The organism is Streptomyces sp. DG2A-72 (assembly GCF_030499575.1).
GTDB lineage: Bacteria > Actinomycetota > Actinomycetes > Streptomycetales > Streptomycetaceae > Streptomyces.
Map to the genome: position 1 here is coordinate 1,590,769 of NZ_JASTLC010000001.1, position 112,507 is coordinate 1,703,275.

Here is a 112,507-nt window from a genome sequence, read left to right on the forward strand (position 1 = left end):
CCCATGGTGAAGGACGGGCGCACGACGACGGGGTAGCCGCCGAGGGTCTCGACGCCATCGAGGACGTCGTCCATGGAGTGGCAGATGACCGAGCGGGCGGATTCGCCGTGGCCGATCTTGGCGTGGACGGCTTCGACGACCACCTTGAACTGGTCGCGGTCCTCGCCCTTGTGGATCGCTTCGACGTTGGCGCCGATCAGCTCGACGCCGTACTTCGCCAGTACGCCGTTCTCGTGCAGCGAGATCGCCGTGTTGAGCGCCGTCTGGCCGCCCAGGGTGGGCAGCAGGGCGTCCGGCTGCTCCTTGGCGATGATCTTCTCGACGAATTCCGGGGTGATCGGCTCGACGTAGGTCGCGTCGGCGATCTCCGGGTCGGTCATGATCGTCGCCGGGTTGGAGTTGACGAGGATGACACGCAGGCCTTCGGCCTTGAGCACCCGGCACGCCTGCGTGCCGGAGTAGTCGAACTCGGCGGCCTGGCCGATGACGATCGGGCCGGAGCCGATGACCAGGACGGACTGGATATCGGTGCGCTTAGGCACGCTGGCCCTCCATCAGGACTGTGTTCATCAAAGACGTGAAGCGGTCGAACAGGTAGGCGGCGTCGTGCGGGCCCGCGGCCGCTTCGGGGTGGTACTGGACGCTGAAGGCCGGCCGGTCGAGGAGCTGCAGCCCCTCCACCACGTTGTCGTTGAGGCAGACGTGGGAGACCTCGGCGCGGCCGTACGGAGTGTCGGAGACCTTGTCGATCGGGGCGTCCACGGCGAAGCCGTGGTTGTGCGCGGTGATCTCGACCTTGCCGGTCGTACGGTCCTGCACCGGCTGGTTGATGCCGCGGTGGCCGTACTTCAGCTTGTACGTGCCGAAGCCGAGCGCGCGCCCCAGGATCTGGTTGCCGAAGCAGATGCCGAACAGCGGGGTGCCGCGTTCGAGCACGGCCTGCATCACGGCGACCGGGTGGTCGGCGGTGGCCGGGTCACCGGGGCCGTTGGAGAAGAACACGCCGTCCGGCTCGACGGCGAACACGTCCTCGGCCGTCGCCGTCGCGGGCAGCACATGCACCTCGATGCCGCGCTCGGCCATCCGGTGCGGGGTCATGCCCTTGATGCCGAGGTCCACGGCTGCGACGGTGAACTTCTTCTCGCCGATCGCGGGGACGACGTACGCCTCCTTGGTGGCGACCTCGGCCGAAAGGTTCGCACCCTTCATCTCGGGGGCCTGGCGCACCTCGGCGAGCATGGTGCCCTCGTCGGGCAGCGCGTTGCCGGAGAAGATGCCGACGCGCATGGCGCCGCGCTCACGCAGATGACGCGTCAGCGCGCGCGTGTCGATGCCGGAGATGCCGACGACGCCCTGCTGGCGCAGCTCGTCGTCCAGCGAGCGCCGGGAGCGCCAGTTGGAGGGCACGCGCGCGGGGTCGCGTACGACATAGCCCGCGACCCAGATCTGCTTGCTCTCGGGGTCCTCGTCGTTGACGCCGGTGTTGCCGACGTGCGGGGCGGTCATCACGACGACCTGGCGGTGGTACGACGGGTCGGTGAGGGTCTCCTGGTAGCCGGTCATGCCGGTGGAGAACACGGCCTCGCCGAAGGTGACTCCCACGGCCCCGTAGGCACGACCGCGGAAGGTCCGGCCGTCCTCCAGGACGAGGACGGCGGGAACCTTGGCGGCTCCCATGGTGGAGGTCGTCATCGTTCGGCGCCTTCCGTGCTGTTGGTGTTGATCATGGAGTTAATGACGTCGACCCACTCGTTGTGCTCGGCGGCGGTGTCGGAGCGGAACCCGGAGTCGATCAGCCGCTCGCCGTGTACCCAGGTCACCACGAGCAGTCCGCCCTCGGTGAGCACCTTGCCGGCGATCCCCTTGTCGAGCCGCGCCTCACGCAGGGCCGCCAGGGGGACGAAGAAGTCGGTCGCACCGGGGCGTACGACGTCCAGTCCTTCGTCCGTCAGCGTGAGCTCGACCCGGCTGCGGGTGCCGAGGCCGTGCGCCACGATGCGGTCGAGCCACTGCCCGGCGGTGGTGGAGCCGTGGTAGCGGCCGCTCATCGTCAGTCTCGCCGCACCGGGCTCGTCCGGCGCGCTGGGCAGCTCGGGCAGGTCGCCCTGGAGCGTGCCGCGCCACTTCCAGCCCTCGCGCATCAGCCAGTAGATGAGCGCGACGAAGAGGGCGAGGCCGACGAGCCAGCCGATGCGGGCGGCCCAGTCGGTCACCTCCGCCGACTTCTGATCGGCGGCCAGGTGCGTCAGATGCAGAGGTGTCACGTGAGCTTCCCGTCGACGAGCGTGGCCTTGCCCCGGAGCCACGTGTGCGTCACACGGCCCGGCAGCTCACGCCCCTGGTACGGAGTGTTGCGGCTGCGCGAGGCGAAGCCCTTGGGGTCCACGGACCCACGGTATTCCGTGTCGACGAGCGTGAGGTTGGCGGGCTCACCAGCCGAGACGGGGCGGCCGTGCCCGCCCGCCCGCCCGATCCGGGCGGGCTTGAAGGACATGCGGTCGGCGACCCCGGCCCAGGTGAGGAGCCCGGTGTCCACCATCGTCTCCTGGACCACTGACAACGCGGTCTCCAGGCCGACCATGCCCATGGCGGCCGCGGCCCACTCGCAGTCCTTGTCCTCGTGCGGGTGCGGGGCGTGGTCGGTGGCCACGATGTCGATCGTGCCGTCGGCGAGCGCCTCGCGCAGGGCGAGCACATCGCGCTCGGTGCGCAGCGGCGGGTTGACCTTGTAGACCGGGTTGTACGTCCGGACCAGCTCGTCGGTGAGGAGGAGGTGGTGCGGGGTGACCTCGGCGGTGACGTCGATGCCGCGGGACTTGGCCCAGCGGATGATCTCGACGGAGCCGGCGGTCGACAGATGGCAGATGTGGACGCGGGAGCCGACGTGCTCGGCGAGCAGGACATCCCGGGCGATGATCGATTCTTCGGCCACCGCCGGCCAGCCGCCCAGCCCCAGCTCGGCGGAGACCACGCCCTCGTTCATCTGGGCGCCCTCGGTCAGCCGCGGCTCCTGCGCATGCTGGGCGACGACGCCGCCGAAGGCCTTCACGTACTCCAGCGCACGGCGCATGATCACGGCGTCGTCGACGCACTTGCCGTCGTCGGAGAAGACGGTGACTCCGGCCGCCGACTCGTGCATGGCGCCCAGCTCGGCCAGCTTCTTGCCGTCCAGGCCGACGGTGACGGCGCCGATGGGCTGCACATCGCAGTAGCCGTGCTCCTGGCCGAGCCGGTACACCTGCTCGACGACACCGGCGGTGTCGGCGACCGGGAAGGTGTTGGCCATGGCGAACACGGCCGTGTAGCCGCCGCTCGCTGCCGCGCGCGTACCGGTCAGCACGGTCTCGGAGTCCTCGCGCCCCGGCTCACGCAGATGGGTGTGCAGGTCGACGAGGCCCGGCAGCAGCACCTTGCCGCCCGCCTCGACGACCTGGGCGCCCTCGTCCGACAGACCGGTGCCCACGGCCGCGATCTGCGCGCCCTCGATCAGGACGTCCTGCGGCTCACCGCCGAGCACCTTCGCACCACGGATCAGGATCTTGCTCATCTGTCTTACTTCTCCTCGGTACGGGGGTGGCTGACGGCCGGCTCGCTGCCGCCCAGCAGCAGGTACAGGACGGCCATCCGGATGGAGACTCCGTTTGCGACCTGCTCGATGGCGGTGCAGCGCTCGGAGTCGGCGACCTCGGCGGTGATCTCCATGCCGCGGACCATCGGCCCGGGGTGCATCACGATGGAGTGCTCGGGCATCTTCGCCATGCGGTCGCCGTCGAGGCCGTAGCGCCGCGAGTACTCGCGCTCGGTCGGGAAGAAGGCGTCGTTCATCCGCTCGCGCTGGACCCGCAGCAGCATCACGGCGTCGGACTTGGGCAGCGTGCTGTCCAGGTCGTACGCCACCTCGCACGGCCAGGTCTCGATGCCGACCGGCAGCAGGGTGGGCGGGGCGACGAGCGTGACGTCCGCGCCGAGGGTGTGCAGCAGGTCGACGTTGGAGCGGGCGACGCGGCTGTGCAGGATGTCGCCGACGATCGTGATGCGCTTGCCGTCGAGGTCCTGCCCTATCCCGGCGTCCCGCCCGACCAGGCGCCGCCGCATGGTGAAGGCGTCCAACAGGGCCTGCGTGGGGTGCTGGTGGGTGCCGTCGCCGGCATTGATGACGGCGGCGTCGATCCAGCCGGAGTTGGCCAGGGTGTACGGCGCTCCGGAGGCGCCGTGCCGGATGACGACGGCGTCGACCCCCATGGCTTCGAGGGTCTGGGCGGTGTCCTTCAGGGACTCGCCCTTCGACACCGAGGACCCCTTGGCCGAGAAGTTGATGACATCGGCGGACAGGCGCTTCTCCGCCGCTTCGAAGGAGATCCGGGTCCGCGTCGAGTCCTCGAAGAAGAGGTTGACGACGGTACGGCCGCGCAAGGTCGGCAGTTTCTTGATCGGCCGGTCGGCGACCCGGGCCATCTCCTCGGCGGTGTCGAGGATCTGGACGGCGTCGTCGCGGGTGAGGTCGGCGGCCGAGATGAGATGACGCTGCATCTTTCAGGCTCCGTAAGGCAGTTCAGTTTTGGGAGATTCCGGGCAAGCAGGGATGCGCCGGGGTATACCGGGGCACATGCCGGCTGCTTGCTACCGGGTCGGCTTCACACCGAGCAGCACGGTGTCGCGACCGTCCTCCTCGGCGAGCTGGACCTTGACCGTCTCCCGCAACGACGTGGGGAGGTTCTTGCCGACATAGTCGGCGCGGATGGGCAGTTCACGGTGGCCGCGGTCGACGAGGACCGCGAGCTGCACGGCGCGCGGACGGCCGATGTCGTTCAGCGCGTCGAGCGCGGCGCGGATGGTGCGGCCGGAGAAGAGCACGTCGTCGACGAGGACGACGAGGCGGCCGTCGACGCCGTCACCGGGGATGTCCGTGCGGGCCAGCGCACGCGGCGGATGCATGCGCAGGTCGTCGCGGTACATGGTGATGTCGAGCGAACCGACCGGGATCTTGCGGTCGGTGATCTCCTCGAGCTTGCGGCCGAGCCGCTGGGCGAGGAAGACGCCTCGGGTGGGGATACCGAGGAGCACCACGTCGTCGGCGCCCTTGGCGCGCTCGACGATCTCGTGGGCGATGCGGGTCAACACCCGCGCGATGTCAGGGCCTTCGAGAACGGGCCGGGCCTCGGACCGCTCTGAGTCCTGCTGGGTGTCCTGCTGCTTGTCCATATGAAACGGACCTCCTTCTCCGCCTCACGGGACGGACCTTAAAGGACGCCGGAATTGCGCCATCCACGGTAGCAGGCCGGGACGACTGCCCTGATCACCCCCTTGGCGTAATCAGGTGCTGATACCACGGAAGAGTCGGTGTGGACCATTCGGCTTGACGCAGAAGAGTCACGCTGCGTAACCTCACAGTGAGTTACCAGCCGCGCGGCTTGGAACCACACCAGCTGCGTCGACACAGTGCCGGGGAGCTATATGTCCAGCGAATACGCCAAACAGCTCGGGGCCAAGCTCCGGGCCATCCGCACCCAGCAGGGCCTTTCCCTCCACGGTGTCGAGGAGAAGTCCCAGGGACGCTGGAAGGCGGTCGTGGTCGGATCGTACGAGCGCGGCGACCGTGCCGTGACCGTACAGCGTCTTGCCGAGCTGGCGGATTTCTACGGCGTTCCGGTGCAGGAGCTGCTGCCGGGCACCACGCCGGGCGGTGCCGCCGAGCCGCCTCCGAAGCTGGTCCTGGACCTGGAGCGGCTGGCCCATGTGCCGGCCGAGAAGGCGGGTCCCCTGCAGCGGTATGCGGCCACGATCCAGTCGCAGCGCGGTGACTACAACGGCAAGGTGCTCTCGATCCGCCAGGACGACCTGCGCACACTCGCCGTCATCTACGACCAGTCGCCCTCGGTCCTGACCGAGCAGCTGATCAGCTGGGGCGTCCTGGACGCGGACGCGCGCCGCGCCGTCTCCCACGCCGAGGAGGGCTGAGCGCTCCGCCGCTTCAGCAGAAACGTGCCGCCGGGGTGGCCGGAACTTCATGGTTCCGGCCACCCCGGCGGCTTTCTGCGCCCCTGCCGACGCTCCAGCGGGCAGGGATGCCAAAGGGCCCGCAGCGGTCTCGCTGCGGGCCCTTTGGCGCATCCGTACCTCTTGTCGCCTTATCGCTCTATGCCTCGTCGTCCCGGCGCAGCGACGGCTTGAGGTCCTTCAGACGGCCGAGCAGGCCGTTGACGAACGAGGGCGACTCGTCCGTGGAGAACTCCTTCGCCAGCTGCACCATCTCGTCGAGCACGACGGCGTCCGGGGTCGCGTCGACCCAGATCAGCTCGTACGCACCGAGGCGCAGGATGTTGCGGTCCACGACCGGCATCCGGTCGAGTGTCCAGCCGACCGAGTACTGCGCGATCAGCTCGTCGATCCGCTTCGCGCGCTGCGCATAGCCCTCGACCAGCTGCATCGTGTACTCGCTCACCGGCGGCTGCCGGGTGTCGTCCCGGGAGAGCCGGATCCAGTCCGCGAGGACCGTGAGGACGTCGGCGCCACGCTGGTCGCCCTCGAAGAGGATCTGGAAGGCGCGCTTGCGGGCCGTGTTGCGGGCAGCCAATTTAGCTGTTCACCCGGCCGAGGTAGTCGCTCGTGCGGGTGTCGACCTTGATCTTCTCACCGGTGGTGATGAAGAGCGGGACCTGGATCTGGTGACCGGTCTCCAGCGTGGCGGGCTTGGTGCCGCCGGTGGAGCGGTCGCCCTGGACGCCCGGCTCGGTCTCCTGGATGGTCAGCTCGACGGCGGCCGGCAGCTCGACGAAGAGCACCTCGCCCTCGTGCTGGGCCACGGTGGCCATGAAGCCCTCGACCAGGAAGTTGGCGGCGTCACCGACGGCCTTGCGGTCGACCATGAGCTGGTCGTAGGTCTCCATGTCCATGAAGACGAAGTACTCGCCGTCCATGTAGGAGAACTGCATGTCCCGCTTGTCGACGGTGGCCGTCTCGACCTTCACGCCGGCGTTGAAGGTCTTGTCGACGACCTTCCCGGAGAGCACGTTCTTGAGCTTGGTGCGCACGAATGCAGGGCCCTTGCCGGGCTTGACGTGCTGGAACTCGACGACGGACCAGAGCTGGCCGCCTTCGAGCTTGAGCACCATGCCGTTCTTGAGGTCGTTCGTGGAAGCCACGGTTGCGGAATCTCCTGGACTGACGTGGACGACCCCGGCGCAGGCGCACAGCTCAATCGCTAGAGCGCGAGCAGCTCCTTGGTCGTGATGGTGAGTAGCTCGGGTCCGCCGTCCGCCTCGGGGCGTACGACGAGCGTGTCATCGATCCGGACACCGCCCCGGCCCGGGAAGTGGACCCCCGGTTCGACGGTGACCGGCACGCAAGCGTCCAGTTTACCCATGGCCGCGGGGGCCAGCTGCGGGTCCTCGTCGATTTCGAGCCCGACGCCGTGGCCGGTGAGCGGGGCGAGCCCCTCCGTACAGCCCGCGGAGTCCAGTACCTGGCGTGCGGCGCGGTCCACGTCCCGGTAGGCGGCGCCGGGTACCAGGGTCTCCCTTCCGGCGCGCTGAGCGGCGAAGACGAGGTCGTACAGCTCGATCTGCCAGTCCGCGGGAGATGTGCCGATCACGAAGGTGCGGCCGATCTCGCAGCGATATCCGCGGTACGTCGCTCCCAGGCACACGGAGAGGAAGTCGCCCTCTTCCACTCGGCGGTCCGTCGGCCGGTGGGCCCGGCGTCCGGAGTTCGGGCCGGTGGCGACGGAGGTGGCGAAGGCGGGGCCGTCGGCGCCGTGGTCGATGAGCCGTCGCTCCAGTTCGAGGGCGAGGTGGCGTTCGGTGCGGCCGACGAGGATGGACTCCAGGAGTTCGCCGAGGGCCTGGTCGGCGATCTCGGCGCCGATGCGGAGGCAGGAGATCTCCTCCTCGTCCTTCACGACCCTGAGCTGCTCGACGGCTCCGCCGAGCTCGGTGAGGCGGAGGCGGGGGGCGACCGAGCGGATGGCTCGGTGGCGGGCCACGGTGAGGTGGTGTTCCTCCACGGCGAGGGAGTCCCCGCCCTGCGCTTCCGCGAGGCCGGCCGCGGCAACGGCGGCGTCGCCTCCGGCGCCGGGGAGGGTATGGATCCGCAGCGCCTCGTCGAGGCGGCCCTCGGTGGGGCGGCGGTCGGGCGGGTCGGCGCATACGAGCAGGTCTTCGGTCTTGCCGAGGAGCAGCACGGCGCCGTGGGGGTCGGCGCCCGCGAGGTAGCGGACGTTGGCGGGGCGCGAGACCAGCGCGGATTGGCTGCCGCCGGCTTGGCAGTGGTCCCTGAGCCGGGTTCGGCGGGCTGCGTACACCTCTGACATGACACGAGCGTAGGAGGGGTGGGCGAATTGTGCCGGTTGGGAGAGCGCCGTTCGGAGGAGGGGGTGCCACTGGGGGTCGCTGCCGGGTGCGGGTCGGTGGGGGCTGATCGCGCAGTTCCCCGCGCCCCTCAGGTGGGTTCAGTCCCGTTGGCTACCAGTTCGGAGGGCTCGCGATTGATCTTGCCAGTACGTCGTCCAGTACGCGGGCCGTCTGGGGGACGTCCATCTGGGAGTTGTCGATGATGGGGAGGCCGGAGCCGTACCAGCCGGCCATGCGGCCGTGGATGCGGGCGACCTCTTCGTCGGTGAGGCGGCGGTTGCCTGTGCGGTGGGCGTTGCGTTCCAGGACGATGTCGAGGCCCGGGAGGAGGACGACGGGGAGGAGGCCGGGGCCGACGTGGCGCTTCCAGCCGCCGAGGCCGACGACGGGGCGGTCGGGGAAGACGGCGTCGTCGAGGATGCAGGAGATGCCGTTGGCGAGGAAGTTGCGGGCGGCGAAGCCACAGGTGCGGCGGGCCAGGCGGTACTGGGCCTCCGAGTGGTCGTTCCACCCGGACTGCGGGTCGGCGAAGCCGGAGCGGACCCATTCGCGTACGTCGTCGAGGCTGATGTGGGCCGTGGGGACCCGTCGGTGGTCCGCCCAGTACTTGGCGACGCTGGTCTTGCCGGCGCCCGCCGGGCCGATGAGCAGCACCGCGAGGGTGGTGTTCGTGGGGTCGGGGGCCGCGGTGGCGGGCGGTGTGGTCGGCACGGCGACCGGGCCGCCGGGGGGCAGCGGCACATGGCCTGTGGTGTCCGGCGTGGGTGGAGCCGACGTGTGCTGCGGGACGGTGTGGTGTGACGCGGGGCCCGGCGGGGGCGGTGCGGTGAAGCCCGGCGTGGGAGGCGGCTGGGACACCGGGGCGGAGCCTGGAGCCGGAGGCGGCGGGGGCACAGGGGCGGGCCCTTGGTGTGGGCCCGGCTGGTGCGCGGCCGGCGACCAGCCGTCGGCCGGTCCGTGCCCCGGCTGGTGGGGCGGCGGCAGCGGAGAACCCACTGCGTGCTGCATCCGGTGCCACTCCATCTCGTACAGGCAATTGGCGCTGGCAGCGGGGCCCGAACCCCACTCCCTACCGAACGGTACCGTCCCCGGCCGCCGTTTGGTGAACGGCCGGGGGCGGTCCGAAGTGCCCATGCCCACAGGCAAATCGGGCGTACGACGCCCGCGAGGACTTACTCCCCCACTTCGCCGTACGCGGCGAGCAGGACGGCGGGGTCCGGTCCCTCCAGGACGGTCGGCTTGGCCAGTCCGTCGAGGACGATGAAACGGAGCACGTCGCCGCGGGACTTCTTGTCGACCTTCATGGTCTCCAGCAGCTTGGGCCACTGGTCGTGGCGGTAGTGCAGCGGTAGGCCGACGGATTCCAGCACGGTGCGGTGGCGGTCCGCCGTCGCGTCGTCCAAACGGCCCGCCAGACGGCCCAGTTCGGCGGCGAAGTGCATGCCCACGGCCACCGCGGCGCCGTGCCGCCACTTGTAGCGCTCGTTCTTCTCGATGGCGTGCGCGAGCGTATGGCCGTAATTGAGGATCTCCCGCAGGCCCGACTCCTTCAGGTCGGAGGAGACGACCTCGGCCTTGACCTTGATGGAGCGTTCGATGAGCTCGGCGGTGTGCGGGCCGGCCGGGGTGCGCGCGGCCTCGGGGTCGGCCTCGATGAGTTCCAGTATCACCGGGTCGGCGATGAAGCCGGCCTTGATGATCTCGGCGAGCCCGGAGACATAGTCGTTGACCGGGAGGGAGTCGAGTGCGGCCAGGTCGCAGAGGACCCCGGCGGGCGGGTGGAAGGCGCCGACGAGGTTCTTGCCCTCGGCGGTGTTGATGCCCGTCTTGCCGCCGACGGCCGCGTCCACCATGGCCAGCACCGTGGTGGGGACGGCGATCCAGCGGACCCCGCGCAGCCAGGTGGCCGCGACGAAACCGGCCAGGTCGGTGGTCGCGCCGCCGCCGACGCCGACGATGACATCGGTGCGGGTGAACCCGGACTGGCCCAGCGCCTTCCAGCAGTACGCGGCGACCTCGGCGGTCTTGGCCTCCTCCGCGTTCGGCACCTGGATGGCGACGGCCTCGTAGCCCTGCCCGGCGAGGTCGGCGCGCAGTGCCTCACCGGTCTCCGCGAGCGCCTCGGGATGGAGGACGGCGACCCGCTTGACCCTGTCACCGATCAACCCGCCGAGTTCGCCGAGGAGTTGACGGCCCACCAGGACCTCGTACGGATCGCTGCCCGCCGTGCCGCCGACCTGAATTCTTGTGACCTGGCTAGCCATAACGTCCTCCGGCCGGGGGTCCGGGGGTTGTCCCCGGGAGATGCGGTCTTCAACTCCAGTGCGTCCAGGACGGCTTGGGTGACTTCTTCGGGCGTACGGCCATCGGTCGCCACGACCGCTGCGGCGACCTCCGCGTACAGGTGCCGGCGTGCCTCCATCAACTCCCGCCACTGCTTGCGCGGGTTGATGGCGAGCAGGGGGCGGGCCGCGTTCAGGCCGGTGCGCTTGACCGCCTCCTCGACGTCCATCGAGAGGTAGACGACCCGGTGCCCGGACAGCAGTTCACGCGTGTCCGGGTCCAGGATCGCGCCGCCGCCGAGGGCGAGGATGCCGTCGTGCTCGGCCAGCGCGCGCTGCACCGCCCGCTTCTCGATCCCCCGGAAGACCGGCTCGCCCTCGTCGACGAAGATCTCCGCGATGGTGCGGCCCTCAGTCGCCACGATGTCGTCGTCGGTGTCCCGGTAGCCGACGCCGAGCCGCTCGGCGAGCAGCTGCCCGACCGTCGACTTGCCGACACCCATCGGACCGACCAGCACGATCGCAGGCACCGCGCTCACCGGATCGCCAGGTTGTCGAGGTAGGACCGCACGTTGCGGCGGGTCTCGGCCACGTTGTCGCCGCCGAACTTCTCCGCCACCGCATCCGCCAGCACCAGGGCGACCATCGCCTCCGCCACGATGCCCGCCGCCGGCACCGCGGAGACGTCGGAGCGCTGGTGGTGGGCCTGAGTGGCCTCACCGGTGGCCACGTCCACCGTCTGCAGGGCGCGCGGCACCGTCGCGATCGGCTTCATCGCCGCCCGCACCCGCAACAGCTCACCCGTGCTCAGCCCGCCCTCCGTACCACCCGAGCGGCCGGAGACCCGCCGGATGCCCTCCGGCGTGTTCACGATCTCGTCATGCGCCTTCGAGCCCGGCACCCGCGCCAGCTCGAAACCGTCACCCAGCTCCACACCCTTGATCGCCTGAATGCCCATCAGCGCACCCGCGAGGCGGGCGTCCAGCTTGCGGTCCCAGTGCACATGCGAGCCCAGGCCCACGGGCACCCCGTACGCCAGGACCTCCACCACACCACCGAGCGTGTCACCGTCCTTGTGCGCCTGATCGACCTCGGCGACCATCGCCTTGGAGGCATCCGCGTCCAGGCAGCGCAACGGGTCGGCGTCCAGCTTCTCCACGTCGGCCGGCGTGGGGTACACACCCTGCGGCGCCTTCACGGAACACAGCTCGACGACATGGCTGACGATCTCGATCCCGGCCGTCTCCTTCAGATACGACCGGGCCACCGCGCCCAGCGCCACGCGGGCGGCGGTCTCCCGGGCAGAAGCGCGCTCCAGGATCGGCCGGGCCTCGTCGAAGCCGTACTTCTGCATCCCCGCGAGGTCGGCGTGACCGGGACGCGGCCGGGTCAGCGGCGCGTTGCGCGCCAGCCCCGCCAGGATCTCCGGGTCGATCGGGTCGGCCGCCATGACCTGTTCCCACTTGGGCCACTCGGTGTTGCCCACCATGACCGCGACCGGGGAGCCGAGGGTCAGGCCGTGCCGGACGCCGCCGAGGAAGGTGACCTCGTCCTGCTCGAACTTCATCCGGGCACCGCGTCCATAGCCGAGCCGCCGCCGCGCCAGGTGATCCGCCACCATCTCCGTGGTGATCGGCACGCCGGCCGGAAGGCCCTCCAGCGTCGCGACGAGTGCGGGGCCGTGCGACTCCCCCGCGGTCAGCCAGCGCAACCTGCTCAACGGTGCTCCTCGGTGCTCGCGCCCTGGTACTGCCCTGCGTATGCGCGTCCTCGCATACGGCAACGGCGTGACCAAGTGCGCGGCCCTGGCCCGCCACCTCCGATCCTCCCACGTCCGGGGCGCTGATCAGGCCGCTGGTCCATCAGGCGGACGGGAGATGGACAGGACCGTGTCACGCGGAGCCGTTCCCCTGACGCTGCTGCGGGGCGTACGCACCCAGGAAATCGGCACCGCTCGCCTGCTGACCGGCACCACCGGCCGACGGCTGCTGCGGCGCGTACTCCCCCAGGTAGTCCGCCCCGCGCCCCTGTCCGTACTGCGCCGCCGGGTGCACGGGCAACCCCTGTCGCACCGCGCGCCGGTGGGCGAGCTTGCGCTTCAGCTTGATGCCCCAGGACGCGACGACGACCAGCACGACGAGTGCGAGCACGGTGATCTGCACCCAGTCCGGCAGGAAGTGCAGCACGGCCTCGAAGATCTCGCTCTTCACGGACGCCAGCGGCATGCCTGTGACCATGGATGTCTCTCCCCCTCCGGTTGTCCGCCCCCTGCGGAACCGGAAGGGATCTTAGCGGGCGTCGAGCATGCGTTCGCCCGCTTTTCGCATGGCGTCCAGCGGCGCCGGGGCCACCCCCGTCATCTGCTCCACCTGGAGCACCGCCTGGTGCAGCAGCAGGTCGAGCCCGCCGACGACGGCCCCGCCGTACGCCGACCAGCGCGCCGCCAGTGCGGTCGGCCACGGGTCGTACAGGACGTCGAACAGGGTGGCGGGCCGTTCTGGTACGGCGGCAGCGAGGGCGTCGGTCGTACCGGCCGGGGTGGTGGCGATGACCAGCGGGCGGCGCAGCGCCTCGGCGGCGTCCGCCCAGTCCGCCGTACGCACCTCGATGTCGAGCCGCGCACCCCACTGCCGCATCTCGGCGGCACGTTCCTCGCTGCGGACGTAGGCGACGACCTCGCCGGTGCAGATCCGGGCCAGCGCCGCCAGCGCGGAGGAGGCGGTCGCGCCGGCGCCGAGGATCGCGGCGGAGTCGACCTGCTCGATCCCGCGCTCGCGCAGGGCGCCGACCATGCCCGGGATGTCGGTGTTGTCGCCGACACGGCGGCCGTCCTCGGTGAACACGACCGTGTTCACCGCCTCGACCGAGGCAGCCGTCTCGCTGATCTCGTCGAGCAGCGGGATCACGGCCCGCTTCAGCGGCATGGTCAGCGACAGTCCCGCCCACTCCGGGCCGAGCCCCTTGAAGAACCCGGGCAGCGTCGACTCGTCGACCTCGAACCGGTCGTACGACCAGCCGGTCAGCCCCAGTGCCTCATAAGCGGCGCGGTGCAGCACCGGGGACAGGGAGTGGGCGATGGGCGAACCGAGCACCGCGGCCCGGCGGGCGTCAGTTGCCCGAGCTGTCATTGAACTTGTCCTTGAGCCAATGGAACAACGATCCGAAAGTAGCCGCTCGTGCGCGCGGCCTCAGTCTCCGCGCCTCGACGCGTTGAACTCCTCGACCAGCTTCTCGTGCTCCGCGAGCGTCTTGGTGAACTTGCTGGTCTTGCCGTCCAGCGAGATGAAGTAGTACCAGCCGTCGTCCGTCGGATTGAGCGCACCCTTGAGCGCTTCCGCACCGGGGTTGTCGATGGGGCCGGGGGGCAGCCCCTTGACGTAGTACGTGTTGTACGGGTTGTTGTACTGCCTCAGCTCGGCGATCGTCAGGTCGATCTTGCTCTGATTCTTGATGTAGTTGTACGTGGAGTCGAACTCCAGGGAGCCGTAGGTCTCGGGGTTCCCGGGCTTGAGGCGGTTGTAGACGACCTCGGCCATCTTGCGGAAGTCGTCATGGCTCGTGCCCTCGGCCTGCGCGAGGCTCGCCACGGTGAGCAGCTGCCAGGGGCCGTCGAGACCCAGGCTCTTGGCCTTCTTCTCCAGGCCGAGCTCTTCGTACGTGTCAGTGGCCCGGCTGACCATCTCCTTCAGGATGGTCTCCGGCTTCTGCCCCTTGCTGACCCCGTAGCTGGAGGGGTAGAGGAATCCTTCCAGCGGGTCCTTCACGTTCGGGTGGTTCAACGCCCAGTCGGGCAGCCCGAGGTCCTTGTACTTCTCCTTCGCGGCCTTCGCCGTGGTGCCCGCCGACAGTCCGAGGCGCTTGTCGATCTCCGTGTAGATCGCCGTGTTCCGAGTGCCCTCGGCGATGATCAGGTTGTTCTGGCTCTTGGGGTCGAGCATCAGCTCGACGGCGCTGGCGGCGGACATCTCCTTCTTCATGAGATACACGCCGGCCTGGATCTTCTTGCCGTCGGGATTCTGCGACTGCGCGGCCACGAACGCGTCGACGCTCTTGACGACGCCCTGCTTCTTCAGCTCCTGACCGATGGCGTATCCGCCGGCACCCTTGGGGATGGTGACGGTCACCGACTCGCTCGTACCGTCACCCGCGTAGTCCGGGGCCGCGCCGAAACGATCCTGGTAGAACTGGTAGCCGAAGTACCCGACACCGGCCAGGCCGCCGCCGAAGACAAGGACGACCACCAGACAGGCACACCCACTGCGGCGCTTCTTGGGCTTGCCGCCCCTGCTCCGCCGGTCGCCGCGCCCGCCGCCGTCCCCGGGTTCGTCGGAGTCGTCGTCATCGTCACCGCCCGCGAAGAAGGCGTGCTCACCCTGGTCGGGGCCGGGGTCCCAGTCGGTCCGCGGTTCCGGCTCCTCGCGCCGTCGGCTCGGTGGCTCCGGCGGCGGGTAGGCGTCCGGTGTGCCGTAGTAGTCGGGCTGCTGCCCGTCGTAGCCCACGGCCTGCTGGCCGTACGGGTCCGCCGGGTCGGGGTACGGGGTCTGCGCGTGCGTGCCGGTGGGCCAGCCGTTCTCGTCGTACTGCTGGTGCCCCTGGCCGCCGTACTGCTGCGGGTCGTACTGCTGCTGGTACTGCTGCTGCGACTGGTCGTATCCGGACTGCTCGCCGGTGCCCCAGTCGCCGTACTGGGGCTGCTGCGGCTGCTGCGGGTGGTGCTGCGGCTGGCCGCCGTAGGCAGGCTGCTGAGCCGCGTGGCCCTGCTGCTGCCCTTCCCATCCGCCGTCCCCGAACAACGGGTCCTCCGGATGCCACGGTTCGGAGCCTTGGCCCCGGCCATACTCAGTCATCGATCCCCTAGAGCCGCGAGGCGGCGGTCGCGCGGCTTTCGGCTCGGCTTCCGTCCCGCCTCTCTTTGTGCGGCAGCTGTTCGAACACCGCCGCATCGCGCGGAACGTTACCGTATCGCGATCAGATGACCACTTCGACGCCCTCGCCCGGGGCTTTACCTGACACCCGTTCGGATTCGAGCGCCTGCTGCAAGATGATCACAGCGGCTGCCTGGTCGATGACGGACCGGCCCTTCTTCGACGACACGCCAGAGGCGCGCAGTCCCTGACTGGCCGTCACCGTGGTCATGCGTTCGTCCACGAGTCTGACAGGTACCGGTGCGATGCCTTTGGCCAGCTCCTGGGCGAAGGCGCGAACCTTTACCGCTGCCGGGCCCTCGCCTCCCTTGAGGGAGCGAGGAAGACCGACGACGACTTCGATCGGCTCGTACTCCTCGACGAGTTGCCTCAGCCGGCGGTGGGCGGCCGGGATGTCACGTCCCGGGACCGTCTCCACCGGTGTGGCGAGGATCCCGTCGGGGTCGCACGAGGCGACCCCGATGCGGGCGTCCCCGACGTCGATCGCGAGGCGACGGCCGCGGCGCATGACGTGTTCGGCTCCGCTCACTTGGCCGTTTCCGCCACGAGGCGCTCGACGGCGTCGACGGCCTCGCCGATGGCGGCCGGGTTCTGGCCGCCGCCCTGGGCGAGGTCCGGCTTGCCGCCACCGCCGCCGCCGAGGGTCTTGGCGGCCGCACGGACCAGATCGCCGGCCTTCAGGCCCCGCTCGCGGGCGGCCTCGTTGGTGGCGATGACCGTCAGCGGCTTGCCGCCCGCCACGGTGAACAGGGCGACCACGGCGGCCCGTCCGCCCTGGATACGGCCGCGCACGTCGAGGACCAGCTTGCGCAGATCGTCGGCGGTGGTGCCGTCCGGGACCTGGCCGGTGACGAGAGCGATGCCGCGTACGTCCTTGGCGGACTCGACGAGACCGGCGGCGGCCTGCAGAACCTTCTCGGCGCGGAACTTCTCGATCTCCTTCTCGGCGTCCTTCAGCTTGCCGAGCATGGCGGAGACCTTCTCCGGGAGCTCCTCCGGGCGGCCCTTGATCAGCTCCTGGAGCTGGGCGACGACCGTGTGCTCACGGGCGAGGAAGTTGTAGGCGTCGACGCCGACGAGGGCCTCGATACGGCGTACGCCGGAGCCGATGGACGACTCGCCGAGCAGCTTGACCAGGCCCAGCTGGGCGGTGTTGTGGACGTGCGTGCCGCCGCACAGCTCCTTGGAGAAGTCGCCGATGGTGACGACGCGGACGCGCTCGCCGTACTTCTCGCCGAACTCGGCGATGGCGCCCTGCTTCTTGGCCTCGTCGATGCCCATGACGTCGGCGCGGACGTCCAGGTCACGGGCGAGCACCTCGTTGATCTTCTGCTCGACGTCGGTCATCACGGCCGTGGGAACGGCGGACGGGGAACCGAAGTCGAAGCGGAAGCGGCCGGGCTGGTTCTCGGAACCGGCCTGGGCGGCCGTCGGGCCGAGGGCGTCGCGCAGGGCCTGGTGGGTGAGGTGCGTGGCCGAGTGGGCGCGGGCGATGGCCTTGCGGCGCCGGTCGTCGATGGAGGCGTGGGCCTTGGCGCCGACGGTGACCTCGCCGACCTGGACGACGCCCCTGTGGACGTACACACCCGGGACCGGCTTCTGGCAGTCGCGGATCTCGATGACGGCGCCGGTGTCGACCTTGATACGGCCGGTGTCGCCGATCTGGCCGCCGCCCTCGGCGTAGAACGGCGTGCGGTCGAGGACGATCTCGACCTCGTCGCCCTCGGTGGCGGCCGGCGAGGAGACGCCGTCGACGAGGATGCCGACGATCGTGGACTCGCCCTCGGTGTCGGTGTAGCCGATGAACTCGGTCTCACCGGCGGTGTCGGCGATCTCGCGGTAGGCGCCGGTACCGGCGTGGCCGGTCTTCTTGGCCTGGGCGTCGGCCTTGGCGCGCTCCCGCTGCTCCTTCATCAGGCGGCGGAAGCCGTCCTCGTCCACGGAGAGGCCCTGTTCGGCGGCCATCTCCAGGGTGAGGTCGATCGGGAAGCCCCAGGTGTCGTGGAGCAGGAACGCCTTGTCGCCGGCGAGGACGGTGCCACCGGCCTGCTTGGTCTCGGTGACGGCCGTGTCGAGGATGTTGGTGCCGGCCTTCAGCGTCTTGAGGAAGGCGTTCTCCTCGGCGAGGGCGACCTTCTCGATGCGCTCCCGGTCGGTGATGAGCTCGGGGTACTGCTGGCCCATCATCTCGATGACCGTGTCGATCAGTTCCTTGACGACCGGACCGGTGGCGCCGAGCAGGCGCATGTTGCGGATGGCGCGGCGCATGATGCGGCGCAGGACGTAGCCACGGCCCTCGTTGCCGGGGGTGACGCCGTCGCCGATGAGCATCACGGACGTCCGCATGTGGTCGGTGACGACGCGGAGGGAGACGTCCGACCCGTGGGCGGCGCCGTAGTGCACGCCCGTCAGCTCGGTGGCCTTCTTGATGACGGCCATGGAGGTGTCGATCTCGTACATGTTCTGCACGCCCTGCAGAATCATGGCGAGGCGCTCCATGCCGAGGCCCGTGTCGATGTTCTTGCTCGGCAGGTCGCCGAGGATCTCGAAGTTGTCCTTGCCGATGCCCTCGCCGCGCTCGTACTGCATGAAGACGAGGTTCCAGATCTCCACGTACCGCTCGTCGTTGACGGCGGGGCCGCCCTCGACGCCGAACTCGGGGCCGCGGTCGTAGTTGATCTCGGAACAGGGGCCGCACGGGCCGGGGACGCCCATGGACCAGTAGTTGTCCTTCATGCCCAGGCGCTGGATGCGCTCCTTGGGCACGCCGACGATCTCGTGCCAGATGCGCTCGGCCTCGTCGTCGTCCTTGTAGACGGTGATCCACAGACGCTCGGGGTCGAGGCCGTAACCGCCCTTGTCCTGGGGCGTGGTGAGCAGCTCCCAGGCGTACTTGATGGCGCCTTCCTTGAAGTAGTCGCCGAAGGAGAAGTTGCCGCACATCTGGAAGAACGTGCCGTGGCGGGTGGTCTTGCCGACTTCTTCGATGTCCGGCGTGCGCACGCACTTCTGCACGCTGGTGGCGCGGGCGTACGGCGGCTTGACCTCGCCCAGGAAGTAGGGCTTGAAGGGCACCATGCCGGCCGGGACAAGGAGCAGAGTCGGGTCGTCCGCGATGAGCGACGCCGAAGGGACGACGGTGTGCCCGCGCTCCTCGAAGAAGCTCAGCCAGCGGCGGCGGATCTCAGCCGACTCCATCAGTGGTCCTCATTCCGGTTGTACGAATACGTCGTCCTGTCACTGTCGACGGACTTCGGGGTGTTGCGGTTCTCGATGGCGGCGAAGCGCCGGGGTGCGGGGAGTTCGGGGTTCTCGTTGATCCCCAGTGCCTCTCCCAGCTCGGCCTCCCGCTGGGCCATGCCGTCGCGGACGTCGAGCGCGAAGCCCACCGCACGGTCCTTGAGCCGGTGACCGGCCTCGAGCGCCTTGTTGGCCGCGGTCGCGGCGAGGTTCTCGGGGGTCAGCTGCTTCAGCTTGCGGTTGACCTTGGTGGTGGCCCACACACCGGCGGCGACGCCCGTGGTGAACCAGAACGTACGGCGGAACATCGGTTCGCTCAGTCCTTCTTCCGCTTCGCCCGCCGTGCGGCCGGGACGGTGCGGCCCACGATCACGCTACGTCGGGGCGCCTTCGCGGGCACGTCGTCCTTGCGGCCGCCGATGGCCCGGCGCACGCCGTAACCGAAGGCCGCGACCTTGACCAGGGGCCCGCCGAAGGTGGAGGCGACGGTGGTCGACAGCGCGGACGCGTTCGACGTGACCTCCTGGACGTCCGACGCGATCGAGTCGACCCGGTCGATCTGGGTCTGCGCGGAACGCACCGCCGCGGAGGCATCTGCCAGGAGCGGGACGGCCTGGTCGGTCACGTCCGCGACGAGCTTGGTGGTCGCCTTGAGCGTCTGGGCCAGCCTCACCAGTGCGACGGCGAGGAAGGAGACCAGGATCGCCCAGAAGACGGCCACCAGGATCCCGGCCACCTCTCCACCGGACACTGTGTGCACCCGCTCCCTGAAACGTGCCTCTACATCGAAAAGTCGTGGGTCGAGCCTATCGCGCCGGGCATGCCGCTCCGTACCGGATTACGGCCCGCGCACACATGAGTTGCCCGGCGGACGGCTGTCGGAGGGACGGCACTGGCTGGAGCGGTCGGTCCAGGCCGACTCGGGCCACGATCAGCCCCGGCTGAAGGCACTGTGGGTGCTCGGTCATGTGGCGATCCTGCAGGGCGACACGGTGCCCGCGCTGGCGGCGCTGCAGGAGTGCCGGGAGGAGGCGGAGCGCGCCGCGCACCCCACAGCGGTGGCGTACGCCGAGCATCGCAGATGGGCCAGGTCGAGCTGGCGATGACGCGGCGTTCCAGGGCGATCTGCCGGATGCGGTACGGCTGTCCGAGGACGTGCGCCGGGTGGGTGAGGACCACGGCGAGCGATGGGCCCGGGCGTACGCGCTGTATCTCCTCGGGTACGCGGCCTGGAGCGACGGCGACCTGGACCGGGCCCGCGGTCTGCTCACCGAGTACCTGGGCAGCGCCCTCCTTCCGCGACCTGCTGGGCTCGGTGCTGACGATCGTGCTGCCGGCCCTGGTCACGGCCTCCGAGGCAGACACGGCGGAGGCGGCGGCGCTCCAGGGCGCGGCGTCCGGGCTGTGACCCTAGGTGGGGCTGCGGCTGTTCGGCTCGGCCCACTACAACGCGCCGCATCAGCTGTGCGAGGCCATGGCCCGGGAGGATCTCGGCGCCGCGTGGCCCGGTACGGCACGGTCGGGGCGCCTCGGACATGCGCAAGCCCGCCGCCTCGCCCACCCGGAAGGGCGGGGAGACGGCGGGCTGAGGTGCTACGGCCTGCCGGAGATCAGCGGGCGTAGTACTCGACGACGAGCTGCTCGTCGCAGATCACCGGGATCTCCTTGCGGTTCGGCTCGCGGTCCAGGCGGAAGGCCAGGGCGCGGAGGTTCACCTGGAGGTAGCGCGGGGTCTCGCCGTCGGGGGCGAAGCCGCCCTCACGGGCGATGGAGAAGAGGGTCTTCTCACGGCTGCGCTCACGGACCATCACGACGTCGTCGGGCTTGACGCGGAAGGACGGCTTGTCGACCTTCTGGCCGTTGACCTCGATGTGGCCGTGGACGACCATCTGGCGGGCCTGGTAGATCGTGCGGGCGATGCCCGAACGCAGGACCAGCGCGTCGAGACGACGCTCCAGCTCGATGATCAGGGCCTCACCGGTCTTGCCCTGAACCTTGGAGGCACGCTCGTAGGCGCGGACGAGCTGGCGCTCGGACACGTCGTACTGCGCACGCAGACGCTGCTTCTCCAGCAGACGGACCTTGTAGTCCGAGTTCTGCTTGCGGCCACGGCCGTGCTCACCCGGCGGGTAGGGACGGGCCTCGAAGTACTTGACGGCCTTCGGGGTCAGCGCGATGCCGAGGGCACGCGACTTCTTGACCTTGGGGCGGGGCTGGTTCGCCACTGCTTCTTCTTTCCTGGTTATCGGCTTGTCAGGGTTGAGGGAGGTCGCATCCGCAGCCTGGGAGACCCTGCGGGTCCGGTCGGTCGGACCTGCTGGGCAGCCGCTCCCTGGTCTGGGCACATACGTGCAGCACGCGAGTGGCCCACCGACCGGTCCCGTCGTAGACGAGTGGTGGTGGGCTGCCCGCGACACCATTCGAACGGTGCGCGACGCTCCTGGAGCCGGTCCGTGAGGACCGGGTTTCCGGCTGACCGTCCTGTTCTGACTGCACAGGACACAGCACTTCGAGTGATTCTACAGGGTGCTCAGGACCGCTTGCGACCGAGGTGCTTACGGGTCCACTCCACCGCGTCCGCGTACCGCGCCTCGGCGCCGTGCCGCGTCGGCGTGTAGTACTCCCGGTCCTTGAGGGCGTCCGGGGCGTACTGCTGCTCGGCGATGCCTTCGGCCAGGTCGTGCGGATACACGTACCCCTGCGCGTGACCGAGCTTGGCCGCGCCCTTGTAGTGCCCGTCGCGCAGGTGCGGGGGGACAGAGCCCGCCAGGCCCTTGCGTACGTCCTCCATGGCGGCGCCGATGGCGGTCGTCGCGGAGTTGGACTTGGGGGCGAGGGCCAGGGCGATGGTGGCGTGGCTGAGGGTGAGGGCGGCCTCGGGGAAGCCGATCATGGCGACGGCCTGGGCGGCGGCCACGGCTGTCGGCAGCGCGTTCGGGTCGGCGAGGCCGATGTCCTCGCTGGCGGAGATCATCAGGCGGCGGGCGATGAAGCGGGGGTCCTCGCCGGCCTCGATCATGCGGGCCAGGTAGTGCAGGGCCGCGTCGACGTCGGAGCCGCGGATGGACTTGATGAGGGCGCTGGCCACGTCGTAGTGCTGGTCGCCGTCGCGGTCGTACTTCACGGCCGCCCGGTCGACCGTCTCCTCCAAAGTGGTGAGGCCGATCTCCGTCTCGCCCTTGTCGAGCGCGGCCCCGGCGGCGGCCTCCAGGGCGGTCAGGGCACGGCGGGCGTCGCCGCCGGCGATGCGCAGGAGGTGGGCCTCGGTGTCCTCGGGGAGGGTGACCGCGCCCTTGAGGCCCCGCTCGTCGGACAGGGCCCGCTGGATGAGGTCCCGCACGTCGTCGTCCGTGAGGGGTTCGAGGGTGAGGAGGAGGGAGCGGGAGAGCAGGGGGGAGATCACGGAGAAGTACGGGTTCTCCGTCGTCGCCGCGATCAGGGTCACCCAGCGGTTCTCGACGGCCGGGAGCAGGGAGTCCTGCTGGGCCTTGCTGAAGCGGTGGATCTCGTCGAGGAAGAGGACGGTCTCCTTGCCGAAGCCGCCGGTGGCACGGCGGGCGCCGTCGATGACCGCGCGGACCTCCTTGACGCCCGCGGTGATCGCCGACAGCTCCACGAAGCGCTTGTTGGTGGCCTTCGACACGACATACGCCAGGGTCGTCTTGCCGGTGCCGGGCGGGCCCCAGAGGATCACCGAGGAGGGTCCGGCGGGGCCGGAGGCGCCCTCGCCGACCAGTCTGCGCAGGGGTGAGCCCGGCTTCAGCAGGTGCTGCTGGCCCACGACCTCGTCGAGGGTGCGCGGGCGCATCCGAACGGCCAGGGGGCTGCTGGACGGGTCCTTCTCCTGGCGTTCTTCTGCCGCGGCGGTGAACAGGTCGGGCTCCACGCTGAAAACCCTAGTTCACCGCACTGACAATGCCGGACGGCCCCGGAATTCCGGGGCCGTCCGGCATTGCTCGGGCCAGTGGGTCAGCTGGTCCAGAAGTCCCACCAGCGGGTCAGGATCAGCATGCCGATGATGCCGATGTGCAGGACGGGCAGGACCCAGGTGAACTCGCCGAAGAAGCCCTTGAGCCAGTTCGGCGCGGGCAGGAAGCCCTTGCGGATGTTGAACGAGGTCACGTACCAGAACATGATGATCGTCGCGACCCAGGCCAGGCAGCACCACAGGCACAGCGCGTTGATCCGGTACAGGGACTGGAACATCAGCCAGGCGCAGAAGCCGACGCCGAAGAGCGTGCCGGCGTTGAAGGTCAGCCAGTACCAGCGCGGGAAGCGGGCACCGGCGAGCAGGCTCATACCGACGCAGATGACGATGCCGTAGGTCACGAGGCCGAGCATCGGGTTGGGGAACCCGAAGGCGGAGGCCTGGTGGCTCTCCATGACGTTGCCGCAGGAGACGACGGGGTTCAGGCTGCAGCCGGGAGTGAAGGTCTTGCCCTCGACCTTGGCCTCGAGCAGCTTGAACTTGTCGATCGTGATGACCCATGCGGCGAGCAGTCCGGCCGCACCGGTGATCACCAGCAGCAGGGCGAGTGCACGACTGCCGCCCTCCGCGCGCGGCGAGGGGGCGGCGCGCTCCGGCTCGTGGTCGGTGGAGACGTCGGTCACTGTCGTCTTGCTCATTTCGCCGATTCCGTCGCTTGAGAGTTGGACCTTCTTCCGGCAGGGCCATTGTGCCGCACGCGCACGTGTATCCACCGTTCGGTGGACATAAGGAGGTACGCACGGTCGTCCCGGACCGTTCGGTTCCGGACGAGGCTCGTTCCCATGACCACACACGCGAACGGACTCGCGGTGGACGTACGGGGGCTGCGCAAGCAGTACGGGGACGTGACCGCGGTAGACGGCATCGACCTTGGTATTCGCCAGGGCGAGGTGTTCGGCCTGCTGGGGCCCAACGGGGCGGGCAAGAGCACCACGGTGGAGATCCTTCAGGGCAATCGCACCCGGGACGCGGGCGAGGTACAGGTGCTCGGGGCGGATCCGGCGACGGGCACGCGCGCGTGGCGCTCGCGTGTCGGAATCGTCTGGCAGGACGAATCGGCGCCCGCCGAGTTGACGGTCCGCGAGACCGTACGGCATTTCGCGCGCTACTACCCGAGGCCCCGTGACCCCGAGGAGGTCATCGGCCTGGTGGGTCTTGAGGCCAAGGCGGGCAGCCGGATCAAGGCGCTGTCGGGCGGGCAGCGGCGGCGGCTGGACGTGGCGCTCGGCGTGATCGGCGGGCCCGAACTGCTGCTTCTGGACGAGCCGACGACCGGGTTCGACCCGGCGGCCCGGCGGCAGTTCTGGGAGCTGATCCGCAAGCTGGCGGACGAGGGCACGACGATCCTGCTGACCACGCACTATCTGGAGGAGGCGGAGGCGCTCGCGCATCGGCTGGCGATCATCTCGCAGGGCCGGGTGGTCGCCGAGGGCGAGCCCGGTGTGCTGCGCGAGCGCCACGGCACCGAGGCCACCGTCGCGTGGACGGATGCCGACGGCACCCAGCGCACCACGCAGACGGCCACGCCCACCAAGACCGTCGCCGAGCTCATGCACCGCTTCGACGGTGAGATCCCGGGGCTGCGGGTGAGCCGCCCCACGCTGGAGGACGTCTATCTCCGGCTGACCGGACAGGAGGACGCGCGATGACCACGACCGCCGTACGAGCCGGGGCCGGGACGCGTCCGCAGCGGCTGCCCGGCGCCTGGGGGCTCGGCCTGCAGCGGGGCGGGCTGGAGATCAAGCAGTTCTTCCGGCAGCGCGACCAGGTGGTGTTCACCTTCGCCTTCCCGGTGGTGTTCCTCTTCCTGTTCGCGTCGATCTTCAAGGACGACGTCGAAGGCGCGGGCATCACCGCCTCCCAGCTGTACGTCCCGGCGATGATGGCCGCCGGCATCATGTCGACGAGTTTCCAGTCGCTCGGCATCTCGATCGCCATCGAGCGGGACGAGAAGGTGCTGCGCCGGCTGCGCGGCACGCCGATGCCGCCGACCGCGTACTTCCTCGGCAAGATCTGGCTGGTTCTCGTCACCGGCCTCATGGAGACGGCGATTCTGCTCCTCGTCGGGACAACCTTGTACGACGTCGACCTGCCGTCGCACGTGGGCACCTGGTTCGACTTCGCGTGGATCTTCGTGCTGGGTCTCACGGCGTGCGCGCTGCTCGGCATCGCGATCAGCTCGGTCCCCAAGTCCGGCAAGAGCGCGACCTCCGTGGTCGTCCTCCCCTTCCTGGTGCTGCAGTTCATCTCCGGGGTGTACATCGCCATCGACACCATCCCGGACTGGATGCTGAACATCGGGGCGCTGTTCCCGCTGAAGTGGATGTGCCAGGGGCTGCGCGGGGTGTTCCTGCCGGAGTCGGCGCAGGTGCTGGAGCAGGCCGGGAGCTGGGAGCTGGGCAGGGTCGCGCTGGTGCTCGGGGCGTGGTGCGTCGGAGGATTGGTGCTGTGTCTGCTGACCTTCCGGTGGAAGAACCGGCGCGAGGGATGAACGGTCCGGCGGGAGCCGGGGGCGCGTACACCTAGGCCCGCTCGTTCCGGCTCTGGGACACGTACTTCGCGCTGATCTGGCTGGCCACCCTGGTCAACGTGCTCGGCGCGGGGTTCCCGGGGTGGCCGGTCCGTGCCGTCGCGGCCGCGCTGCTGACGCCGCTGGCTCCCCTGTACGTGTGGGTGGGGCGCCCCGTCCTGTGCGGTGACCCGCCCGACGAGCGACAGGCGGTGCGTTTCCTGGCGGTGGCGCTGGCGCTGTTCCTGCCGTCGGCGGTGCTCGTCGGCGAGACGCGGGTGCTGACCTTCGCGCTCGTGCCTCCGTGCTTCATGACGTTGCGGATGCGGTGGGCCCTGGCGGCGGTGGCGGTGATCAACCTCGTGCCCGTGGCTGGCTGGGCGCTGCTGTGGCGGCCCGGCGCCCAGGAGGTCTTCCTCAACGGGGTGTTCGCAGCGGTCGGCCTCGTCTTCTCGGCGGTTCTGGGCAGTTGGATCATCCGGATCATCGAACAGAGCCAGGAGCGGGCCGAGCTGATCGCGGAGCTGGACGCCAGCCGGCATGAAGTCTCCCGGCTCTCGTCGGCGCACGGCGCGCTCGCGGAGCGGGAGCGGATGGCCCGGGAGATCCACGACACCCTCGCCCAGGGCTTCACCAGCCTGCTGATGCTGATCCAGGCCGTCGAGGCCGAGCTCGACCACGACCCGGCACAGGCCCGCCGTCACCTGGCCCTGATGGACGAGACGGCCCGGCAGAACCTCGCCGAGGCCCGCGCCCTGGTCGCCGGGGGCACCCCCGCCGACCTCGACGGCGCCTCGCTCCCGGACGCGGTCGGCAGGCTCGCGGCCCGCCACGACGCGAAACTGGACGTGACCGGGCCGGTGCGCGCGCTGCCCGCCGGTCCCGAGGTGGTCGCCCTGCGCTCCTGCCAGGAGGCACTGGCCAACGCCCGCAAGCACGCGGGGAGTTCTGTGGCCGTAGGCGTCACGCTGGCGTACGCCGAAGAGACGCTCACCGTGTCCGTACGGGACGACGGCCGCGGCTTCGACCCCGGTGCCGTCCATGACGGGTACGGTCTGGCGGGGCTGCGCGCCCGGGCCGCCGAGGTGGGTGGAACCGCACAGGTCGGCAGCGCGCCGGGCGAGGGCACCACGGTGACCGTCCGGCTGCCCGTACCCGCCGTGAGGAGTGAGATGCCGTGATCCGGATCATCCTGGCCGACGACCATCCCGTCGTACGGGAGGGGTTGCGGGCGATGCTCAGCGCGGAACCGGACCTTGAGGTGGTCGCCGACGCGTCCAGCGGACCGCAGGCGGAGGCGCTGGCGGCCGAGTTGCGGCCCGACATCGTGCTGATGGATCTGCGGATGCCGGACGGCGGGGGTGTCGACTCGATCGTGCGGATGGCGGAGGCGGGGCTGGGCTGCCGGGTCATCGTCCTCACGACGTACGAGACGGACCGGGACATCCTGAGGGCGGTGGAGGCGGGGGCTGCGGGCTATCTGCTCAAGGATCTCCCGCGAGGTGAACTCGCCGAGGCCGTACGGTCCGCGGCGCGCGGCGAGACGGTGCTGGCGCCGTCGGTGGCGGCGCGGCTGGTGGACCAACTCCGGACGAAGCCGGAACGGCCGCGGTTGTCGGAGCGGGAGACGGCCGTGCTGAGGCTCGTGGCCGAGGGCTGTACGAACGCCGAGATCGGGCGCCGGTTGTTCATCGGCGAGTCGACCGTGAAGACCCATCTGCTGCGCGTCTTCGGCAAGTTGGGCGTGGACGACCGGACGGCGGCGGTGACGAGCGCGATGCGGTACGGGCTGCTGGACTGAGGTTTCCTCGCCCCCGCCGCCCCTACCCGTCCCATCCCCCAGGGGCTCCGCCCCCTGGACCCCCGCTCCTCAAACGCCGGAGGGGCTGGAATTTCAGCGCCGGTCGGCGAATCCAGCCCGTCCGGCGTTTGAGGACAAGGCCCGTTCAGGGCCGAAGCGGGGGTCTGGGGGCACAGCCCCCAGGGATGGGACGGGTAGGGGCGGCGGGGGCGAAAACCGCTGGGTCGCACCACCCACCGGGCTCAGCCCAGTCTCGCCTCCAGCTCGGCCACGATCTCGTTCACGCCGATCGGCGTCTGCTCGCCGGACTCCATGTCCTTGAGCTGGACGACTCCCTCGGCGAGGTCGCGTTCGCCGGCGACGACGGTGAAGCGGGCGCCGCTGCGGTTGGCGTTCTTCATGGCGCCCTTGAGGCCCTTGGCGCCGTAGGAGAAGTCGGCGGCGATGCCGGCCTTGCGCAGGTCGGTGACCTTGGCGAACAGGACGCGGCGGGCCTCGTCGCCCAGCGGGACGGCGAACACGCTGGTGGCCGCCGGGAGTTCGAGCTCGACGCCCTCCGCCTCCAGGGCCAGGACCGTGCGGTCGACGCCCAGCGCCCAGCCCACCGACGGCAGCGCGGGACCGCCGATCATCTCGGAGAGGCCGTCGTAGCGGCCGCCGCCGCCCACCGCGGACTGCGAGCCCAGACCGTCGTGGACGAACTCGAAGGTGGTCCGCGTGTAGTAGTCCAGGCCGCGCACCAGCTTCGGGTCGTCCTCGAAGGCGACGCCCGCCGCGGTGATCAGTTCACGGACCTCCTCGTGGTACGCCTTGCAGGCGTCGCAGAGGTAGTCGCGCAGCAACGGCGCGCCCGTCAGCTGCTTCTGGACCGACTCGCGCTTGTCGTCGAGGACGCGCAGCGGGTTGATCTCCGACCGGCGCAGCGTGTCCTCGTCGAGGTCCAGGCCGCGCAGGAAGTCCTGGAGGGCCGCGCGGTAGACCGGACGGCACTCCTTGTCGCCCAGGCTGTTGAGCAGGATCCGGAAGTCGCTCAGACCCAGCGAGCGGTACGCCTGGTCCGCCAGGATGATCAACTCGGCGTCCAGCGCCGGATCCTCCGCGCCGATCGCCTCCGCGCCGACCTGGGAGAAGTGCCGGTAACGGCCCTTCTGCGGGCGCTCATAGCGGTAGTACGAGCCCGAGTACCAGAGCTTCACCGGGAGGTTGCCCGCCTTGTGCAGGTTGGCCTCGAGCGCCGCGCGCAGGACGGAGGCCGTGCCCTCGGGGCGCAGGGCGAGCCGGTCGCCGCCCTTGGTCTCGAAGGCGTACATCTCCTTGGTCACGATGTCGGTGGACTCGCCGACACCGCGCGCGAACAGTTCGACGTTCTCGAAGCCGGGCGTCTCGACATAGCCGTAGCCGGAGTTGCGCAGCGGAGCCGCGATCGCCTCACGGACGGCCAGGTAGGTGGCGCTGTCCGGCGGGATCAGGTCGTACGTGCCCTTGGGGGCCTTGAAGGTGCTCACGGAACTCTCTCGTCACATTCCTCGTCGGGGAGGGGTGCTCGCACCGTCTCCCTGGCCTGCCGCCACCTGCCGCAGATACGGGTTGGTGGCGCGCTCCTGGCCGATGGTCGTCTGGGGGCCGTGGCCGGACAGCACCACGGTCGAGTCGTCGAGCGGCAGGCACACACGGGCCAGCGAGTCGAGCATCTCGGCCATGTCACCGCCGGGCAGGTCGGTGCGTCCGATGGAGCCGGCGAACAGCAGATCCCCGGAGAAGAACACCGACGGGATGTCGGCGGCCTCGGGCATCCGGAACGTCACCGACCCCTTGGTATGGCCCGGCGCGTGGGCGACGGAGAGCTCCAGACCCGCCAGCTCCAGTCGCGCGCCATCGGTCAACTCCTTGACGTCGTCCGGCTCCCCGATGGTCAGCTCGCCGAGCAGCGGCATCCCGATGGAGCGCCCGAGCGCCTTCTCGGGGTCGCTCATCATGTACCGGTCCTCGGGGTGGATCCAGGCCGGCACGTCGTGCGCGCCGCACACCGGGACGACCGAGGCCACATGGTCGAGGTGGCCGTGGGTGAGGACGACCGCCACGGGCTTGAGCCGATGCTTCTTCAGTGCTTCCTCGACTCCCGGGGCCGCTTCGTGGCCCGGGTCGATGATCACGCACTCCTCACCGGCGGCGGGGGCGACGAGATAACAGTTCGTCCCCCAGGCCCCGGCGGGGAACCCGGCAATGAGCACGATCGTCCTTCGTTGTGTCGATTCGGGTGGGCTTGCGATTGGGCTGCGCCTGAGGCCAGAGCCTACCGGCGCTGCCGATTCCTCAGCGAACCCATATACGGTACGGGGCACACGCGGGTCGTCGATTCGAACGACGCACGCGTACCGGTCGACGTTCGAGACGTATGAGGAGAAACCCGGTGGTCAGCCAAGAACAGCGGAAGCGTCAGCTCGCGCGGGAGAAGTTCTTGCGGCAGCAGCAGCGGCGCACCGAGGCACGGCGCAAGGCGCGTACGCGCAACGCCGCGATCGCGTCCGCGCTCGGCGTGATCCTGATCGGCAGCCTGGCGCTGTACACGACCGGGGTCCTCAAGGACGACGACAAGACCAACGCGAGCGCGGACGTCACGCCGAGCGCGGACGTCACGCCGAGCGCGTCGGCGCCCAGCAAGGCGCCGGACCCCTGCGAGAAGCCGGCCGCGGGCAAGGCCAAGACGGCGACCTGGAAGAAGGAGCCGTCGATGACCATCGACGAGTCGGCGAAGTACACGATGAAGCTCGCCACGACCTGCGGTGACATAGACATCGACCTGAAGGCGTCGGCCGCGCCGCACACCGTGAATTCCTTCAACTTCCTCGCGGGCAAGGGATTCTTCGACCACACCAAGTGCCACCGGCTCGTCGACAGCGGCATCTACGTGCTGCAGTGCGGCGACCCGAAGGGCACCGGCACGGGCGGGCCCGGCTACACGATCCCGGACGAGAACCTCAAGGACAAGAGCCTCAAGGGCGGGGTGTACCCGGCGGGCACGGTCGCGATGGCCAACCAGTACAACGCTCAGACGAAGCAAGGGCGCAACTCCGGAGGAAGCCAGTTCTTCCTCGTCTACCAGGACAGTCAGCTGCCGGCCGACTACACACCGTTCGGAACGGTGTCCGAAGCGGGCATGAAGATCCTGAAGAAGATCGCGGACGCTGGAGCGCAGCCCGCCGACCCCACGACCGGGAACACCGCACCCAACGCAACGGTCGTGATCAACAAGGCAACTGTCACGAAATCCTGACTGTCAACTGCGAAATTTCGGTCGCGCGGGATGCGGACAGGCAACCCGCCGGTCGCCTATGTTGGCCGTGACGAAACTGTGGACGATGCCGGGGGTGCTGAAGCCCTGTGCAGGCATCATGTGGAGGAGGCGCTGTGAGCAGCGACCCGTGGGGCCGCGTCGACGAGACGGGGACCGTGTACGTGCGTACGGCCGACGGCGAGCAGGTCGTCGGTTCCTGGCAGGCCGGCTCCCCTGAGGAGGCGCTGGCCTACTTCGAGCGCAAGTACGAGGGCCTGGTTGTCGAGATCGGCCTCCTCGAGAAGCGAGTGAAGACCACCGACCTCTCCGCGAAGGACGCCCAGGTCGCCATCGACCACATCCGCGAGCAGGTCGACGCACACCACGCCGTCGGTGACCTGGACGCGCTGCGGAAGCGGCTGGACAAGCTCGTGGAAACCGTCGCGGCACGCCGCGAGGAGCGCAAGCAGCAGCGCGCCAAGCAGTCCGACGAGGCCCGCAAGGCCAAGGAGGCGCTGGTCACCGAGGCGGAGCAACTGGCCCAGTCCGACCAGTGGCGGGTGGCCGGTGAGCGGCTGCGGGCGCTGGTGGACACCTGGAAGGGCCTGCCGCGGCTGGACCGCAAGTCGGACGACGAGCTGTGGCACCGCTTCTCGCACGCCCGGTCGGCGTTCTCCAAGCGTCGCAAGGCACACTTCGCATCGCTGGACGCCCAGCGCGAGGAGGCCCGCAAGACCAAGGAGCGGCTGGTCGCCGAGGCCGAGGGGCTGTCGGGCTCGACGGACTGGGGTCCGACGGCCGCGCGCTACCGCGAGCTGATGTCGGAGTGGAAGGCCGCGGGCCGCGCCCAGCGCGAGCACGAGGACGACTTGTGGAACCGCTTCCGCGGCGCGCAGGACGTGTTCTTCGCCGCCCGCAGCTCGGTCTTCGCCGAGCGGGACGCGGAGCAGTCGGAGAACCTGAAGCTCAAGGAGGAGCTGGCCGAGGAGGCCGAGAAGATCCTCCCGGTCACGGACCTCAAGGCCGCACGTGCCGCGTTCCGCTCGATCAACGAGCGCTGGGAGGCCATCGGTCATGTGCCGCGCGACGCGCGTCCGAAGGTCGAGGGCCGGATGCACGCGGTGGAGCGGGCCATCCAGGAGGCCGAGGAGGCCGAGTGGCGCCGGACCAACCCGGAGGCACGCGCGCGTGCCGAGGGTCTCACCGGCCAGCTCCAGGCCGCCGTGGACAAGCTCCGGAAGCAGATCGAGCAGGCGCGCGCCCAGGGCAACAACGCCAAGGCCGACAAGCTGGAGCGGGAGCTGGAGGGCCGCCAGGCGCTGCTGGACCAGGCGCTGAAGGGTCTGCAGGAGTTCGGCGGCTGACACGCCGGAGGCACACGACGAAGGGGCTCCCCGAGGGGAGCCCCTTTTCGTGCTCGTACGGCGGTTACGCCCGGCTGCGCGCCGACGTCACCCGGTACACGTCGTACACGCCCTCCACTCCCCTGACCGCCTTCAGGACGTGGCCGAGATGCTTCGGGTCGCCCATCTCGAAGGTGAAGCGGGAGGTGGCGACGCGGTCGCGGGAGGTCTGGACGGCCGCGGAGAGGATGTTGACGTGCTGGTCGGACAGGACGCGGGTGACGTCCGACAGCAGCCGGGAGCGGTCGAGGGCCTCGACCTGGATGGCGACCAGGAAGACCGAGGACTGCGTGGGCGCCCACTCGACGTCGAGGATGCGCTCGGGCTCGCGGGACAGTGACTCCACGTTCACACAGTCGCTGCGGTGAACCGATACTCCGCTACCGCGGGTGACGAAGCCGATGATCGGGTCACCGGGGACCGGCGTACAACAGCGGGCGAGCTTGACCCAGACGTCGTCGACGCCCTTGACCACCACACCGGGGTCCTGGTTGCTGCGCCGCTTGCGGCCGCGGCCGCGGGGGGACGGTACCGCCTCGTCCATCTCCTCGGTGGCGGCCTCCTCCCCACCGAGGGCCTGAACGAGCTTCTGTACGACGTTCTGCGCGGCGACATGTCCCTCGCCGATCGCCGCGTACAGCGAGGAGATGTCGGGGTAGCGCATCTCGTGCGCGAGGGTGACGAGGGAGTCGCCCGTGAGGATGCGCTGGATCGGCAGGTTCTGTTTGCGCATCGCGCGTGCGATGGCGTCCTTGCCCTGCTCGATGGCCTCGTCCCGGCGCTCCTTGGAGAACCAGGCCCGGATCTTGTTGCGGGCGCGCGGCGACTTGACGAAGCCGAGCCAGTCGCGGGACGGTCCGGCGCCGGCCGCCTTGGAGGTGAAGACCTCCACCAAGTCGCCGTTGTCCAGAGTGGATTCGAGCGGTACGAGACGGCCGTTGACCCGTGCTCCTATGGTGCGGTGCCCGACTTCGGTGTGGACCGCGTACGCGAAGTCGACCGGTGTCGCACCGGCCGGCAGCGCTATGACGTCGCCCTTCGGCGTGAAGACGAAGACCTCGTTGCGGGACAGGTCGAAGCGCAGCGACTCCAGGAACTCGCCCGGGTCCTCGGTCTCCTTCTGCCAGTCGAGCAGTTGGCGCAGCCACGCCATGTCGTTGAGGTGGTCGTCCTTGCCCTTGCCGGACGACTTCGGCACATCGGTACGGATCTTGGAGGCGCCCGCGACGGCCTCCTGCTTGTACTTCCAGTGCGCGGCGATGCCGTACTCGGCGCGGCGGTGCATGTCGAACGTACGGATCTGGAGTTCGACCGGCTTGCCGTTGGGCCCGATCACCGTCGTGTGCAGCGACTGGTACATGTTGAACTTGGGCATCGCGATGTAGTCCTTGAACCGGCCGGGGACCGGGTTCCATCGCGCGTGCACGGTGCCGAGGGCGGCGTAGCAGTCGCGGACGGTGTCCACGAGGACGCGGATGCCCACCAGGTCGTAGATCTCCGCGAAGTCACGGCCGCGGACGATCATCTTCTGGTAGACGCTGTAGTAGTGCTTCGGGCGTCCGGTGACGGTCGCCTTGATGCGGGCGGCCCGCAGGTCCTGCTGGACCTCGTCGGTCACTATGGCCAGATACTCGTCACGCTTCGGCGCCCGCTCCGCCACCAGCCGTACGATCTCGTCGTACATCTTGGGGTAGAGGATCGCGAAGGCGAGGTCCTCCAGTTCCCACTTGATGGTGTTCATGCCGAGGCGGTGAGCGAGCGGCGCGTAGATCTCGAGGGTCTCGCGCGCCTTCTTCTCCTGCTTCTCGCGCTTGAGATAGCGCATGGTGCGCATGTTGTGCAGGCGGTCGGCGAGCTTGATGACCAGAACGCGGGGATCCTTCGCCATGGCGACGACCATCTTGCGCACGGTCTCGGCCTGCGCGGCCTCGCCGAACTTGACCTTGTCCAGCTTGGTGACGCCGTCGACGAGCAGGGCGACGGAGTCGCCGAAGTCGCGGCGGAGCTGGTCGAGGCCGTACTCGGTGTCCTCGACGGTGTCGTGCAGCAGGCCCGCCATCAAGGTGGCCGGATCCATACCCAGCTCGGCGAGGATCGTGGTGACGGCGAGGGGGTGGGTGATGTACGGGTCACCGCTCTTGCGCTTCTGGCCGCGGTGCCAGCGCTCGGCGACCTGGTAGGCCTTCTCGATCTGGCGGAGCGTGGCCGTCTCGATCTTCGGGTCGTTGCTGCGGACTATGCGCAGCAACGGTTCCAGGACCGGGTTGTACGGGTTGGAGCGCTGGACGCCGAGGCGGGCGAGGCGGGCGCGGACACGGTTGGAGGAGCCGGAGCGAGCGGGCTGGCCGGTGTTCGGACGGACCGCGGGCGTGACCGGGCGCTCGGACGGGGCCGGCTTGGGGCGCGACTGCTCTGCCGACTTGTCGACGGGCGCGGACTGGGCATGCTCGACCGGCCCGCGGATGTCGTTCTTCGCGTTCGACTCGGTCGGCGCGGGCGGCTTCGCCGCGGGCGCCGAGGCGGGCTCGGGCTTGGCGGCGGTGAGTGGCTGGGCCTCGTCTGGCAAGAGGGCTCCTCGTGCGCGATCCGGGTCCCCCGGTCAGGCTCCGGAGATCCCATGGTAGCGATCCTCAGCGGCAGGATCGCCTTCCGGACGATGTGAGGGCCGTCTACCGGAGAAACGCGAGTGGCTGCCGCCGGCATTCCAGGAGGTGACCTGAGGGTGATTTGGGGGTGTCCGTTGAGTGTTTTCGGGGCTTGTGCGGGGTGGCTGGGTGCATTGCCGACTGACGACCCGTTGTGGCTGGTCGCGCCCACGCGGCGGAGCCGCATATCGATGCGGTCCCGCGCCCCTTCGGGACGCGAAACGGCCGGCCCGGATATACCGGGACGGCCGTTTGTGTGCCGTGCTCGCTGCGGTTCAGACCTTGAGCAATGCCTCCAGCGGCGCCCCGTCGAGTACCGGTTCCAGGCGGGTGCGGCCGCCCAGGAAGCCGAGTTCCATGAGGACCGCGACGCCCGCGACCTCGGCGCCCGCGCGGCGGATCAGCTTCAGGGAGGCCTCGGCGGTGCCGCCGGTGGCGAGGACGTCGTCGACGACCAGGACGCGGTCGCCCCCGGTGAGGTCCTCGGCGTGCACCTCGATCTCGGCGGAGCCGTACTCCAGGTCGTACGCCTGGCTGAGGGTGGCTCCGGGGAGCTTGCCCGCCTTGCGTACGGGGATGAAGCCGAGGCCGGCGCGGACGGCGACGGGGGCGCCGAGGATGAAGCCGCGGGCCTCCAGGCCGACGACCTTCGTCGCGTTCGTCCGCTCGGCGACCTGGGCGAGGGCGTCGGTGAGGGCGGTGAACGCCGCCGGGTCCGCCAGGAGCGGGGTGATGTCCTTGAACATCACGCCCGGCTCCGGGTAGTCGGCCACGTCACGGATGCGGCTGAGCAGCAGTTCCTCGATGTCGGTCATCGGCGCTTCCCGGAGGGTCGGCCACCGCGACCCCGGTTGCGGGGCGCGGCCTGGCTGCGCGGGCCGACGACGGCGGGAGCGGCGTCCTCCGGCTCGTCGGCGTGCGGCTCATCGGTGATCTCGGCGTCCACGGGCCCGCCCTGTGCGGCGGCCTGTGCCCGCTTGGCGAGGACGCGCTTCCTGAGCGCCTTCATCTGCGGGTCGCGCTCCTTGAGGTCGGCGACGAGCGGCGTGGCGATGAAGATCGAGGAGTACGCACCGGCCGCGAGGCCGACGAACAGCGACAGCGAGATGTCGTTGAGCATGCCGGCGCCGAGGAAGCCACCGCCGATGAACAGCAGACCGGCGACCGGCAGCAGCGCGACCACCGTCGTGTTGATGGAACGCATCAGGGTGCTGTTGATGGAGTTGTTGGCGACGTCGCTGTACGTCAAGCGGGTCTGCTTGGTGATGTCCTTCGCCTGCTCCTTGAGGCTGTCGAAGACGACGACGGTGTCGTAGAGCGAGTAACCGAGGATGGTCAGCAGACCGATCACCGTGCCCGGTGTCACTTCGAAGCCGACGAGGGCGTAGATGCCGACCGTGATGGTGATGTCGTGGATCAGGGCGACCAATGCGGCCGCGGCCATGCGCCATTCGAATGCGATCGCCAGGTAGATCACGACGAGCACCATGAAGATCGCCAGACCCTGCCAGGCCTTGTTGGCGATCTGTTCACCCCAACTGGGGCCGACGAGCTCGGCGTTGATCTTCTCCGAGTCGACGCTCAGGTCCTTGGAGAGATCGGTCTTGATCTGGTCGGCCTTGGCGGTGTCGATACCGGCGATCTGGATGCGCAGGCCGCCGCTGCCGAGCTCCTGGACGATCGCGTCGTGGCCGGACGCGGTTTCCGCGTACTCCTCGGCCTGGGAGACCGAGACGCTGGTCTTCGGGGTGGTGAAGACCGCGCCGCCCTGGAACTCGATGCCCATGTTCAGGCCGCGCACCGCCAGGCCGGCGATGGCCACGATGGTGATCAGGATCGAGACGCCGTACCAGATCTTGCGGTTGCGGACGAAGTCGTAGCCGACCTCGCCACGGTGCAGTCGGGCGCCGAGGTTGCCGAGCTTCGACATCTCACGCCTCCTTCGGGTCGACAGGGCCGGCGGTGGGACGGGCGGGACGGCGGGTACGGCGCAGCGGAGGTTTGGCGCCCAGGCCCTTCGGGTCGAGGCCGGACCACTTGTGGCCGTTCGCGAAGAACTTCTTGCGGGCGAGGATCGTCATCAGCGGCTTGGTGAAGAGGAAGACGACGACCACGTCGAGCACGGTGGTCAGACCGAGGGTGAACGCGAAGCCCTGGACCTTGCCGACGGTGACGACGAACAGCACGGCGGCGGCGAGGAACGACACGAAGTCGGAGACCAGGATGGTGCGCCGGGCGCGCGGCCAGCCCCGCTCCACGGCGGGGCGCAGCGTGCGGCCCTCGCGGATCTCGTCCCGGACGCGTTCGAAGAACACGATGAACGAGTCCGCTGTGATGCCGATCGCGACGATGGCGCCGCACACGGCCGGCAGGTTCAGCGCGAAGCCGATGGTCGGGCCGAGCAGCGACATGATCACGTAGGTGAGGATCGCGGAGACCAGCAGCGAGGGGATGGCGATGATCGACAGGCCGCGGTAGAAGGCCAGCAGGTAGATGATGACCAGGGCGAGACCGATCGCGCCCGCGATCAGGCCGGCCTGCAGCTGCTCACCGCCGAGGGCCGCGGTCACCGTGGTGACGCTGTCCTCCTTGAAGGTCAGCGGCAGGGCGCCGTACGACAGCATGTTGGAGAGGCTCTGGGCCGACTCCTGGTTGAAGTTGCCGGAGATCTCGGCGTTGCCGCCGGTCAGCGCCTGGCGGACGTACGGGTCGGAGACGACCTCGCCGTCCAGGACGATGGCGAACTGGTTCTGCGGGGACTGGTTCTGGGCCAGCTTGCCGGTGATCGCGGCGAACTTCTTGGTGCCGGCGGACGTGAAGTCCATCGTGACGGTCCAGCCCGCGCCGGTCTGGGTGTTGAAGACGGCCTGGGCCTTGTCGACGTCGGTGCCGTCGACCTCGGCGGGGCCGAGGATGTACTTCTGCCACTGACCTTGCGAGTTCTGGCCGCAGGCGACCGTCGGCGCGGTGGGCTTGGCGCCCTCGCCGGCCGTGGCGCGGACTGCCTTCTTGGTGCAGTCGAGCGCGGTGTACTGCGCCTGGAGCTTGCTGGTGTCGTCGGCCGGGGCGCTGCCGGTCGCGGAGGGGGAGGGGCTTCCGGAGGGCGAAGCGGAGCCGCTCGGGGTGGCGTCGGCCTTGAGCGCGTCGGTGACCGCGCGTCCCTGCGTGGTGGAGGTCGCCGAGGGGGTGGCGGACGGGGACGGGGACGAGGACGAGGTCGCCTTGTCCTTGTCGGCGTCGCCCGAGGGGCTGCCGGAGGCGCTGGGCGACGGGCTGGCCGCGGCTCCGGCGCCGGCGACCTCGGTGGCGAGGACGGGACGGAAGTAGAGCTTGGCGGTGGTGCCGACCTGCTTCCGGGCCTCCTCGGAGTTCGTGCCCTTGGGGATGTTGACGATGATGTTGCGATCGCCCTGGGTCTGGACCTCTGCCTCAGAGACACCGAGACCGTTGACACGGCGGTTCATGATGTCGACCGCGGTGTCCATGTTCTTCTTGTTGATCGCGGACTGGTCGCCGTCCTCGGGCTCCGCGCGGAGCGTGATGCTCGTACCGCCGGCCAGGTCGATGCCGAGACGCGGAGTGGTGTGTCCGGAGGCGAACATTCCCCCGGTGAGCGCCACGATGGCGATCAGGATCAGGACCAGCGAGCGCCCTGGCCTGCTCTGGGCGCTCGCGCTCCGGCCCTTCTTAGGTGCTGCCACCTTCTCGTACTCCCTCTCGGGCCGCCTCGCGCCCGTGCGGCGGGCGGGCGGCCATGACATGGTGTCGGGATCCCCAGCGAGCTTCGCATGTTCCGGGGCGCGCGGGAGCGGCCCGCGCGCCCCGGTGCATGACTACTTCGCGTCGGAGTCGCCGTCGGTCTTCTTCGGCTCGTCGTCAGCCTTCGCCTCGGCGGCCGCGGTCTCGTCGGCCGGCTCCTCGTCCACGTCCTTCTTGCCCAGGTCGACCGGCGTGTCGTCGGAGGCGGCGGCGGTCTCACCGGACTCCGACTCGGTGAGGGAGGAGGCGTCGTCCGGGACGACGTCACTCTTCAGGTCGTGCTCGACGCCGTGGACGATGCGGTTGTACTCGTCGTCGGTCAGGACGGCACCGATCGCGTTCTTGGCGAAGAGGAGGTCGACACCCGGGCCTGCGTCGAGGAGGACCGTGTCCTCGTTGACCTCCTTGACCGTGGCGTACATGCCCCCGATCGTGCGGACGCCGCTGCCGGGCTGCATTTCGTTCCGCATGTTCGCGGCCTGCTGCTGCTTCTTCTTGGCCGAGCGGGTCATCAGGAACATGGCCCCGATGAGCACGATGAACGGGAGGAGGGTCACGAGACTCACGGGTCGGTACTTCCTTCACGCGACCGCGATGGTGAGCGGCCTGATGGTTGGGGGTATGTGTGCCGCCGACAAAGGCGGCATCGGCGGAGTCTAAGCGAGTCCGCGCGCAAGGAACAACGCTCAGCATGACACCGGGGTTCCTGGTCGGGCCAATGCCCTCGCCGTGGGGCCGCCGTCACGTCCCGAACAGGTCCTGTTGTCCGTTTCCCGCACCGGACGAGCGGGGCGGGGTGAGGCCGAGATGTGCCCATGCGGCGGGCGTGGCCACCCGGCCGCGCGGGGTGCGGGCCAGCAGCCCCTCCCGTACGAGGAACGGCTCGGCGACCTCTTCCACGGTCTCGCGCTCCTCCCCCACCGCGACGGCGAGTGTCGACAGTCCGACCGGGCCGCCGCCGAAGAGCTTGAGCAGGGCTTCGAGGACGCCCCGGTCGAGCCGGTCCAGCCCGCGGGCGTCGACTTCGTAGACCTTCAGTGCCGCGGACGCGATGTCGCGCGTGATGATCCCGTCGGCCTTGACCTGCGCGTAGTCGCGGACGCGGCGCAGCAGGCGGTTGGCGATACGGGGTGTGCCGCGGGAGCGGCCGGCGATCTCGGCAGCGCCGTCGGCCCCGATCTCTAGGTCGAGGAGGTGCGCGGAGCGGTGGATGACGCGCTCCAGTTCGGCGGGCTCGTAGAACTCCATGTGCGCGGTGAAGCCGAAGCGGTCGCGCAGCGGGGGCGGCAGCAGGCCCGCGCGCGTGGTGGCGCCGACCAGGGTGAAGGGGGGAAGTTCGAGCGGGATGGCGGTGGCACCCGGGCCCTTGCCGACGATGACGTCGACGCGGAAGTCCTCCATCGCCATGTAGAGCATCTCCTCGGCGGGCCGGGACATGCGGTGGATCTCGTCGAGGAAGAGGACCTCGCCCTCCTGGAGCGAGGACAGGATCGCGGCGAGGTCGCCGGCGTGCTGGATGGCGGGGCCGCTGGTGATCCGGATCGGGGCGCCCATCTCGGCCGCGATGATCATCGAGAGGGTGGTCTTGCCGAGGCCGGGGGCGCCGGAGAGCAGCACATGGTCGGCGGTGGCGCCACGTGCGCGTGCGGCCCGCAGGACGAGGTCGAGTTGCTCGCGGACCTTCTCCTGGCCGATGAACTCGTCCAGGTCCTTGGGGCGCAGGGCGGCCTCGACGGCCTGGTCCTCACGGTCGGCGACCGACCCCACCAGCCGCTCGGCGGCGGGGGTGTCGGTCGGGTCGTCCCAGTTCATTACGTATGCCTCGGGGTCGGGGGTCAGCGGGCGCGGTTGAGGGTCTGGAGAGCGGCCTTCAGCAGCTGACCCACTTGCGGGGTGCCGTCTGCCGCCTCGGCCTGCGGGGCCACGGCGGCCACGGCCTCGTCGGCCTCGCGGGTCGCGTAGCCCAGTCCGATCAGCGCGGCATGCAGTTGGTCTCGCCAGCCGCCGCCGATCGCCGTACCCACCGCGGGTGCACCGATCGGCTCACCGAGCCGGTCCTTCAGCTCCAGCAGCAGCTTCTGGGCACCCTTCTTGCCGATGCCGGGGACGGCGGTGAGCGCCTTCTCGTCGGCTGTCGTGACGGCTCGGCGCAGGGCGTCCGGGCTGTGGACGGCGAGCATGGCCTGGGCCAGGCGGGGGCCGACTCCGCTGGCGGTCTGGAGCAGTTCGAAGGTCTGCCGTTCGTCGTCGTCCGCGAAGCCGTACAGAGTGAGCGAGTCCTCTCGGACCACGAGCGAGGTGTGCAGCTTGGCGGGCTGACCGAGCCGGAGCGTGGACAGGGTGTTCGGCGTGCACTGGACGGCCATGCCGACACCGCCGACCTCGACCACCGCGGTGTCGGGGGCGAGGGCGGCGACCGTGCCGCTGACGAAGGCGATCATGCCGGGCGACCTTTCGATGCGGTTGCTTTTGCCGCGTGCAGGGCGACAGCCTGCTGGAGGCGGTTGTGGGCGGGGGCACGCCAGATGTGGCAGATGGCGAGCGCGAGCGCGTCGGCGGCGTCGGCGGGCTTGGGTGGCGCGTCGAGCCGCAGCAGGCGGGTGACCATCGCGCCGACCTGTGCCTTGTCCGCGCGGCCGCTGCCGGTGACTGCGGCCTTGACCTCGCTGGGGGTGTGCAGGGCGACGGGGATGCCTCGGCGGGCCGCGCAGAGCATGGCCACGGCGCTGGCCTGGGCCGTGCCCATCACCGTCCGCACGTTGTGCTGGCTGAACACCCGCTCCACGGCGAGGAATTCGGGCCGGTGTTCGTCCAGCCACTGCTCGATGCCCTGCTCGATGGCGACGAGACGGTGCCCCAGGTCCGCATCCGCGGGCGTGCGGACCACGCCGACGCCGAGCATGGTGAGGGGCCGGCCGGCGACACCTTCGACCACACCGACACCGCAACGCGTCAGCCCCGGGTCCACCCCCAGTACGCGCACGCGCCCCTCCCTTCGATCGCCTGTTTGTGCAGGCTATCGGGTGCCACCGACAACAGCGGCGGGCCGGTGGGACGTGTCCCACCGGCCCGCCGAATCCGATCGGCCCGCGGCAGCGTTACGCGTCGACCTTCTCCATGATCTCGTCGCTGACATCGAAGTTGGCGAAGACGTTCTGGACGTCGTCGCTGTCCTCGAGCGCGTCGATCAGCTTGAAGATCTTCTTGGCGCCCTCCTCGTCCAGTTCGACCTGCATGGTCGGGACGAAGTTGGCCTCGGCGGAGTCGTAGTCGATGCCGGCGTCCTGGAGGGCGGTACGGACCGTGACCAGGTCGGTGGCCTCGCTGAGGACCTCGAAGGACTCACCGAGGTCGTTGACCTCCTCGGCACCCGCGTCGAGGACGGCACCCAGGACATCGTCCTCGGTCAGCTCGCCCTTGGGGACGATCACGACGCCCTTGCGGTTGAAGAGGTACGACACGGAGCCGGGGTCGGCCATGGAGCCGCCGTTGCGGGTCATGGCGACGCGGACGTCCGAGGCGGCGCGGTTGCGGTTGTCGGTGAGGCACTCGATGAGCACCGCGACGCCGTTCGGGCCGTAGCCCTCGTACATGATCGTCTCGTAGTCGGCGCCACCGGCCTCCAGGCCGGCGCCGCGCTTGACCGCGGAGTCGATGTTCTTGTTCGGGACCAACGACTTCTTCGCCTTCTGGATGGCGTCGTACAGAGTCGGGTTGCCATCGGGGTCGGCGCCACCGGTGCGGGCCGCGACCTCGATGTTCTTGATCAGCTTCGCGAAGAGCTTGCCGCGCTTGGCATCGATCACGGCCTTCTTGTGCTTCGTCGTGGCCCATTTAGAGTGGCCGGACATCTGCCTGTCTCCTTCGCGTAACCCATCTCCGAACGAACTCCCCCAGATCTTAAGGGCCTGGGAGACCTCCAGATCCTACAAGGACTCCGTCGTCCGGTACGCGCGCACCATGTCGACGAACAGGCCGTGCACGCGGTGGTCGCCGGTCAGTTCCGGGTGGAACGACGTGGCCAGCGCGTTGCCCTGGCGGACCGCGACGATGTGGCCGTCGTGCTCGGCGAGCACCTCGGCCGCGGCGCCGACGGACTCCACCCAGGGGGCGCGGATGAAGACGCCCTCCACAGGATCGCCCGCGACGCCCTGCACATCGACCGCCGCTTCGAAGGACTCGTTCTGACGTCCGAAGGCGTTGCGGCGCACGATCATGTCGATGCCGCCGATCGTCTCCTGGCCCGAGCGCGGGTCGAGGATCTTGTCGGCGAGCATGATCATGCCCGCGCAGGTGCCGTAGACGGGCATGCCGTCCCGCACGCGCGCGCGGAGGGGTTCCATCACGCCGAAGAGGACGGCCAGCTTGGAGATGGTGGTGGACTCGCCGCCGGGCAGGACCAGGCCGTCGATCCCGGCGAGTTCTTCGGGGCGCCGCACCGGCCTGGCCACGGCATCGGCCGCGGCCAGGGCGACGAGGTGCTCCCGTACGTCGCCCTGGAGCGCGAGCACTCCGACTACGGGAGCGGTCATCACCAGCCCCGGTTCGCGTAGCGCTCGGCCTCGGGGAGGGTGTCGCAGTTGATGCCGACCATGGCCTCGCCGAGGTTGCGGGACGCGTCCGCGATGATCTTGGGGTCGTCGTAGAAGGTGGTCGCCTTCACGATGGCGGCGGCACGCTTGGCCGGGTCGCCGGACTTGAAGATGCCGGAGCCGACGAAGACGCCCTCGGCGCCGAGCTGGCGCATCAGCGCGGCGTCGGCCGGGGTGGCGACACCACCGGCGGAGAAGAGGACCACCGGCAGCTTGCCCAGCTCCGAGACCTCCTTGACGAGTTCGTACGGGGCACGCAGCTCCTTGGCGGCGGCGTACAGCTCGTTGTTGTCGTAGCCGCGCAGACGGGCGATCTCGTTCTTGATCTGGCGCAGGTGGCGGACGGCCTCGACGACGTTGCCGGTGCCGGCCTCGCCCTTGGAGCGGATCATGGCCGCGCCCTCGGCGATCCGGCGCAGGGCCTCGCCCAGGTTGGTGGCACCGCAGACGAACGGCGTGGTGAAGGCCCACTTGTCGGAGTGGTTGACCTCGTCGGCCGGGGTGAGCACCTCCGACTCGTCGATGTAGTCGACACCGAGGGACTGCAGCACCTGGGCCTCGACGAAGTGGCCGATGCGGGACTTGGCCATGACCGGGATGGAGACGGCCTCGATGATGCCCTCGATCATGTCCGGGTCGGACATACGGGCCACGCCGCCGTCCTTGCGGATGTCGGCCGGGACCCGCTCCAGCGCCATGACGGCCACGGCGCCGGCGTCCTCGGCGATCTTCGCCTGTTCCGGCGTGACGACGTCCATGATCACGCCGCCCTTGAGCTGCTCGGCCATGCCGCGCTTCACGCGCGCGGTGCCGGTCTCGGGCGTCTGGGCGGAGTGGGGAAGCATGCTGGACACGGGTGACCTCGCTCGGTGAAAGAGGGTTTCTGCGAACACCGAGGAAACGCGAGGGGACCAGGCCACAGCAAGGGCCAATGAGGAGCCGGTGGATCGTTTTGCGTGCGGGCGCGGCTACGCGGCCCGCACCACCAGGGCCGCCGGGGGCTCGTCGTCCATCTCGAAGGCCATCGGGAACGGCGCGTGACCGGCCAGCCGGAACCAGCGCACCTTGCGGTGCTCCCGGAGCCTCCGGGCCGCTCCCACAGCGTCGTTGTGGAAGCGGCGGGCCATCGGCACCCGGCGTACCGCCTCCGTGAGTTCATGCGTGGCCGCCTCTCCCCCGGGCGCCTCCCGTACCGCCTCCACCTGCTGCGCCTCGGCGAACACGGCCCTGAGCGCCTGACTCAACTCGCTCTCGGCGACCTCCCGTTGCTCCTCCTCGGCCTGCCGCGCGGCGTGCGCGGCCTCGTACAGGACGATCGAGGCGGCCGGATCGAGCACGCCGGAGGTCGCCAGTTCCTGGGCCACCGAAGCGCGGCGCAGCAGCTGGGCGTCGAGCGCGGCGCGGGTGGCGTCGATGCGGGCGTGCAGCCGGTCGAGCCTGCCTGCGGTCCAGCTCAGGTAAAGGCCGATCACCACGAGAGCGACGAGGATCCAGATGAGGGTTGCGGTCACGGGCGGCAAGGTTAGCCGGGCTCTGTGGAGCAACTGTGGTCAGCGTGTCCGAGCGGAAAGACCACGCGCGCGTGCAGGGTCAGTCGCGCGCCAGCCCCAGCCGCGCCCGCAACCCCGGCGACCGCTCGTCGGCGGCCGCCACCGCCGTCGTCCCGTCCGTCACCGTTTCGTAGACCGACAAGATGTCCGCGCCGACCGTGGACCAGTCGAACCTCCGGACATGGGCGCTGCCGCGTGCCCGCAGCTCGGCCCGACGCTCTGGGTCCTCGAGGAGGCGTACGGCGCCTTCGGCGAGAGCGTTCGCGTCCTCGTTGGCGAACAACTCGCCCGCGCCGCCCTGGTCGAGTACCTGCGCGAACGCGTCCAGGTCCGAGGCGAGCACGGGAGCACCCGCCGACATGGCCTCGACCAGGATGATCCCGAAGCTCTCGCCGCCGGTGTTCGGGGCGACGTACAGGTCGACGCTGCGCAGCAGACGGGCCTTGTCCTCGTCGCTGACCATGCCGAGGAACTCGACCCGGGAGCGCATGTCCTCGGGCAGCGTCTCGACAGCCTCCTCCTCGTCGCCGCGCCCCGCGACCAGCAGCCGAGTCTGCGGACGGGCGGCGAGGATCTTGGGCAGCGCCTTCATGAGCACCGGCAGGCCCTTGCGGGGCTCGTCGATGCGCCCTATGAAGCCGATCGTTTCTCCCTGCCACTCGGGCCGGGGCTCGGCCTTGGCGAAGAAGTCGACGTCCACGCCGTTCGGGATCACCACCGCGTCGCCGCCGAGGTGTTCCACGAGGGTGCGGCGGGCGTACTCGCTCACGGCGATCCGCGCGCTGATCTTCTCCAGCGCGGCCTGGAGGATCGCGTACGCGGCGACCATCGCCCGGGAGCGCGGGTTGGACGTGTGGAAGGTCGCGACGATCGGGCCCTGCGCCGCCCAGCAGGTGAGCAGGCCGAGCGAGGGCGAGGACGGCTCGTGGATGTGGACCACGTCGAAGGCGCCGTCGTGCAGCCAGCGCCGTACCCGCGCGGCCGACAGGAAGCCGAAGTTCAGCCGAGCCACCGAGCCGTTGTACGGCACCGGGACCGCGCGGCCTGCCGAGACGACGTACGGCGGGAGCGGGGTGTCGTCGTCGGCGGGTGCGAGGACGGACACTTCGTGGCCGAGGCGGATGAAGTATTCGGCGAGGTCGCGGATGTGGAACTGGACGCCGCCCGGCACGTCCCAGGAGTACGGGCAGACGATGCCGATTCTCACGGCCGCTCCCCGTCGGACGGTCGGGGTTCCAGGTCGGCGAGCCACAATCGCTGCAGCATGTGCCAGTCCTCCGGATGGTCGGCGATCCCGCCGGCGAAGGCATCGGCCAACGCCTGTGTCATGACAGACGTCTTCTCTGCCTTCGTACCTGCCTCGGGTACCTCGATCGGGGGGTGTACACGACCCCGCATGACGGGCGAGTCGTCGTACCAGAGTGTCGCCGGCAGCAGAAGCGCGCCTGTCTGCTGGGCGAGCAGCGCGGGTCCGGCGGGCATCCGGGCCGCGTCGCCGAAGAACTCGACCTCGACGCCGGAGGCGGACAGGTCACGGTCGGCGACCAGGCAGACCAGACCGCCGTCACGCAGCCGCCGGGCCAGGGTGCCGAAGGCGGAGCCGCCGTTGTGCGGCAGGACCTCCATGCCGAGGCCTTCGCGGTAGGCGACGAAACGGTCGTACAGCGTCTCCGGCTTCAGGCGCTCGGCGACCGTGGTGAAGGGCGTCTCGAGCTTGGTGGTGACCCAGGCCCCGGCCAGGTCCCAGTTGGCCAGGTGGGGCAGGGCCAGGACGACGCCGCGGCCGGAGGAGAGGCCGTCCGTCAGGTGGTGGATGTCCTTGCACTCCAAGCCGTTCCTTATGCGCTCGGCGCTCCAGGCCGGCAGCCGGAAGGACTCCATCCAGTAGCGCAGATACGAGCGCATGCCCACGCGCGAGAGCTCGGCGAGGCGCTCCGGGCTCGCGTCGGGCACCACGCGCGCGTAGTTGCTCTCCAGCCGCCGTACGCTCTTGCCGCGCCGCTTCCAGGCGGCGTCGGCGATCGTGTTCCCCAGCCGTACGGCGACCGGCTCGGGGAGCTTCTTGACCGTGCCCCAGCCGATCCCGTACAGCGCGTCCGTCAGCCGATCCTGGGCGCTCACTTCGCCGCCTCACTCCCCTGGGAGGCATTCTCCCGCGCGGCGGCCTCGTCCGCCTCGGCCGACTCCCGGCGGACCGTGACGACCCGCTGGATCAACGTCACCAGGCTGCCGACGGCGACGACCCACAGGGCGACCGGCAGCAGGTACTGGATACCGGGCACGCCGAAGTCGTGCAGTCCCGCGAGACCTGCGGCGACCAGGGAGATCACCAGCCGCTCGGCGCGCTCGACCAGCCCGTTGACCGCGACCGGCAGTCCGATCGACTCGCCACGGGCCTTGGTGTACGACACCACCTGGCCGCTGGCCAGACAGAAGATCGAGACGGCGCACAGGACGAGGTCGTCGCCGCCGCCCGCGTACCAGAGGATGAAGCCGCCGAAGATCGCGCCGTCCGCGACCCGGTCGAGCGTGGAGTCCAGGAAGGCACCCCAGCGGCTGGAGCGGCCGAGCTGGCGGGCCATGTTGCCGTCGACGAGGTCGGAGAACACGAACAGCGTGATCACGACCGTGCCCCAGAAGAACTCGCCCATCGGGTAGAAGACCAGCGCTCCCGCGACCACTCCGGTGGTGCCGAGGAGCGTCACCGTGTCGGGGCTGACCCCGCGACGGATGAGAAACGCGGCGAACGGTGTGAGGACACGCGTGAAGAATGCACGCGCGTACTTGTTCAGCATGGCCTTCCCGAGGGCTCGGTGTCGCCGGACGGCCCCTGCTGGCTACCGGCTGGCCCATCGTAGCCACGCGCGCGTGTCGGCGACGTCCGGGCACCCGCCACCGGCCGTCGGAGCGGCCGGACCGTCCGCAACAGACGACGGGCGGCCAGATCGCGTCCGTCGTATGGACGCACCGTGACGGGAGTGGAAAGCTCGAAGGACCGCGGGCGTCGCCGGAGCCGCCACCGCACGCGGAGCCGCGTGTCCGCGCCCACAGAGACCTCACCGTGCACGGGAGGCAAGGCCATGGGCGACAAGGCGAACGCACACCCCGGAGCCGCCGGCAGGGCAACAGCGGCCGACCACCCCGCGTCCGTACGGAATGTGGTGCTGGTCGGCCACAGCGGATCGGGCAAGACCACGTTGGTGGAAGCTCTCGCACTCACAGCGGGGGCGGTGAACCGGGCGGGCCGTGTGGAGGACGGCGGCACCGTTTCGGACTACGACGAGATCGAGCACCGGCAGCAGCGTTCGGTGCAGCTCTCCCTGGTGCCCGTCGAATGGGACGGCATCAAGGTCAACATCCTCGACACCCCCGGATACGCCGACTTCGTCGGAGAGCTGAGGGCCGGTCTGCGAGCGGCGGACGCGGCCCTTTTCGTCGTCTCCGCGTCGGACGGGGTGGACGGCTCGACGCGCATGGTGTGGGAGGAGTGCGCTGCCGTCGGCATGCCCCGGGCGATCGTCGTCACGCACCTGGAGGCCGCGCGCGCCGACTACGAGGAGATGACGCGGATCTGCGCGGAGGCCTTCGGCGGGGACGACCCCGACGCCGTACTGCCGCTGTATCTGCCGCTGCACGGTCCGCAGGGGCCCGACGGGCACGCGCCCGTGACCGGGCTGATCGGGCTGCTGTCGCAGAAGCTGTTCGACTACTCGACCGGCGAGCGCAAGGAGTCGGATCCGGATCCGGAGCAGCTGCCGCTGATCGAGGAGGCCCGCAACCGGCTGATCGAGGGGATCATCTCGGAGAGCGAGGACGAGACCCTCATGGACCGGTATCTCGGCGGCGAGAGCATCGACGTCAAGACGCTGATCGACGACCTGGAACGGGCCGTCGCGCGCGGGGTCTTCTTCCCCGTCCTGGCCGCCGCCCCCGCGGCCGACGGCGCCCGGCAGGGCCTGGGCACGGTCGAGCTGCTGGAACTGGTCACCGGAGGCTTCCCGACCCCCCTGGAGCGCGAGGCACCCCGGGTCACCACGGTCGACGGCAAGCCGCGTGAGCTGAAGCTCTGCGACCCGGACGGGCCACTGGTCGCGGAGGTCGTGAAGACGGCGTCCGACCCGTACGTCGGCCGGGTCTCCCTGGTGCGCGTCTTCTCCGGCACCCTGCACCCCGACGAGACCGTGCATATCTCCGGGCACGGACTCGCCGACCGTGGGCACGAGGACCACGATGTCGACGAACGGATCGGCGCCCTGTCCGCACCGTTCGGCAAACAGCAGCGCACGCTCACCCGCTGCATCGCCGGGGACCTGGCGTCCGTGGCGAAGCTGAGCCGCGCGGAGACCGGCGACACGCTCTCGGCCAAGGACGACCCGCTCCTGATGGAGCCCTGGCAGATGCCCGACCCGCTGCTGCCGCTGGCCATCCAGGCGCACAGCAAGGCCGACGAGGACAAGCTCTCGCAGGGCCTGTCCCGGCTGGTCGCCGAAGATCCGACCATGCGGCTCGAGCAGAACCAGGACACCCACCAGGTCGTGCTGTGGTGCCTGGGCGAGGCGCACGCGGATGTCGCGCTGGAGCGGCTGCGCAGCCGGTACGGCGTCCAGGTCGACGTGATCGCGCACAAGGTCTCCCTACGGGAGACGTTCGCGAACAAGTCCGCCGGGCGCGGCCGGCATGTGAAGCAGTCCGGCGGGCACGGGCAGTACGCGATCTGCGAGATCGAGGTGGAGCCGCTGCCGGGCGGCTCGGGCATCGAGTTCGTGGACAAGGTGGTCGGCGGCGCGGTGCCGCGGCAGTTCATCCCGTCGGTCGAGAAGGGCGTAAGGGCCCAGGCCGCCAAAGGAGTTGCGGCCGGATACCCGCTCATCGACATCCGGGTGACGCTCCTCGACGGCAAGGCGCACTCCGTGGACTCCTCCGACGCCGCGTTCCAGACGGCGGGCGCGCTGGCGCTGCGGGAGGCCGCGGTCGACGCGAAGATCCATCTGCTGGAGCCGGTGGCCGAGGTGACCGTCCTGGTCGGCGACGACTACGTGGGCGCCGTGATGAGCGACCTGTCGGGGCGGCGCGGCCGGGTGCTGGGCACCGAGCAGACGACCGGCGCGCGGACCCTCGTACGGGCCGAGGTACCGGAGATCGAGATCGGCCGGTACGCCGTCGACCTGCGGTCCCTGTCGCACGGCACAGCGCGCTTCAACCGTTCGTACGCGCGGCACGAGCCGATGCCGCCGCAGATCGCCGAAAGGATCCGTGAAGAGGCGCGCGACGCCTAGCAGTTGGCGCCGGGCGCACCACAAGTCACCTTGAACGTCACACAAGTGAGCCTGAACGCGACACAAGTGACGTTTACGGAACGCTCCCCTCCGCGTCGGCGACGCGAGTGAGCCGTAGGGGCGCGCCGGAGGCGAACGAGCCTGAAAAGGGTGCCTTCGGCCGTCCGCCGACGGATGTCGGTGCCTGCGGATACGCTGAAGACCTGATCAACAGGTGTGCAGGGCAAGGAAGTCGGGAAGGCCGCAAAAGCGAGAGTCGCGGCGATCGGGGGCGGGAATGACCTTTGACAGCGGCTACGCGGACATCTTCGGGCCGCAGGTGCCGCGCACGGGCGACGGGGACCAGACGGCGACGTTCGCGCTGGCCTCGGCCGCCTACCGGGACAATCTGGTCGGCGACATCAAGAAGGCCGACAACGAATGGCACCAGACCGCCGTCAAGGAGGGCCGCAAGTGGGCGAAGATCTTCCGGCCCAACCTGGGTGAGGCCTTCTCCCGGGCCGTGGTGGACCGCATGCTGGGCCCCGGCCGCAAGCCGCTCATCCAGTCCTTCGGCAGCGAACCACAGGTCATCGTCGAACACTGCCTGGCCGCGAACAACATCCGCAAGGACCGCGACAGACTGCTGAGCCTCGTCATGGTGCTGTGCGGTGTGCTGTTCCTGCCCGGGCTCCTGGTCTGGCTGCTGATCTTCACGCTCCGCACCATCATCGCCAAGCGGGACGACAAGCAGGCCGGCGCGTTCGCCACCGGGCTGCTCGTCGCGGCGGGCGCCCTCGCCGTGATCTTCCTGATCCGTACGCCGTTCTCCGGCTTCTGGCTCTGGTATGCGCGGGCCTGTGTCGTCATGCCGGTGGTCGGCTGGTTCTGGGCCAAGCAGATCTGCGAAGGCACGGCGAAGGACCTGCGGGGGCGGTGGGACAGTCTGCTGGCCGGCAGCAGCGTCGGCGCGAAGGTGCCGGAAGCGGTGCCGAGCAGCCCCGGTGAGACCGCGGCCGAGCAGCTGCGCCAGTCCCTGGCCAAGCTCAGCGCCGAGCAGCAGTCCAACTCCGTGTTCTACGCCGGGCCCAAGGGCATACTCGGCATGGGCACGCGCTGGGGCTCGTGGCAGCTCGCCGAGGACCTGATCCCGGCCGACGCGGACCGGGAGATCCACCCGTTCCGCAGCTGGGACGTCGTCCGGTCCATCCACGACCAGCTGCGCATGCTGGAGCGGAACACACTGAACACCGGCGGCTTCCCCAAGGCGTCCATACGCCACTGGATCGTCACGCCGATCGCGGAGAACGCCAAGGCGGTGTCCCGGCCCGAGGGCACCGACGTGGACGCCTACCAGATCAAGTCGCACGCGATACAGGACATCTGCAACAAGCAGCAGTTCGGCAGCGGTGACCGGCACTACCTGGGTGTCCAGTGGGTGCTCTGGGACGGGCAGTTGGTCATCACCATGCTGATCACGGTGACGGTGCTGCACCAGACGCTGCGCATCGAGGTCACCGGCCACGCCCTCGGCCCGGTGAACGGGCTCTTCACCAGCAAGCCCGAGGCGCCGACCAAGGAAGTCGCCAAGTCGTTCAAGCCGTGGGAGACCCGCACGGTGAAGCTTCCCCTGGTCAACAGCGACGAGGTGGTACGGCTGGCGGTGCGCGCCCCGATCTCCTGGTATCCGCCCCTGCTGAACTGGCTCGGCGGCACCATCACTCTCCCCGAGCCCTTCGGCCTGCGGCACGCGTGGGCGGATCAGCCGTGGCGCCACCGCTTCATGGCCGACGACGCCCTGCGCGCCGCCACACCGGTGCTGCGGGTGGTGCACTCGGCGGCGATCAAGGTGCTGGAGGAGAACGGCGTGGACACCGAGAAGTTCGGCACCAGGTCGGCGTTCCTCAGCACGGCCGTACAGGACCCGATGCCGAGGAAGGCGGACCTGTACGACGCATAGCGGCGGCCGGAGGCCGGAGGCCGGGCCGGGCTCAGGCCGCCGGCCAGGCCTCCGCCAGCATCTTGCGGGTGTCCGCGAGGAGCTGGGGCAGCACGCGCGTGTGGCCGACGACCGGCATGAAGTTCGTGTCGCCGCCCCAGCGCGGGACGATGTGCTGGTGCAGATGGGCGGCGATGCCCGCGCCCGCCACGGAGCCCTGGTTCATGCCGATGTTGAAGCCGTGCGCGCCGGAGGCGGTCCGCAGCGCCGTCATCGCCTGCTTGGTCAGCGCGGCCAGCTCGACGGTCTCCGGATCGGTGAGGTCCGTGTAGTCGGCGACATGGCGGTAGGGCACGACCATGAGGTGCCCGCCGTTGTACGGGTACAGGTTGAGCACGACGTAGACCTGCTCGCCGCGCCTGACGATCAGACCGTCCTCGTCCGACTTGGCCGGGATGGAACAGAAGGGGCAGCCGTCCTCGGCACCGGGGCCGGTCGGCTTGCCCTCGCCCTGGATGTAGGCCATCCGATGGGGCGTCCACAGGCGCTGGAACGCGTCCTGCGTCCCCACTCCCAACTGCTGCTCCGGCTCACTCGTCATGCAAGGAAGCATATGGCTTCGCCCGTTCGCGGCGTGTCGCCGGGGTTGCGCGACCAGCGTCGCGGGCGAAGCTGAGCCGGTGGATGCCGACAGTCCCCAGGGCCGCTGGGAGCGGCGCACTGAAGTGCCCCTCGCGATCGCGTCGCTGGTCTATATCGCCGCGTATGCAGTCCGTGTCCTGGCCCATGGTCTGGCCGGCGTCTGGCAGGACCTGTGCCTCGCCGTGCTGGCCTGCGCCTGGGCGCTCTTCGTCGTCGACTACGCGGTGCGGTGGCGGCTGAGCGGGCGGCGGCTGGGCTTCGTACGGTCGCACATGCTGGACACCGTGGTGCTGGTGCTGCCCCTGTTGCGTCCGTTGCGGGTGGTGCGGCTGTATGAGGCCGTGCAGCGTCGGCACGGCCGGCCACGGCTGGCGCTGCACGCGCGGGTGATCATCTACGCCGGACTGTCGACGGTGTTGCTCGGATTCGCCGGAGCCCTCGCCGTCTACCAGCAGGAGCACGCGGCACCGGACGCGACGATGCGGACCTTCGGTGATGCGGTCTGGTGGACCTGCGCGACGCTCTCCACGGTCGGGTACGGCGACATCACGCCCGTCACACCGGTCGGGCGGCTGATCGCGGCCGGGATGATGGCCTGCGGGCTGGCGCTGCTCGGCGCGGTCACCGGGTCGTTCTCGTCGTGGCTGTTGCAGGTCTTCGCGTACGAGGGCGAAGAACGGCCCCCGGAAAGCTGAACTCCCGGGGGCCTCACGCATGTGTCAGACCTGCGCCCGCTCCTCCACCACCTTCACGATCTTCGCGAGAGCCTCGTCGAAGGGGATGCCGTTCTCCTGCGAACCGTCGCGGTAGCGGAAGGACACCGAGCCGTTCGTCATGTCCTCGTCGCCCGCGATGACCATGAAGGGCACCTTCTGCTTCTGGGCGTTGCGGATCTTCTTCTGCATCCGGTCGGAGGACGAGTCGACCTCGACCCGCAGCCCCCGCTTCTTGGCCGCCGCGGCGAACTTCTCCAGGTACTCGACGTGCGCGTCACCGATCGGGATACCGGTCGCCTGCACGGGTGCCAGCCACGCCGGGAAGGCGCCCGCGTAGTGCTCCAGGAGCACCGCGAAGAACCGCTCGATGGAGCCGAACAGGGCGCGGTGGATCATGACCGGCCGCTGCTTGGAGCCGTCGGGCGAGGTGTACTCGAGGTTGAACCGCTCGGGCAGGTTGAAGTCGAGCTGGATCGTCGACATCTGCCAGGTGCGGCCGATGGCGTCCTTGGTCTGCACGGAGATCTTCGGACCGTAGAAGGCGGCGCCGCCCGGGTCCGGAACCAGCGGCAGCCCCTGCTTCTCGGCGACCTCGCGCAGCGTCTCGGTGGCCTCCTCCCAGACCTCGTCGGAGCCGACGAACTTCTCCGGGTCCTTGGTGGACAGCTCCAGGTAGAAGTCGGTCAGACCGTAGTCGCGCAGCAGGCCGAGGACGAAGGTGAGCGTCTTGTCGAGTTCCTCCGACATCTGCTCACGCGTGCAGTAGATGTGCGCGTCGTCCTGCGTGAAGCCACGCGCGCGCGTCAGGCCGTGCACGACGCCCGACTTCTCGTAGCGGTACACGGTCCCGAACTCGAAGAGCCGCAGCGGCAGTTCACGGTACGACCGGCCGCGCGCGTCGAAGATCAGGTTGTGCATCGGGCAGTTCATGGGCTTGAGGTAGTAGTCCACGCCCTCGTCGAGCTGCATGGGCGGGTACATGCCCTCGGCGTACCAGTCGAGGTGGCCCGACGTCTCGAAGAGCTTCCCCTTGGTTGCGTGCGGGGTGTAGACGAACTCGTAGCCCTCTTCCTCGTGACGGCGGCGCGAGTAGTCCTCCATCACACGGCGGACGATGCCGCCCTTGGGGTGGAAGACCGCGAGGCCGGAGCCGATCTGCTCGGGGACGGAGAAGAGGTCCAGCTCGTTGCCGAGCTTGCGGTGGTCGCGCTTCTCGGCCTCGGCGAGGAAGTCGAGGTGCGCCTTCAGCTCGTCCTTGGTGGGCCAGGCGGTGCCGTAGATGCGCTGGAGCATCGGGTTCTTCTCGCTGCCGCGCCAGTAGGCGGCCGCGTTGCGCATCAGCTTGAACGCCGGGATGTTCCGGGTGGTCGGCAGGTGGGGACCGCGGCAGAGGTCCTTCCAGCACAGATCGCCGGTCTTGGCGTCCAGGTTGTCGTAGATCGTCAGCTCGCCCGCGCCGACCTCGACGTCCGCGCCGTCGTCGGAGGAGGCCGAGCCCTTGAGGCCGATCAGCTCCAGCTTGTACGGCTCACCGGCCAGCTCTTCACGGGCGGCTTCGTCGGTGACCACACGGCGGGAGAACTTCTGCCCGCGCTTCTGGATCTCCTGCATCTTCTTCTCGATGGCCTTGAGATCCTCGGGCGTGAACGGCTTCTCGACGTCGAAGTCGTAGTAGAAGCCGTCCTTGACCGGCGGGCCGATGCCCAGCTTGGCCTCGGGGAACAGCTCCTGCACAGCCTGCGCCATCACATGCGCGGTGGAGTGGCGCAGGATGTTCAGGCCGTCCTCGGAGGAGATCTCGACGCCCTCGACCGCTTCCCCGTCGGAGAGCACATACGACAGGTCCTTGAGCTCGCCGCCCACGCGCGCGGCGATGATCGAGCGCTCGCCGGCGAAGAGCTCGGCGGCCGTAGTGCCCGTCGTCACCGTGCGCTCTTCCCGCTCGGAATCGCGTTGGATGATCACACGGACGTCTGACACCGGTCTCTCCTGACTGAAGGTGGGTGCGGGCGCCGTACCTGGAGCGCGCGCAATACCGGATCGTACCGACCCGGGACGTCCCACCGCGAAATCAGTCCCCGAAATCGGCGTCCAGGCCGGCGTCGTGATCGTCGCCTCCGCAGGCCTCCTCGAAGAAGTCCAGGTTCTCCTGGAGCGACTTCATCAGCCGGTCCCGCTCGGCGTCGTCCACCTGCACCGGTGCGACCCCGGAGGCGCCGGTGAGCCGACGGAAGCCGCCCCGGCTCTCCAGCCGGCCGTGCACCCGCACCGGAAGCCCGACGAGGTGGGCGTGCCCGGCGATGCGGTACGCCTCCTCGTCCAGGGTCAGCCGGATGTGCGGGACCTCGGCGCCCGCGATCACCCGCAGCCGTACGGCGCCCTCGCCGCGCGGCCCCGACCGGCGCATCCGGGTCACCGTCCCGGTGATCCGCACCGGCATGGAGGGTTCCTCGCGCAGATAGCGGGCCCCGGCCTCGCGCAGCACGGGCAGGTCGCCGGGCGAGAACTCGACGGCCTCGGCGCCTGCGGCACAGCCCTCGGGGACCCCGGCGCCGGGCGCCCACTCGACGGCGACGCGGGCGCCCTCGGTGCCACGGACCAGGGTGACGAGCGCCTCGGTCAGTTCACGGCTGACGCCCGCCTCGATGGCGCCGTCGAAGGCGTCCATACCGCCGGTGGCCCGCTGGTAGTCGATGGCCTCTCGGGCGGCGTACAGGGCCTGGTGCAGGCGTACGGCGAGCAGGCGGCCGGTGTCGACGGGCACGAACGCGGTCAGCTGACGGCCGCCGGTTGCGGCGCCGACGAGGACGTTCTCCAGGGACGCGGCGGCGGGGCGGCGGTGCCGGGCGCCGTAGTAGCCGGCACGCGCGCGTGTGGCGAGAGCGCCCGCCAGAAGCATCTGGCGGGCGGCCGTGCGCAGTTGTTCCTCGACCATCCATGGCGCGGCGCCGGCCGGCCCGGTCGGTACATCGCGCCACCAGCGGATCTCGTCGCTGGGCACGGTGAGTCCGACCAGCACCTCGCGGGCGGAGGGCGAGCCGCTGCGGGACAGCGCGACGAGGGCCTCGCCGAGCAGGTCGTCGCTGTCGGGGAAGGCACGGTTCTCCGGCACGAGCAAGCTCATGCCGGCGCCGCCGGGCCCCGGCGGGGTCCAGCGGCCGTAGCGTCCGGCGGCTCCGCCGCGGCGCTGCCAGCCGTGGCGGTGCAGCAGGGCGCTGAGCACGGCGGGGTCGACCTCGCCGGGCTCGGGCGGCCGGTTCCACTGCGCATCCACGGGATGCGGCCGCCCTGGTCGTACCGGCTCCTCCAGCGAACGGTGTGTCATGGCCTGCCTCCCGTCCCGACCCGCGTCATGATCTCGCAGAGCGCCCGGTCGTCGAAAATGCGTGAGGTCGGAATCCGCACGGTGGTCCGGCGCCGACCGGTGATGGCGTGACCGGCCAGGTTGACCCAGTAGCAGCAGTGCCTGAGGTCGAGCCGGTCGTGGCTGGCGCGCAGCCAGTCGTCCTGGGACCGCGGGACGAGCATCACGACCAGGATCTTGTGCACGGACACCGGCGTGCGGGCGAGCTTCGCCAGGTGGTCGTTGTCGAGCGTGAAGGAGAAGAAGCGCCCGGGCGGGTTGGGCGGGATCTGGTACGTCGCTTTGAGCTGCACCTTGATGGTGACTTCGTCGTCGACGGTGTGACCGGCGGCGCTGTGGCTGACGTGCCAGTCGATGCCGTTGTCCGGAAATGGCTGGGACAGCGAACAGCCCGCCGCGGCGGCGACGGCGTGCAGATAGCCCACCTGCAGTGTCTCCATGCAGGCGGTGGTGGCGAGTGAACCGCGATGGGGGCCCGTCCGAGCGGGCAGCAGCCCGCCCCGTTCGGGCTGCGCTATCGCCATGACCAACAGCCTTCCAAGCAAGTGAATCCCCGCGAACGAGCCCGCTGAACTGCAAAGACCCGCACCCCTGTTGTGTCCGGCCCGCGTACGCCGCAAACAGCCCGGGTATCACCAAACAGGCAGAAGACGGTGCGTCAGCTGCCTTGGGTGAACGAGGAGTTGTGTAGGTATGACGTGCTGGTACGAGGGCCCTCTGGCCGCGTTCGACACGGAGACCACGGGCGTGGACGTCGAGACCGACCGGATCGTGTCGGCCGCCGTCGTCGTCCAGGACGCCCCGGGTGCCCGGCCGCGGGTGAGCCGGTGGCTGGTCAACCCGGGTGTGCCGGTGCCCGAGGGGGCGACGGCGGTACATGGACTGACGGACGAGCATCTGCAGCGCAACGGCCGCTGGCCTGCGCCGGTGATGCATGAGATAGCCAGTGAACTGGCCGAGCAGGCGGCTGCGGGCCGTCCGCTCGTGGTGATGAACGCACCCTTCGATCTGACCATCCTGGACCGTGAGTTGCGGCGCCATCGGGCTTCGTCCCTGGACCACTGGTTCGAGACGTCGCCGCTGCTGGTGCTCGACCCACGGGTCCTCGACAAGCATCTCGACCGCTACCGCAAGGGCCGCCGCACCCTCACCGACCTGTGTGCGCACTACGGCGTCGTCCTGGACGGCGCGCACGACGCGTCGGCCGATGCCGTGGCCGCACTGGATGTCGTACGGGCGGTGGGGCGGCGTTTCGCCGCCCGGCTGGAGCGTCTCTCGCCCGCCCAACTGCACACCTTGCAGGCCGTGTGGCACGCGGCACAGGCACGCGGCCTGCAGGCATGGTTCGCCCGCAGCGGCACCGAGGAGGCAGTGGACCCGGCGTGGCCCCTGCGTCCGGACCTGCCGGCGGCGGCGTGAACGAACCACGCGCACACAAAAAGGCCGGTCCGCTCTGGCGGACCGGCCTTTTCCCGGTGGGCGATACTGGGTTCGAACCAGTGACCTCTTCGGTGTGAACGAAGCGCTCTCCCACTGAGCTAATCGCCCGAGAACGGACTGAACAATACAGGTCCCCGCGGGTTTCCATCAAACTGCTTCCAAGTAAGCGGCCAGCCCCCGCCGTCCGGCTCGCATCATCAGCCGGTGGTTGGCCCGGAAGAGGGGCCGTCCCGGCACGGCGAAGCGTCTGAGCAGCGGCTTGCTCACATCGACGACCTGGTCGTAGCGGGCGAGGGTGCCCGCGCCGTGCGCACGGACCGTCCAGCGCGCCCAGCCGTCCAGGTCACCGGACATCTCGATCTCCAGCACCCCGGCCGCACGGTCCCGCACCACCTCACGCGCGGTGAAGGTCAGCTCGTACGGCAGCACGGCCCGCACCCTGACGATGCCGCTGACGTCGTCGATCGCGTCGACCTGCCGGACCTGCGGCCACCAGTCGGGGTAGTCCTCGGCCCGCTCCAGCGCCGCGTACACGGCGGCGGGCGGCGCGTGCAGGACCCACACGCTGCGGAAGCGGTAACGGGACCAGTCCATGCTCCGAGTGTGCCCCCCTCATGGGCACGAGGAGGGCACATCTGAGTACGTTCTGAGTATCCGCACTCATGCCGTACGACGTGACGCGGACCACACTCCAAGGCATGACGCACATCCCACCGCCGGCCGAGGAGTTGCGGCTCCTCGACTGGGAGCTGTGGCAACTGGACGCCCGCCGGGCGCAGTTGCTGGCTCGTAGGGCCTGGCTGGTCGCCGCGCTGCACCCGGACCGGCAGCCGCCCGTCGCGCCGCCTCGCCCCGAGGCCACCGCCCCGCGGGTCCAGAACGTCCTGCTGCTGCTCGGCGGCATCCTGCTCACCCTCGCTGCGACGGCCTTCACGCTGGTCAGCTGGCGGCACCTGGGAGTCACCGGGCGAGCACTGGTGCTCGCCGCGGTCACGGCGGCCGTCCTCGCCGCGCCGCTGCCCCTGCTGAAGCGCGGGCTGCGCTCCACGGCCGAATCGGTGGCGGGGCTGGGACTGGCGCTGACGGTGCTGGACGCCTACGCGCTGCACGAGGTGGCCTTCGCGGGGGCCGACGGGACGAGGGTCGCGGCGGCGTCGGCGGCAGTGCTGGCGGGCCTTTGGGCGGCGTACGGGTTCCTGCCGCGCACGCGTGAGATGCGTCTGCCCCTTCCCGCCGCGCTGGCGGCGGCCCAACTCCCCCTGCTCCTCTGGGCCATCGCGGTCGACGCGAGTTGGTTCACGATCACGGCCGCGCTCCTCGCGACGGCCGGGTTCGACACGGTTGTCGCGCTCCGGGCGAGCGCCAGGCCCGTACGTCTCGTCGCTCTCGGCGGCGCGTACGGCCTCGGCGGCTGGGGCGTATGGACGGCCGGCTGGCTGTGCTGGACGGCCACCGGCCCGAGCGCCGCCGCCCGTGCGGCGGCGCTCCTCCTCCTGGCCGCGGCCCTCGCGCTCGGCGCGGCATGGCAGGCGCCGAGCGAGCAGCGGGCGAAGGGACTCGCGGTCGCTTCGGGGCTGCTCGTCGTCACCGCGGTCGGCGGCGCGCTGCGCCCCGCGCTGCCGGACGCGTGGACCGTTCCGGTCCATCTGGCGTGCGGGCTCGCCCTGTTGGCGGCCACAGCGGCGGGTCGGCTGCCGGAGGCCGTACGGCGGGGCATGGCAGGTGCCTCCGCCGCCGTACAGTCCCTTGCCGTGCTGTGGGCGCTGCCCGCCGTGGCCGTCGCCCTGCTGGCGCCGGTCGGCTGGTCGGGGCACGTGTGGTCGGGTGCGCCGGACTCGGCACGCGACGCGGTCACCGTCGAGACACCGTGGCCGCCGGACACGGCCACCGCGCCCCTCGTCCTCGCCGCGGTCGCCGGGGTACTGGCACTGGCGGTCCGGGAGGCCGCATGGCGATCACGGGCGCTGGACGTGTCCCTGACCCTGGCGTGGGCGGGCGTGCTCGTCCTCCCCGCCACGCTGCAACTGCCGTACACCACAACCCTGTTGATCCAGGGCGCCCTCACCGCCGCCCTCCTGCTCCTCCGGCGGACCACGGCCACCGTCCTCGCCCTCGTCACCTCCCTGAGCCTCGCTTTCCTCGCCCTCGCCTCGGAACCGGCCACCCTGGCGACGCTCGCGTCCCTGACGGCGCTCTTCGCGACGGCCGTACGCAGGCCCCTACCCGCCGCCGCGGCGCTCGCGTACGCCACCGCGCTCGCCGTCGCGTCGGGGGCGGCACTGGACCTGCGGCCGGAGCACACCGCGCTGCTCGTGCTCCTGGTCACGGCGGCAGCCGCACTGCTGGCGGCGTACGTCGACGAGAAGACGACGACGGCCGTGGAGGTGACCGGCGCGGTCGCGGGCCTCGTCGCCGTCGCCCTGGCGGTCGGCGAACCGCCGATGCTCGCCCTGGTACTCGCGCTGGCGGGCGTGATCGCGGCCGGCACGGCACTCCGCCCCGACCGCCGCGCCGCCGGCTACATCGCCGCCGCCCTCTTCGCCGTGGCCACCTGGGTACGGCTGGCGTCCTGGGACGTCACCACCCCCGAGGCATACACACTGCCGGTCACCGTCCCCGCGCTGCTCATCGGCGCCCTGCGCAGGCAGCGCGATCCACAGGCGTCGTCCTGGACGGCGTACGGCCCAGGACTCACCGCAACGCTCGTGCCTAGCCTCCTCGCAGTCTGGGCCGGACAGCAGGGGCCGCGCCCGCTCCTCCTGGGCGCGGCGGCACTCCTGATCACCCTGCTGGGCGCCCGCAACCACCTCCAGGCACCCCTGCTCCTCGGCGGCTCGGTCCTCGTCCTGGACGCCCTGCACCAACTCGCCCCGTACCTGGTCGAGATGACGACCGCCCTCCCCCGCTGGATACCTCCCGCACTCGCCGGCCTCCTACTGCTCGCCCTCGGTGCGACGTACGAGCGGCGGATCCGGGATGTTCGGCGGGTACGGGAGGTCCTGGGGAAGATGAACTGAGCAGAGCTGGTGAATCCCGGTGCGGTACAGCGCCCCGTCAGGGGCGCGGGGAACTGCGCGACCAGCCCCCACCGACCCGCAGCCGGCAAACTGCACAACCAGCGGAGCGCTACGGCATCTTGTTGCCCACCAGCGCCAGGTTCTGGATCGCCGCCAGTCCATACAGCGCGGTGGCGTTGGTGGACACCCACGCCGCCTCACTGCCGGGCACCAGCGCGGTCGGGCCCTCGATCTTCTTGGTGGACCAGTCGGTGGACTCCTTGTAGTCCCAGGCGTCGACGCTGTTGTAGAACTGCCGCCACGCCCGCGCGGCCAGCTGGTCGTCGCCGGTCTGGACGGCGGCGTAGGCGTCCTGCCGTGAATGCCCCTGGAACAGCAGAAGGGAGCCGAAGTCCGAGCCGTAGCGTGCCTTCTGCTCGGCCTTGGTGGCGTTGAAGTAGCGGCAGTAGTCGAGCCATGCCTCCTTGAACTTCGGCATGTCGATCTGGTCGATCAGTTCGGCGCACAGCTCGACCCGGCCGAACATCGACGCCAGGTGCGAGATGTCGACCCTGGGTTCCTTGGCGATCGCGAACTTCCCGGTGTCCAGGTCGTACAGGGCGCTGCCCTGGACGAAGCCGTTGGGCTGGGCGGCGATGGTCTCCATCGTGGACAGGACGCGGGCCTTGGCCTTCTCCCACTTGGGGCCGCGCCGCTCCCACTCGGTGAGCCAGGCGGAGACGAGGCCGCTCCAGTCGGTGCCGAAGCCGATGGACAGGGCGTGGCGGTCGGGGGTGTAGGGCTCGGTGCGGATCTTGCGGATGGGGTCGAGGACGAGGAACGTCTCGTCGGAGTCGACGTTGGCGTGCATGAGGTCGCCGACGCGTTCGTCGGCGGTGAGGAAGTAGTAGTAGCGCCGGTAGGTGGTGTTGGCGATGCGCTGCTGCTTGGCACTGTCCGCGTAGTGCTGGACGCCGTGGCGGGTACCTAGGCCGGCCCACTTGCCCAGGTGGTACACGTCGACCTCGCCGGTGTGCCGGGTCATGGCCTCGGCGAAGCGGAAGATGTCGGCGCGGCCGGAGCGCATGTACGCGAACCAGAGCCACAGGTCGGGCGAGAGTTCGGAGTTGTCCCAGGCGTAGCCGCCGACGTCGTAGCGCCACTGGTGCCGGTCGGTGTCGTAGCTGTGCATGATGTCGCCGTAGTCCCAGAAGCCGTACCAACGGCGCATCTCCACCTGGTCCTTGTAGTAGGTGAAGAGGAAGTCGAGGTGGTCCTCGATCTTCGCCTTGGCGCCGGTGGAGCGGTCGGGCTCGGAGAACAGCTTGCCGAAGACGCCCGCCTTGATGAGCTGCTGGGGCGGGGCGGCGAGCTGCGGGAGTGTCCTGACGGCCTTCACCTGCTCGGCCATCGCCTCGGCGTTCGGCGTGGAGTCGTGGGCCCAGAAGAGGAGTTCGCTGGTGCGGGCGATGCCGTACGGGGTGCCGAAGCCGGGCTCGTAGTCCTCGTAGGTGATGTTGAGGCCTTCGAGCTGTTCGGGGTAGGTGTCCTGGCCCATGCCGTCGTGGTAGAAGCGCAGGTCCATGGGCGGTGCCTCGGGCGACCAGAGCCAGAGGGTGACCTCGGCCTCGTCGGTCTGGGCGTCGCGGATGTCGAGCTGGGCGGGGAACTTCTCCCAGAAGTCCCGCAGCCCGAAGGCGAATCCGCCGCTCGCGCCGCCGACGTACCCGAAGCCGCTGGCCCGTCGGCCGCCTCCCGCGGGGATCCAGCCGTGGCCGTTCTTGGTGCGCTTGCGCACGCCGAAACCGTCGGCGGAGAGTTGCGAGAGGGTGTAGTCGCCCCACTCGGGGATGTACTGGAGGCGCGTGGTGACCCGCTGGTCCCAGGTGGACGGGTCGGGCAGCTTCTTGCCCTCGAACTGGGCCGTGCGCACGGCCGCCCCCGGGTCGCGCCGCAGCCCGGTGATGCCCTTGACGGCCTCGCGCAGCAGCCCGGTGCCCTCGCCGCCGATGCGGATGTGGCGGTCGTACGACTCGTCCCGCATCGGCACGGAGAAGCGCACGCCGATGCCGCGGATGAAGTCGCCGCTTGCCTTGCCCGGCTCCTGCGTCCCGTCGTAGGTGATCGTGTGCACCATGCGGAAGGAATCGGCACCGGCGTAGAAGTACAGACGGATGGAGAACGGCAGCCAACTGCGCTTCCCCTTGCGGTGCTTGCCGTCGATGCGGACGACCGCGCGGACCGGGCCCTCCTGCTCGACGGTGACCCCGCTGATGGCGCCGTCGAAGCGCTCGTACTTCACCGTGCCCTGGTCGCCGTCCTCGATCTCCGGCTGGCGGAGCAGCACGAGCCGGCCGTTGCGCGCGATCTCCGTCGATCCCCGGGTGACGGACTTGACCAGCGTGGCACCGGACTTGCCGATCTTCGCGGCGATGACGCCGGTCGATATGTCGATGGTGCCGCCGCTCTTGTCGACGGTGACCTTGTGCTCGGGGGCGGTGGGCTCGCCGGCGGTGAGCGTGAGCTTGCCGTTGCCCGAACTCACCGCGTGCGCGGACCACTTGAGGGAGCCGTCCGGCCAGTAGGCGATCGGCCAGGACTGGAGGGGCACGGCCTTGCCGTCGGCGTCGGTCAGCGCGAAGGTCTGGTTCGCCTGGTAGGCGCCCTTCGGCCAGGGGACGCCGACCGTGGAGCCGGGTGCGGCGCCGAGGCCGCCGTCCTCCAGCCAGTCCAGGGTCACCGGGTCCGCGTCGGCCGCCTCGGCTCTGGGGGCCGCCGCCGCGTTCGTGCCGAGCGCCCAGCTGAACTGGGCGGCGGCTCCGGCGACGGCGGCAGCCTTGAGGAGGGACCTGCGAGGGATGGGAGACATGAGAGTTCCGCCTTTCCTTTCCATGCGAGTGCAGGGTGGTCAGGGGCATGACACTTCGAAGTACGACGCCCAGGGCGCCGACCTGGTGCGCGGGCACCGCATGTCAGCGGTGCCGATACCGCTCCTCCACGGCAATGGCCGCCGCCGCGACGGCCCCCAGCACGGGGACCGCCAACGGCGCGATGAACCAGGCGGACAGGACCACGACCGCCAGTCCGGCGATGACCAGGAAGGAGCCGGCGGGGTCGAGGACGGTCCGGCGTCCGGCGGCGGCGAGCAGTTCCCGCCAGCGGGCATCCGGCGTCCAGACCGCCGCGGCACGCAGCCCGGCGACCGCGAGCCCGATCAGCGCGAACACCCCGACGGCGCCCACCAGCGGCCCCCCGGGAATTCCGGCGCGCACGGCCTGGACGTCCACCCAGACCGCGGCCGCCGCGAGCCACCCGGCGAGCCCGACGGCCCACCCGCGCCGGACCGCCGCCCGGAAGTCCGCGACGAACTCCCGCCATCCGCCGCCCTCGTGTGCCGTGAGGCGCCGCAGATGCCGGGCACCGGCGGCGAAGGCGGCTGGGTAGGTGACGACGCCGAGCGAGGCGACGGTGATCCACACGCCGGTGAGGAGACACTCGGCGAAGACGGCGAACCGCTCGGCGAACACCGACTCCTTGCGCGGCTTCACACGTACCTGGGCCATCGTGACCGCCTCAGCCCTTCAGTCCGGACGTCGCCATGCCGTCGATCAGGTAGCGCTGGAAGGCCAGGAAGAAGGCGAGCACCGGCAGGAGGGCGACGAGCGTCATCGCGATCATGCCGCCGTAGTTGGCCACGCCCTCCTGGTCCACGAACATCTTCAGGCCGAGCGAGACCGTGTACTTGTCGGGCTCGTTGAGGTAGATCAGCGGCCCCATGAAGTCGTTCCAGGAATTGATGAAGGTGAAGATCGCGCTGGTGATCAGGGCCGGGCGGCACAGCGGGAGCACGATCGACCAGTAGATGCGCAGGTGTCCGCAGCCGTCGAGGCGCGCGGCCTCGTCGAGCTCCTTGGGGAGATTCCGCATGAACTGCATCATCAGGAAGACGAAGAACGCCTCCGTCGCCAGGTACTTCCCCAGCAGCAGCGGGGTGTACGTGTTGATCATCTCCATGTTGCGGAAGAGCACGTACTGCGGGATCAGCAGCACGTGGTACGGCAGCAGGAGGGTGCCGATCATCAGCGTGAACAGCAGATTGCGGCCCGCGAAGCGAATCCTCGCGAAGGCGTACGCCGTCAGCGAGCAGGACACCAGGATCCCGATCACGGAACCGATCGCGAGCGTCAGCGAGTTGACGAAGAACGTGGAGATCGAGATGTCCGCGATGCCATCGGACAGCCGTGTGTAGTTGTCGGTGATCGGATCGGTCGGGAAGAGATCCAGACTGCCGACGATGTCCTCGCTCTTCTTGAAAGAGCCGCCGATGACCCAGATCACCGGATAAAGGATCACCGCGAGGATCAGGAGGGATCCGACATGCCAGGCGATGGAGCCCGGCAGCATGCGGCGCAGCGCCCCCGCCCTCGTGGAGGGGGCCGGCGTGATGTCGGTGGCCTGTGCGCTCATCGGGCGACCTCCTCGTAGTGCACCCAGCGCTTCTGGGACCAGAACAGCACCGCCGTCACCAGAGCGACCGCGACCAGCAGCATCCACGCCATCGCGGAGGCCAGGCCCATCCGGCTGTTTTCGAAGCCCTGGACGTAGAGGTAGCAGGTGTAGACCATCGAACCGTCCGCGGGACCGCAGGCGTTGGCTCCGGCTCCGCCGCCGACGATGTACGCCGAGCTGAAGATCTGGAAGGAGTGGATCGTCTCCAGCAGGACGTTGAAGAACAGGACCGGGGAAATCATCGGCAGCGTGATGTTCCAGAACTGCCGCAGCTTGCCCGCCCCGTCGACCTCGGCCGCCTCGTACAGCTCCCGCGGGACCTGCTTGAGGCCCGCCAGGAAGATGACCATGGGGGCGCCGAACTGCCAGACGGTGAGCGCCACCAGGCTGTAGATGATCAGCTCCGGGTCGCCGGTCCAGCCGCCGACGTCGATCCCGAACAGCTTCTGCGTACGGTCCACGATCGCGTCGTCCGAGAAGATCGCCTTCCAGACGATGGCGACGGAGACGCTCGCCCCGATCAGCGACGGCGCGTAGAAGGCGGCCCGGTAGAAGGCCTGTCCGCGCCGCTTCTGCGCGAGCAGCAGCGCCACACCGAGGGCGGCGAGCAGCTTGAGCGGCGTACCGACGACGACGTACCACATCGTCACCTGCACCGAGTGGCGCCAGCGCGGGTCCCCGAACATCTCGGAGAAGTTGTCGAGGCCGATCCACTTCGGCGAGTCGAAGAGGTTGTAGTCGGTGAAGGCGAAGTAGAGCGAGGCGATCATCGGGCCTGCGGTGAGCAACAGGAATCCGGCGATCCAGGGGGACATGAAGAGATAGCCGGCCAGGTTCTCCCGGCGCCGCCGCCGCTTGAGGGCGGCGGGGCGCACGGGCTTCACCGGACCGTGCCGCGGCTCGGAGTCCTGGGACAGGCCCTCCATCGCAGGGGCGTGTGTCACGGTGGTTCCCATCAGGCGACGAGAGCCGTCTTCGACTCGGTGAAGAACTGCTTGACGGCCTCGTCCACGGAGCGGGTGCCCAGGGCGAGTTCCTCGGCGATGCGCAGGAACGCGGCCTCGCAGACGTCGGCGCCGTTCGGGTGCGGGGTGATCGGCTCCAGGACGCCGGACGCGACGAGGGACTCCTCGTAGGCGGCGATCCCCTTGTTCACCTCGTCGGTCGGCTTGAACGCGTCGTACTGGGCCTGTGTCGCGGGCACACCGCGGTCATAGCCCATGATCTTGGCGACCTCGGGGTCGTGCACCATGAAGTCGATGAACTGCGCTACTTCCTTGGGGTGCTGGGTGCGCTTGGAGGCGCTGAGCATGAGGGACCCGAGGTACTGGCCGGTCTTCTGGCCGTCGGTGGTCGGAATGGGCGCCAGGCCGTACTCGCTCTTGCCTTCGGAGGTGTAGCGAACGGTGAAGTTGTCCCAGGTGAACTCGCCGGCGGCGATCTCAGCGGAGACGGCCGACTTGGGCTTGACCTGAGCGACCTTCTTGGCATCCGCGTAGACGCCCTCCTCGACGCCCTTCTTGGCCTTCGTCCACCACTGGGTCAGATCCGCCTCGGTGAAGCCGAGTCCGTCCTCGGTGAAGAACGCCTTGCCGTTCTGGCGCAGGTACAGGTCGTAGAGGTACATGACGCCGTACATGCCGCTGTCACCGGCGCGCCCCGCCTTGTCGCGGATCTTCTTCATCGCCGCGTCGAAGTCGTCCCAGGTCCAGCCCTGTTCCGGCTTCACGCCGGCCTTGGTGTAGACGGGTTTGTCGATGACCAGGGCCATCGAGTTGGAGCCGACCGGAACTCCGAGGAGCTTTCCGTCGATCTCGCCGAACTTGTCCAGGCCGGCCCGGAAGCCGTCCATGGAGAGGTTGCCCGCGTCGACCTGGGCCTTGAGGTCGAGGAGTACGTTCTTCGCGTCGTATTTCCGCAGGAATGCAAAGGCATTCTGGAAGACGTCCGGCGGATTTCCGCCCGAGGCCTGGGTGTTGAACTTCTTCCAGAAGTCGGTGTACGGCTGGAAGTCCGTTTTCACCTTGATCTTCGGGTACTTCTTCTCGAAGAGCGCGATCGTCTTGTTGATGCGCTGGGCGCGGTCCTCGGCACCCCACCAGGCGTAACGGATCGTCACCGTCCCATCGGAGGAGGTGCCTCCGTCGCCGCCGCAGCCCGTCGTCGCGGCCAGCCCTAACGTGGCCGCCGTGGCTCCGGCCGCCTTCAGGATCGTACGCCTCTCAACATTCCTGCTGGTTCCCACAGTCGGGCCCCTCCCCGCAGCGTCGTTGCCGCCTGCATGAATCGTTTCAAGTAAGCGCTTGCTGGCACAAGGTACGAAGGGGTTGAGGGTGCGTCAATGATTCGGACAGGAATTTCTTGCGGCCCGGGTCGGCGATCAGGCGGCCTTCGGACGGGAGCTGTCGCGGCGGGCGAGGTGATGGCGCAGGTGAGAGGCGTGGGGTCGGCCGACCGAACGGGAAGTGGCCTGTCGCACGGGTATGGCGGGCGGCCGAAAGTCGCCGAGTGAGGCGGGGAGTTGCGGGCGGACCCAGGGACGGGGTCGTCGCGCTCACCACGCCGGGCCGGAGGCACACACACGACGGCGGCCCGCCTGCTCTCTCACAGACGGGCCGCCGTTCCCGGTGGGCGATACTGGGTTCGAACCAGTGACCTCTTCGGTGTGAACGAAGCGCTCTCCCACTGAGCTAATCGCCCGGGCGCAGGAAGAACATTACCCCATGTCAGGGCGTACCTGTGACTGAAGCCGACCGGTCACAGACACACCCCGCGCGGCTCACTGGTCCTTGATCTTCCAGGGCATCACGACGCCGAACTTCCAGAGGTAGATCCCGAGGAGAACGGCGATGATCACCAGGGTGATCGTCGTCAGGATGATGTTGCGGCGCCGCACCTTGGGATCGAGCGCGCGCTGTGCCGCCTCGGTGACCTTGCGCTTGGTCCAGCGGAGCACCAGCTGGGCCCAGACGAACTCGGTCGCCCAGATCGCCATGCCGCCGAAGATGATCACCCACCCCGGTCCGGGCAGGGGCAGCAGGATGATGCCCACGACCACGACCGCGAGGCCGACGGCGAAGATGCCGACCTGCCAGCTCAGGTGCAGTATCCGGCGCGCCTTGATGAACTCCGGTGCTCTCGAGCCGAGCGCCTGCTCGCTCTTCGCTCCGTCCGCCTTCGTCTCGTCCGCAGCCATGGCGACCTCGCCAGGCTCGTCACGCCCCGTATTCATACGGCCAAACCCTACCGGAGAGAAACCGGTCACCGGAATGGAGGTACGTCACGAACTGGTTCTCGGCCGGAAGAGTTACGTAAAGGCACGCAAAACACTCAGAGGGGTTTACAACGGCACCGTAGGTGGCATGTCGATTTCGCCGACGTGCGAATCCCCGAGCGCACACTGAGCGAAAGGCCCTGGCGCTTATGAACACCACGGTCAGCTGCGAGCTGCACCTGCGCCTCGTTGTGTCGAGCGAGTCCTCCCTGCCTGTCCCCGCAGGCCTGCGGTATGACACGGCCGACCCCTACGCCGTGCACGCCACCTTCCACACCGGTGCCGAGGAGACCGTCGAGTGGGTGTTCGCCCGCGACCTGCTCGCGGAGGGCCTCCACCGGCCCACGGGCACCGGCGACGTCCGCGTCTGGCCGTCGCGCAGTCACGGCCAGGGGGTCGTCTGCATCGCCCTGAGCTCTCCGGAGGGCGAGGCCCTGCTGGAGGCCCCGGCAAGGGCTCTGGAGTCGTTTCTGAAGCGCACGGATGCGGCTGTGCCACCCGGCACCGAGCATCGTCACTTCGATCTTGATCAGGAGCTCTCGCACATCCTGGCGGAAAGCTAGGGCGAGGCTCTCACCAGGCCGCCCGGCGCCGTCGACTCGGGGTGACGGCTCGGGCCAAGACAACCGCATATCGCATACAGCGGCACCGCCCGGCCTGTCCGGACGGTGCCGCTGCGTCGTACAGGGCTCCGGAGCGCCGCACGCCGCTTCGGCGAGGGCCGGTCAGCCATTACCATCGGCCAGCATCGGCGGGCGTCTGCCCGACCCCCAGGCCAGGGAGCGAAACGTGCTGATCACCCACGACACCCGGTGTGCGCTGGACACCGTGGTGGATCTGGTGAACACCGCGCCGGAGGACGATGCGACGCCGGACGGGCTGGCGAATGTCGCGGCTCTCGAGGATTTCGTACGAAACCACGAAATCAGTGATGTCGGGGTGCTCTCGGAGTTCGACCTCTCGGCGGTGCGGAAGATCCGCAGCCGGTTCGCGGGGATCTTCGCCGCACCGGACCCCCGGGCCGCGGCCGGGCTGATCAATGATCTGGTCGCCGCCGCGGGCACGACGCCCCGGCTCACCGACCACGACGGCTACGACTGGCACGTGCACTACTTCGCGCCCGGCGCCTCCGTCGCCGATCACCTGGCGGCGGACTGCGGGATGGCGCTGGCCTTCTTCGTGGTGGCCGGGGAGCAGGAGCGGCTGCGGCGGTGCGAGGCGCCCGACTGCCGGCACGCCTTCGTCGACCTCTCCCGGAACCGCTCGCGCCGGTACTGCGACAGCCGCACCTGCGGGAACCGTCTGCATGTCGCCGCGTACCGGGCGCGACGGAAAGAGGCGGCGGGCTGAGGGCGGGGGCGATCACGCCTGGACCGACCGCCCCGGCCGGGCCGATCACGCCTGAGTCGGACATCGATGCCGACGTGGCCCCGGCGGGTGGCGCCGGGGACCACGGGTACGGCTCACAGCAACAGCAGGTCGTGCAACGCGGCCATGAGCAGTAGACACCCGATCACCGCAAGGAAGATCATCAGCGGTGGCTGGGAAAGGGCGAAGAGGCATCCGCGCGGCTCATCCTGCGGCGGCGCGGCCTCGCTCTGTGTCGTGTCCAGCATCTCGCGGCGATGATGTCGCAGGTGATGGCCCCGACGCGATCAACACGCCCGCAATGTACGGGAGTTCGCCGAATTCCGTGACGGCGGGTTCAGGCCGTGATCATTTCTGGCTGCGCGCCGGTCGACTGTGTCGTTTCAGTCCGCCAGGCCGCCGTCATATGCCGTGCTTCTTGAGGATGGCCTCGATGTCGCTGAAGTCGTCCGCCTTGTCGGCGCGGGGTGCGGTCGCGGAGGGTGTCTTCGAGCGCGAGGCCGGGCCCAGGGAGGGCGCCGAGGCCGCCGGCGCCACCGCCTCGCCCTGTCCGGACCGGGCGGCTGCCTTGCGCTCCTTGCGGGTGCCGCCGCGACGGCGCTCCACCGCGCGTGTGCTCGCGAACAGCAGCCAGGACGCGCCGAGCACACCGAAGCCCGCCCAGGCCACCGGGCTGAACGCGGTGTCTGCGACCCAGTCGACGACCCCGGTCATCACCAGGCCGAGCGGGACGAGGGAGTAGGCCGCGATACGGGCGGCCGTGAGAAAACGCTTGCGGTACGCCGTGACCGCCGCGATGCCCAGGCCTGCCGCGGCGACGGCGGAACAGACGGTCTCGGCAATCATCCGGTCCTCCAGGCAGGGCTCGGTCGTGCACTTCGTCCCTTCCATCCTGCACCGTCCGGCCCCCGGCGGGCCATGGTCCGGGCGGACATCAGGGACATCTCCGGGTCGCCTCCTCCGAAGGTGCCGGACGGTGGCGTACGACCCGGGCGCATCGCACGCGGAGTTGTGCCCGGTGTGCGACCGGCGGCGACCGGCCTTCGGGCGCCGATTGGGTCGTCCGGGCCGGGGCTGGGAGACTGTGACCATGAGCGACTCCCCCTCCCCCGCCACACCCGTTCTCGACGTGTGGTGTGAGCTGCAGTGCCCGGACTGCCGTGGCGCGCTGGACGATCTCCGCGCCCTGCGGGCCCGCTACGGCGACCGGCTGGAGCTGCGGTTGCGGCACTTCCCGCTGGAGAAGCACAAGCACGCCTTCGCCGCCGCGCAGGCCGCCGAGGAGGCGCTGGAGCAGGGGCAGGGCTGGCCGTACGTCGAGGCGGTCCTGGCCAGGGTCGAGGAGCTGGACCGTAAGGGAGAACCCTTCCTGGTCGAGGTCGCGCGCGAACTCGGTCTCGACGCCGAGGAGTTCGACACCGCTCTGATCGACGGCCGGCACATCCTGATCGTCGACGCCGACCAGGCCGAGGGCAAGGCGATCGGCGTGACCGGCACGCCGACGTATGTCATCGGCGGCGAGCGGCTGGACGGCGGCAAGAGCCAGGAAGGGCTGCGCGAGCGCATCGAGGAGATCGCGGACCGGCTGCTCGCCGAGAAGCCTGAGGGGGCCTGAGCCAGGGGCTTACAGCAGGGGCTTGTGGAAGGCGTACAACGTCGTCTCGTAGCCGAGTGACTCGTACAGCCGCTCCGCCGGGGTGTTGCCCGCGTGCACGTTGAGTTCGAGGGCACGTCGCCCGGCGGCGATCGCCTGCCTCTCCGCCAGCAGCATCAGCGTACGGCCGTGCCCGTGTCCGCGATGGGCCGCGTCGGCCTCGACATCGAAGACGAACGCCTTGTCGTCCCGAAGGGCCAGCCACAGGGTGCCCACGCGCACACCCCCGTCCTCCAACACGCTGAACAGCATGTTCTCGGTGGTGAGGCCCTGTGGCAGAAGCGTCTCGTGATCGCGCTGCGACTTGGCGTACGCCTCGGCCTCGGGCACGCCCCGCTCGATCCACATACGGGCGTACTGCTCGGCCGCGTACTCGTGCCACGGCGCGAACTCGGCCTCCGTCATGGACCGCGCGCGGCTGCCGGCGGGCAGTTCGGGCGGCGTGTCGCCGAGTTGCTTCTCCATTCCGCGGCTGCGCAGGGCATAACCGAGGGCTTGGAAGAGCCGCAGTGCCGCGCCGACGTCGGCGGGGACACCCGTCTCGATCTGCTTGCAGCCCCAGCCGCGTGCCACCTCCTCCGCGGCGAGTGCGGCCACTGTCGCCCGGCCGCGGCGCCGGTCCGGCTCCTCGATGCGCAGGTCCAGGATGCGGGCCACCGTGTCGCCGAAGGACGGAGAGGTGCCGAGGTGTATCCGGCCCACTGGACGGCTGTTCACGCACACCTGGTAGCGGCGTGAACGCGTTCCGTTCGACTGGTGCTGAAGCGGCTCGGTCGGCCGCAGGGTCGTGGTCATCAGGGGTGTTCTACCCGCCGGGGCGGACGGGGGCAGCTCAATTTCCGAGGGGATCGACGTCGGCCCGGGACCGCTCGTCGAAGATCCGCATCGCCTTGGCGGTCACCGGACCGGGCGCGCCCGGCAGGAGGCGGTCGTCGACCCGGTGCACGGCCTGGACGTCCCGCAGCGTGGACGTCAGGAAGACCTCGTTGGCCCGTTCCAGGACGTCCAGTGGCAGGTCGGTCTCCTTCGCCCCGGTCCACTCGATCGTCAACGCGCGCGTGATGCCCGCGAGGCAGCCGGAGGCGAGCGGCGGGGTGTGGATCTCGCCGTCCAGGACCACGAAGACGTTCGACCCGGTGCCTTCGCAGAGTTGTCCGACCGTGTTGCCGAACAGCGCCTCGGTGGCGCCCTGTTGGCGTGCGCGGGCGAGGGCGACGACGTTCTCGGCGTACGAGGTCGTCTTCAGGCCGGTGAGTGCGCCGCGCTCGTTGCGGGTCCACGGCACGGTGACGACCGCCGTGGAGTCGGGGCGCCGGCTGGTCTCACCGAGGGCGACCACCAGGGTCGGGCCGTGCTCGCCGCGGTCGGAGCCCAGCGGGCCGTGGCCGCCGGTGTAGGTGATGCGCAGCCGGCCGAGCGGCATCGGGTTGGCGTCGAGGACGGCGGCGCAGGCGCGTCGTACCTCGTCGTGGTCCGGGTCGGGCAGACCCAGGCCGCGGGCGGAGCGGGTCAGCCGGTCGAGATGGCGGGTGAGCGCGAACGGCTTCCCGTCGGCCGCCTTCACCGTCTCGAAGATGCCGTCTCCCACGGTCAGCCCGTGGTCGAAGACGGAGACACGGGCGGCCTCGATGTCCTGCAGCCCGCCGTCGAGCCAAAGCTTCACTGATTCTACCTCGCAAGCATGTGCACGTGTCTGTTCGGCCGCGGCCGGCACGTCAGACTCCCGCTCCACTGTCCTCGTACGTTCCCGACGCTACCGCGAGCAGCCGGGACGCCTTCAGCTCGGTCTCCCGCCACTCCCCCTCCGGGTCGGACCCCCAGGTGATGCCGGCGCCCGTGCCGAAGCGCAGGACGCCCTCCGTCCGGTCGATCCAGAAGGTACGGATACCGACGGCCAGCTCGCCCGTCCCGCGGTCGGCGTCGACCCAGCCGATGCCGCCGCAGTACGGCCCCCTGGGCGCCGTCTCCAGCGCTTCGATGATCCTCAGGGCACTCGACTTGGGCGCCCCGGTGACCGAGCCGGGCGGGAACGTGGCGGCGAGCAGCTCCGGCCAGCCGGCCCCGGTACGCAGTTCGCCGCGGACGGTGGAGACGAGATGGACCAGGCCCGGGTGCTTCTCGACGGCACACAGATCGGGGACGGTCACGCTGCCGGTGCCGCAGGCACGCCCGAGGTCGTTGCGCACCAGATCCACGATCATCACGTTCTCGGCGTAGTCCTTCTCCAGCAGGTCCGCCTCGGTGCGTCCGGTGCCCTTGATCGGCCCGGACTCGACGACCCGGCCGTCCCGGCGCAGGAAGAGTTCCGGCGAGGCCGTGGCTATCTCCACCCCGTGGGCGGGCAGCCGGATCGTCCCCGCGAACGGTGCCGGGTTGCCGCGGGCCAGCAGCGCGGCGAGCGCGTCCACGTCGGCATCGGGCGGAATCGGTGCGGAGAGCACCCGGCAGAGGTTCGCCTGGTAGACCTCGCCGGCCGCGATGTGCTCACGGACACGCCGTACGCCCGCCATGTACGCAGCGCGGTCGAGGGACGACGTCCAGTCACCGGTCGCCGGTCCGCGCCAACGGCCCGGCACCGGGGCGGGCACGGGCTCCTGTCGTACGGCGGCGAAGCGGGCGCAGGTCAGCCGGCCCTCGAAGTCCGCGCAAACGGCCCAGAAACCGGTGGAGTCGAGGGCCGCGGGGTCGCTGGTGACATCGAGGAGACCGGTGGCGACGCGGTCAGCGAAGCGTGCGAGAGGAGGCAGGTCGGACACGCAGTCGAGTCTATGGCGGGTGTCACGCAGGTGACCTGGCCATGTCGCCTCGGCTGCCCCGGCCAGGTCGGCAACCGGGTGCAGCGCAGCACGCTGCACAAACGCGTTTTTGTACTGGCCCCGGAATCCGCTAGAGTTCAACTCGTCGCCGGGCCGCGGGAGCGGTACGAAACGACAAGCGGACGTAGCTCAGTTGGTAGAGCGCAACCTTGCCAAGGTTGAGGTCGCGAGTTCGAGCCTCGTCGTCCGCTCGAAGGAACAGGGGGTCCACCCGGACCCCCTACACTCCTGGTGGAGTGGCCGAGAGGCGAGGCAACGGCCTGCAAAGCCGTCTACACGGGTTCAAATCCCGTCTCCACCTCCAAGGACGATTAGCTCAGCGGGAGAGCGCTTCCCTGACACGGAAGAGGTCACTGGTTCAATCCCAGTATCGTCCACTGGATCTGCTGCTACGTCGGCAAGATCCGACTCGCGCGATTAGCTCAGCGGGAGAGCGCTTCCCTGACACGGAAGAGGTCACTGGTTCAATCCCAGTATCGCGCACGCACAGCTTGTGACCTTCGGGTCACGGTCCCGAGGACGATTAGCTCAGCGGGAGAGCGCTTCCCTGACACGGAAGAGGTCACTGGTTCAATCCCAGTATCGTCCACACACCGAAGCCCCCGGCCGTCTCGTACGGCCGGGGGCTTCGTGGTGGTCCGGTCAGCTGGAGAACAGCATGTGGCCGAAGCTCTTGTGGCGCTTATGGCCGTAGTGACCGCCGTGACCGCCGTGACCGCCGTGGTGGCCGCCGCCGTGCGGGGCGCCCCAGGCGGGTGCCTGCGGGGCGGGGTACGCCTGCGGGGCGGCCGGGGGCGGCGGAGCAGGCTGGGCCCACTGGGACTCGACGCGGGACAGCGCCTCCAGCTCGCCGTAGTCGAGGAAAATCCCGCGGCAGCCGCTGCACTGCTCGATCTGGACGCCATTGCGGTTGTACGTGTGCATCGGCGCACGGCACTTCGGACACTGCATGGTCGGCTCAACTCCTCGCCGGTCGGTCCTGCTTCGCGTTTCGCCAGGACAGACTCTGTCCGGCTGCGGTCGGTTGCACACTACTTCTCCGAGTGTGGGCTCAACTCCGGTGGGGCGGAACTCATTCGGTCGCAGGCGTCTACGAGGGACTGCTCGATCTCGTCCAGCGGACGGTCCGCGGCTGCCGCCTTGGTGATCGCGCGGGCGGCGGTCTGGACGGTGAGGGCGCGGGCGGGGACGTCCAGGGCCGGCCAGGGGTTGCCTTCGGCGGGGACGGCGGGGCCGCCGGCTTCGCGGTAGGCGGACAGGAAGCGGGTCCATTCGTCGGGTGCGAGCAGGCCGCAGGCGTACCAGGACGCGGGGCGGGCGAGGTCCCAGGCGGGTGCGCCGATGCCGAGGTCGTCGACGTCGATGAGTCGCCAAGGGCCTTTCGGGGCGGGGTGGCGGACGAGTTGGCCGAGGTGGAAGTCGCCGTGGCAGAGGGTCGTGGTGTCCGGCATGGGAATCTCGGCGCGGGCCCAGGCGGGGAGGGCGGTCCACGCTCGGAGGACCGGGGAGACGGCCGGGTGCGGGGCGAGGACGCGGAGGCGGGCGACGGCGTGGGCTGCCTTGGCGGGGCCGCGCATGGGGGGCAGTGCGTGAGGCGCGGGGGTCCTGTGGAGGCGGGCGAGGAGGGTGGCGGCGGCTTCCCAGGGGGCGGTGTCGGGGGTTTCCGGGTCTACGGGGGTGCCGTACGGCCAGAACGTCACGATACGGCCGTGGAGCGTGACCGGGGTCGGTGTGAGTGGGGGGAGGAGGACGTCCGGGAGGTGGGTGGCGACGGTGAGGCGGGGGGTGAGGTCGGTGAGGGTGGCGTCGGGGGCGTGCGCCTTGGCGACGGTGTCCTCGTGGCGGACGACTGTCGCGTCGGGGCGGTCGGCGAGGGTGACCGCGCCGGCTCCGCAAGGGCAGGCGGGGGTGCGGGCGTGGGCGGCGGCCCTTGCCTTTGCGGTGAGCACCGGGAGGAGGGGGTTGGTGGTCACGGGGCCCCTTGACGTGCGGATGGGTCTGGTGGCGAGGGTACGGAGGGGTTGGCGGCGAAGGTGTTGCGGGGCCGGTGCGGGAGTGTTCTTCGGCCGTGTCGGTGGGGTGCCCGGCGTGGTGGCTGGGGCGGGGGTCGCGCAGTCCGGCGCTGTGGCTAGGGCGGGGGTGGGTCGCGCGGCCCGGCGCTGACGGGGTGCCGCCTGCGCCCACCCGTGCCGCCCCAGGCGGCACGCATGCCCGCAGCTTGGGCGGGACAGCAGCCCGCCGCCTGCCGGGTGGACCCCGCCCCAGGCGGCACGCATGCCCGCAGCTTGGGCGGGACAGCAGCCCGCCGCCTGCCGGGTGGACCCCGCCCCAGGCGGCACGCATGCCCGCAGCTTGGCGGGACGGCAGCCCGCCGCCTGCCGGGTGGGCCCCGCCCCGGCCACGCGAGCACCGGCGTCAGCCCCATCGCCCCTCGCACCGCAACCATCAATTGAGGAACCACGACGGCGAGCACCACGTCTGCGTAAGCGGCGCCGGTTTAGGCGCAAAAAACAGCAATGCCGGCGCAGCTCCCCAGCTGCGCCGGCATTTGTGCCGTCCGCCGCACCCCCGTCCCCACGGGGTTTCATGGATGGATGTCCCCGCCCGGACCGCTCTTCCGGGCCTGGGGTCGCCGCTCAGCGCCCCAGCACCACACCCACGGACGACGCCTGTGTGGCCACTGTCTCCCAGCCGTCGAAGACGACCAGGAGCAGGACCGCCAGGGGAAGGGCCATCGCCGTTGCCACCAAGGGGTGGCGGCGGCCCTGGCGGCGCGAGTGGAACGCGGCGCTGTACGCCCTGCGTCCCTGTGTGCGGATCATCGTCCGCGGTGCCGTCTGGGCCATGGTCCCTCTCCTGACCGAACTCAGTTGTCGTTGGCAGCGGCGGGTGTCTGACCTCGGGGGACGAGTGCTGCACCCGCCGCTTGACTTCAAATTTAGGGGCGCGGCGAGCCGGGGGCGTCATGCCCTCGTACCGATTGCCGGGCCTCCCGGAGGATGAGCGGTTCCCCGCGGAGTACTCCCCTGGGTGGAGACGGGGTCCTAGGTCTCGGGGTCTTCCCGGAGGGGGTGCCCACTGTGTCCTGACTTTTCCGAGCTGTCCTCCCGGGGTATCGGCTGCTCGACCAGCGCCAGGACCCGGTTCGCCATGAAACGGGCCGTGCGCACCACGGACCCGCTTCGGGTGACTTCACTCACTTCCACGACACCTCGGCGTACCGCCGTCTCCACCCTGCGGCCCGCCCTGCTCGCCACCACCTCGTACGTGCGCGTCGTGTCCCCGGCGTCCACGACTATCTCCACGCGATCACCCTTCACGGGTTCAATCCCCCTTCTGTGACGGGTCGTTGGGATCCGCACGCACCCGAAGTCCGCCTGCTCGCACGCTCCCTGACCACTCTTCAAGTCTCCCACCCGGCACTGACAATCCATCGGGCCGAGAGGGCGCGGCCTCTGCGCGCGGGCGGCCGTGGAAACGTAAGCTGTGCCACGTCACAGGGACCGGGCAGCGGGGATGAACATGGCGATGATGCGCCTGAGGCGCGAGGACCCGCGCGTCGTCGGCTCATTCAGGCTTCACAGACGGCTCGGCGCGGGCGGGATGGGCGTGGTCTACCTGGGCTCCGACAAGAAGGGGCAGCGGGTCGCGCTCAAGGTCATCCGGCCCGATCTGGCGGAGGACCAGGAGTTCCGGTCGCGTTTCGCGCGCGAGGTGTCGGCGGCCCGGCGGATCCGGGGCGGCTGCACCGCCCGGCTGGTCGCGGCGGATCTCGACGCCGAACGGCCGTGGTTCGCCACGCAGTACGTGCCCGGCCCGTCCCTGCACGACAAGGTCGCCGGCGAGGGGCCGCTGGTCGCCGCCGATGTCGCCGCCGTCGGAGCCGCCCTGTCGGAGGGGCTGGTCGCCGTGCACGAGGCCGGGGTCGTGCACCGGGACCTGAAGCCGTCCAACATCCTGCTGTCCCCGAAGGGGCCGCGGATCATCGACTTCGGCATCGCCTGGGCGACCGGTGCCTCGACCCTCACCCACGTCGGCACGGCCGTCGGCTCGCCCGGCTTCCTCGCCCCCGAGCAGGTGCGGGGCGCCGCGGTGACGCCCGCCACGGACGTGTTCTCCCTCGGCGCGACGCTGGCGTACGCCTCGATGGGCGACTCGCCCTTCGGTCACGGCAGTTCCGAAGTGATGCTGTACCGGGTGGTGCACGAGGAGGCGCAGCTGCGCGGCGTTCCCGACGCGCTGGCCCCGCTCGTGCGGGCCTGTCTGGCGAAGGACCCCGAGGAGCGCCCCAGTACTCTCCAGCTGTCGCTGCGGCTGAAGGAGATCGCGGCCCGCGAGGCACAGGGGATCGCCGAGGCGCGTCCGCCCGCGCCCCGCACCGGGGAGGCGGACCGGCCCACCGGGCGGCTCGCCGACACCTACCCCGAGCGCGGTCTCCAGCGACGCCCTCAGGGGCAGCCGGGACCGGCGCCGGGCGCGCCGAGCGGACCGCCCGCGCCTCGGGGATCCGTCGCCGGGTCGCGCGGCTCTGCCACCGGGCGGGACACGGCGCCGCCGTCGCGGAACGGGACTCCACAGCGGGGCACCGGCACTCCGCGCGGCGCCAATGGCTCGCGCGGCAGCGGTACGTCGACTCCCCGGCAGGGCACCCCACGGACCACCCCCGCGACCCGGAACTCGACGCGCTCGGGCAACGGCAGCAGGCCAACCCCACGCAGTGGCAACGGTCGTCCCGCTCCCCGGACCACGGGCGCCGGGCGACGGCCCGCCAATCCGCGGCTGCTGCGACAGCGGCTGTTCGTGTTCGTCGTCGTGACCCTGCTGGTCGCGCTCGGCATCGCGGCGGCCCAGGGCTGTCAGGGGCCCTCGCGTGGGCTCGGCGGCGACGGGGACGTCGTACGACAGCAGGAGCGGGTGGACGTACCACCGCATGACCCGTCGCTGGACGGGCGGCAGGTTGCGGACAGGCCCTAGAGCTGAGGCCGGCCGGTCGCCACGGCGTAGAAGGCGACCGCCGCCGCCGCTCCCACGTTGAGGGAGTCGACGTCGTGGGACATGGGGATGCGGACCCATTCGTCGGCGGCGACCAGGGCCTGGGTGGACAGGCCGTCGCCCTCGGCGCCGAGCATCAGGGCCACCCGGTCCATCCGGTGCGGCGCGGCCTCGTCGAGGGTCTTGGCCTTCTCGTCCGGGGTGAGGGCGAGGAGGGCGAAGCCGGCCTCGCGGACCGATTCCAGGCCCTTGGGCCAGGTGTCCAGGCGGGCGTACGGCACGGAGAAGACGGCGCCCATCGAGACCTTCACGCTGCGGCGGTAGAGCGGGTCCGCGCAGTCCGGGGAGAGCAGTACCGCGTCCATGCCGAGGGCGGCGGCGGAGCGGAAGATCGCGCCGATGTTGGTGTGGTCGTTGACGGACTCCATGACCACCACCCGGCGTGCGGTCTGCAGGAGTTCGGCCGCCGTCGGCAGCGGCTTGCGCTGCATGGAGGCGAGCGCGCCGCGGTGCACGTGGTAGCCGGTGACCTGCTCGGCGAGTTCCGGGCTGACCGCGTAGACGGGGGCGGGGAGTTCGTCGATGACGTCGCGCATGACGTCGACCCACTTGGCGGACAGCAGCATCGAACGCATCTCGTAGCCTGTGTCCTTCGCCCGCCGGATGACCTTCTCGCCCTCGGCGATGAACAGGCCCTCGGCGGGCTCGCGCTTCCGGCGCAGCTCTACGTCGGTCAGGCCCGTGTAGTCGTGCAGGCGCGGGTCGTCGGGATCCTGGACGGTGATGAGATCGGCCACAGGGTGATACTGCCTTGTCGTGCGTGCGGTGCCAACGGCTCGGGACGGGTTCTGTTACCCCGGGTTACGCGGGCGTGTGCGGGCCTACTGTGACCACCTCGCCGATGACGATCACCGCCGGCGGCTTCACCTCGTGGGTGAGCACGGACTCACCGGCCGTGGCGAGGGTCGCGTCGACCCGGCGCTGGCCCGCTGTCGTGCCCTCCTGGATCAGGGCGACGGGCGTGTCCGGGGACTTGCCGTGGGCGATGAGCGTCTCGGCGACCTTCCCGATCGTGGCGACGCCCATGAGGATCACCAGCGTGCCGGTGAGCCGGGCGACGGACGGCCAGTCGACCAGGGAGCGCTCGTCGTCGGGGGCGATGTGACCGCTGACCACGGTGAACTCGTGGGCGACACCGCGGTGGGTGACCGGGATGCCGGCGGCACCCGGGACCGAGATCGAGCTGGAGATGCCGGGCACGACGGTGCACGGGACGCCGGCCTCGGCCAGTGCCTGGACCTCCTCCATGCCGCGGCCGTAGACGAAGGGGTCGCCGCCCTTGAGACGTACGACGGACTTGCCCGCCTTGGCATGCTCGATCAGCGCGTTGTTGATGGCCTCCTGGGCCATGAACCGGCCGTACGGCAGCTTCGCCGCGTCGATCACCTCGACGCTCGGGGGGAGCTCCGCGAGCAGGTCACGCGGGCCAAGGTGATCGGTGATGACCACGTCGGCCTCGGCGAGCAGGCGGCGTCCGCGGACCGTGATCAGGTCCGGGTCGCCGGGGCCGCCGCCGACCAGCGCGACGCCGGGGGTGCGGGTGCGGTGGTGGGGGGCGACGAGGGTGCCGTCGCGGAGGCCCTCGACGACCGCGTCGCGGATGGCGGCGGTGTGGCGGGGGTCGCGGCCGCGCGCCTCCGTCGTGAGGACGGCGACCGTGACGCCCTCGCTGTGGCCGGTGGCGGGGGTCCAGGCCGTCGCCTGATCTGCGTCGTCGGAGCGGACGCACCAGACGCGGTGGCGCTCCGCTTCGGCCGAGGCATTTTCGTTGGCCTCGTGGTCGCTGGTGGCGATGAGGGCGTACCAGGCGTCGGCGAGGTCGCCCTCGGCGTACGGGCGCTTGTGCCAGGTGATCTCGCCCGCGTCTGCCATGGCTTCCACCGACGGGGTCGCCTCGGGCGATACGAGCACGATGTCGGCGCCCGCTGCGATGAGTGCCGGGAGGCGGCGCTGGGCGACCTGGCCGCCGCCGAGGACGACGACCCGGCGGCCGGTGAGGCGGAGGCCTACGGGGTAGGCGGGGTGTTCGGCCATGAGGGTGCGGCTCCTCTTTACGGCGGTGCAGTGGCCCTGACGTGCGAATTTTACGGTGCGGGCGGGGAGGACGGATCAGGTGTCCGGTTGCTGAGCGTCGTTGCCGGTGCGTGGGTCCGTGCCCATCCGTTCCGCCCTGCGGAACGACTGCCCACAGACCCACGACCACCCACGACCGCGCGGCGTGACAAGGGACCCGGGGTCGAAGTCGCCGAGTCCCCTGCTTCCCACCTACTTCTCAGTTACCCCTGCGGAATCGAACGTCGCCACCTCGTGCATCGCCCTCGCCGTGCTCTGGACCAGCGGCAGGGCCAGGAGTGCGCCTGTGCCCTCGCCGAGGCGGAGGTCGAGGTCGACCAGGGGGCGGAGGCCGAGTTTGTTGAGGGCGGCGACGTGGCCGGGTTCGGCGCTGCGGTGGCCCGCGATGCAGGCGGCCAGGACCTCGGGGGCGATGGCGCGGGCGACCAGGGCGGCGGCGCCGGCGCTGACGCCGTCGAGGATGACCGGCGTGCGGAGGGACGCGCCGCCCAGCAGCAGGCCCACGATCGCCGCGTGCTCGAAGCCGCCGATCGCGGCGAGTACGCCGATGGGGTCGGCCGGGTCCGGCTGGTGGACGTCGATGGCGCGGCGGACGACCTCGGTCTTGCGGGCCAGGGTCTCGTCGTTGATGCCGGTGCCACGGCCGGTGACCTCGGCGGGGTCCGTGTCGGTGAAGACGGAGATCAGGGCCGCCGATGCCGTCGTGTTCGCGATGCCCATCTCGCCGGTGAGAAGCGCCTTGTTGCCGGCCGCCACCAGGTCGCGGGCCGTCTCGATGCCGACCTCGATGGCCTGCTTGGCCTCCTCGCGGGTCATCGCGGGGCCGGTGGTCATGTCGGACGTACCGGCGCGGACCTTGCGGGGCAGGAGGCCCGGCGTGGCGGGGAGGTCGGCTGCCACGCCCACGTCCACGACGCAGACCTCGGCGCCCACCTGGCCGGCGAAGGCGTTGCAGACCGCGCCGCCGCCCAGGAAGTTGGCGACCATTTGGGCCGTCACCTCCTGGGGCCAGGGGGTGACTCCTTGCGCGTGCACCCCGTGGTCGCCCGCGAAGATCGCGACCGCGGCGGGCTCCGGGATCGGCGGCGGGCACTGCCGGGACAGGCCGGACAGCTGTGCGGAGATGATCTCCAGCATGCCGAGCGAACCGGGCGGCTTCGTCATCCGCTTCTGCCGCTCCCAGGCCTCGCCGAGCGCCTTGGCGTCGAGCGGGCGGATCTGGGCGACGGTCTCGGCGAGGAGGTCGTGCGGGTCCTCGCCGGGCAGGGCGCGGCGGCCGTACGTCTCCTCGTGCACCACCCAGGACAGCGGGCGGCGCTTGGACCAGCCCGCCTGCATCAGCTCGGGCTCCTCCGGGAACTCGTCGACGTAGCCCACGCAGAGGTAGGCCACGACTTCGAGGTGCTCGGGCAGGCCCAGAGTGCGGACCATCTCGCGCTCGTCGAAGAAGCTGACCCAGCCGACGCCGAGCCCCTCGGCGCGGGCGGCGAGCCAGAGGTTCTCGACCGCGAGCGCGGAGGAGTACGGCGCCATCTGCGGCTGGGTGTGCCGGCCGAGGGTGTGCCGGCCGCCGCGGGTCGGATCGGCGGTGACGACGATGTTCACCGGGGTGTCGAGGATGGCCTCGATCTTCAGTTCCTTGAACTGCTTGGCCCGGCCCTTGGGCAGCGACTTGGCGTAGGCGTCGCGCTGGCGCATGGCCAGCTCGTGCATCGTGCGGCGGGTGTCGGCAGAGCGGATGACCACGAAGTCCCAGGGCTGTGAGTGGCCCACGGACGGGGCGGTGTGCGCCGCCTCCAGGACGCGGAGCAGGACCTCGTGCGGGATGGGGTCGCTGCGGAAGCCGTTGCGGATGTCGCGGCGTTCCCGCATGACCTTGAGGACGGCCTCGCGCTCGGCGTCTTCGTAGGCGGGCGCGGCCGGGCCGGTGGACTCTGGTGTTTCCGCCACTACGGCCGTGCTTTCTTCAAGGTCGGCGGCCCGGGTGTCCAGGTCCTCCGCATGCTGTACGAGTTCGGGGTCGGGCTCCGCCGCTGCGGGCTGGGCGTCGCCGTCCCGCGGGGCGGGGACGACGACCGGGGATTCCTGGTGGTCGTCCGCCGGGAACTGGAGGGCCTGCGGGGGCGTCGGCGCGAGGTGCGGGGTCGTCGGCACCGAGCCCTCCACCGGGACGAACTGGCCCATCGGCTCCTCCGGCACACCTGCGGCCGGGAAAGTGCCCGTGACATCGCCGTCCTGGCCGGCGGCGGCCCCCTCGAACTGCACCTGCTCGTCGACGAGTTCGGCCGGGGTCACGTCCTCGGCGGCGAGCGGCTGAGGCGCCTCCGCGTCGTCCATCGGCGTGCCGACGGCCATGCCGTGCGCCTCCGCCGCCACGACGTCCGGCGTCTCCGGCTGCGCGGCGACGAGGGGCGTGTGCGGTGTCGCGTGCTGCGGACCCTGCGTGTGTTGTGCGTCGGCGACCGGCTGCTCGTGCGGGTCCTGCGCGGGGATCTCGACGTCGGCGGGCGGGAGGGGCTGTGCGGCCTCCGGTGCCGCCGGGAACGGCATGGCGGATTCGGGGGTCTGCGGCCCGGGAGCGGACAGGGCCGGGTCAGGATCCGACACGGATTCGGGTACGGCCGGGTCGGGGGCGTGCGTGGTCGTGGGGGCGGCCGGGTCAGAGGCGTGTGCGGGCTCCGGTGCGGCCGGTTCGGGAGCGTGTGCGGGCTCCGGTACGGCTGTTTCCGGGGTGGGTACGACCTCGGGGGTCTGACCGGCGTCCTGGGGGGCGACGACTTCTGCGAGGTGCCCGGCCTCGGGGAGCCCGGCGTCCGGGGCGGTCACCGTCATCGGAGCCTGAGCGGCATCCGGGGCAACGCCCATGCCGGGCAACGAATCCGCTTCCGGAGCTGACGGAGCCTCGGCCACCTGTCCTGCGTCCGGGGTGACAGGGCCATCGGGCAGCTGCCCGGCATCGGGGACCGCAGCGTTCTCAGACATCTGCCCGGCATCCGGGACCGCAGCGTACTCAGGCATCTGCCCCGCATCCGGAACCGCAGGACCTTCAAGTACCTGCCCGGCGTCCGGAACCGGAAGGCCTTCGGTCACCGGCCCGGCGTCGCCGCCGGACTCGAACTCGGCTCCGGCAGCCTGACCGCCCTCTGCCGCGGGCGCGCCTTCCGGCGCCGCCCCGGCCTGCGGTCCGGCAGTGCCGACCGCCTCGGGAGCCGAAGCCCCGGGCACCTCACCGTTCGAGCCAGCGGTGTCCGTGGGCACAGGCCCGGCCTCCGGCCCAACTGCACCCGCCGAAACCGCCGGAGCTGTCGGATCCGGACCACCGTCCGCCCCGTACCCCCCATCAGAACCCGGCACAGCCTCTGCGCCGTACGACGCCTCGCCGCCCTCGGCGGCTTCCACGCCCTCCGCGATGGGCGCAGCCTCGGCGCCCTCCACACCGTACGCACCCGCCTCCGCCTCCGCCATGCGCGGAGCCGCCACGGCGATCGCCTCTGTGGCGAAGTGGGCCACGGCGGGCTCGGCTGTCGGGACAACCGTTTCCGCAGGGGCGGCCTCTGTGTGCGCCGGGGCCTGGACCGTGCCCGGTGCGGGCGCACCCCAGGGGGACGCGCCCTGAGGGGCCGCCTCGCGCAGCTGGGGGACGTCGAGGTACTCGGGGCCGGTCGGGTACGGGCCGGGGCGGCCTGCGGGCGCGCCCGCGGGGCCACGGTCGGCGAGGGAACGGACCGGGCTGGCGGACTGGTCGGGGGTCGGCGGGCCGAGGTGCAGCGGGCGGCGGTGAGTCGTCGCCGGGGTGGACGGCATCGTCTGCGTGGGCAGGCGGACGCCGCTGAGGTCCACGTTGCCGCTGTCGCGGCCGGCGGTCTCGTGCGGGCCCGGCTCATGGACGGCCTCGACGACCGGCTCGGGGGCGGGCGGAGGTACCTCGTTGCCCCACGCGCCCTGGGCGCCCGGCAGCAGCAACAGGTCTTCGTCCTCGGCGGTGGTCTCGGAGAGGTAGGTGTACGCACCGTGCGCGGGGGCGCCCGGCTGCTCCACCATGCCTGCGCTCTCCGGCAGCCCCTCGCCCGGGACCTGGCCGGTGTCGGTCATGCGTACCCCTCGCCCATCGGTTAGTGCTTCTACGACCTGCTCACCGGGGACGGCGCACCGACCGCCCCCGTAGTGAAGAACGAGCGTGCGTGCCCAGCGGCACGAACGACCCGTCGACAAATGACGACAAAGCCATTAACTGGCATTGTCGCGGCCGTTCCCCCGTCACGACAGCATGATCCGCGACGAGACCGCTGTGGACTGCGCCACGTTGCGCGTCCTCCGGTTCTGCCGTACCACAGCCACCCCAAAAAGGGTGCCCTTTCCGGACATTGACCGACGAAGCGCCGGGTGACCGAGTGCGGTACAACGATCGGCCAGCCTACCGCGCGCGGTACGACAACAGGATCACGGGGACGAGATCGGGATCAGCCCGCGCGCTCCGGCAGGACCCCGCTGAGCAGGAACGCGACACTCCGTTCCCGCTCCGTCCAGGCCCGCGTGTCGAGTTCGACGGACTGCAGCAGGGCGCACGCGACCTGGTAGCCGTGTTCGGTCAGGTCGCGGCCGACGAGTTCGGCGGCGTCGCGGGTGGCGGCGTGGGTGACGATGCGCTGCGGGCGGCGGTCGGCGACCGCGGAGACCACGGCCGCTCCCCCGCCGCCGACCCGGACGACGTCCGGCTCGGGCAGGTTCTCCAGGACGTGCGGGGCGCTGCCGTGCACGACCTGGAGCTGGACGCCGTGGTGCCGGGCGGCGGACTCGGTGCGGGCGCAGGCCTCGAGCGCGCTGTCCACGGCGATGACGGCGGCACCGGCCCGGGCGGACTCGACGGCGAAGGCGCCGCTGCCGCAGCCGATGTCCCACACGAGGTCGCCGACGCGCGGGCCGAGGCGGGCGAGTTGGGCCGCGCGGAGCGGTTCCAGTTCGCCCTCGCCCATGAGACCGCCGTACGCCGCCGCGGGCAGCGTCCAGCCACGTGGCCCGGCGGCCGGTTCGCGTCCGGCGATCCAGCCGCCCTCGGCCCCGCCGGCGGTTCCTCCGATGACGATGACCACATTGGGATCTCGCCAGGTGTGGTCGGCGGCCTTGTCGGAGGTGAGGATCGTGACCTGTTCGCGGTCGGTGCCCAGTTCCTCGCAGATGACGAAGGTGCGGTGGACGCCTTCGAGGAGCAGGCCGAGTTCGGCGGGTCCGGCGCCCGGTGAGGTGAGGACGGCGACCTTGGTGTGCGCGCGGCACACATTCACCGCGCGGCGCAGGGTGCGTCGGTGGGCGACGACCACGTGGGCGTCGTCCCAGGGCATCCCGGCGCGGGCGAAGGCGGCGGCCACGGAGGAGACGGCGGGGACGACCTCGACCTCCAGGCCGAACTCGGGCGCGCGCAGCGTCCGTACGACACCGAAGAAGCCGGGGTCCCCGTCGGCGAGCACCACCGCGGTGCCGCGGTGTCCGGCGATGCGGCGGGCGGCGAGGGCGGCGCTGCCGAGGCGGATCCGCTCGGCGGTGTGCGGCACTTCGGGGAGCGCGAGGTGGTGGGCGGCGCCGGCCACCAGCGTGGCGGCGCCCAGGGCCGCGCGTGCCGCGGCGGTCAGGGGCGAACCGTCCCAGCCGATCACCGTGACCCGGTCGGCCATCGTCGTCAGTCTCCAGAGGGTTTGCGCAGGTCGTCAGGGGGTGGCCCGTACCCGGGCTCCGTGAGGGTACCTGGTGGCGTCGGGAGACCCACGAGGGTGGTGGCCGCCTGCGGGCTCAGTTCCAGTCGGCGAGCGCGGTGAATCCGCCGTCGCCGACGCCCGCGAGGTCCTCCGGCAGGAGGCTCCACACGATCACATCGGTGCGTACGTCGGCCCAGTCGCCGCTCTCGGTTCTGCTGCGGGCTATCCAGGCGTTGCGCAGGACGCCCTCGCTGATGCACCCGATCTTCTGGGCGACCTGCTGGGAGGCGGTGTTGTCGGCGGCGGTGCGCAGCTCCAGCCGCTCGAACTTCTGGTCGTGGAACAGCCACTGGGCGGTGGCGAGGGCGGCCTCGGAGGCATAGCCCTCGCCGCGGGCCCAGGGGGCGATGACGTACGCGATCTCGCTGGCCCGCACCCGCCAGTCGGTGTTCTGCAGGTGCACGATGCCGACGAGACGCTGGGTGAGGAACTCGGTGACCGCGAAGACGATCCCGCGGCCGTCGGTCCGCTCGGCGGGGGCCTGTTCGGTGACCCAGGCACGTGCGTGGGCCCGGGTGTAGGGGTGCGGGGCCGAGGTCCAGGCGGTGACCATCTCGTCGTTCATCATCTCGGCCAGGGAGTCGATGTCCGGCGCCTCGAAGGGGCGCAGCACCAACCGCTCCGTGCTGATGGAGATGTCGGGGAAGGTGCTCGTCATGCGCCGCTCCGTAACCTTCGGTAAACCTGCAGGGCCTGCTGAACTGCCCAGCATGCAGCATGAAAGCACTGAACCGCACCACGGGGTCCACACCAAGTGAAGGCGCGGACCCCGTGCGTGGCGAAACGCCGTGTACGCGCCGTCAGAAGGCGGCCACGACCGCGCCGTCGTACTTGTCCTCGATGAACTTCTTCACTTCGGGCGAGGTGAGCAGCTCGGCCAGCTTCCGCACGCGCGGGTCGTCCTCGTTGCCCTTCTTCACAGCAAGGAAGTTGCCGTACGGGTTGTCCTTGGGCGACTCGGCGACGAGGGCGTCCTCGGCCGGGCTGAGGTCGGCCTCCAGGGCGTAGTTGCCGTTGATCACGGCGGCGTCGACATCGCCGAGGGAGCGCGGCAGTTGGGCCGCCTCGAGCTCCTTGAACTGGAGGTTCTTGGGATTGGAGGCGATGTCCTTGGGGGTCGCCTCGTAGCCGACGCCCGCCTTGAGCTTGATGACGCCGTTGGTTTCCAGCAGCTTCAGCGCGCGGGCCTCGTTGGTGGTGTCGTTGGGCAGGGCGATGGTGGCGCCCTTCTTCAGGTCCGTGAGCTTCTTGACGCCCTGGGAGTACACGCCGAGCGGCTCCAGGTGCACCGTGGCGTCGGGCACGGCCACGATGTCGGTGCCGTTCTTCTTGTTGAAGTCGTCCAGGTACGGCTGGTGCTGGAAGTAGTTGGCGTCGATCTCGCCCTGCTGGACGGCCGTGTTCGGAGTCACATCAGCAGCCGAAGCTTGGGTGCGGGGCCCGAGGTGCCGCCCCGGCGATGCAGGGAGCGGGCCGCGTAGTCGCCGGCGAACTGGATGAGGGAGATGACCACGGCGAGGATCGCGACGGTGAGCCACATCAGTTCGGTCTCGAAGCGCTGGTAGCCGTAGCGGATGGCGATGTCGCCGAGGCCGCCCGCGCCGACCGTGCCGGCCATCGCGGAGTAGCCGATGAGGGCGACGATCGTGGTCGTGGTACTGGCGATCAGCGAGGGCAGCGACTCGGGTACGAGGACCTTGCGGACGATCGTCCAGGTGTTGCCGCCCATCGACTGCACGGCCTCGACGAGCCCGCCGTCCACTTCGCGGACAGCCGTCTCAACAAGGCGCGCGAAGAAGGGAATCGCACCGATGGCGAGCGGCACGATGGCGGCCTCGCGGCCGATGGTCGTGCCGGTGATCGAGCGCGTGAAGCCCATCAGCGCGACCATCAGGATGATGAACGGCATCGAGCGGGCGACGTTCACGATCTGCCCGATCACCTTGTTCGCGACGACGTTCTGGAGCAGTCCGCCCCGGTCGGTGAGGACGAGCAGGACGCCGAGCGGAAGACCGCCGACGACGGCGATGAGCGTGGACCAGCCGACCATGTAGAGGGTGTCCCAACAGGCCTGCTCCAGCAGGGGCTGCTTCGCCGAAAAATCAGCCCAGGTCATCACTTGGCACCTTCCGTGAGCAGTACGGGCTCCTGGCCCAGCACGTCGATCTGCAGGCCCTGTTCGCGCAGGAAGCCGATCGGCACGACGTTGTCCTCGTAGCGGCCGGGCAGTTCGATGCGCATGCGGCCGATCTGGAGGCCGCCGACGGTGTCGATGGCGGCGCCGAGGATCGAGATGTCGATGTTGTAGGTGCGCGAGAGCTGGGAGACGACCGGCTGGGTGGCGGCCTCGCCCTGGAAGGTGACGTCGACGACGGTGCGGTCGGCGTCGGTGGCCTCACCGCCCACCGGGAAGAGCGCGGAGGCCAGTTCGGAGCCTGGCGTCGCGAGCAGCTCGCTCACCGTTCCGGACTCGACGATGCGGCCCTTCTCCATGAGCGCGGCCGAGTCGCAGATCGACTTCACGACGTCCATCTCGTGGGTGATGAGCAGGACGGTCAGGCCCAGCTGCCGGTTCAGGTCGCGCAGCAGCTGGAGGATCGAGCGGGTGGTCTCCGGGTCGAGGGCACTGGTGGCCTCGTCGGAGAGCAGCACCTTCGGGTCGCCGGCCAGGGCGCGGGCGATGCCGACGCGCTGCTTCTGGCCGCCGGAGAGCTGGGCGGGGTAGGCCTTGGCCTTGTCCGCCAGACCCACCATGTCCAGCAGCTCGAGCGCCTTGCGGGAGCGCTCCTTGCCGGACGTGCCGAGGATTTCGAGCGGCAGCTCGACGTTGTCCTGGACCGTCCGGGAGGACAGCAGGTTGAAGTGCTGGAACACCATGCCGATACGGCTGCGCGCCTGACGCAGCTCCTTGCCGGCACGCGGTCCGCGCCCGGCGAGCGCGGTGAGGTCCTGACCGGCGACGGTGACCGTGCCGGCGGTGGGGCGCTCCAGGAGGTTGATGCAGCGGATCAGCGAGGACTTGCCGGCGCCGGACTGGCCTATGACGCCGTACACCTCGCCTTCGCGGACGTGCAGGTCGACGCCGTCGAGGGCGGTGACCTCTCGGCCGCGGGAGCGGTCAGCCCGATAAATTTTCGTCAGGCCAGATGTGGTGATCACTGGGGATTCCGTCACTGTCGAGTACGCGGGCGTGGGTGTGCCCTGGTGCGGGAGAGAAGGTGTGCGCGGGCAATGTGGTCACGTACGGCAAACGGCGTACGGACATGCCACGGCAGCTCGCTTCGGGGCGCGAGGCTCAGGAGGTCGTGCGGGGGCCCTCTAGAAGGCGCACATTCGACACATACAACGAGCACCGGGCGTCATGGTCGCCTCGGTCGCAAGGGTGCGGCAGCTCGTCGTGGTCATGCGATCAGTAAACCAGACCTACGGTCCTTACCGAGCGCCGCTGTCCGCATGGTGGACAGCGGCGGACAGGCGTCAGCGGCGGACGGAGATCTCCACTCCCCCGTCGGTGACCAGCGCGGACAGGGCCGACAGGTCGGTGACCACCAGATCGGCGTCCAACTCGTGGGCCTGGTGGGTTGTGGCCAACGCCACGGTGGTCATCCCGGCGGCGCGGCCCGACCGGAGCCCGGCCGGGGCGTCCTCGAAGACGACGCAGTGCGCGGGGTCGACGCCCAGTTCGCGCGCGGCGAGGAGGTAGGGCTCGGGGTCGGGCTTGCCGCGTGTGATGTCGTCGGCGGTGACCATGGTCTTGGGGAGGATGCCGACGGCGTGGAGCCGCGCCTCGGCGAGCCTGCGGGTGGCGGAAGTGACCACGGCCCAGCGGTCGGCGGGCAGCGAGTCGAGGAAGTCCTTCGTGCCGGGCAGCAGGCGCACGCCGCCATTCGGTACGTCCTCCACCTCCAGCGTCTCGATCCGCGCGAGGGCCTCCGGCACCACATGCGCAGGCAGCAGGTCGGCGACTATCTCGACGGCCGGGCGTCCGTGCAGCTCGACCCTGCCGAACTCCTCCGTGATGCCGTACTCCCCGGCCCAGCGCGCCCAACAGCGGTCCACGGAGGCGAGGGAGGAGACGAGGGTGCCGTCGTTGTCGAACAGGAGGGCTTGTGCACGGATCTTCATGCCCTCGACCCTACGGTGCGTCCCGGGGGCCGCCGCATCAGGCCTTTTGGGCCGTAATAGGCTCGCCGCATGTTTGATGCCCTGACGCTGGTGACCGGGGTCGCCGCGCTGTTGCTCGCCGCGTGGTGCGGATGGGCGGCGTACCGAGATCAGCCGACCAAGGACTGGCACTTCATCGGCATGGCCGTGGTGACGGCACTGGCCCTGGTGCAGCTGGTGATCGGAATCGTACGGTTGGCGCAGGGCGACGAACCGGAGCAGGGTACGACGATCTTCGTCGCGTATCTGCTGGGTTCGTTCGCGTGCGTTCCGGCGGCGGGGTTCATGTCGCTGGCGGAGCGCACGCGGTGGGGTTCCGTGACGGTGGCGGCCGGTGGCGTGGTGCTGGCGGTTCTTGAGGTGCGGCTTTATGACATCTGGGGAGGCTGAGGTGACCGCCACGGAGAAGAAGCCGCCGAAGACCCGGCTCATCAGCGGGCCGGGGATGCTGCTCGTCTGGCTGTACGGCGTGATGGTCGTCGGTGCGGTGTCCCGCTCGGTCGTCCAGATCGCGACGGAGTTCGACCACGCCCCGCTGGCCTACTCACTGTCGGCGGTCGCGGGGCTGGTGTACGGCTTCATCACGTACTCGCTGGTGCGCGGCGGGGAAACGGCCCGCAAGGCGGCGCTGGTGTGCTGCGCCGCGGAGCTTTTGGGCGTGTTGACGGTCGGCACGTGGACGTTGGCCGATCCGTCGGCGTTTCCTGATGCGACCGTGTGGTCGGACTACGGCATGGGGTATCTGTTCATCCCTGTGCTGCTGCCCTTGTCCGCCATCTACTGGTTGCGCAAGCGCGCCCGTTAGGCCGTGGCCGCGTACGTGCCCGCCGCCTTCTCCAGGACGATCATCGGTACCCCGTCCTCGCCCTTCGACGTGCCTACCGTCTGGTAGCCCACCTTGCGGTAGAGCCGCAGGTTGCCCTCGCTGCGGTGGCCGGTGTGGAGGCGGAAGCGCTTGGCTCCGTGCTGTTCGGCTAGGGCGGATTCGGCTGCGCGCAGGAGCCGCGCGCCGATGCCGTGGCCCTGGAGGCGGGGGTGGACGCAGAGCTTGCCGATGGCGGCGGCGCCGTCGTCGGTGAGGGCGCCGCGGACCGAGCCGACGACCTCGTCGCCGAGGCGGGCGACGAAGACGCAGTCCTTGGCGACCTCCTCGCGGACCGAGTCCAGGGGCTGGACGAGCGGGTCGATACGGTAGTTGCCGTACAGCGCCGCCTCGCTCTGGAAGCAGAGGTACTGCAGCCGGAAGATCTGCTCGGCATCCTGCTCGGCCGCCACGGAGATGGTCACGCTCATGCCCATGTGTGCACGCCTCCCGCTCACCTGTCGCCTGTTGTTCCTCGTTCCTATCCCCGCGCTTCGCGGGCCGCAACCTCCGGCGTGAGCAATCGACGCAGACATCCCAGGCATCTGGAACGTTCCGGACCGAGACTGCCCTGTGAGATACCCAACTCCCCCGCGATTTCCCGGTATGTGAGGTCCTTCGGCGAGAGGAGGGCTTCCAGGAGGCGGGGACAGCGGCCGGGCAGGCGGCGCACGGCGTCGTGCAGGGCGCGGTGGCGGGCGGCGGTGAGCGCGAGGTGTTCCGGGCCGTGGTCGCTGGTGTCGGCTGGTTCGGTGTCGTACGGCCGTTCGTGTCGGTTCGTACGGCGGGCGCGGCGGACCTCGGAGCGGACGGCCTCGCGGAGCCAGCGCTGGGGGTCGCTGGGCGGGCCCTCCGCGTCCAGGTGCTCCAGGAGGCGGAGCCAGACCGCCTGCTCCAGGTCGCCGGGCTCGGTTCCGGAGGCATGTGCCTCGGCGGAGGCCTCGGCGGTGAGCAGCGGGCGCAGTGCGGTAACCAGGTCGTACGTCATATGCGGCACGACGCGGCCGCCCGGGCTGCAGGTTGCCCGGACGGCCGGATGTCACCCCAACCGGGGTGGAGGGCTCAGCCGTTGACGAAGTCCTCGCGGGCCAGCAGACCGGTGTCCGGCTGGTCGGTGAAGACGCCGTCGATGCCGGTGGCGAAGTAGGTCTTGTAGGCGCCGAAGACATCGCCGTACGCGTCGGCGTCGGTGCCCTTGCGGAAGTTCGCCGGCAGGAAGGGGTTCTCGTTGCGCAGCGTCCACGGGTGCAGGATCAGGCCCGCCGCGTGGGCGTCCTTGACGAGCGTGGTCGGCTTGGTGAGATTGCCGCTCGCGTCCTTCGGAATGATCAGGTCGAGGGTGGGGCCGATGCCGTTGGCGTAGGAGGCGATCCACTTCAGACCCTCGGGCTTGACCAGGTCGGCGACCGTGCGCGGATCACCGGCCTCGACGAAGTCCCAGGGGCGGGTGGTGGGGCCGGACAGCAGCACGGCGAGGGGGTTGCCGACGAGCCTGTTCAGGCGCTGGATGCTGCTCGGCTCGAAGGACTGCAGGATGACCGGCGAGTTCTTCCGGTCCTTGCCGTACTTGCGCAGCAGCTTGGCGACCCGCTCCTCCAGGCCGAGGCCCAGCTTGCGGAAGTAGGTGGGGTGCTTGGTCTCGGGGTAGATCCAGACCTGCTTGCCGCGCTTGCGGGTCTGCGCGTCCTGCCACTGGAGCACCTCCTCGAAGGTGGGGATCTCCCAGCGGCCGTTGTAGAGCGTGTTGTGCGGGCGGTTGGCCGGGATGCGCTCGATCGCGCGGAGGGTCTTCAGCTCGGCGAGCGTGAAGTCCTCGGTGAACCAGCCGGTGGTGGAGACGCCGTCCAGGACCTTGGTGGTCTTGCGGCTCGCGAACTCGGGGTGGTCGGCGACGTCGGTGGTGCCGCCGATCTCGGGCTCGTGACGGCAGACGATGTGCCCGTCCTTGGTCGGCACCAGATCGCCGGCCTCGACAACGTGGGCGCCCATGTCGAGGGCGAGCTCGTATGCGCCGAAGGTGTGCTCCGGCCGGTAGCCGCTGGCACCCCGATGGCCGATGATCGTCGGTACGGGCAGGCTCCTCACACCGCCGCCCCCGTGGCGTGCGTCGGCTCTCGCCGTACCGGGCAGCCCGAGAACCGCTCCGCCCGCGCCCAGCACCGCCGCGCCGAGCACCGCCCGTCGTCCGGTCCCGCGCGCCTGCTCGTTCGACTCCTGCGTCCCCATGAACGCCCTCCCTCGTTCGGCCCGTTGATGCGGGCCGATCGTAGGGGCGTGCGCATGACGAGCGGGAGTCCGGGGCCGGAACACGGGGGTGACGCCTGATGTCGCATGGGGTCGGGCTTCTGACGGTTCGTCGGCATCGACTACATGGTTCCGGGTAGGCGATCGGTTGACACGGTTGAGGCTCCGTGGCCCCAGCGGGCGCGACCTCCGTCACATCGTTCCGGACGGATTACCGGCGCGCATCGGGACGCCACCGCAGGTAAACCCGGGTCAACAGTGCGTAAGACCCCGGTGAACCCGACAATCCCGATGTGCGCTACCCCCGGGGCCGCGAGTATCGTCCTCACCTGCACAGACTTACACCGAATCCCTTGACACCGGAGGGCCCGTTGTCCCGCTTCGCGCTCATCAAGGCAGTGCTCGGACCGATCATGCGCCTGATGTTCCGCCCACGGGTGGAGGGCGCGGAGCACATCCCCGGCGACGGTCCGGTCATCCTGGCCGGCAACCACCTCACGTTCATCGACTCGATCGTGCTGCCGCTGGTCTGCGACCGTCAGGTCTTCTTCATCGGCAAGGACGAGTACGTCACCGGCAAGGGCTTCAAGGGCGGGTTGATGGCCTGGTTCTTCACCGGCGTCGGCATGATCCCGGTGGACCGGGACGGTGCGAGCGGGGGTGTGGCCGCGCTGATGACCGGGCGCCGGATCCTGGAGGAGGGCAAGGTCTTCGGCATCTACCCGGAGGGCACGCGCTCGCCCGACGGGCGGCTGTACCGGGGGCGTACGGGGATCGCCCGACTCACCCTGATGACCGGTGCGCCGGTCGTGCCGTTCGCGATGATCGGCACGGACAAGTTGCAGCCGGGGGGTGCGGGGATTCCGCGGCCCGGCCGCGTGACTGTTCGTTTTGGTGAGGCGATGGAGTTTTCGCGGTACGAAGGGATGGACCGGGATCGGTATGTGCTGCGGGCTGTGACCGACTCTGTGATGGCTGAGGTCATGCGGTTGTCGGGGCAGGAGTACGTCGATATGTACGCCACGAAGGCGAAGGCCGCGTAGTCGTCTGCCGGTCCGTTGGGGCTGGTCGCGCAGTTCCCCGCGCCCCTAAAGGGGCGCGACACTCCCGTCGGGTGGTCCGCCATCCGCGTTTCCCGCGCCCGGTGCTGGGAACCACAGTACGAACGTAGAACCTTTCCCGACCTGCGAGAACAACCGAACCTGGCCTCCGTGCGACTCCACGATCTGGCGCACGATCGCCAGGCCCAGGCCCGCGTGCCGGTCCCGGCTGCCGCCGTTGCCCTTCGCTCGCCAGAAGCGGTCGAAGACGCGGGACTGGTCGTCGTCGATGATGCCGGGGCCCTCGTCTCGGACGGCTACCCAGAGCCGGCCCTCGGTCCGGCCCGCGGCGACGGTGATGAGGGTGCCGGGTGGGGAGAGTCGTACGGCGTTGGAGAGCAGGTTGCCGACGGCGCGGCGGAGGGCGTCGTGGTCGCCGATGACGGTGAGGCCGGTGGCGAGGCGGCGGTGGAGGGTGAGGCCGCGTTCGGCGGCGAGGGGGGCGAAGTCCTCGCAGGCCTCGGATGCCGCGGTGGCCAGGTCTACGTCGGCGTCGGCGAGGGCGGGGGCGCTGCGGCGGGCGGTGGCGAGGAGGTCCTCGACGAGACGGGTCATCCGGGTGGTGGCGCGGTCGACGCTGCGGGCGGCGATGCGCCGCTCCTCCTCGTCCGACTCCTCGGCCGTGAGGACGGCGTCCACATTCGCGCGGATGATGGCGAGCGGGCTGCGCAGTTCGTGGGAGGCGTCGTCGATCAGCTGGCGCTGGGCGCGGAACGCCTCGTCGAGCCGGTCGAGCATGGAGTCGACGGTGTCGGCGAGGTCACGCAACTCGTCCTTGGGGCCGCCCAGCCGGATGCGCTGGGAGAGGTCGGTGGCCTGGATGTCGGCGGCCGTACGGGAGATGGCGCGGACGGGGCGCAGCGCGCGGCCGGAGAGGATCCAGCCGATGGCGAGGCTGGCGACGGCGAGGCCACCGAGCAGGGCGAGGGAGAAGCGGCGGAGGTTGGCGAGCGTCTCGTAGTTGACGGCCGCTTCGACCTGCTCGACCTTGACGGCGTCGAACTCCCCGACCTCCTCGCCGTTCACGATCTTCGTGACCGAGAACTGTTTGGTGACTGGTTTCGCCTCACCGCTGCGCTCGACGGCGAGATAGGTGCCGAGCAGGACGAGCGCGGTGAGGACGAAGAGGAGGCCGGAGTAGAGGACGGTGAGGCGGAAGCGGATGGTGTGGGTGAACGCCGGGAGTCGCAGACGCCGTAGGACGGACTTCATGACGTCTCCTTCAGCCGGTAGCCCTGCCGTATCACCGTCTCGATGAGCGGATCCTCGTCACCGGTGATCTTCCGGCGCAGCGAGCCGACGGTGACCCGCACGGTGTTGGTGAACGGGTCCGCGTGCTCGTCCCACACATGCTCCAGCAGTTCCTCGGCCGGTACGACCCGTCCGGGGCGCGTCATCAGATAGTGCAGGACACCGAACTCCTTGGGCGTGAGCTGAAGTTGGCGTGCGCCGCGGAACGCCTCGAAGCGGGCGGTGTCCAGGCGCAGTTCACCGACCTCGACGACCGCGGTGCCGCCGTCCTCGCGGCGGAGCAACGCCCTGATACGGGCGAGGAGTTCGGGCAGGGCGAAGGGTTTGACCAGGTAGTCGTCGGCACCCTCGTCCAGGCCGCGTACCCGGTCGGCGAGCCGGTCGCGGGCGGTGAGCATCAGGATGCGGGGGCCTTGGGGGGTGGTGCGGATGGCGCGGCACACCGCGAAGCCGTCGCCGTCGGGCAGGTTCAGGTCCAGCAGGACCAGGTCGTAGTCGTTGACGGCGAGCTTCTCGGTCGCGGTGTCCACGTCCGGGGCGACGTCGACCGCGTAGCCCGCCCTGACCAGCCCGACCTTGAGGGCGACGACCAGGTCCTCCTCGTCCTCGACCACGAGCAGTCTCATGTACGACCACCTACCCACCGTCGATGATGGTCTCCGCGGCGTCCGCGGCGTCGGCCACGGGGATCGCGAAGCCGATGCCTATGGAGCCGCCCCTTTGCTGGTCCAACGTCGCGATGGCCGTATTGATGCCGATGACCCGTCCGTCGGCGTCGACCAGCGGCCCGCCGGAGTTGCCGGGGTTGATCGAGGCGTCGGTCTGCAGCGCGCGCTGCTGCCGTCCGCCGCCCGTGCCTTCGCCCAGTGTGACGGGGCGGTCGAGGGCGCTGACGATGCCTGAGGTGACGGTGCCGCTGAGGCCGAGCGGGGAGCCGATGGCGAGGACCGTGTCCCCGACGGCCGGGCGTCCGGCGGTGGCCAGTTCGGCGGCCCGCAGCCCGCGTGCCGTCTCCGGCTCCAGTACGGCCACGTCGTGCGCGGGGTCGTCGCCGATCACCTGGGCGCTGAGCCGGCGCCCGTCCTGCAACTCGACGGACACGCGCGAACTCCCGTTCACGACATGCGCGTTGGTGAGGATCCGGCCCCGCTCGTCGAACACGAACCCCGAGCCCTGCCCGGACGCGGTCACCACGGAGACCACGCTCGGCAGGACCCGGGCGGCCACGGCTTCGAGGTCACCGGAGGCGACGGGGGCGGCCGGGGCGGCGGGGTCGCTGTCCCCGAACGCCCCGGCCACGTATCCGGCGCTCCCGCCCGCGAGGACGGCGGCGAGGATCGCGGCGGTGAGAGGACGGCGAGTGGTGGTGCGGGGAGGGGACGGGGGCGGCGACTGCGGGGTGGTGTAGGGGGAGGGAGTGACAGGAGTGGCGTGTGTGTACGGGTCGAGGGGCGCCGGGGGCCGCCCGGGCACAAAGGCGGGGCCGCGCGGGTGGCCGAGACCGATGTGCGGAACGTCGGGCACGGGTGCCTCCCCCGGCCCCGCGCCTCCACTCCCGTCCGGGGCATCAAGCCCCTGCTCCCCCGGCGAGCCGGGAGGGCCGGTGTACGACTGATCGGGCATCGTTCCTCCAACGTCGGCGAATGGGGCGTCAGGGCAGCCGGGAGAACCAGAGCAGCGAGGTCGCCGCGGCGGCCAGGGCAGTGATGAGGCCCGCGGCGACGAACCACTGCCAGATCTCGCGCTCCTCGGTGCGATGTCCGACGGAGCTGCCGATGTCCTCGTAGACGTCCTGAAGTTCCTCGCCCGTCGCGGCCTCGTGGAAGTCGCCGCCGGTGGTGGAGGCGAGTTGTTCGAGAGCGGGTCCGTCGACGGGGACCTGGACCGTGTCGCCGGTCGGCAGGTCGATGGTGCCGTCCGGTGTGCCGTACGCGATGGTCGAGACGGGGATGCGGTCGGCGGCCACTTCCCGGGCGGCCGACTCCACCGAGCGGCCTGTCGTGTTGGAGCCGTCGGAGAGCAGTACCACATGCGCGGGCGGTGGCCGGGTCTCTGCCTGCTTGTCGAGGGTGCGGATCGCGTCGCGAGAGGCGACCACCGCCTCGCCGATCGCCGTGCCCTCGGCGGTCGTGAGCCGCTCGATGGCCGTACGCAGCACCGTGCGGTCGGTGGTCGGCGGCACCGCCACCGTCGCCGAGCCGCTGAACGGGACCAGCCCCGCGTTGAACCGCTCCGGCAGCTGGTCGACGAAGGCGAGCGCCGCGCGCCGGGCGGCGGCGAAGCGGGTCGGCTCGACGTCCGTGGCCTCCATGGAGGCGGAGACGTCGAAGGCGATGACGATGGTGGCCCGCTCCCGGGGGACCTGGACCTCGGTGGTCGGCCGGGCGAATCCGACGACCAGCAGCCCGAGCGTGGCGCAGAAGGCGGCAGCGGGGACGTGCCGTCGCCATCCGGGCCTGCTGGGCGCGACCTTGTCGAGCAGATCGAGGTTGGTGAACCGGACGGCGTACCGGCGCCGCCGCCGCTGCACCAGCAGATACGCGCCGATCAGTCCGGCGAGCGGCACCAGGAGCAGCAGCCAGCCGGGCGAACGCAGACTCATCGGACCTCCTTCATGCGGCGCCGCCTCCCGCTCGGCGCCGCTGGTCCTCGACGTACCGGACGACGTCCTTCACCCAGTCCCGGTCGGTGCGGAGCCTGAGGTGGGCGGCGCCCGCGCGGTGTATGGAGTGCTTGATGACGGCCCGCTGCTCCAGCGCGGCAGCGGCGTACCGTTCGCGCAAACTCCGTGCGTGGGTGGGGATCTCGCGCCTGCGCCCGGTCTCCGGGTCGACGACGGTGAGCAGTCCGACGTCGGGCAGCTCCAGCTCGCGTGGGTCGACGGTCTCGATGGCGAGCACCTGGTGACGGCGGGTGGCGACGCGCAAAGGCTGCTCCCAGCCGGTCTCCAGGAAGTCGGAGACCACGGCGACGAGCCCGCGCGCGGGCAGCGCGCGCAGGGCCACCAGGGCGTCGGCGAGGGTGTGTTCGGGGACGCCCGTGCTCACCCGGGGGCGGTCGAGGGCGGCGCGCAGGATGGTCAGCATGTGGTGGCGTCCGGTGCGCGGCGGGATCCGCTGGATGCCGTGCGGGCCGGTGATCTGCGCGCCGAGCCGGTTGCCGGCCCGTTCGGTGAGGAACGCGACGGCCGCCGCCGCGCCCACCGCGAGGTCCCGTTTCTCCATGCGGGCGGTGCCGAAGTCCATGCTCGCGGAGGCGTCGAGGACGATCCAGGTGGTGAGTTCGCGGTCGGCGAGGGTGAGGCGGACGTGGGGGACGGTGGTGCGGGCGGTGGCGTTCCAGTCCATCCGGCGTACGTCGTCGCCGATGACGTAGGGACGGGTCTCCGAGACCTCGCTGCCGGGACCGGGCAGCAGGGAGGCGTGGTCGCCCTGGAGGAGTCCGTCCGGGTGCCGGGTGAAGATCAACTCCAGGTGTTTCAGGGCCTGTTCGGGGGTGAGGTCGCGGAGCGTCGGGGTACTGCCGCTCATGCCGCTTCCTCCTCGGCGGCCTGACGGGGGCTGATACGGGGCTGCTCGACCGCCGCCAGGACCTCGTCGACGATCGCGCCGGGGGCGATGTCGTCGGCGAGCGCGTCGAAGGACAGGACGAGACGGTGCGCGATGACCTCGTGTGCCAAGTCGCTGACGTCGGCCGGCAGGACGTATCCGCGGCCCCGCAGCAGGGCCAGGGCACGGGCGGCGGCGACCAGGCCGAGCGTGGCCCGCGGTCCCGCACCGTGCGCCAGCCTCCGCTCCGGGCCCGCCTGTTCGCGGGTCGCGCAGACCAGTCGTACGGCGTACTCGGCGACCGCGTGGTGCACGAACACCTGGTCCGCGGTGCGTTGGAGCGCGATCAGCTGCTCCGGGGTGAGGATGCGGCGCGGGCTGGGCGGGTCGACGCTCATCCGGTAGAGGATGGCGAGTTCCTCCGACTCGCTGGGCGCGGGAACCTCCACCTTGAGCAGGAAGCGGTCGCGCTGGGCCTCGGGGAGGCGGTAGACGCCCTCGGACTCGATCGGGTTCTGGGTGGCGAGGACGAGGAACGGTTCGGGGACGGGGATCGTGATGCCGCCGATGGAGACCTGGTGCTCGCCCATGACCTCCAGGAGCGCGGACTGCACCTTGGCGGGGGCGCGGTTGATCTCGTCGGCGAGGACGACGTTGGCGATCACCGGGCCGGGTTCGATGTCGAACGCCTCCCGGGACGGACGGTAGATCCGGGTGCCGGTGATGTCGGAGGGGACGAGGTCGGGGGTGAACTGCAGCCGGGCGAACTCGCCTCCGGCCACATGGGCGAGAGTTTTCGCGGCCAGGGTCTTGGCGACTCCGGGCACGCCCTCCAGCAGACAGTGGCCGCGGGCCAGGATCGCGGTGAACATGCGTTCCACCATGCGGTCCTGGCCGACGATGACCCTCTTGACCTCGAACAGCGCGTGTTCGAGGAGCTTGTCCTCGGGGGCCCCGGCACTCACAGCGCTGCGCCGCCGTTCGCTGCGCTGTTCTTCTCCGGGCAGTCGTCGCTGCTCGTGGGGCTGCCCTCCTCTACGACGAACCTGACCTGTTCACGGGTCGGTTCGTCGCCGTCGGCGGCGAGTGCGAGGCCGCCTCCGGCGAGGGTGGCGGCGGTGAGGGCTCCGCCGGTGACCAGGAGTATGCGTGTGCGTCGTGTCATGGTCTTTGGCTCCTTCGGCCGTGTGGAACGACGTCGGGTACGGAGCCAAGACCATCAGGCCGGGGCGAAAAGGGGCTTAAAGCCTGCTGTGGGGGCTGGTCGATGCCGGTGCGCGGGTGCGGGTTGTCGGTGGCTGGTCGCGCAGTTCCCCGCGCCCCTTAAAGTCGGCTGTCCAACCGCTGGTTTCGCAGCATGAACCATGCTGCTGCCGCCGCTGCCAGCAGGACTGCCGCGCCTGCTCCTGCCGCCAGGGCGAGGCCGTCCACGAAGGACTGCCGTGCCGCGTCCAACATCGCCGCCGAAGTCTGCGTCTGCATCCCCGCCGCCGCCTCCACCGCGCCGCCCAGGGATTCGTGCGCCTCGTCCGGGGTGCCCGCCGGAGCGGCGAAGCCCCGGTACACGCCCGTCACGATCGAGCCCAGCAGGGCGATTCCCAGGGCCGCGCCGAGTTCGTATGCCGTCTCGGACACCGCCGATGCCGCGCCTGCCTCCTCCTTCGGCACGCTGGAGAGGATGACGTCTGCGGTGACGGTGAAGGAGAAGCCCGCGCCGATGCCTACGACGAGCAGCGCGGCGCCCAGCAGGGGGTAGCCGGTGGACTGGTCGATGACCGTCAGGGCGGCCAGGGCGAGGCCGACTGCCGCGAGGCCGCCGGAGACGACGGTGCGTACGGAGAAGCGGCGGGCCGCGCGGCCGGCGATCAGGCCGGCCGCCACCGCGCCGATGGCGGCGGGCAGTTCGGCAAGGCCTGCCTCGAACGGGCGTCGGCCCTGGACGAGTTGCAGGTACTGCGAGAGGAAGAACACCAGGCCGGACAGGCCGAAGATGGTCAGCAGGTCGGCCAGGACGGCCCCGCTGAAGCCGCGGTTGCGGAACAGCCGCATGTCCAGCAGGGGTGTGGGCAGGGTGAGTTGGCGTCGCACGAAGCCGTACAGCGACGCCAGGCCCAGCACGGCAGCGGCGATCGTCTCCCAGGTGACGCCATGGCTCGCGGCTTCCTTCACGGCGTACACGATCGCGACCATGCCGACGAGCGACAGCACGACGCTGAGCAGGTCCCAGGGACCGGGGTTCGGGTTGCGTGACTCCGGCAGCATCTTGATGCCGACGAGGACCAGGACCGCCATCACGGGCAGGTTGATCAGGAAGACCGAGCCCCACCAGAAGTGTTCGAGCAGGAAGCCGCCCATGATCGGGCCGATCGCGGTGCCTGCGGAGGCGGTGGCCCCCCAGATGCCGACGGCGAGGCTGCGTTCGCGCGGGTCGTGGAAGAGGTTGCGGATCAGGGCGAGCGTGGCGGGCATCAGCGTCGCGCCCGCGACACCGAGCAGGGCCCGGGCCGCGATCATCAGCTCCGCGGTCGTCGCGTAGGCGTTGAGCACGGATATCGCGCCGAACGCCGTGGCGCCGATGAGCAGGATCCGCTTGCGGCCGATGCGGTCGCCGAGGCTGCCCATGGAGACGAGCAGACCGGCGATCACGAACGAGTAGACGTCACCGATCCACAGGAGCTGGGTGCCCGAGGGCTTCAGGTCCTCGCTGATGTAGGGGGTCGCGAGGCCGAGGACGGTCGCGTCGACGGCCACCAGCAGCACGGCGAGCACGAGGACGGCCAGCGCGAGCCAACGGCCGGGCCGCTTCACCGCCTCGGTCGGGTTCGCCGGCTGCCGGGTGCTGGTCATGATTCCGCTCTCCGCAGTGCGCCGCCGAGCAACAGCTCGACGATCATGAAGTTGACGTCGTTGGAGGCCACGCGGCCTTCGGACACCGCCCAGGCGCCGGAGGCCAGCAGGCCGTAGAGCGCCTCGGTGAGCCAGGCCGGCGTGAGGTCGATACGGAACTCGCCCGCCGCCTGACCGCGCCGGAACAGGGCCGTCACTCGGTCGTCGATCCGGGTCCAGCCCTCGTTCTGCTGCCCGCCCTCGAACAGCTGGTTCTCGGTGTAGAGGAAGGCCAGCAGCGCGGCGGCAGGTTCGACCTCGCGGACGAGCCGTCTTACGGCATCGCTTGCGCCGCCTTCGTCCAGGCGGGCCCTGTCCAGCGCGGCCTCGCACTCCGCGATGCCGAGCGATTCGAGCGCCAATACGAGCGCGTCGCGCCCGGCGAACTGGCGGTGCAGCGTGGCCCTGCTGATCCCGGCGGCCTTGGCGACCTCGTCCATGGTCGCGGTGGATTTACGGGTGAGCAGGGCGGCTGCGCTGCGCAGCACATGGTCACGGTCGACAGACATGAGACAACCATAGCCCATGTGAGACATTACTGTCTCATGCGGGGCATGTGCGTCTCACATTGCTTGTCCCCTCACGGTTTCTCAGTGCCAGGGCAGCTGCCCGCGCCGCTCCCAGTACGCGGGCGGGTCCTCTACCAGCGCGGCCAGCCGGGACAGCTGAGCGTCGTCGAGGTCGACGGCGGCGGCATGCAGGTTGGAGGCCAGTTGAACGAGGGTCGCGGCGCCGGAGAGGACGACCCCGGCCCATGGCTGCCGCAGGATCAGCGCGAGGGCGACGGCATCGCACCCCAGGGACGCTTCTTCCGCTACGGCCTTCAGCGCGTCCGGCGCGTACGGTTCCGCGAGCCGTCCGTTGGCCATGGCCTCCTTGACGATGACCGTGAGTCCGGCGTCGTGGGCCTCGGCGAGCGCGGGGCCGGCCGAGGTCTCCAGGGCGTTGTAGGTCGACTGGACGGTACGGAAGAGGGGCTCGCCGTCGACCGTCACGGCCAGCGCGGCGCGGATGGTGTCGGCCTGGGCGGGCCCGCTGGTGGAGAAGCCGATGGTGAGGCCCTGGGCGGCGGCCTCGGCGAGCCTCGCGTGGAGTTCCTTGTCGGTGAGAGCAGGGCTGTCCGGGGTCAGCGAGTGGATCTGGTAGAGGTCGAGCCGGTCGCCGAGCAGGGCGTCGGTCTCGGCGCGCTGGCGCTCGTACGTCGTGACGCTGTGGTCTTTGACCTCGTGTTGCTCGGCGTCGGTGGACCAGCCCGCGGTGTAGGTGTAGCCCCACTTGCTGCCGATGACCACGTCGTCGACGTCGGGGTGGGCGTTCAGCCAGTCGGCGAGGAACTCCTCGGAACGGCCGTAGGAGCGGGCCGCGTCGAAGTAGCGGACGCCTTGCGCGTACGCGGCGTCGAGGAGTTCGTTGGTGCGGGTGCGGAGGGTGTCTACGCTGCGGTTCTCTCCGAGGTCTTGGTCTCGGCCGAGGTTGATGTAGCCGGGGCGCCCGACGGCGGCGAGGCCTAGGCCGATGTGGCAGGTGGGGGTTGTTGCTGTTGCCAGTCGGGCGAAGGGCATCGCGGGCTCCGTTCGGTCGGCTCCGTTACGGCTTGCGACCAACGTAACCCGCGATGACCTTCGGTGAAGCGGGGGCGCCTCAGAACTCGGTGAGCTTGGTGCGTCGGCGAGTGCGGGTGCTATGTGGTTGCTCGCGCAGTTCCCCGCGCCCCTTAGGCCTGCTGCCTAGCCGTTGCCCATTCGTGCTGCTGCGCCACATCCACCTTTACCTCCGCCAGTTGCACCGCCACCGCGCTCGGCGCCGTACCCCCGCGACCGTTACGCGAGGCCAAGGCACCCGGCACGTTCAGGACCGAGCGGACCTCGGGGGTCAGGTGGGCGCTGATCTTCGCGAACTGCTCGTCCGTCAAGTCGTTCAGTTCCTTGCCCTCGGTCTCGGCGGCCTTGACGCACTCGCCGGCGACCTCGTGGGCGACGCGGAAGGGGACACCCTGCTTGACCAGCCACTCGGCGATGTCGGTGGCGAGGGAGAAGCCGGCCGGGGCCAGCTCTTCCATGCGCTCGCGGTGGACGGTGAGGGTGGCCATCATGCCGGTGAAGGCGGGGAGCAGGACCTCCAGCTGGTCGCAGGAGTCGAAGACCGGCTCCTTGTCCTCCTGGAGGTCGCGGTTGTACGCCAGCGGGAGCGCCTTGAGCGTGGCCAGCAGGCCCGTCAGGTTACCGATCAGGCGGCCGGACTTGCCGCGGGCCAGCTCCGCGATGTCCGGGTTCTTCTTCTGCGGCATGATCGACGAGCCCGTGGAGAACGCGTCGTGCAGGGTCACGAAGGAGAACTCCTTCGTGTTCCAGATGATGACCTCCTCGGCGATCCGGGAGAGGTTCACGCCGATCATCGCGGTGATGAAGGCGAACTCGGCGACGAAGTCACGGGACGCGGTGCCGTCGATGGAGTTGGCGGCCGACCCGTGCTCGAAGCCGAGGTCTTTCGCCACCGCCTCCGGGTCCAGACCGAGGGAGGAGCCCGCCAGGGCGCCCGAGCCGTATGGCGACACGGCCGTCCGCTCGTCCCACTGACGCAGGCGCTCCGCGTCCCGGGACAGGGACTGGACGTGGGCCAGGACGTGGTGGGCGAAGAGCACCGGCTGGGCGTGCTGGAGGTGGGTGCGACCGGGCATCGCGACGTCCGGGTGGGCCTCGGCGAGGCCGACCAGCGCGTCCTGGAGGTCGGCGATCAGGCCGCCGATGATGCGGGCGTGGTCCCGCAGGTACATCCGGAAGAGGGTCGCGACCTGGTCGTTGCGGGAGCGGCCCGCGCGCAGCTTGCCGCCGAGGTCGGGGCCTAGGCGCTCCAGCAGGCCGCGCTCCAGGGCGGTGTGCACGTCCTCGTCGGCGATCGTGCCGACGAACGAACCGTCCGCCACGTCCGCTTCCAGCTGGTCGAGCCCGGCCAGCATCCGCGTCAGCTCTTCCTCTGTGAGAAGGCCCGCCTTGTGCAGCACGCGCGCGTGCGCACGCGAACCGGCGATGTCGTACGGCGCGAGCCGCCAGTCGAAGTGGACGGACGCGGACAGCTTCGCCAGGGCCTCGGCGGGACCGTCGGCGAAACGGCCGCCCCAGAGCCGTACGTCACCGCTGTTGCTGCTCACTTTGCTCTGCTCCTCGGAGAATGGTGAATGTGCGACCGCCTCCCCACCCTTGCAGGTGAGGAGGCGGCTGTCAGGTCGGTACGGGCGAGGCTTACGCCAGGTCCCGCTTGGCCGCGATCTTCGACGACAGGCTGTAGATGTCGATGAAGCCCTTGGCCGCGGCCTGGTCGAAGGTGTCGCCGGTGTCGTACGTGGCGAGGTTGAAGTCGTACAGCGACGACTCGGAGCGGCGGCCGGTGACGACGGCGCGACCGCCGTGCAGGGTCATCCGGATGTCGCCGGAGACGTGCTGGTTGGCCTCGTTGATGAAGCCGTCCAGGGCACGCTTGAGGGGGGAGAACCACTGGCCGTCGTAGACCAGTTCGCCCCAGCGCTGCTCGACCTGCCGCTTGTAGCGGGCCAGTTCGCGCTCGACGGTGACGTTCTCCAGCTCCTGGTGGGCCGTGATCAGGGCGATGGCCCCGGGCGCCTCGTACACCTCACGGGACTTGATGCCCACGAGCCGGTCCTCGACCATGTCGATCCGGCCGATGCCCTGGGCTCCGGCGCGCTCGTTGAGCTGCTGGATCGCCTGCAGGACGGTGACGGGCTTGCCGTCGATGGCGACCGGGACGCCCGCCTTGAAGGTGACGACGACTTCGTCGGGCTCACGCGGGAGCGCCGGGTTCTGCGTGTACTCGTAGACGTCCTCGATCGGGGCGTTCCAGATGTCCTCCAGGAAGCCGGTCTCGACGGCGCGTCCGAAGACGTTCTGGTCGATGGAGTACGGGGACTTCTTGGTAGTGGCGATCGGCAGGCCCTTCTCCTCGCAGAACGCGATCGCCTTGTCCCGGGTCATCGCGTAGTCGCGGACCGGGGCGATGCACTTGAGGTCGGGCGCGAGGGCGACGATGCCCGCCTCGAAGCGGACCTGGTCGTTGCCCTTGCCGGTGCAGCCGTGGGCGACCGTGGTGGCGCCGTGCTTCTGGGCGGCGGCGACGAGGTGCTTGACGATCGTCGGCCGGGAGAGGGCCGAGACCAGCGGATAGCGGTCCATGTAGAGGGCGTTGGCCTTGATCGCCGGGAGGCAGTACTCCTCGGCGAACTCGTCCTTGGCGTCCGCGACCTCGGCCTCGACGGCACCGCACGCGAGGGCGCGCTTGCGGATGACGTCCAGGTCCTCGCCGCCCTGGCCGACGTCGACCGCAACGGCGATGACCTCGGCGCCCGTCTCCTCGGCGATCCAGCCGATGGCGACGGAGGTGTCCAGTCCGCCTGAGTAGGCGAGTACGACGCGCTCGGTCACGGGTTTCTCCTCACAGTGCATTCGCTGACATGCATGAGTATGCAGGACTCTGCATGGTTCGTCAATCTCGGGGGCTCGGGAGGTGAATCACGGATGGATTTGAACGCGGGAAATCGCTTTCCCGTATCTCTCGCCGGACGCAGGCGCCGCGTTTGTCAACAACCGAGCCATTCGGAACACACCGAATCGACCCCCGACCCGAGTGAGGCATCCGCATGTCCAGGGCTCTTCCGAAGTACAACAAGCGACGCGTCGCGTTCATCGGCGGCGCCGCCGCGGTCGTGCTGACCGGCGCGGTGATCGCCCAGTCCGCCCTCGCCGGGGAGACGTCCAAGAGCGGCGACGGCGCCCGGACCCTGGCGGGCCCCGGCACGTTCAGCTGTCCGGACGTCACCTCCGAGCTGCCTGCGATTCCCGCCTCCGCCCAGGCCGAGGTCGACCGCAACCTGGCCCAGCTGCAGACCCAGATCGACGAAGCCAACAAGCGGCTCGTCGACACCGTCGGGCAGGGCGGACCCAACTTCGTGCAGAACGCCATCCTCGGCCCGCTCGAGGACAAGCGCATCGCCGCCCTCAACCGCATCGAGACCGCCATCGGCCGGGCGGCGGCGAAGCCGGAGGGGCTGGAGACGTTCGCCGCCTGCACCCTCAACGCGGGCGGCGGCGCGGGAGCGGGCGAGGAAGCCGGCGCCGGTGGGGAAGCCGGCGCCGGTGGGGAAGCGGGCGCCGGCGAAGAGGCCGGCGCCGGCGAAGAGGTCGAGGCCCCGGCCACCGAGGGAGCCGGGGACACCGGCGACACCGACACCGGCGACGAGGCCGGGAACGCCGGAGCCGGCGCGATCAGCTGCCCGGACGTCACCTCCGAGCTGCCCGCGATCCCGGCCTCCGCCCAGGCCGAGGTCGACCGCAACCTGGCCCTGCTCGACACCCAGGTCGCCCAGGCCAACCAGCGACTGATCGACACCGTGGGCCAGGGCGGACCCAACTTCGTACAGAACGCCATCCTCGGCCCGCTCGAGGACAAGCGCATCGCCACCGTCAACCGCATCGCCACCGCCATCGGCCGCACCGCCGAGAAGCCCCAGGGCCTGGACTCCCTGGCTGCCTGCACGCTCACCCAGTGACGTGACAGGCGCTGTGGCCGCCCCGTGTGAGCGCCGGCCGGGGCGGCCACGGTCCCGGCAGCCGGTTGCGCGGGCTTCCGCACAACCGGATCGGGAAATTCATTAGACAGACGAACTAACTACGCTCATAATCGTTAGACATGGGAAAGACTTATGAGCGCATAGACGGCCGGCTCCGCACCTTCATCGAAGAGCAGCCCCTCTTCTTCACCGCGACCGCCCCGCTCTGCGGTGACGGCACGATCAACCTCTCCCCCAAGGGCCTCAGGGGTTCCTTCGCGGTGCTGGACGACCACACCGTCGCCTACCTCGACTTCGCCGGATCCAACGCGGAGACCGTCGCTCATCTGCGGGAGAACGGCCGGATCACCCTCATGTGGTGCGCCTTCCAGGGCCCGCCCAACATCGTCCGGGTGCACGGCCGGGGCGAGCCGGTCTTCCGCGACGACCCCCGCTTCCGGGAACTCCTCTCCCGCTTCCCGGACATCGACCCGACCCAGCACGGGCTGCGCGCGATCATCGTCGTGACGGCCGAACTCGTCCGCGACACCTGCGGTTACGCGGTGCCCTTCATGACGTACGACGAGGACCGCGATCTGCACAGCAGGCGCTTCGCGCGCGAGGACGACGCCTCGCTCAGCGCCTATTTCGAGAAGAAGGATCACATCGGAACCAGCCTGGATGGCCTACCCGGGCTGCCGTTGCCGCTGCCGCCGTCTACGGTCTGAGGCATGCGCCCCGGTGTCGTCGCCGCCCTCGCCGCCTCGCCCCTCCTCCTGCTCGGTGCCGCGCCCGAGGGCGCCCCGCCGCTGCCCGCGCGGATGGCGGACACCGGCGGCGGCACCCAGCTGATCACGGCCGTGGCACCCCGGACCGGCGCCACGACCGGCACGGTCACGTGGTGGGACCTGAGCGACGGCCGCTGGGTGAAGGCGGGTTCCGCCGCCGCCCGCTTCGGCGCGAACGGTCTCGTCGAAGGCGCCACGCGCAAGCAGGGCACCGACACCACCCCCACCGGGCTGTACGGCATGCCGTACGCCTTCGGCATCAAGGCGGCGCCGCGCGGGACGACGTACACCTACCGTCGCGTGCACCGGAACTCCTGGTGGTGCCAGGACAACGACTCACGCTCCTACAACCGCTGGACCGAGCCCCTGGCGGCCGACTGCCGGGCCGCCGAGTCGGAGCGGCTGATCTCGTACACCACGCAGTACGACCACGCGCTCGTCGTCGACTTCAACTACCACAAGCCCGTCCGCCACCGCGGGGCCGGGATCTTCCTGCACGTCAACGGGCGCGGGGCGACGGCCGGTTGTGTGTCGGTGCCGGCGGACGCGATGCGGCGGATCCTCCAGTGGGCCGACCCCGGCCGCAGGCCGCACCTCGCGATCGGGACGACGAGCGGGCGGACGGCGATCACACGGTACTGAGTCACCCGATGCACACGGAGCTCGGCTGACTGCTGAACACACTGCCGTCGCGGCACGTATCTGTGGGCCAAGGCACAGCCCGTCCGCACGGAGGAACCGTGACCACCACGCTCGCAAGCGGCCGCGCCGCACGCCGCCAGACGATGCGCCGCATCCGTCCGCGCCGCTCTCCGGCGACCCTGCTGCTGCTCGCCGTGTGGGCGGGGGCGGCCGGAGTGCTCTGGCTGTGGTGGAGCAACACCCCGTCCATCGGCGACACCACCGGCAAGATCGTCGCCGCGGGCCGGATCACCGGTCTGCTCGCCGGCTACCTGATGGCGCTGGTCGTGCTGCAGATGGCCCGGGTGCCCGCGCTGGAGCGCCGGGTCGGCTCCGACCGGGTGGCGCGCTGGCATGCGATGAGCGGCCGCTACACGCTCTGTCTGACCGTCGCCCATGTCTTCCTGATCATGTGGGGCTACGCCCGCCAGGCCGGCAAGGACCTCGGCTACATCGCCCAGCAGACGATCGACTCCGTCAACCAGCTGCCGGACATGGGCAAGGCCGCCATCGGCACCGGTCTGCTGTTCTTCATCGGGATCATCTCCATCGGCGGGATCCGCCGGATGATTCCGTACGACACCTGGTACCACGTCCATCTGCTGACGTACGCGGCGGTGTTCCTGACCTTCTGGCACCAGCTCAGCACCGGCAACGAGTTCGCCGTCGAGCCCCTCGCGAAGACCGTCTGGTACGGGCTGTACGGCACGGTGACGGCGCTGGTGATCTGGTATCGGATCCTCACCCCGATCCGGCTGAACATGCGCCACCGCATGCGGGTCGAGGCGGTCATCGAGGAGACGCCCGGGATCGTGTCCGTGCTGATCGGCGGCCGGAAGCTGCACCGGATGGGCGCGGAGGCGGGCCAGTTCTTCCGCTGGCGGTTCCTGGCGCCGGGCATGCGGTTCAGCTCCCACCCGTACTCGCTGTCGGCGGCGCCGCGGCCGGACATGCTGCGGATCACGGTGAAGGCGATCGGCGACCACAGCGCCCGGCTGCGGGAGCTGACGCCCGGTACGCGCGTGTGGGCCGAGGGCCCCTACGGCGCGCTGACCGCCCAGCGCCGCAGCCGCGGCAAGGTGCTGCTGGTCGCCGGCGGGGTCGGCATCACGCCGATGCGGGCGCTGTTCGAGACTCTGCCCGGCGCCTCCGGTGACATCACCCTGCTCTACCGGGCCAACAGCACCCAGGACCTGGCCCTCTGGGACGAACTGGCCGCCATCGCCGACGAGCGGGGCGCCCGGCTGATGTACGCCGTCAACTCCCCGGACGGGGAACGCCCGGACATCTCGGCGGAGCGGTTGCGCCAGAAGCTGCCGGACATCGACGAGCACGACGTGTTCCTGTGCGGGCCGCCCGGCTTCGCGCAGGGCGTGTACGACGCACTGCGCGGCGCGGGGGTCCCCGCCCGCCGTATCCATCACGAGTCGTTCGAGATGTGACGACGGGAAACGTCAGAACCTTCGGGGTCTTCAGGACCTTCGGGAATCTTCGGGAATCAGGAGTTCAGGAGCGATGAGGAAGACCCATCCCCTTCGGCGTGTCGTGCTGGCCGGCGCCGCCACCGTGTCCGGGATCGTGCTGTTGCTGTCGCTGAAACCGGGGTCGGATTCCGGGTCAGAGGCGGTGGGCGGCGCGGCACCGGGCCAGTCGATCGGCGCACAGGAGTCCGCTCAGGGCGGCGCCCAGGCGATCGGCACCGGAACGTTCACCGGTGATGCGGCCGATACGCAGTACGGGCCCGTGCAGGTCCGACTGACCGTGAACGGCGGGAAGATCACCAAGGCCGAGGCGATACAGAACCCCACCGGCGGCCAGAGCACCCAGATCAACAACAACGCGATCCCCAAGCTCAACCAGGCCGCCGTGGCCGCCGGAAGCGCGGACATCGACGCGGTCTCCGGGGCGACCTACACCAGCACCGGATACAAGAAGTCACTCCAGTCGGCGCTCGACAAGGCCACGGCGCAGGGCGGCGGCGGCACGGCGCAGGGTGCGGGGGGTGGCGGGGCCGCACAGGCTCAGACCGTCACCGGTGATGCGGCCGATACGCAGTACGGACCCGTGCAGGTACGGATCACCGTCAACGGCGGGAAGATCACCAAGGCCGAGGCGGTACAGACGCCGACCGGCGGCCAGAGCACGCAGATCACCGGCAACGCGGTGCCCAAGCTCAACCAGGCCGCCGTGGCCGCCGGGACGGCGGACATCGACGCGGTGTCCGGGGCGACCTACACCAGCGCGGGGTACAAGGAGTCCCTG

106 protein-coding genes, 7 tRNA genes and 3 pseudogenes (2 of these 116 running past the window's edge) are annotated in these 112,507 nt (G+C 70.3%); 30 read left to right on the top strand and 86 right to left on the bottom strand.

Going from position 1 to position 112,507, the window contains the following annotated elements; translation table 11 throughout:
• The 6 genes from carB to pyrR form a co-directional block, all read right to left on the bottom strand.
• Positions 1–542: the 5' portion of a carbamoyl-phosphate synthase large subunit gene (gene carB, locus QQY66_RS07685; RefSeq protein WP_301978323.1), read on the bottom strand. Its footprint begins 2,767 nt before the window's first position; only the first 542 of its 3,309 coding nucleotides appear in the window; the start codon lies at positions 540–542; its stop codon lies beyond the left edge, outside the window.
• Positions 535–1,692: a glutamine-hydrolyzing carbamoyl-phosphate synthase small subunit gene (gene carA, locus QQY66_RS07690; RefSeq protein ID WP_301978324.1), complete on the bottom strand. Its 1,158-nt coding sequence runs from the start codon at positions 1,690–1,692 to the stop codon at positions 535–537. Before carA ends, carB begins: the two co-directional genes overlap by 8 nt.
• On the bottom strand, positions 1,689–2,264 hold the full coding sequence (locus QQY66_RS07695; RefSeq protein ID WP_301978326.1) for a hypothetical protein: 576 nt from the start codon (positions 2,262–2,264) through the stop codon (positions 1,689–1,691). Before QQY66_RS07695 ends, carA begins: the two co-directional genes overlap by 4 nt.
• Positions 2,261–3,547 (bottom strand): dihydroorotase, encoded by a 1,287-nt coding sequence (locus QQY66_RS07700; protein WP_301978327.1) that lies wholly within the window; start codon positions 3,545–3,547, stop codon positions 2,261–2,263. The genes QQY66_RS07695 and QQY66_RS07700 overlap by 4 nt, the downstream gene beginning before the upstream one ends.
• 5 nt (positions 3,548–3,552) lie before the next feature.
• Positions 3,553–4,530: an aspartate carbamoyltransferase catalytic subunit gene (locus tag QQY66_RS07705; RefSeq protein WP_301978328.1), complete on the bottom strand. Its 978-nt coding sequence runs from the start codon at positions 4,528–4,530 to the stop codon at positions 3,553–3,555.
• A gap of 90 nt (positions 4,531–4,620) precedes the next feature.
• Positions 4,621–5,202: a bifunctional pyr operon transcriptional regulator/uracil phosphoribosyltransferase PyrR gene (gene pyrR / locus QQY66_RS07710; RefSeq protein WP_301978329.1), complete on the bottom strand. Its 582-nt coding sequence runs from the start codon at positions 5,200–5,202 to the stop codon at positions 4,621–4,623.
• 252 nt (positions 5,203–5,454) lie between these two features.
• On the opposite strand from pyrR, the gene bldD reads away from it, so the two are divergent.
• Entirely contained in the window at positions 5,455–5,958 is a 504-nt protein-coding gene (gene bldD / locus QQY66_RS07715; protein WP_062722566.1) for a transcriptional regulator BldD, read from the top strand.
• A gap of 178 nt (positions 5,959–6,136) precedes the next feature.
• On the opposite strand, the gene nusB is transcribed toward bldD, so the two are convergent.
• The 14 genes and pseudogenes from nusB to QQY66_RS07785 all read right to left on the bottom strand — a co-directional run bounded on the left by nusB (position 6,137) and on the right by QQY66_RS07785 (position 19,555).
• Entirely contained in the window at positions 6,137–6,574 is a 438-nt protein-coding gene (nusB, locus tag QQY66_RS07720) for a transcription antitermination factor NusB (protein WP_301978331.1), read from the bottom strand.
• A 1-nt stretch (position 6,575) separates the two neighbouring features.
• Positions 6,576–7,142 carry an elongation factor P gene (gene efp / locus QQY66_RS07725; protein ID WP_194048219.1) on the bottom strand — a complete coding sequence of 189 codons (567 nt, stop codon included), beginning with the start codon at positions 7,140–7,142 and terminating at the stop codon, positions 6,576–6,578.
• A gap of 59 nt (positions 7,143–7,201) precedes the next feature.
• Positions 7,202–8,308, bottom strand: coding sequence for an aminopeptidase P family protein (locus QQY66_RS07730; RefSeq protein ID WP_301978332.1), 1,107 nt, complete (start codon positions 8,306–8,308; stop codon positions 7,202–7,204).
• A 151-nt stretch (positions 8,309–8,459) separates the two neighbouring features.
• Positions 8,460–9,356, bottom strand: a complete 897-nt coding sequence (locus QQY66_RS07735; protein ID WP_301978333.1) for a Pro-rich N-terminal domain-containing protein — start codon at positions 9,354–9,356, stop codon at positions 8,460–8,462.
• Positions 9,357–9,520: 164 nt separating this feature from the next.
• The gene (gene aroB / locus QQY66_RS07740) at positions 9,521–10,612 is read right to left on the bottom strand and encodes a 3-dehydroquinate synthase (protein WP_301978334.1); all 1,092 of its coding nucleotides are present in this window, start codon (positions 10,610–10,612) and stop codon (positions 9,521–9,523) included.
• 41 nt (positions 10,613–10,653) lie between these two features.
• Positions 10,654–11,169: pseudogene (locus QQY66_RS07745) on the bottom strand (shikimate kinase); the annotation flags it as partial.
• Complete coding sequence (gene aroC / locus QQY66_RS07750) at positions 11,166–12,350, bottom strand: chorismate synthase (RefSeq protein ID WP_301978335.1); 1,185 nt, start codon at positions 12,348–12,350, stop codon at positions 11,166–11,168. The gene aroC and the pseudogene QQY66_RS07745, both read right to left, overlap by 4 nt.
• A gap of 172 nt (positions 12,351–12,522) precedes the next feature.
• Positions 12,523–12,867 carry a hypothetical protein gene (locus QQY66_RS07755; protein WP_301978336.1) on the bottom strand — a complete coding sequence of 115 codons (345 nt, stop codon included), beginning with the start codon at positions 12,865–12,867 and terminating at the stop codon, positions 12,523–12,525.
• A gap of 51 nt (positions 12,868–12,918) precedes the next feature.
• Entirely contained in the window at positions 12,919–13,758 is an 840-nt protein-coding gene (locus QQY66_RS07760) for a shikimate dehydrogenase (RefSeq protein WP_301978337.1), read from the bottom strand.
• A gap of 60 nt (positions 13,759–13,818) precedes the next feature.
• Complete coding sequence (gene mltG, locus QQY66_RS07765; RefSeq protein WP_301978338.1) at positions 13,819–15,477, bottom strand: endolytic transglycosylase MltG; 1,659 nt, start codon at positions 15,475–15,477, stop codon at positions 13,819–13,821.
• 121 nt (positions 15,478–15,598) lie between these two features.
• Positions 15,599–16,063 carry a Holliday junction resolvase RuvX gene (ruvX, locus tag QQY66_RS07770; RefSeq protein ID WP_301987221.1) on the bottom strand — a complete coding sequence of 155 codons (465 nt, stop codon included), beginning with the start codon at positions 16,061–16,063 and terminating at the stop codon, positions 15,599–15,601.
• A gap of 17 nt (positions 16,064–16,080) precedes the next feature.
• Positions 16,081–18,753 (bottom strand): alanine--tRNA ligase, encoded by a 2,673-nt coding sequence (gene alaS, locus QQY66_RS07775; RefSeq protein WP_301978339.1) that lies wholly within the window; start codon positions 18,751–18,753, stop codon positions 16,081–16,083.
• Complete coding sequence (locus QQY66_RS07780; RefSeq protein WP_301978340.1) at positions 18,753–19,103, bottom strand: hypothetical protein; 351 nt, start codon at positions 19,101–19,103, stop codon at positions 18,753–18,755. Before QQY66_RS07780 ends, alaS begins: the two co-directional genes overlap by 1 nt.
• An 8-nt stretch (positions 19,104–19,111) precedes the next feature.
• Positions 19,112–19,555 (bottom strand): DUF948 domain-containing protein, encoded by a 444-nt coding sequence (locus tag QQY66_RS07785; RefSeq protein ID WP_301978341.1) that lies wholly within the window; start codon positions 19,553–19,555, stop codon positions 19,112–19,114.
• Positions 19,556–19,664: 109 nt separating this feature from the next.
• Here QQY66_RS07785 and QQY66_RS07790 point away from each other — a divergent pair.
• Positions 19,665–20,384 (top strand): annotated as a pseudogene (locus QQY66_RS07790) (regulator); the annotation flags it as partial.
• A 21-nt stretch (positions 20,385–20,405) separates the two neighbouring features.
• On the opposite strand, the gene rpsD reads toward QQY66_RS07790, so the two are convergent.
• The 3 genes from rpsD to QQY66_RS07805 all read right to left on the bottom strand — a co-directional run bounded on the left by rpsD (position 20,406) and on the right by QQY66_RS07805 (position 23,421).
• Positions 20,406–21,020 (bottom strand): 30S ribosomal protein S4, encoded by a 615-nt coding sequence (gene rpsD, locus QQY66_RS07795; RefSeq protein WP_210580414.1) that lies wholly within the window; start codon positions 21,018–21,020, stop codon positions 20,406–20,408.
• 305 nt (positions 21,021–21,325) lie between these two features.
• Positions 21,326–22,681, bottom strand: a complete 1,356-nt coding sequence (locus QQY66_RS07800) for a replication-associated recombination protein A (RefSeq protein ID WP_301978342.1) — start codon at positions 22,679–22,681, stop codon at positions 21,326–21,328.
• A gap of 83 nt (positions 22,682–22,764) precedes the next feature.
• A complete protein-coding gene (locus tag QQY66_RS07805) occupies positions 22,765–23,421 on the bottom strand; it encodes a vitamin K epoxide reductase family protein (protein ID WP_301978343.1) in 657 nt (218 codons plus the stop codon).
• Between the two features lie 144 nt (positions 23,422–23,565).
• Between QQY66_RS07805 and QQY66_RS07810 the strand changes: the two genes are divergently transcribed.
• From QQY66_RS07810 to QQY66_RS07825, 4 genes are all read left to right on the top strand, one after another.
• A complete protein-coding gene (locus QQY66_RS07810; RefSeq protein ID WP_301978344.1) occupies positions 23,566–24,432 on the top strand; it encodes an ABC transporter ATP-binding protein in 867 nt (288 codons plus the stop codon).
• Complete coding sequence (locus QQY66_RS07815; protein WP_301978345.1) at positions 24,429–25,274, top strand: ABC transporter permease; 846 nt, start codon at positions 24,429–24,431, stop codon at positions 25,272–25,274. Before QQY66_RS07810 ends, QQY66_RS07815 begins: the two co-directional genes overlap by 4 nt.
• 71 nt (positions 25,275–25,345) lie before the next feature.
• Positions 25,346–26,473, top strand: a complete 1,128-nt coding sequence (locus QQY66_RS07820) for a sensor histidine kinase (protein WP_301987222.1) — start codon at positions 25,346–25,348, stop codon at positions 26,471–26,473.
• Complete coding sequence (locus tag QQY66_RS07825) at positions 26,470–27,093, top strand: response regulator transcription factor (RefSeq protein ID WP_301978346.1); 624 nt, start codon at positions 26,470–26,472, stop codon at positions 27,091–27,093. Before QQY66_RS07820 ends, QQY66_RS07825 begins: the two co-directional genes overlap by 4 nt.
• Positions 27,094–27,335: 242 nt before the next feature.
• Here the strand turns inward: QQY66_RS07825 and hisS are convergent, their stop codons facing one another.
• Together hisS and QQY66_RS07835 are read right to left on the bottom strand one after the other, a co-directional pair.
• A complete protein-coding gene (gene hisS, locus QQY66_RS07830; RefSeq protein WP_301978347.1) occupies positions 27,336–28,598 on the bottom strand; it encodes a histidine--tRNA ligase in 1,263 nt (420 codons plus the stop codon).
• 12 nt (positions 28,599–28,610) lie between these two features.
• The gene (locus QQY66_RS07835; RefSeq protein WP_301978348.1) at positions 28,611–29,324 is read right to left on the bottom strand and encodes an MBL fold metallo-hydrolase; all 714 of its coding nucleotides are present in this window, start codon (positions 29,322–29,324) and stop codon (positions 28,611–28,613) included.
• 179 nt (positions 29,325–29,503) lie between these two features.
• On the opposite strand from QQY66_RS07835, the gene QQY66_RS07840 reads away from it, so the two are divergent.
• Together QQY66_RS07840 and QQY66_RS07845 are read left to right on the top strand one after the other, a co-directional pair.
• Entirely contained in the window at positions 29,504–30,367 is an 864-nt protein-coding gene (locus QQY66_RS07840) for a peptidylprolyl isomerase (RefSeq protein WP_301978350.1), read from the top strand.
• A 134-nt stretch (positions 30,368–30,501) separates the two neighbouring features.
• Complete coding sequence (locus QQY66_RS07845) at positions 30,502–31,731, top strand: DUF349 domain-containing protein (RefSeq protein WP_301978351.1); 1,230 nt, start codon at positions 30,502–30,504, stop codon at positions 31,729–31,731.
• Positions 31,732–31,795: 64 nt separating this feature from the next.
• On the opposite strand, the gene QQY66_RS07850 is transcribed toward QQY66_RS07845, so the two are convergent.
• The 15 genes from QQY66_RS07850 to pgsA all read right to left on the bottom strand — a co-directional run bounded on the left by QQY66_RS07850 (position 31,796) and on the right by pgsA (position 47,111).
• Positions 31,796–34,336 carry a bifunctional (p)ppGpp synthetase/guanosine-3',5'-bis(diphosphate) 3'-pyrophosphohydrolase gene (locus tag QQY66_RS07850; protein ID WP_301978352.1) on the bottom strand — a complete coding sequence of 847 codons (2,541 nt, stop codon included), beginning with the start codon at positions 34,334–34,336 and terminating at the stop codon, positions 31,796–31,798.
• 354 nt (positions 34,337–34,690) lie between these two features.
• Complete coding sequence (locus QQY66_RS07855) at positions 34,691–35,230, bottom strand: adenine phosphoribosyltransferase (RefSeq protein ID WP_301978354.1); 540 nt, start codon at positions 35,228–35,230, stop codon at positions 34,691–34,693.
• The gene (secF, locus tag QQY66_RS07860; RefSeq protein WP_301978355.1) at positions 35,227–36,345 is read right to left on the bottom strand and encodes a protein translocase subunit SecF; all 1,119 of its coding nucleotides are present in this window, start codon (positions 36,343–36,345) and stop codon (positions 35,227–35,229) included. The genes QQY66_RS07855 and secF overlap by 4 nt, the downstream gene beginning before the upstream one ends.
• Position 36,346: 1 nt before the next feature.
• Positions 36,347–38,116, bottom strand: coding sequence for a protein translocase subunit SecD (gene secD / locus QQY66_RS07865; protein ID WP_301978356.1), 1,770 nt, complete (start codon positions 38,114–38,116; stop codon positions 36,347–36,349).
• A 132-nt stretch (positions 38,117–38,248) separates the two neighbouring features.
• Positions 38,249–38,740, bottom strand: a complete 492-nt coding sequence (gene yajC, locus QQY66_RS07870; protein WP_301978357.1) for a preprotein translocase subunit YajC — start codon at positions 38,738–38,740, stop codon at positions 38,249–38,251.
• A gap of 175 nt (positions 38,741–38,915) precedes the next feature.
• Complete coding sequence (ruvB, locus tag QQY66_RS07875; RefSeq protein ID WP_301978358.1) at positions 38,916–39,986, bottom strand: Holliday junction branch migration DNA helicase RuvB; 1,071 nt, start codon at positions 39,984–39,986, stop codon at positions 38,916–38,918.
• Between the two features lie 23 nt (positions 39,987–40,009).
• Entirely contained in the window at positions 40,010–40,615 is a 606-nt protein-coding gene (gene ruvA, locus QQY66_RS07880) for a Holliday junction branch migration protein RuvA (RefSeq protein ID WP_301978359.1), read from the bottom strand.
• Positions 40,612–41,157 carry a crossover junction endodeoxyribonuclease RuvC gene (ruvC, locus tag QQY66_RS07885; protein ID WP_301978360.1) on the bottom strand — a complete coding sequence of 182 codons (546 nt, stop codon included), beginning with the start codon at positions 41,155–41,157 and terminating at the stop codon, positions 40,612–40,614. The genes ruvA and ruvC overlap by 4 nt, the downstream gene beginning before the upstream one ends.
• Before the next feature lie 115 nt (positions 41,158–41,272).
• Complete coding sequence (locus QQY66_RS07890; RefSeq protein WP_301978361.1) at positions 41,273–42,025, bottom strand: YebC/PmpR family DNA-binding transcriptional regulator; 753 nt, start codon at positions 42,023–42,025, stop codon at positions 41,273–41,275.
• A 75-nt stretch (positions 42,026–42,100) separates the two neighbouring features.
• Positions 42,101–42,706, bottom strand: coding sequence for a pyridoxal 5'-phosphate synthase glutaminase subunit PdxT (pdxT, locus tag QQY66_RS07895; RefSeq protein ID WP_301978362.1), 606 nt, complete (start codon positions 42,704–42,706; stop codon positions 42,101–42,103).
• Positions 42,706–43,611, bottom strand: coding sequence for a pyridoxal 5'-phosphate synthase lyase subunit PdxS (pdxS, locus tag QQY66_RS07900; RefSeq protein ID WP_301987223.1), 906 nt, complete (start codon positions 43,609–43,611; stop codon positions 42,706–42,708). The genes pdxT and pdxS overlap by 1 nt, the downstream gene beginning before the upstream one ends.
• 123 nt (positions 43,612–43,734) lie before the next feature.
• Complete coding sequence (locus QQY66_RS07905) at positions 43,735–44,277, bottom strand: hypothetical protein (protein ID WP_301978363.1); 543 nt, start codon at positions 44,275–44,277, stop codon at positions 43,735–43,737.
• 79 nt (positions 44,278–44,356) lie between these two features.
• A complete protein-coding gene (locus tag QQY66_RS07910; protein ID WP_301978364.1) occupies positions 44,357–45,523 on the bottom strand; it encodes a glycosyltransferase family 4 protein in 1,167 nt (388 codons plus the stop codon).
• Positions 45,520–46,437 (bottom strand): phosphatidylinositol mannoside acyltransferase, encoded by a 918-nt coding sequence (locus QQY66_RS07915; protein WP_301978365.1) that lies wholly within the window; start codon positions 46,435–46,437, stop codon positions 45,520–45,522. The genes QQY66_RS07910 and QQY66_RS07915 overlap by 4 nt, the downstream gene beginning before the upstream one ends.
• Positions 46,434–47,111, bottom strand: a complete 678-nt coding sequence (gene pgsA / locus QQY66_RS07920) for a phosphatidylinositol phosphate synthase (RefSeq protein ID WP_301978366.1) — start codon at positions 47,109–47,111, stop codon at positions 46,434–46,436. Before pgsA ends, QQY66_RS07915 begins: the two co-directional genes overlap by 4 nt.
• Positions 47,112–47,396: 285 nt before the next feature.
• On the opposite strand from pgsA, the gene QQY66_RS07925 reads away from it, so the two are divergent.
• Both QQY66_RS07925 and QQY66_RS07930 read left to right on the top strand, forming a co-directional pair.
• Positions 47,397–49,592, top strand: a complete 2,196-nt coding sequence (locus QQY66_RS07925) for an elongation factor G-like protein EF-G2 (RefSeq protein WP_301978367.1) — start codon at positions 47,397–47,399, stop codon at positions 49,590–49,592.
• A gap of 277 nt (positions 49,593–49,869) precedes the next feature.
• Positions 49,870–51,531 (top strand): hypothetical protein, encoded by a 1,662-nt coding sequence (locus QQY66_RS07930; RefSeq protein WP_301978368.1) that lies wholly within the window; start codon positions 49,870–49,872, stop codon positions 51,529–51,531.
• A 31-nt stretch (positions 51,532–51,562) separates the two neighbouring features.
• Here QQY66_RS07930 and QQY66_RS07935 read toward each other — a convergent pair whose 3' ends face one another.
• Complete coding sequence (locus QQY66_RS07935; protein ID WP_301978369.1) at positions 51,563–52,123, bottom strand: HIT domain-containing protein; 561 nt, start codon at positions 52,121–52,123, stop codon at positions 51,563–51,565.
• 67 nt (positions 52,124–52,190) lie between these two features.
• Here QQY66_RS07935 and QQY66_RS07940 point away from each other — a divergent pair, with 67 nt between their 5' ends.
• Positions 52,191–52,847 carry a potassium channel family protein gene (locus QQY66_RS07940; RefSeq protein WP_301978370.1) on the top strand — a complete coding sequence of 219 codons (657 nt, stop codon included), beginning with the start codon at positions 52,191–52,193 and terminating at the stop codon, positions 52,845–52,847.
• Positions 52,848–52,871: 24 nt separating this feature from the next.
• Here QQY66_RS07940 and thrS read toward each other — a convergent pair whose 3' ends face one another.
• The 3 genes from thrS to QQY66_RS07955 all read right to left on the bottom strand — a co-directional run bounded on the left by thrS (position 52,872) and on the right by QQY66_RS07955 (position 56,756).
• On the bottom strand, positions 52,872–54,848 hold the full coding sequence (gene thrS, locus QQY66_RS07945) for a threonine--tRNA ligase (RefSeq protein ID WP_301978371.1): 1,977 nt from the start codon (positions 54,846–54,848) through the stop codon (positions 52,872–52,874).
• A 91-nt stretch (positions 54,849–54,939) separates the two neighbouring features.
• A complete protein-coding gene (locus tag QQY66_RS07950) occupies positions 54,940–56,193 on the bottom strand; it encodes a hypothetical protein (protein ID WP_301978372.1) in 1,254 nt (417 codons plus the stop codon).
• Positions 56,190–56,756: a DUF4365 domain-containing protein gene (locus QQY66_RS07955; protein ID WP_301978373.1), complete on the bottom strand. Its 567-nt coding sequence runs from the start codon at positions 56,754–56,756 to the stop codon at positions 56,190–56,192. Before QQY66_RS07955 ends, QQY66_RS07950 begins: the two co-directional genes overlap by 4 nt.
• 169 nt (positions 56,757–56,925) lie before the next feature.
• On the opposite strand from QQY66_RS07955, the gene QQY66_RS07960 reads away from it, so the two are divergent.
• Positions 56,926–57,651 carry a 3'-5' exonuclease gene (locus tag QQY66_RS07960; RefSeq protein WP_210580506.1) on the top strand — a complete coding sequence of 242 codons (726 nt, stop codon included), beginning with the start codon at positions 56,926–56,928 and terminating at the stop codon, positions 57,649–57,651.
• 57 nt (positions 57,652–57,708) lie between these two features.
• Here QQY66_RS07960 and QQY66_RS07965 read toward each other — a convergent pair.
• Together QQY66_RS07965 and QQY66_RS07970 are read right to left on the bottom strand one after the other, a co-directional pair.
• A tRNA-Val gene (locus QQY66_RS07965) sits at positions 57,709–57,780 on the bottom strand.
• A 39-nt stretch (positions 57,781–57,819) separates the two neighbouring features.
• The gene (locus QQY66_RS07970; RefSeq protein WP_301978374.1) at positions 57,820–58,266 is read right to left on the bottom strand and encodes an SRPBCC family protein; all 447 of its coding nucleotides are present in this window, start codon (positions 58,264–58,266) and stop codon (positions 57,820–57,822) included.
• A gap of 104 nt (positions 58,267–58,370) precedes the next feature.
• Here QQY66_RS07970 and QQY66_RS07975 point away from each other — a divergent pair, with 104 nt between their 5' ends.
• Positions 58,371–60,689: an SCO7613 C-terminal domain-containing membrane protein gene (locus QQY66_RS07975; RefSeq protein ID WP_301978375.1), complete on the top strand. Its 2,319-nt coding sequence runs from the start codon at positions 58,371–58,373 to the stop codon at positions 60,687–60,689.
• Positions 60,690–60,798: 109 nt separating this feature from the next.
• On the opposite strand, the gene QQY66_RS07980 is transcribed toward QQY66_RS07975, so the two are convergent.
• The 7 genes from QQY66_RS07980 to QQY66_RS08010 all read right to left on the bottom strand — a co-directional run bounded on the left by QQY66_RS07980 (position 60,799) and on the right by QQY66_RS08010 (position 68,409).
• Positions 60,799–63,537, bottom strand: a complete 2,739-nt coding sequence (locus tag QQY66_RS07980) for a Tat pathway signal sequence domain protein (protein ID WP_301978376.1) — start codon at positions 63,535–63,537, stop codon at positions 60,799–60,801.
• Positions 63,538–63,640: 103 nt separating this feature from the next.
• Positions 63,641–64,231, bottom strand: coding sequence for a hypothetical protein (locus QQY66_RS07985; RefSeq protein ID WP_301978377.1), 591 nt, complete (start codon positions 64,229–64,231; stop codon positions 63,641–63,643).
• A 10-nt stretch (positions 64,232–64,241) separates the two neighbouring features.
• Positions 64,242–65,135: a carbohydrate ABC transporter permease gene (locus tag QQY66_RS07990; RefSeq protein WP_301978378.1), complete on the bottom strand. Its 894-nt coding sequence runs from the start codon at positions 65,133–65,135 to the stop codon at positions 64,242–64,244.
• The gene (locus QQY66_RS07995; RefSeq protein ID WP_301978379.1) at positions 65,132–66,133 is read right to left on the bottom strand and encodes a carbohydrate ABC transporter permease; all 1,002 of its coding nucleotides are present in this window, start codon (positions 66,131–66,133) and stop codon (positions 65,132–65,134) included. The genes QQY66_RS07990 and QQY66_RS07995 overlap by 4 nt, the downstream gene beginning before the upstream one ends.
• The gene (locus QQY66_RS08000; RefSeq protein ID WP_301978380.1) at positions 66,133–67,422 is read right to left on the bottom strand and encodes an ABC transporter substrate-binding protein; all 1,290 of its coding nucleotides are present in this window, start codon (positions 67,420–67,422) and stop codon (positions 66,133–66,135) included. Before QQY66_RS08000 ends, QQY66_RS07995 begins: the two co-directional genes overlap by 1 nt.
• A 383-nt stretch (positions 67,423–67,805) precedes the next feature.
• Positions 67,806–67,877, bottom strand: a tRNA-Val gene (locus tag QQY66_RS08005).
• Positions 67,878–67,956: 79 nt separating this feature from the next.
• Positions 67,957–68,409: a TIGR02611 family protein gene (locus QQY66_RS08010; RefSeq protein WP_301978381.1), complete on the bottom strand. Its 453-nt coding sequence runs from the start codon at positions 68,407–68,409 to the stop codon at positions 67,957–67,959.
• A 191-nt stretch (positions 68,410–68,600) separates the two neighbouring features.
• Between QQY66_RS08010 and QQY66_RS08015 the strand changes: the two genes are divergently transcribed.
• Both QQY66_RS08015 and QQY66_RS08020 read left to right on the top strand, forming a co-directional pair.
• On the top strand, positions 68,601–69,014 hold the full coding sequence (locus tag QQY66_RS08015) for an SsgA family sporulation/cell division regulator (RefSeq protein WP_004002642.1): 414 nt from the start codon (positions 68,601–68,603) through the stop codon (positions 69,012–69,014).
• A 226-nt stretch (positions 69,015–69,240) separates the two neighbouring features.
• On the top strand, positions 69,241–69,801 hold the full coding sequence (locus QQY66_RS08020) for a CGNR zinc finger domain-containing protein (protein WP_301978382.1): 561 nt from the start codon (positions 69,241–69,243) through the stop codon (positions 69,799–69,801).
• 113 nt (positions 69,802–69,914) lie between these two features.
• On the opposite strand, the gene QQY66_RS08025 is transcribed toward QQY66_RS08020, so the two are convergent.
• Both QQY66_RS08025 and QQY66_RS08030 read right to left on the bottom strand, forming a co-directional pair.
• Positions 69,915–70,067: a hypothetical protein gene (locus QQY66_RS08025; RefSeq protein WP_004002639.1), complete on the bottom strand. Its 153-nt coding sequence runs from the start codon at positions 70,065–70,067 to the stop codon at positions 69,915–69,917.
• A gap of 154 nt (positions 70,068–70,221) precedes the next feature.
• Positions 70,222–70,665: a hypothetical protein gene (locus tag QQY66_RS08030; protein WP_301987225.1), complete on the bottom strand. Its 444-nt coding sequence runs from the start codon at positions 70,663–70,665 to the stop codon at positions 70,222–70,224.
• Between the two features lie 244 nt (positions 70,666–70,909).
• Between QQY66_RS08030 and QQY66_RS08035 the strand changes: the two genes are divergently transcribed.
• Complete coding sequence (locus tag QQY66_RS08035) at positions 70,910–71,434, top strand: DsbA family protein (protein WP_301978383.1); 525 nt, start codon at positions 70,910–70,912, stop codon at positions 71,432–71,434.
• Positions 71,435–71,443: 9 nt separating this feature from the next.
• On the opposite strand, the gene QQY66_RS08040 is transcribed toward QQY66_RS08035, so the two are convergent.
• The 3 genes from QQY66_RS08040 to QQY66_RS08050 are packed head-to-tail and all read right to left on the bottom strand — an operon-like array spanning position 71,444 to position 74,229.
• Positions 71,444–72,268: a GNAT family N-acetyltransferase gene (locus QQY66_RS08040; RefSeq protein WP_301978384.1), complete on the bottom strand. Its 825-nt coding sequence runs from the start codon at positions 72,266–72,268 to the stop codon at positions 71,444–71,446.
• Positions 72,269–72,305: 37 nt separating this feature from the next.
• Entirely contained in the window at positions 72,306–73,136 is an 831-nt protein-coding gene (locus QQY66_RS08045; protein ID WP_301978385.1) for an aminotransferase class IV, read from the bottom strand.
• A gap of 52 nt (positions 73,137–73,188) precedes the next feature.
• The gene (locus tag QQY66_RS08050; RefSeq protein ID WP_301978386.1) at positions 73,189–74,229 is read right to left on the bottom strand and encodes a chorismate-binding protein; all 1,041 of its coding nucleotides are present in this window, start codon (positions 74,227–74,229) and stop codon (positions 73,189–73,191) included.
• 178 nt (positions 74,230–74,407) lie between these two features.
• Between QQY66_RS08050 and QQY66_RS08055 the strand changes: the two genes are divergently transcribed.
• The 5 genes from QQY66_RS08055 to QQY66_RS08075 all read left to right on the top strand — a co-directional run bounded on the left by QQY66_RS08055 (position 74,408) and on the right by QQY66_RS08075 (position 74,878).
• A tRNA-Gly gene (locus QQY66_RS08055) sits at positions 74,408–74,480 on the top strand.
• Between the two features lie 39 nt (positions 74,481–74,519).
• Positions 74,520–74,593 (top strand) — tRNA-Cys (locus tag QQY66_RS08060).
• 1 nt (position 74,594) lies between these two features.
• Positions 74,595–74,666: transfer RNA gene (locus QQY66_RS08065), tRNA-Val, on the top strand.
• A gap of 34 nt (positions 74,667–74,700) precedes the next feature.
• Positions 74,701–74,772: transfer RNA gene (locus tag QQY66_RS08070), tRNA-Val, on the top strand.
• A 34-nt stretch (positions 74,773–74,806) separates the two neighbouring features.
• Positions 74,807–74,878, top strand: a tRNA-Val gene (locus QQY66_RS08075).
• 53 nt (positions 74,879–74,931) lie between these two features.
• On the opposite strand, the gene QQY66_RS08080 is transcribed toward QQY66_RS08075, so the two are convergent.
• From QQY66_RS08080 to QQY66_RS08095, 4 genes are all read right to left on the bottom strand, one after another.
• Positions 74,932–75,240 (bottom strand): zf-TFIIB domain-containing protein, encoded by a 309-nt coding sequence (locus QQY66_RS08080; protein WP_301978387.1) that lies wholly within the window; start codon positions 75,238–75,240, stop codon positions 74,932–74,934.
• A gap of 80 nt (positions 75,241–75,320) precedes the next feature.
• A complete protein-coding gene (locus QQY66_RS08085) occupies positions 75,321–76,262 on the bottom strand; it encodes a phosphotransferase family protein (RefSeq protein ID WP_301978388.1) in 942 nt (313 codons plus the stop codon).
• A gap of 663 nt (positions 76,263–76,925) precedes the next feature.
• Positions 76,926–77,135 (bottom strand): hypothetical protein, encoded by a 210-nt coding sequence (locus tag QQY66_RS08090; protein WP_301978389.1) that lies wholly within the window; start codon positions 77,133–77,135, stop codon positions 76,926–76,928.
• Positions 77,136–77,333: 198 nt separating this feature from the next.
• Positions 77,334–77,609 carry a hypothetical protein gene (locus tag QQY66_RS08095; RefSeq protein WP_301978390.1) on the bottom strand — a complete coding sequence of 92 codons (276 nt, stop codon included), beginning with the start codon at positions 77,607–77,609 and terminating at the stop codon, positions 77,334–77,336.
• 196 nt (positions 77,610–77,805) lie between these two features.
• On the opposite strand from QQY66_RS08095, the gene QQY66_RS08100 reads away from it, so the two are divergent.
• Complete coding sequence (locus QQY66_RS08100) at positions 77,806–79,263, top strand: serine/threonine protein kinase (RefSeq protein WP_301987227.1); 1,458 nt, start codon at positions 77,806–77,808, stop codon at positions 79,261–79,263.
• Here the strand turns inward: QQY66_RS08100 and QQY66_RS08105 are convergent.
• The 9 genes and pseudogenes from QQY66_RS08105 to QQY66_RS08145 all read right to left on the bottom strand — a co-directional run bounded on the left by QQY66_RS08105 (position 79,260) and on the right by QQY66_RS08145 (position 91,289).
• On the bottom strand, positions 79,260–80,078 hold the full coding sequence (locus tag QQY66_RS08105) for an RNA methyltransferase (protein ID WP_301978391.1): 819 nt from the start codon (positions 80,076–80,078) through the stop codon (positions 79,260–79,262). The two genes, QQY66_RS08100 and QQY66_RS08105, sit on opposite strands and share 4 nt — an antisense overlap.
• Positions 80,079–80,142: 64 nt before the next feature.
• Complete coding sequence (gene cobA / locus QQY66_RS08110; RefSeq protein WP_301978392.1) at positions 80,143–81,375, bottom strand: uroporphyrinogen-III C-methyltransferase; 1,233 nt, start codon at positions 81,373–81,375, stop codon at positions 80,143–80,145.
• Between the two features lie 231 nt (positions 81,376–81,606).
• Complete coding sequence (cobT, locus tag QQY66_RS08115; protein ID WP_301978393.1) at positions 81,607–85,506, bottom strand: nicotinate-nucleotide--dimethylbenzimidazole phosphoribosyltransferase; 3,900 nt, start codon at positions 85,504–85,506, stop codon at positions 81,607–81,609.
• Between the two features lie 368 nt (positions 85,507–85,874).
• Positions 85,875–87,083, bottom strand: coding sequence for a precorrin-6y C5,15-methyltransferase (decarboxylating) subunit CbiE (cbiE, locus tag QQY66_RS08120; RefSeq protein ID WP_301978394.1), 1,209 nt, complete (start codon positions 87,081–87,083; stop codon positions 85,875–85,877).
• Between the two features lie 115 nt (positions 87,084–87,198).
• Positions 87,199–87,822: a GNAT family N-acetyltransferase gene (locus QQY66_RS08125; RefSeq protein ID WP_301978396.1), complete on the bottom strand. Its 624-nt coding sequence runs from the start codon at positions 87,820–87,822 to the stop codon at positions 87,199–87,201.
• A gap of 142 nt (positions 87,823–87,964) precedes the next feature.
• Positions 87,965–88,576: pseudogene (locus QQY66_RS08130) on the bottom strand (MetQ/NlpA family ABC transporter substrate-binding protein); the annotation flags it as partial.
• The gene (locus tag QQY66_RS08135) at positions 88,573–89,280 is read right to left on the bottom strand and encodes a methionine ABC transporter permease (RefSeq protein ID WP_301978397.1); all 708 of its coding nucleotides are present in this window, start codon (positions 89,278–89,280) and stop codon (positions 88,573–88,575) included. The pseudogene QQY66_RS08130 and the gene QQY66_RS08135, both read right to left, overlap by 4 nt.
• Positions 89,280–90,323: a methionine ABC transporter ATP-binding protein gene (locus QQY66_RS08140; RefSeq protein ID WP_301978398.1), complete on the bottom strand. Its 1,044-nt coding sequence runs from the start codon at positions 90,321–90,323 to the stop codon at positions 89,280–89,282. Before QQY66_RS08140 ends, QQY66_RS08135 begins: the two co-directional genes overlap by 1 nt.
• A gap of 318 nt (positions 90,324–90,641) precedes the next feature.
• Positions 90,642–91,289, bottom strand: coding sequence for an HAD family hydrolase (locus tag QQY66_RS08145; RefSeq protein WP_301978399.1), 648 nt, complete (start codon positions 91,287–91,289; stop codon positions 90,642–90,644).
• A 69-nt stretch (positions 91,290–91,358) separates the two neighbouring features.
• On the opposite strand from QQY66_RS08145, the gene QQY66_RS08150 reads away from it, so the two are divergent.
• Both QQY66_RS08150 and QQY66_RS08155 read left to right on the top strand, forming a co-directional pair.
• Positions 91,359–91,718: a hypothetical protein gene (locus QQY66_RS08150; protein ID WP_301978400.1), complete on the top strand. Its 360-nt coding sequence runs from the start codon at positions 91,359–91,361 to the stop codon at positions 91,716–91,718.
• Positions 91,699–92,133 (top strand): hypothetical protein, encoded by a 435-nt coding sequence (locus QQY66_RS08155; RefSeq protein ID WP_301978402.1) that lies wholly within the window; start codon positions 91,699–91,701, stop codon positions 92,131–92,133. Before QQY66_RS08150 ends, QQY66_RS08155 begins: the two co-directional genes overlap by 20 nt.
• On the opposite strand, the gene QQY66_RS08160 is transcribed toward QQY66_RS08155, so the two are convergent.
• The 3 genes from QQY66_RS08160 to QQY66_RS08170 all read right to left on the bottom strand — a co-directional run bounded on the left by QQY66_RS08160 (position 92,130) and on the right by QQY66_RS08170 (position 94,416).
• Positions 92,130–92,627 (bottom strand): GNAT family N-acetyltransferase, encoded by a 498-nt coding sequence (locus QQY66_RS08160; RefSeq protein WP_301978403.1) that lies wholly within the window; start codon positions 92,625–92,627, stop codon positions 92,130–92,132. The two genes, QQY66_RS08155 and QQY66_RS08160, sit on opposite strands and share 4 nt — an antisense overlap.
• A gap of 44 nt (positions 92,628–92,671) precedes the next feature.
• Positions 92,672–93,178, bottom strand: coding sequence for a sigma-70 family RNA polymerase sigma factor (locus tag QQY66_RS08165; RefSeq protein WP_301978404.1), 507 nt, complete (start codon positions 93,176–93,178; stop codon positions 92,672–92,674).
• A gap of 74 nt (positions 93,179–93,252) precedes the next feature.
• The gene (locus tag QQY66_RS08170; protein WP_301978406.1) at positions 93,253–94,416 is read right to left on the bottom strand and encodes a glycerophosphodiester phosphodiesterase; all 1,164 of its coding nucleotides are present in this window, start codon (positions 94,414–94,416) and stop codon (positions 93,253–93,255) included.
• A gap of 389 nt (positions 94,417–94,805) precedes the next feature.
• Here QQY66_RS08170 and QQY66_RS08175 point away from each other — a divergent pair, with 389 nt between their 5' ends.
• Positions 94,806–95,477 (top strand): 1-acyl-sn-glycerol-3-phosphate acyltransferase, encoded by a 672-nt coding sequence (locus QQY66_RS08175; RefSeq protein ID WP_301987229.1) that lies wholly within the window; start codon positions 94,806–94,808, stop codon positions 95,475–95,477.
• A 45-nt stretch (positions 95,478–95,522) separates the two neighbouring features.
• On the opposite strand, the gene QQY66_RS08180 is transcribed toward QQY66_RS08175, so the two are convergent.
• The 12 genes from QQY66_RS08180 to QQY66_RS08235 all read right to left on the bottom strand — a co-directional run bounded on the left by QQY66_RS08180 (position 95,523) and on the right by QQY66_RS08235 (position 107,652).
• A complete protein-coding gene (locus tag QQY66_RS08180; RefSeq protein WP_301978407.1) occupies positions 95,523–96,746 on the bottom strand; it encodes a cell wall metabolism sensor histidine kinase WalK in 1,224 nt (407 codons plus the stop codon).
• A complete protein-coding gene (locus QQY66_RS08185) occupies positions 96,743–97,411 on the bottom strand; it encodes a response regulator transcription factor (protein ID WP_301978409.1) in 669 nt (222 codons plus the stop codon). The genes QQY66_RS08180 and QQY66_RS08185 overlap by 4 nt, the downstream gene beginning before the upstream one ends.
• A gap of 10 nt (positions 97,412–97,421) precedes the next feature.
• Positions 97,422–98,408 carry a S1C family serine protease gene (locus QQY66_RS08190; protein WP_301978410.1) on the bottom strand — a complete coding sequence of 329 codons (987 nt, stop codon included), beginning with the start codon at positions 98,406–98,408 and terminating at the stop codon, positions 97,422–97,424.
• A gap of 28 nt (positions 98,409–98,436) precedes the next feature.
• Entirely contained in the window at positions 98,437–99,387 is a 951-nt protein-coding gene (locus QQY66_RS08195; RefSeq protein WP_301978411.1) for a VWA domain-containing protein, read from the bottom strand.
• 10 nt (positions 99,388–99,397) lie between these two features.
• Positions 99,398–100,315 (bottom strand): DUF58 domain-containing protein, encoded by a 918-nt coding sequence (locus tag QQY66_RS08200; protein ID WP_301978412.1) that lies wholly within the window; start codon positions 100,313–100,315, stop codon positions 99,398–99,400.
• Entirely contained in the window at positions 100,312–101,298 is a 987-nt protein-coding gene (locus tag QQY66_RS08205; protein ID WP_301978413.1) for a MoxR family ATPase, read from the bottom strand. Before QQY66_RS08205 ends, QQY66_RS08200 begins: the two co-directional genes overlap by 4 nt.
• Positions 101,295–101,498, bottom strand: coding sequence for a hypothetical protein (locus QQY66_RS08210; RefSeq protein ID WP_301978414.1), 204 nt, complete (start codon positions 101,496–101,498; stop codon positions 101,295–101,297). Before QQY66_RS08210 ends, QQY66_RS08205 begins: the two co-directional genes overlap by 4 nt.
• Before the next feature lie 158 nt (positions 101,499–101,656).
• Positions 101,657–103,180, bottom strand: a complete 1,524-nt coding sequence (locus QQY66_RS08215) for an MFS transporter (protein WP_301978415.1) — start codon at positions 103,178–103,180, stop codon at positions 101,657–101,659.
• On the bottom strand, positions 103,177–103,728 hold the full coding sequence (locus QQY66_RS08220) for a TetR/AcrR family transcriptional regulator (protein WP_301978417.1): 552 nt from the start codon (positions 103,726–103,728) through the stop codon (positions 103,177–103,179). Before QQY66_RS08220 ends, QQY66_RS08215 begins: the two co-directional genes overlap by 4 nt.
• Before the next feature lie 81 nt (positions 103,729–103,809).
• A complete protein-coding gene (locus QQY66_RS08225; protein ID WP_301978418.1) occupies positions 103,810–104,781 on the bottom strand; it encodes an aldo/keto reductase in 972 nt (323 codons plus the stop codon).
• A gap of 152 nt (positions 104,782–104,933) precedes the next feature.
• Complete coding sequence (gene argH, locus QQY66_RS08230) at positions 104,934–106,367, bottom strand: argininosuccinate lyase (protein WP_301978420.1); 1,434 nt, start codon at positions 106,365–106,367, stop codon at positions 104,934–104,936.
• A gap of 91 nt (positions 106,368–106,458) precedes the next feature.
• Positions 106,459–107,652: an argininosuccinate synthase gene (locus tag QQY66_RS08235; RefSeq protein WP_301978421.1), complete on the bottom strand. Its 1,194-nt coding sequence runs from the start codon at positions 107,650–107,652 to the stop codon at positions 106,459–106,461.
• 215 nt (positions 107,653–107,867) lie between these two features.
• Between QQY66_RS08235 and QQY66_RS08240 the strand changes: the two genes are divergently transcribed.
• The 5 genes from QQY66_RS08240 to QQY66_RS08260 all read left to right on the top strand — a co-directional run.
• Positions 107,868–108,776 (top strand): hypothetical protein, encoded by a 909-nt coding sequence (locus QQY66_RS08240; RefSeq protein ID WP_301978422.1) that lies wholly within the window; start codon positions 107,868–107,870, stop codon positions 108,774–108,776.
• Positions 108,777–108,916: 140 nt separating this feature from the next.
• Positions 108,917–109,504 (top strand): pyridoxamine 5'-phosphate oxidase family protein, encoded by a 588-nt coding sequence (locus tag QQY66_RS08245; RefSeq protein WP_301978425.1) that lies wholly within the window; start codon positions 108,917–108,919, stop codon positions 109,502–109,504.
• Positions 109,505–109,507: 3 nt separating this feature from the next.
• On the top strand, positions 109,508–110,206 hold the full coding sequence (locus QQY66_RS08250; protein ID WP_301978427.1) for a L,D-transpeptidase: 699 nt from the start codon (positions 109,508–109,510) through the stop codon (positions 110,204–110,206).
• 98 nt (positions 110,207–110,304) lie between these two features.
• Entirely contained in the window at positions 110,305–111,687 is a 1,383-nt protein-coding gene (locus QQY66_RS08255; protein WP_301978429.1) for a ferredoxin reductase family protein, read from the top strand.
• Positions 111,688–111,760: 73 nt separating this feature from the next.
• Positions 111,761–112,507: the 5' portion of an FMN-binding protein gene (locus tag QQY66_RS08260; RefSeq protein WP_301978430.1), read on the top strand. Its footprint extends 450 nt past the window's final position; only the first 747 of its 1,197 coding nucleotides appear in the window; its start codon is at positions 111,761–111,763; the stop codon falls past the right edge of the window.

Excerpts from the sequence above, each read along its gene's own strand:
- carA (WP_301978324.1), bottom strand. The coding sequence starts at position 1,692 with ATGACGACCTCCACCATGGGAGCCGCCAAGGTTCCCGCCGTCCTCGTC.
- QQY66_RS07700 (WP_301978327.1), bottom strand. The coding sequence starts at position 3,547 with ATGAGCAAGATCCTGATCCGTGGTGCGAAGGTGCTCGGCGGTGAGCCG.
- QQY66_RS07705 (WP_301978328.1), bottom strand. The coding sequence starts at position 4,530 with ATGCAGCGTCATCTCATCTCGGCCGCCGACCTCACCCGCGACGACGCC.
- pyrR (WP_301978329.1), bottom strand. The coding sequence starts at position 5,202 with ATGGACAAGCAGCAGGACACCCAGCAGGACTCAGAGCGGTCCGAGGCC.
- bldD (WP_062722566.1), top strand. The coding sequence starts at position 5,455 with ATGTCCAGCGAATACGCCAAACAGCTCGGGGCCAAGCTCCGGGCCATC.
- QQY66_RS07730 (WP_301978332.1), bottom strand. The coding sequence starts at position 8,308 with ATGTCAGAGGTGTACGCAGCCCGCCGAACCCGGCTCAGGGACCACTGC.
- QQY66_RS07735 (WP_301978333.1), bottom strand. The coding sequence starts at position 9,356 with ATGCAGCACGCAGTGGGTTCTCCGCTGCCGCCGCCCCACCAGCCGGGG.
- aroB (WP_301978334.1), bottom strand. The coding sequence starts at position 10,612 with ATGGCTAGCCAGGTCACAAGAATTCAGGTCGGCGGCACGGCGGGCAGC.
- QQY66_RS07755 (WP_301978336.1), bottom strand. The coding sequence starts at position 12,867 with ATGGTCACAGGCATGCCGCTGGCGTCCGTGAAGAGCGAGATCTTCGAG.
- QQY66_RS07760 (WP_301978337.1), bottom strand. The coding sequence starts at position 13,758 with ATGACAGCTCGGGCAACTGACGCCCGCCGGGCCGCGGTGCTCGGTTCG.
- mltG (WP_301978338.1), bottom strand. The coding sequence starts at position 15,477 with ATGACTGAGTATGGCCGGGGCCAAGGCTCCGAACCGTGGCATCCGGAG.
- ruvX (WP_301987221.1), bottom strand. The coding sequence starts at position 16,063 with ATGCGCCGCGGCCGTCGCCTCGCGATCGACGTCGGGGACGCCCGCATC.
- alaS (WP_301978339.1), bottom strand. The coding sequence starts at position 18,753 with ATGGAGTCGGCTGAGATCCGCCGCCGCTGGCTGAGCTTCTTCGAGGAG.
- QQY66_RS07780 (WP_301978340.1), bottom strand. The coding sequence starts at position 19,103 with ATGTTCCGCCGTACGTTCTGGTTCACCACGGGCGTCGCCGCCGGTGTG.
- QQY66_RS07805 (WP_301978343.1), bottom strand. The coding sequence starts at position 23,421 with ATGAGCAAGACGACAGTGACCGACGTCTCCACCGACCACGAGCCGGAG.
- QQY66_RS07810 (WP_301978344.1), top strand. The coding sequence starts at position 23,566 with ATGACCACACACGCGAACGGACTCGCGGTGGACGTACGGGGGCTGCGC.
- QQY66_RS07815 (WP_301978345.1), top strand. The coding sequence starts at position 24,429 with ATGACCACGACCGCCGTACGAGCCGGGGCCGGGACGCGTCCGCAGCGG.
- QQY66_RS07855 (WP_301978354.1), bottom strand. The coding sequence starts at position 35,230 with ATGACCGACATCGAGGAACTGCTGCTCAGCCGCATCCGTGACGTGGCC.
- secF (WP_301978355.1), bottom strand. The coding sequence starts at position 36,345 with ATGTCGAAGCTCGGCAACCTCGGCGCCCGACTGCACCGTGGCGAGGTC.
- ruvB (WP_301978358.1), bottom strand. The coding sequence starts at position 39,986 with ATGAACTGGGACGACCCGACCGACACCCCCGCCGCCGAGCGGCTGGTG.
- ruvA (WP_301978359.1), bottom strand. The coding sequence starts at position 40,615 with ATGATCGCCTTCGTCAGCGGCACGGTCGCCGCCCTCGCCCCCGACACC.
- QQY66_RS07890 (WP_301978361.1), bottom strand. The coding sequence starts at position 42,025 with ATGTCCGGCCACTCTAAATGGGCCACGACGAAGCACAAGAAGGCCGTG.
- pdxT (WP_301978362.1), bottom strand. The coding sequence starts at position 42,706 with ATGACCGCTCCCGTAGTCGGAGTGCTCGCGCTCCAGGGCGACGTACGG.
- pdxS (WP_301987223.1), bottom strand. The coding sequence starts at position 43,611 with ATGCTTCCCCACTCCGCCCAGACGCCCGAGACCGGCACCGCGCGCGTG.
- pgsA (WP_301978366.1), bottom strand. The coding sequence starts at position 47,111 with ATGCTGAACAAGTACGCGCGTGCATTCTTCACGCGTGTCCTCACACCG.
- QQY66_RS07925 (WP_301978367.1), top strand. The coding sequence starts at position 47,397 with ATGGGCGACAAGGCGAACGCACACCCCGGAGCCGCCGGCAGGGCAACA.
- QQY66_RS07930 (WP_301978368.1), top strand. The coding sequence starts at position 49,870 with ATGACCTTTGACAGCGGCTACGCGGACATCTTCGGGCCGCAGGTGCCG.
- QQY66_RS07935 (WP_301978369.1), bottom strand. The coding sequence starts at position 52,123 with ATGCTTCCTTGCATGACGAGTGAGCCGGAGCAGCAGTTGGGAGTGGGG.
- QQY66_RS07950 (WP_301978372.1), bottom strand. The coding sequence starts at position 56,193 with ATGACACACCGTTCGCTGGAGGAGCCGGTACGACCAGGGCGGCCGCAT.
- QQY66_RS07955 (WP_301978373.1), bottom strand. The coding sequence starts at position 56,756 with ATGGCGATAGCGCAGCCCGAACGGGGCGGGCTGCTGCCCGCTCGGACG.
- QQY66_RS07960 (WP_210580506.1), top strand. The coding sequence starts at position 56,926 with ATGACGTGCTGGTACGAGGGCCCTCTGGCCGCGTTCGACACGGAGACC.
- QQY66_RS07970 (WP_301978374.1), bottom strand. The coding sequence starts at position 58,266 with ATGGACTGGTCCCGTTACCGCTTCCGCAGCGTGTGGGTCCTGCACGCG.
- QQY66_RS07975 (WP_301978375.1), top strand. The coding sequence starts at position 58,371 with ATGACGCACATCCCACCGCCGGCCGAGGAGTTGCGGCTCCTCGACTGG.
- QQY66_RS07980 (WP_301978376.1), bottom strand. The coding sequence starts at position 63,537 with ATGTCTCCCATCCCTCGCAGGTCCCTCCTCAAGGCTGCCGCCGTCGCC.
- QQY66_RS07985 (WP_301978377.1), bottom strand. The coding sequence starts at position 64,231 with ATGGCCCAGGTACGTGTGAAGCCGCGCAAGGAGTCGGTGTTCGCCGAG.
- QQY66_RS07990 (WP_301978378.1), bottom strand. The coding sequence starts at position 65,135 with ATGAGCGCACAGGCCACCGACATCACGCCGGCCCCCTCCACGAGGGCG.
- QQY66_RS07995 (WP_301978379.1), bottom strand. The coding sequence starts at position 66,133 with ATGGGAACCACCGTGACACACGCCCCTGCGATGGAGGGCCTGTCCCAG.
- QQY66_RS08010 (WP_301978381.1), bottom strand. The coding sequence starts at position 68,409 with ATGAATACGGGGCGTGACGAGCCTGGCGAGGTCGCCATGGCTGCGGAC.
- QQY66_RS08015 (WP_004002642.1), top strand. The coding sequence starts at position 68,601 with ATGAACACCACGGTCAGCTGCGAGCTGCACCTGCGCCTCGTTGTGTCG.
- QQY66_RS08025 (WP_004002639.1), bottom strand. The coding sequence starts at position 70,067 with ATGCTGGACACGACACAGAGCGAGGCCGCGCCGCCGCAGGATGAGCCG.
- QQY66_RS08030 (WP_301987225.1), bottom strand. The coding sequence starts at position 70,665 with ATGATTGCCGAGACCGTCTGTTCCGCCGTCGCCGCGGCAGGCCTGGGC.
- QQY66_RS08035 (WP_301978383.1), top strand. The coding sequence starts at position 70,910 with ATGAGCGACTCCCCCTCCCCCGCCACACCCGTTCTCGACGTGTGGTGT.
- QQY66_RS08040 (WP_301978384.1), bottom strand. The coding sequence starts at position 72,268 with ATGACCACGACCCTGCGGCCGACCGAGCCGCTTCAGCACCAGTCGAAC.
- QQY66_RS08080 (WP_301978387.1), bottom strand. The coding sequence starts at position 75,240 with ATGCAGTGTCCGAAGTGCCGTGCGCCGATGCACACGTACAACCGCAAT.
- QQY66_RS08090 (WP_301978389.1), bottom strand. The coding sequence starts at position 77,135 with ATGGCCCAGACGGCACCGCGGACGATGATCCGCACACAGGGACGCAGG.
- QQY66_RS08100 (WP_301987227.1), top strand. The coding sequence starts at position 77,806 with ATGAACATGGCGATGATGCGCCTGAGGCGCGAGGACCCGCGCGTCGTC.
- cobA (WP_301978392.1), bottom strand. The coding sequence starts at position 81,375 with ATGGCCGAACACCCCGCCTACCCCGTAGGCCTCCGCCTCACCGGCCGC.
- cobT (WP_301978393.1), bottom strand. The coding sequence starts at position 85,506 with ATGACCGACACCGGCCAGGTCCCGGGCGAGGGGCTGCCGGAGAGCGCA.
- cbiE (WP_301978394.1), bottom strand. The coding sequence starts at position 87,083 with ATGGCCGACCGGGTCACGGTGATCGGCTGGGACGGTTCGCCCCTGACC.
- QQY66_RS08125 (WP_301978396.1), bottom strand. The coding sequence starts at position 87,822 with ATGACGAGCACCTTCCCCGACATCTCCATCAGCACGGAGCGGTTGGTG.
- QQY66_RS08135 (WP_301978397.1), bottom strand. The coding sequence starts at position 89,280 with ATGACCTGGGCTGATTTTTCGGCGAAGCAGCCCCTGCTGGAGCAGGCC.
- QQY66_RS08145 (WP_301978399.1), bottom strand. The coding sequence starts at position 91,289 with ATGAAGATCCGTGCACAAGCCCTCCTGTTCGACAACGACGGCACCCTC.
- QQY66_RS08150 (WP_301978400.1), top strand. The coding sequence starts at position 91,359 with ATGTTTGATGCCCTGACGCTGGTGACCGGGGTCGCCGCGCTGTTGCTC.
- QQY66_RS08155 (WP_301978402.1), top strand. The coding sequence starts at position 91,699 with ATGACATCTGGGGAGGCTGAGGTGACCGCCACGGAGAAGAAGCCGCCG.
- QQY66_RS08160 (WP_301978403.1), bottom strand. The coding sequence starts at position 92,627 with ATGGGCATGAGCGTGACCATCTCCGTGGCGGCCGAGCAGGATGCCGAG.
- QQY66_RS08165 (WP_301978404.1), bottom strand. The coding sequence starts at position 93,178 with ATGACGTACGACCTGGTTACCGCACTGCGCCCGCTGCTCACCGCCGAG.
- QQY66_RS08170 (WP_301978406.1), bottom strand. The coding sequence starts at position 94,416 with ATGGGGACGCAGGAGTCGAACGAGCAGGCGCGCGGGACCGGACGACGG.
- QQY66_RS08180 (WP_301978407.1), bottom strand. The coding sequence starts at position 96,746 with ATGAAGTCCGTCCTACGGCGTCTGCGACTCCCGGCGTTCACCCACACC.
- QQY66_RS08185 (WP_301978409.1), bottom strand. The coding sequence starts at position 97,411 with ATGAGACTGCTCGTGGTCGAGGACGAGGAGGACCTGGTCGTCGCCCTC.
- QQY66_RS08190 (WP_301978410.1), bottom strand. The coding sequence starts at position 98,408 with ATGCCCGATCAGTCGTACACCGGCCCTCCCGGCTCGCCGGGGGAGCAG.
- QQY66_RS08195 (WP_301978411.1), bottom strand. The coding sequence starts at position 99,387 with ATGAGTCTGCGTTCGCCCGGCTGGCTGCTGCTCCTGGTGCCGCTCGCC.
- QQY66_RS08200 (WP_301978412.1), bottom strand. The coding sequence starts at position 100,315 with ATGAGCGGCAGTACCCCGACGCTCCGCGACCTCACCCCCGAACAGGCC.
- QQY66_RS08210 (WP_301978414.1), bottom strand. The coding sequence starts at position 101,498 with ATGACACGACGCACACGCATACTCCTGGTCACCGGCGGAGCCCTCACC.
- QQY66_RS08215 (WP_301978415.1), bottom strand. The coding sequence starts at position 103,180 with ATGACCAGCACCCGGCAGCCGGCGAACCCGACCGAGGCGGTGAAGCGG.
- QQY66_RS08220 (WP_301978417.1), bottom strand. The coding sequence starts at position 103,728 with ATGTCTGTCGACCGTGACCATGTGCTGCGCAGCGCAGCCGCCCTGCTC.
- QQY66_RS08225 (WP_301978418.1), bottom strand. The coding sequence starts at position 104,781 with ATGCCCTTCGCCCGACTGGCAACAGCAACAACCCCCACCTGCCACATC.
- QQY66_RS08240 (WP_301978422.1), top strand. The coding sequence starts at position 107,868 with ATGTCCAGGGCTCTTCCGAAGTACAACAAGCGACGCGTCGCGTTCATC.
- QQY66_RS08245 (WP_301978425.1), top strand. The coding sequence starts at position 108,917 with ATGGGAAAGACTTATGAGCGCATAGACGGCCGGCTCCGCACCTTCATC.
- QQY66_RS08250 (WP_301978427.1), top strand. The coding sequence starts at position 109,508 with ATGCGCCCCGGTGTCGTCGCCGCCCTCGCCGCCTCGCCCCTCCTCCTG.